The 115,343-nt window shown below is 57.4% G+C and carries 100 protein-coding genes and 1 riboswitch (2 of these 101 cut by a window edge); of the genes, 52 read left to right on the plus strand and 48 right to left on the minus strand.

All coding sequences use genetic code 11. The features are described 5' to 3' along the window. The 3 genes in view from modA to modC are tightly spaced (each overlapping or abutting the next) and all read left to right on the plus strand, a layout consistent with a single transcriptional unit that may run on beyond the window. On the plus strand, positions 1-650 hold the 3' portion of the coding sequence (gene modA, locus ACOTY5_RS02595; protein WP_045142384.1) for a molybdate ABC transporter substrate-binding protein. Its footprint begins 127 nt before the window's first position; 650 of the gene's 777 nt are visible here — the last part of the coding sequence; the start codon falls outside the window, past its left edge; its stop codon occupies positions 648-650. Then, complete coding sequence (modB, locus tag ACOTY5_RS02600) at positions 647-1,339, plus strand: molybdate ABC transporter permease subunit (protein ID WP_003858545.1); 693 nt, start codon at positions 647-649, stop codon at positions 1,337-1,339. Before modA ends, modB begins: the two co-directional genes overlap by 4 nt. Continuing rightward, positions 1,339-2,397 carry a molybdenum ABC transporter ATP-binding protein ModC gene (gene modC / locus ACOTY5_RS02605; protein WP_017384950.1) on the plus strand — a complete coding sequence of 353 codons (1,059 nt, stop codon included), beginning with the start codon at positions 1,339-1,341 and terminating at the stop codon, positions 2,395-2,397. Before modB ends, modC begins: the two co-directional genes overlap by 1 nt. On the opposite strand, the gene ACOTY5_RS02610 is transcribed toward modC, so the two are convergent. Beyond that, positions 2,398-3,216, minus strand: coding sequence for a pyridoxal phosphatase (locus ACOTY5_RS02610; RefSeq protein ID WP_017384949.1), 819 nt, complete (start codon positions 3,214-3,216; stop codon positions 2,398-2,400). A gap of 119 nt (positions 3,217-3,335) precedes the next feature. Between ACOTY5_RS02610 and pgl the strand changes: the two genes are divergently transcribed. Then, a complete protein-coding gene (gene pgl, locus ACOTY5_RS02615; RefSeq protein ID WP_015571095.1) occupies positions 3,336-4,331 on the plus strand; it encodes a 6-phosphogluconolactonase in 996 nt (331 codons plus the stop codon). A 103-nt stretch (positions 4,332-4,434) separates the two neighbouring features. Here pgl and ACOTY5_RS02620 read toward each other — a convergent pair whose 3' ends face one another. After that, the gene (locus tag ACOTY5_RS02620) at positions 4,435-5,718 is read right to left on the minus strand and encodes a putative acyl-CoA thioester hydrolase (protein WP_023296146.1); all 1,284 of its coding nucleotides are present in this window, start codon (positions 5,716-5,718) and stop codon (positions 4,435-4,437) included. 223 nt (positions 5,719-5,941) lie between these two features. On the opposite strand from ACOTY5_RS02620, the gene hutI reads away from it, so the two are divergent. From hutI to hutH, 5 genes are all read left to right on the plus strand, one after another. Continuing rightward, positions 5,942-7,165: an imidazolonepropionase gene (hutI, locus tag ACOTY5_RS02625; protein WP_045142383.1), complete on the plus strand. Its 1,224-nt coding sequence runs from the start codon at positions 5,942-5,944 to the stop codon at positions 7,163-7,165. After that, positions 7,162-8,100: a formimidoylglutamase gene (hutG, locus tag ACOTY5_RS02630; protein WP_045142382.1), complete on the plus strand. Its 939-nt coding sequence runs from the start codon at positions 7,162-7,164 to the stop codon at positions 8,098-8,100. Before hutI ends, hutG begins: the two co-directional genes overlap by 4 nt. Positions 8,101-8,119: 19 nt before the next feature. Next, positions 8,120-8,854 carry a histidine utilization repressor gene (locus ACOTY5_RS02635; RefSeq protein ID WP_017694120.1) on the plus strand — a complete coding sequence of 245 codons (735 nt, stop codon included), beginning with the start codon at positions 8,120-8,122 and terminating at the stop codon, positions 8,852-8,854. Between the two features lie 127 nt (positions 8,855-8,981). Continuing rightward, positions 8,982-10,670, plus strand: a complete 1,689-nt coding sequence (gene hutU, locus ACOTY5_RS02640; RefSeq protein WP_003858533.1) for a urocanate hydratase — start codon at positions 8,982-8,984, stop codon at positions 10,668-10,670. After that, positions 10,667-12,187, plus strand: coding sequence for a histidine ammonia-lyase (gene hutH, locus ACOTY5_RS02645; protein WP_015571090.1), 1,521 nt, complete (start codon positions 10,667-10,669; stop codon positions 12,185-12,187). The genes hutU and hutH overlap by 4 nt, the downstream gene beginning before the upstream one ends. 103 nt (positions 12,188-12,290) lie before the next feature. Here the strand turns inward: hutH and ACOTY5_RS02650 are convergent, their stop codons facing one another. Then, positions 12,291-12,767, minus strand: coding sequence for a kinase inhibitor (locus ACOTY5_RS02650; RefSeq protein ID WP_003858531.1), 477 nt, complete (start codon positions 12,765-12,767; stop codon positions 12,291-12,293). A gap of 47 nt (positions 12,768-12,814) precedes the next feature. Then, a complete protein-coding gene (gene bioA / locus ACOTY5_RS02655; RefSeq protein WP_017384943.1) occupies positions 12,815-14,104 on the minus strand; it encodes an adenosylmethionine--8-amino-7-oxononanoate transaminase in 1,290 nt (429 codons plus the stop codon). An 86-nt stretch (positions 14,105-14,190) separates the two neighbouring features. On the opposite strand from bioA, the gene bioB reads away from it, so the two are divergent. Genes bioB through bioD form a run of 4 tightly spaced genes read left to right on the plus strand, consistent with a single transcriptional unit; the run spans position 14,191 to position 17,818 of the window. Next, complete coding sequence (bioB, locus tag ACOTY5_RS02660) at positions 14,191-15,231, plus strand: biotin synthase BioB (RefSeq protein WP_017694116.1); 1,041 nt, start codon at positions 14,191-14,193, stop codon at positions 15,229-15,231. Then, positions 15,228-16,385: an 8-amino-7-oxononanoate synthase gene (bioF, locus tag ACOTY5_RS02665; RefSeq protein WP_045142381.1), complete on the plus strand. Its 1,158-nt coding sequence runs from the start codon at positions 15,228-15,230 to the stop codon at positions 16,383-16,385. Before bioB ends, bioF begins: the two co-directional genes overlap by 4 nt. Further along, positions 16,369-17,124: a malonyl-ACP O-methyltransferase BioC gene (bioC, locus tag ACOTY5_RS02670; RefSeq protein WP_040117398.1), complete on the plus strand. Its 756-nt coding sequence runs from the start codon at positions 16,369-16,371 to the stop codon at positions 17,122-17,124. The genes bioF and bioC overlap by 17 nt, the downstream gene beginning before the upstream one ends. After that, the gene (bioD, locus tag ACOTY5_RS02675; protein WP_026094362.1) at positions 17,117-17,818 is read left to right on the plus strand and encodes a dethiobiotin synthase; all 702 of its coding nucleotides are present in this window, start codon (positions 17,117-17,119) and stop codon (positions 17,816-17,818) included. The genes bioC and bioD overlap by 8 nt, the downstream gene beginning before the upstream one ends. On the opposite strand, the gene ACOTY5_RS02680 is transcribed toward bioD, so the two are convergent. Continuing rightward, positions 17,781-18,503 (minus strand): ABC transporter ATP-binding protein, encoded by a 723-nt coding sequence (locus ACOTY5_RS02680; protein ID WP_045142380.1) that lies wholly within the window; start codon positions 18,501-18,503, stop codon positions 17,781-17,783. The two genes, bioD and ACOTY5_RS02680, sit on opposite strands and share 38 nt — an antisense overlap. A gap of 747 nt (positions 18,504-19,250) precedes the next feature. Between ACOTY5_RS02680 and uvrB the strand changes: the two genes are divergently transcribed. Beyond that, positions 19,251-21,266 (plus strand): excinuclease ABC subunit UvrB, encoded by a 2,016-nt coding sequence (gene uvrB, locus ACOTY5_RS02685; protein WP_045142379.1) that lies wholly within the window; start codon positions 19,251-19,253, stop codon positions 21,264-21,266. Positions 21,267-21,344: 78 nt separating this feature from the next. Here the strand turns inward: uvrB and yvcK are convergent, their stop codons facing one another. Continuing rightward, a complete protein-coding gene (gene yvcK / locus ACOTY5_RS02690; RefSeq protein ID WP_045142378.1) occupies positions 21,345-22,253 on the minus strand; it encodes a uridine diphosphate-N-acetylglucosamine-binding protein YvcK in 909 nt (302 codons plus the stop codon). Between the two features lie 226 nt (positions 22,254-22,479). Then, a riboswitch (molybdenum cofactor riboswitch) is annotated at positions 22,480-22,613 on the plus strand. Here yvcK and moaA point away from each other — a divergent pair. From moaA to ACOTY5_RS02720, 6 genes are all read left to right on the plus strand, one after another. Then, complete coding sequence (moaA, locus tag ACOTY5_RS02695; protein WP_017384935.1) at positions 22,601-23,590, plus strand: GTP 3',8-cyclase MoaA; 990 nt, start codon at positions 22,601-22,603, stop codon at positions 23,588-23,590. Its footprint overlaps the riboswitch before it by 13 nt. 24 nt (positions 23,591-23,614) lie before the next feature. Further along, positions 23,615-24,127 carry a molybdenum cofactor biosynthesis protein B gene (moaB, locus tag ACOTY5_RS02700; protein ID WP_022647501.1) on the plus strand — a complete coding sequence of 171 codons (513 nt, stop codon included), beginning with the start codon at positions 23,615-23,617 and terminating at the stop codon, positions 24,125-24,127. 3 nt (positions 24,128-24,130) lie between these two features. Then, positions 24,131-24,616 (plus strand): cyclic pyranopterin monophosphate synthase MoaC, encoded by a 486-nt coding sequence (gene moaC / locus ACOTY5_RS02705; protein WP_017384934.1) that lies wholly within the window; start codon positions 24,131-24,133, stop codon positions 24,614-24,616. Beyond that, positions 24,609-24,854, plus strand: coding sequence for a molybdopterin synthase sulfur carrier subunit (moaD, locus tag ACOTY5_RS02710; RefSeq protein WP_040117401.1), 246 nt, complete (start codon positions 24,609-24,611; stop codon positions 24,852-24,854). The genes moaC and moaD overlap by 8 nt, the downstream gene beginning before the upstream one ends. A 1-nt stretch (position 24,855) precedes the next feature. After that, positions 24,856-25,308 carry a molybdopterin synthase catalytic subunit MoaE gene (gene moaE, locus ACOTY5_RS02715; RefSeq protein ID WP_045142377.1) on the plus strand — a complete coding sequence of 151 codons (453 nt, stop codon included), beginning with the start codon at positions 24,856-24,858 and terminating at the stop codon, positions 25,306-25,308. A gap of 58 nt (positions 25,309-25,366) precedes the next feature. Then, complete coding sequence (locus tag ACOTY5_RS02720; protein WP_015571081.1) at positions 25,367-26,074, plus strand: Bax inhibitor-1/YccA family protein; 708 nt, start codon at positions 25,367-25,369, stop codon at positions 26,072-26,074. A gap of 126 nt (positions 26,075-26,200) precedes the next feature. On the opposite strand, the gene ACOTY5_RS02725 is transcribed toward ACOTY5_RS02720, so the two are convergent. Genes ACOTY5_RS02725 through ACOTY5_RS02735 form a run of 3 tightly spaced genes read right to left on the minus strand, consistent with a single transcriptional unit; the run spans position 26,201 to position 29,159 of the window. Beyond that, positions 26,201-27,163, minus strand: coding sequence for a lysylphosphatidylglycerol synthase domain-containing protein (locus tag ACOTY5_RS02725; RefSeq protein WP_015571080.1), 963 nt, complete (start codon positions 27,161-27,163; stop codon positions 26,201-26,203). Then, entirely contained in the window at positions 27,163-28,401 is a 1,239-nt protein-coding gene (clsB, locus tag ACOTY5_RS02730) for a cardiolipin synthase ClsB (protein ID WP_015571079.1), read from the minus strand. The genes ACOTY5_RS02725 and clsB overlap by 1 nt, the downstream gene beginning before the upstream one ends. Continuing rightward, positions 28,398-29,159: an endonuclease/exonuclease/phosphatase family protein gene (locus ACOTY5_RS02735; RefSeq protein WP_017384933.1), complete on the minus strand. Its 762-nt coding sequence runs from the start codon at positions 29,157-29,159 to the stop codon at positions 28,398-28,400. Before ACOTY5_RS02735 ends, clsB begins: the two co-directional genes overlap by 4 nt. Before the next feature lie 133 nt (positions 29,160-29,292). Between ACOTY5_RS02735 and ACOTY5_RS02740 the strand changes: the two genes are divergently transcribed. Further along, complete coding sequence (locus ACOTY5_RS02740) at positions 29,293-29,703, plus strand: YbhQ family protein (RefSeq protein ID WP_003858499.1); 411 nt, start codon at positions 29,293-29,295, stop codon at positions 29,701-29,703. Here ACOTY5_RS02740 and ACOTY5_RS02745 read toward each other — a convergent pair. From ACOTY5_RS02745 to cecR, 5 genes are read right to left on the minus strand one after another with little or no spacing between them, the layout of a single operon-like run. Next, positions 29,665-30,771 (minus strand): ABC transporter permease, encoded by a 1,107-nt coding sequence (locus ACOTY5_RS02745; RefSeq protein ID WP_017384932.1) that lies wholly within the window; start codon positions 30,769-30,771, stop codon positions 29,665-29,667. The two genes, ACOTY5_RS02740 and ACOTY5_RS02745, sit on opposite strands and share 39 nt — an antisense overlap. A 57-nt stretch (positions 30,772-30,828) precedes the next feature. Beyond that, the gene (locus ACOTY5_RS02750) at positions 30,829-31,962 is read right to left on the minus strand and encodes an ABC transporter permease (protein ID WP_045142376.1); all 1,134 of its coding nucleotides are present in this window, start codon (positions 31,960-31,962) and stop codon (positions 30,829-30,831) included. Next, positions 31,952-33,691, minus strand: coding sequence for an ATP-binding cassette domain-containing protein (locus tag ACOTY5_RS02755; protein ID WP_045142375.1), 1,740 nt, complete (start codon positions 33,689-33,691; stop codon positions 31,952-31,954). Before ACOTY5_RS02755 ends, ACOTY5_RS02750 begins: the two co-directional genes overlap by 11 nt. Continuing rightward, entirely contained in the window at positions 33,684-34,679 is a 996-nt protein-coding gene (gene hlyD / locus ACOTY5_RS02760) for a secretion protein HlyD (RefSeq protein WP_045142374.1), read from the minus strand. The genes ACOTY5_RS02755 and hlyD overlap by 8 nt, the downstream gene beginning before the upstream one ends. Further along, the gene (gene cecR / locus ACOTY5_RS02765; protein ID WP_003858489.1) at positions 34,676-35,353 is read right to left on the minus strand and encodes a transcriptional regulator CecR; all 678 of its coding nucleotides are present in this window, start codon (positions 35,351-35,353) and stop codon (positions 34,676-34,678) included. The genes hlyD and cecR overlap by 4 nt, the downstream gene beginning before the upstream one ends. Before the next feature lie 204 nt (positions 35,354-35,557). Between cecR and rhlE the strand changes: the two genes are divergently transcribed. Next, a complete protein-coding gene (gene rhlE / locus ACOTY5_RS02770) occupies positions 35,558-36,940 on the plus strand; it encodes an ATP-dependent RNA helicase RhlE (protein WP_045142373.1) in 1,383 nt (460 codons plus the stop codon). Between the two features lie 97 nt (positions 36,941-37,037). Further along, complete coding sequence (dinG, locus tag ACOTY5_RS02775; protein ID WP_015571073.1) at positions 37,038-39,215, plus strand: ATP-dependent DNA helicase DinG; 2,178 nt, start codon at positions 37,038-37,040, stop codon at positions 39,213-39,215. Here the strand turns inward: dinG and ACOTY5_RS02780 are convergent. From ACOTY5_RS02780 to ACOTY5_RS02800, 5 genes are all read right to left on the minus strand, one after another. Then, entirely contained in the window at positions 39,202-39,705 is a 504-nt protein-coding gene (locus ACOTY5_RS02780; protein WP_045142372.1) for a fimbrial protein, read from the minus strand. The genes dinG and ACOTY5_RS02780 overlap by 14 nt on opposite strands. Before the next feature lie 5 nt (positions 39,706-39,710). Then, entirely contained in the window at positions 39,711-40,700 is a 990-nt protein-coding gene (locus ACOTY5_RS02785; RefSeq protein WP_017384925.1) for a fimbrial protein, read from the minus strand. 21 nt (positions 40,701-40,721) lie between these two features. Then, the gene (locus ACOTY5_RS02790; RefSeq protein WP_148103487.1) at positions 40,722-43,265 is read right to left on the minus strand and encodes a fimbria/pilus outer membrane usher protein; all 2,544 of its coding nucleotides are present in this window, start codon (positions 43,263-43,265) and stop codon (positions 40,722-40,724) included. 26 nt (positions 43,266-43,291) lie between these two features. Further along, positions 43,292-43,966, minus strand: coding sequence for a fimbrial biogenesis chaperone (locus ACOTY5_RS02795; protein ID WP_045142371.1), 675 nt, complete (start codon positions 43,964-43,966; stop codon positions 43,292-43,294). A gap of 69 nt (positions 43,967-44,035) precedes the next feature. Beyond that, positions 44,036-44,572 (minus strand): fimbrial protein, encoded by a 537-nt coding sequence (locus ACOTY5_RS02800; protein ID WP_015571068.1) that lies wholly within the window; start codon positions 44,570-44,572, stop codon positions 44,036-44,038. A gap of 255 nt (positions 44,573-44,827) precedes the next feature. Between ACOTY5_RS02800 and ybiB the strand changes: the two genes are divergently transcribed. After that, positions 44,828-45,790 (plus strand): DNA-binding protein YbiB, encoded by a 963-nt coding sequence (gene ybiB, locus ACOTY5_RS02805; protein WP_045142370.1) that lies wholly within the window; start codon positions 44,828-44,830, stop codon positions 45,788-45,790. 116 nt (positions 45,791-45,906) lie between these two features. Here ybiB and ybiJ read toward each other — a convergent pair whose 3' ends face one another. The 3 genes from ybiJ to mcbA form a co-directional block, all read right to left on the minus strand. Continuing rightward, positions 45,907-46,167 (minus strand): DUF1471 family protein YbiJ, encoded by a 261-nt coding sequence (ybiJ, locus tag ACOTY5_RS02810; RefSeq protein ID WP_003858474.1) that lies wholly within the window; start codon positions 46,165-46,167, stop codon positions 45,907-45,909. Positions 46,168-46,452: 285 nt separating this feature from the next. Continuing rightward, positions 46,453-46,719 carry a DksA/TraR family C4-type zinc finger protein gene (locus ACOTY5_RS02815; RefSeq protein ID WP_017693765.1) on the minus strand — a complete coding sequence of 89 codons (267 nt, stop codon included), beginning with the start codon at positions 46,717-46,719 and terminating at the stop codon, positions 46,453-46,455. Between the two features lie 123 nt (positions 46,720-46,842). Next, complete coding sequence (gene mcbA / locus ACOTY5_RS02820) at positions 46,843-47,106, minus strand: DUF1471 family periplasmic protein McbA (RefSeq protein WP_003858470.1); 264 nt, start codon at positions 47,104-47,106, stop codon at positions 46,843-46,845. 242 nt (positions 47,107-47,348) lie between these two features. Between mcbA and rlmF the strand changes: the two genes are divergently transcribed. Then, a complete protein-coding gene (gene rlmF / locus ACOTY5_RS02825) occupies positions 47,349-48,260 on the plus strand; it encodes a 23S rRNA (adenine(1618)-N(6))-methyltransferase RlmF (RefSeq protein ID WP_017384919.1) in 912 nt (303 codons plus the stop codon). Between the two features lie 45 nt (positions 48,261-48,305). Here the strand turns inward: rlmF and ybiO are convergent, their stop codons facing one another. From ybiO to rhtA, 6 genes are all read right to left on the minus strand, one after another. After that, the gene (ybiO, locus tag ACOTY5_RS02830) at positions 48,306-50,516 is read right to left on the minus strand and encodes a mechanosensitive channel protein (RefSeq protein WP_421631902.1); all 2,211 of its coding nucleotides are present in this window, start codon (positions 50,514-50,516) and stop codon (positions 48,306-48,308) included. 120 nt (positions 50,517-50,636) lie between these two features. Beyond that, positions 50,637-51,359 carry a glutamine ABC transporter ATP-binding protein GlnQ gene (gene glnQ / locus ACOTY5_RS02835; protein ID WP_006809503.1) on the minus strand — a complete coding sequence of 241 codons (723 nt, stop codon included), beginning with the start codon at positions 51,357-51,359 and terminating at the stop codon, positions 50,637-50,639. Then, complete coding sequence (gene glnP / locus ACOTY5_RS02840) at positions 51,356-52,015, minus strand: glutamine ABC transporter permease GlnP (protein WP_003858462.1); 660 nt, start codon at positions 52,013-52,015, stop codon at positions 51,356-51,358. Before glnP ends, glnQ begins: the two co-directional genes overlap by 4 nt. Before the next feature lie 93 nt (positions 52,016-52,108). Continuing rightward, the gene (gene glnH, locus ACOTY5_RS02845) at positions 52,109-52,852 is read right to left on the minus strand and encodes a glutamine ABC transporter substrate-binding protein GlnH (RefSeq protein ID WP_003858455.1); all 744 of its coding nucleotides are present in this window, start codon (positions 52,850-52,852) and stop codon (positions 52,109-52,111) included. A gap of 361 nt (positions 52,853-53,213) precedes the next feature. Further along, on the minus strand, positions 53,214-53,717 hold the full coding sequence (dps, locus tag ACOTY5_RS02850; protein WP_000100801.1) for a DNA starvation/stationary phase protection protein Dps: 504 nt from the start codon (positions 53,715-53,717) through the stop codon (positions 53,214-53,216). Positions 53,718-54,015: 298 nt separating this feature from the next. Further along, positions 54,016-54,903, minus strand: coding sequence for a threonine/homoserine exporter RhtA (gene rhtA, locus ACOTY5_RS02855; protein WP_017384917.1), 888 nt, complete (start codon positions 54,901-54,903; stop codon positions 54,016-54,018). Between the two features lie 354 nt (positions 54,904-55,257). Here rhtA and ompX point away from each other — a divergent pair, with 354 nt between their 5' ends. Beyond that, positions 55,258-55,776, plus strand: coding sequence for an outer membrane protein OmpX (gene ompX, locus ACOTY5_RS02860; RefSeq protein WP_003858450.1), 519 nt, complete (start codon positions 55,258-55,260; stop codon positions 55,774-55,776). 114 nt (positions 55,777-55,890) lie between these two features. Here ompX and ACOTY5_RS02865 read toward each other — a convergent pair whose 3' ends face one another. Then, positions 55,891-57,474, minus strand: coding sequence for a phosphoethanolamine transferase (locus ACOTY5_RS02865; protein WP_045142369.1), 1,584 nt, complete (start codon positions 57,472-57,474; stop codon positions 55,891-55,893). Between the two features lie 269 nt (positions 57,475-57,743). After that, a complete protein-coding gene (gene mntS, locus ACOTY5_RS02870; protein ID WP_017384915.1) occupies positions 57,744-57,872 on the minus strand; it encodes a manganase accumulation protein MntS in 129 nt (42 codons plus the stop codon). A gap of 183 nt (positions 57,873-58,055) precedes the next feature. Between mntS and mntR the strand changes: the two genes are divergently transcribed. The 7 genes from mntR to iroN all read left to right on the plus strand — a co-directional run bounded on the left by mntR (position 58,056) and on the right by iroN (position 67,586). Beyond that, positions 58,056-58,529: a manganese-binding transcriptional regulator MntR gene (gene mntR / locus ACOTY5_RS02875; RefSeq protein ID WP_015571059.1), complete on the plus strand. Its 474-nt coding sequence runs from the start codon at positions 58,056-58,058 to the stop codon at positions 58,527-58,529. Further along, a complete protein-coding gene (locus ACOTY5_RS02880; protein ID WP_045142368.1) occupies positions 58,526-59,635 on the plus strand; it encodes an anion transporter in 1,110 nt (369 codons plus the stop codon). The genes mntR and ACOTY5_RS02880 overlap by 4 nt, the downstream gene beginning before the upstream one ends. Positions 59,636-59,736: 101 nt before the next feature. Then, positions 59,737-60,831, plus strand: a complete 1,095-nt coding sequence (locus ACOTY5_RS02885) for an HlyD family secretion protein (protein ID WP_032653048.1) — start codon at positions 59,737-59,739, stop codon at positions 60,829-60,831. Further along, a complete protein-coding gene (locus tag ACOTY5_RS02890; RefSeq protein ID WP_062933907.1) occupies positions 60,828-62,399 on the plus strand; it encodes a DHA2 family efflux MFS transporter permease subunit in 1,572 nt (523 codons plus the stop codon). Before ACOTY5_RS02885 ends, ACOTY5_RS02890 begins: the two co-directional genes overlap by 4 nt. Next, complete coding sequence (locus ACOTY5_RS02895; RefSeq protein ID WP_017384913.1) at positions 62,399-63,922, plus strand: efflux transporter outer membrane subunit; 1,524 nt, start codon at positions 62,399-62,401, stop codon at positions 63,920-63,922. Before ACOTY5_RS02890 ends, ACOTY5_RS02895 begins: the two co-directional genes overlap by 1 nt. 102 nt (positions 63,923-64,024) lie before the next feature. Next, positions 64,025-65,065: an aldo/keto reductase gene (locus tag ACOTY5_RS02900; protein ID WP_017384912.1), complete on the plus strand. Its 1,041-nt coding sequence runs from the start codon at positions 64,025-64,027 to the stop codon at positions 65,063-65,065. Between the two features lie 346 nt (positions 65,066-65,411). Continuing rightward, on the plus strand, positions 65,412-67,586 hold the full coding sequence (gene iroN, locus ACOTY5_RS02905) for a siderophore salmochelin receptor IroN (protein WP_086523929.1): 2,175 nt from the start codon (positions 65,412-65,414) through the stop codon (positions 67,584-67,586). Positions 67,587-67,630: 44 nt separating this feature from the next. Here iroN and ACOTY5_RS02910 read toward each other — a convergent pair whose 3' ends face one another. From ACOTY5_RS02910 to iroB, 4 genes are all read right to left on the minus strand, one after another. Next, entirely contained in the window at positions 67,631-68,587 is a 957-nt protein-coding gene (locus ACOTY5_RS02910; RefSeq protein WP_045142366.1) for an alpha/beta hydrolase, read from the minus strand. A gap of 83 nt (positions 68,588-68,670) precedes the next feature. Beyond that, positions 68,671-69,900, minus strand: a complete 1,230-nt coding sequence (locus ACOTY5_RS02915; RefSeq protein WP_017384910.1) for an esterase family protein — start codon at positions 69,898-69,900, stop codon at positions 68,671-68,673. A gap of 101 nt (positions 69,901-70,001) precedes the next feature. Next, on the minus strand, positions 70,002-73,661 hold the full coding sequence (gene iroC, locus ACOTY5_RS02920; RefSeq protein WP_045142364.1) for a salmochelin/enterobactin export ABC transporter IroC: 3,660 nt from the start codon (positions 73,659-73,661) through the stop codon (positions 70,002-70,004). A gap of 141 nt (positions 73,662-73,802) precedes the next feature. Further along, positions 73,803-74,918, minus strand: a complete 1,116-nt coding sequence (gene iroB, locus ACOTY5_RS02925) for a salmochelin biosynthesis C-glycosyltransferase IroB (RefSeq protein ID WP_045142363.1) — start codon at positions 74,916-74,918, stop codon at positions 73,803-73,805. A 670-nt stretch (positions 74,919-75,588) separates the two neighbouring features. On the opposite strand from iroB, the gene ACOTY5_RS02930 reads away from it, so the two are divergent. The 6 genes from ACOTY5_RS02930 (at position 75,589) to ACOTY5_RS02955 (ending at position 83,753) form a co-directional block, all read left to right on the plus strand. Continuing rightward, complete coding sequence (locus ACOTY5_RS02930; protein ID WP_062933905.1) at positions 75,589-76,776, plus strand: efflux RND transporter periplasmic adaptor subunit; 1,188 nt, start codon at positions 75,589-75,591, stop codon at positions 76,774-76,776. After that, the gene (locus tag ACOTY5_RS02935; protein ID WP_045142362.1) at positions 76,773-78,713 is read left to right on the plus strand and encodes a MacB family efflux pump subunit; all 1,941 of its coding nucleotides are present in this window, start codon (positions 76,773-76,775) and stop codon (positions 78,711-78,713) included. The genes ACOTY5_RS02930 and ACOTY5_RS02935 overlap by 4 nt, the downstream gene beginning before the upstream one ends. A gap of 3 nt (positions 78,714-78,716) precedes the next feature. Further along, positions 78,717-80,087 carry an efflux transporter outer membrane subunit gene (locus ACOTY5_RS02940; protein WP_045142361.1) on the plus strand — a complete coding sequence of 457 codons (1,371 nt, stop codon included), beginning with the start codon at positions 78,717-78,719 and terminating at the stop codon, positions 80,085-80,087. 184 nt (positions 80,088-80,271) lie between these two features. Continuing rightward, on the plus strand, positions 80,272-81,648 hold the full coding sequence (locus ACOTY5_RS02945) for a glycoside hydrolase family 1 protein (protein WP_045142360.1): 1,377 nt from the start codon (positions 80,272-80,274) through the stop codon (positions 81,646-81,648). A gap of 51 nt (positions 81,649-81,699) precedes the next feature. Next, positions 81,700-83,022 (plus strand): PTS sugar transporter subunit IIC, encoded by a 1,323-nt coding sequence (locus tag ACOTY5_RS02950; protein ID WP_045142359.1) that lies wholly within the window; start codon positions 81,700-81,702, stop codon positions 83,020-83,022. A gap of 14 nt (positions 83,023-83,036) precedes the next feature. Then, the gene (locus tag ACOTY5_RS02955) at positions 83,037-83,753 is read left to right on the plus strand and encodes a GntR family transcriptional regulator (protein ID WP_015571043.1); all 717 of its coding nucleotides are present in this window, start codon (positions 83,037-83,039) and stop codon (positions 83,751-83,753) included. 41 nt (positions 83,754-83,794) lie between these two features. Here the strand turns inward: ACOTY5_RS02955 and ldtB are convergent, their stop codons facing one another. Next, positions 83,795-84,715: a L,D-transpeptidase gene (ldtB, locus tag ACOTY5_RS02960; protein WP_015571042.1), complete on the minus strand. Its 921-nt coding sequence runs from the start codon at positions 84,713-84,715 to the stop codon at positions 83,795-83,797. Positions 84,716-84,937: 222 nt separating this feature from the next. Between ldtB and ACOTY5_RS02965 the strand changes: the two genes are divergently transcribed. Then, positions 84,938-86,533, plus strand: a complete 1,596-nt coding sequence (locus ACOTY5_RS02965; protein WP_003858434.1) for an ABC-F family ATPase — start codon at positions 84,938-84,940, stop codon at positions 86,531-86,533. Positions 86,534-86,625: 92 nt separating this feature from the next. Here the strand turns inward: ACOTY5_RS02965 and ACOTY5_RS02970 are convergent, their stop codons facing one another. Further along, complete coding sequence (locus ACOTY5_RS02970) at positions 86,626-88,989, minus strand: TIM-barrel domain-containing protein (protein WP_045142358.1); 2,364 nt, start codon at positions 88,987-88,989, stop codon at positions 86,626-86,628. 17 nt (positions 88,990-89,006) lie between these two features. Next, a complete protein-coding gene (locus ACOTY5_RS02975; RefSeq protein WP_017384901.1) occupies positions 89,007-90,308 on the minus strand; it encodes an MFS transporter in 1,302 nt (433 codons plus the stop codon). A 286-nt stretch (positions 90,309-90,594) separates the two neighbouring features. Here ACOTY5_RS02975 and ACOTY5_RS02980 point away from each other — a divergent pair, with 286 nt between their 5' ends. Then, positions 90,595-91,668 carry a LacI family DNA-binding transcriptional regulator gene (locus tag ACOTY5_RS02980; RefSeq protein WP_045142357.1) on the plus strand — a complete coding sequence of 358 codons (1,074 nt, stop codon included), beginning with the start codon at positions 90,595-90,597 and terminating at the stop codon, positions 91,666-91,668. Here ACOTY5_RS02980 and ACOTY5_RS02985 read toward each other — a convergent pair. From ACOTY5_RS02985 to ACOTY5_RS03000, 4 genes are all read right to left on the minus strand, one after another. After that, positions 91,665-92,921: a DUF1479 domain-containing protein gene (locus ACOTY5_RS02985; RefSeq protein WP_017384899.1), complete on the minus strand. Its 1,257-nt coding sequence runs from the start codon at positions 92,919-92,921 to the stop codon at positions 91,665-91,667. The genes ACOTY5_RS02980 and ACOTY5_RS02985 overlap by 4 nt on opposite strands. A gap of 150 nt (positions 92,922-93,071) precedes the next feature. Continuing rightward, positions 93,072-93,887, minus strand: coding sequence for a Cof-type HAD-IIB family hydrolase (locus ACOTY5_RS02990; RefSeq protein ID WP_032620018.1), 816 nt, complete (start codon positions 93,885-93,887; stop codon positions 93,072-93,074). 218 nt (positions 93,888-94,105) lie between these two features. Next, positions 94,106-96,538 carry a formate C-acetyltransferase/glycerol dehydratase family glycyl radical enzyme gene (locus ACOTY5_RS02995; protein ID WP_421631830.1) on the minus strand — a complete coding sequence of 811 codons (2,433 nt, stop codon included), beginning with the start codon at positions 96,536-96,538 and terminating at the stop codon, positions 94,106-94,108. Between the two features lie 4 nt (positions 96,539-96,542). Next, entirely contained in the window at positions 96,543-97,442 is a 900-nt protein-coding gene (locus ACOTY5_RS03000) for a glycyl-radical enzyme activating protein (protein WP_023296177.1), read from the minus strand. A 127-nt stretch (positions 97,443-97,569) separates the two neighbouring features. On the opposite strand from ACOTY5_RS03000, the gene fsa reads away from it, so the two are divergent. Together fsa and ACOTY5_RS03010 are read left to right on the plus strand one after the other, a co-directional pair. Beyond that, complete coding sequence (gene fsa / locus ACOTY5_RS03005; RefSeq protein WP_017693747.1) at positions 97,570-98,232, plus strand: fructose-6-phosphate aldolase; 663 nt, start codon at positions 97,570-97,572, stop codon at positions 98,230-98,232. A gap of 12 nt (positions 98,233-98,244) precedes the next feature. Further along, a complete protein-coding gene (locus ACOTY5_RS03010; protein WP_154816688.1) occupies positions 98,245-98,391 on the plus strand; it encodes a hypothetical protein in 147 nt (48 codons plus the stop codon). Positions 98,392-98,575: 184 nt separating this feature from the next. Here the strand turns inward: ACOTY5_RS03010 and moeB are convergent, their stop codons facing one another. Both moeB and moeA read right to left on the minus strand, forming a co-directional pair. Continuing rightward, complete coding sequence (gene moeB / locus ACOTY5_RS03015; protein ID WP_032670251.1) at positions 98,576-99,328, minus strand: molybdopterin-synthase adenylyltransferase MoeB; 753 nt, start codon at positions 99,326-99,328, stop codon at positions 98,576-98,578. Position 99,329: 1 nt separating this feature from the next. Beyond that, entirely contained in the window at positions 99,330-100,562 is a 1,233-nt protein-coding gene (gene moeA / locus ACOTY5_RS03020; RefSeq protein WP_045142271.1) for a molybdopterin molybdotransferase MoeA, read from the minus strand. Positions 100,563-100,751: 189 nt separating this feature from the next. Between moeA and iaaA the strand changes: the two genes are divergently transcribed. From iaaA to gsiD, 5 genes are read left to right on the plus strand one after another with little or no spacing between them, the layout of a single operon-like run. Further along, a complete protein-coding gene (iaaA, locus tag ACOTY5_RS03025; protein ID WP_062933902.1) occupies positions 100,752-101,690 on the plus strand; it encodes a beta-aspartyl-peptidase in 939 nt (312 codons plus the stop codon). Positions 101,691-101,701: 11 nt separating this feature from the next. Further along, positions 101,702-103,573: a glutathione ABC transporter ATP-binding protein GsiA gene (gene gsiA, locus ACOTY5_RS03030; protein WP_023296179.1), complete on the plus strand. Its 1,872-nt coding sequence runs from the start codon at positions 101,702-101,704 to the stop codon at positions 103,571-103,573. Between the two features lie 23 nt (positions 103,574-103,596). Further along, positions 103,597-105,135 carry a glutathione ABC transporter substrate-binding protein GsiB gene (gene gsiB, locus ACOTY5_RS03035; RefSeq protein ID WP_015571028.1) on the plus strand — a complete coding sequence of 513 codons (1,539 nt, stop codon included), beginning with the start codon at positions 103,597-103,599 and terminating at the stop codon, positions 105,133-105,135. A 5-nt stretch (positions 105,136-105,140) separates the two neighbouring features. Continuing rightward, on the plus strand, positions 105,141-106,061 hold the full coding sequence (gsiC, locus tag ACOTY5_RS03040) for a glutathione ABC transporter permease GsiC (protein ID WP_006809475.1): 921 nt from the start codon (positions 105,141-105,143) through the stop codon (positions 106,059-106,061). Between the two features lies 1 nt (position 106,062). Continuing rightward, positions 106,063-106,974, plus strand: a complete 912-nt coding sequence (gene gsiD, locus ACOTY5_RS03045; protein ID WP_015571027.1) for a glutathione ABC transporter permease GsiD — start codon at positions 106,063-106,065, stop codon at positions 106,972-106,974. A gap of 63 nt (positions 106,975-107,037) precedes the next feature. On the opposite strand, the gene rimO is transcribed toward gsiD, so the two are convergent. After that, complete coding sequence (rimO, locus tag ACOTY5_RS03050; protein WP_017693743.1) at positions 107,038-108,363, minus strand: 30S ribosomal protein S12 methylthiotransferase RimO; 1,326 nt, start codon at positions 108,361-108,363, stop codon at positions 107,038-107,040. A 217-nt stretch (positions 108,364-108,580) separates the two neighbouring features. Between rimO and bssR the strand changes: the two genes are divergently transcribed. Together bssR and ACOTY5_RS03060 are read left to right on the plus strand one after the other, a co-directional pair. Then, a complete protein-coding gene (gene bssR, locus ACOTY5_RS03055; RefSeq protein ID WP_032620009.1) occupies positions 108,581-108,964 on the plus strand; it encodes a biofilm formation regulator BssR in 384 nt (127 codons plus the stop codon). A 106-nt stretch (positions 108,965-109,070) separates the two neighbouring features. Beyond that, complete coding sequence (locus tag ACOTY5_RS03060) at positions 109,071-110,189, plus strand: PQQ-dependent sugar dehydrogenase (protein WP_045142269.1); 1,119 nt, start codon at positions 109,071-109,073, stop codon at positions 110,187-110,189. Here the strand turns inward: ACOTY5_RS03060 and ACOTY5_RS03065 are convergent, their stop codons facing one another. Beyond that, entirely contained in the window at positions 110,190-110,816 is a 627-nt protein-coding gene (locus ACOTY5_RS03065) for a glutathione S-transferase family protein (RefSeq protein WP_045142268.1), read from the minus strand. A 243-nt stretch (positions 110,817-111,059) separates the two neighbouring features. Here ACOTY5_RS03065 and dacC point away from each other — a divergent pair, with 243 nt between their 5' ends. Continuing rightward, positions 111,060-112,265 (plus strand): serine-type D-Ala-D-Ala carboxypeptidase, encoded by a 1,206-nt coding sequence (gene dacC, locus ACOTY5_RS03070; protein WP_023296184.1) that lies wholly within the window; start codon positions 111,060-111,062, stop codon positions 112,263-112,265. Between the two features lie 86 nt (positions 112,266-112,351). Here the strand turns inward: dacC and deoR are convergent, their stop codons facing one another. The 3 genes from deoR to ACOTY5_RS03085 form a co-directional block, all read right to left on the minus strand. After that, positions 112,352-113,110, minus strand: coding sequence for a DNA-binding transcriptional repressor DeoR (gene deoR, locus ACOTY5_RS03075; protein ID WP_045142267.1), 759 nt, complete (start codon positions 113,108-113,110; stop codon positions 112,352-112,354). A gap of 67 nt (positions 113,111-113,177) precedes the next feature. Continuing rightward, positions 113,178-113,786: an undecaprenyl-diphosphate phosphatase gene (gene ybjG, locus ACOTY5_RS03080; protein ID WP_023296185.1), complete on the minus strand. Its 609-nt coding sequence runs from the start codon at positions 113,784-113,786 to the stop codon at positions 113,178-113,180. 7 nt (positions 113,787-113,793) lie between these two features. Further along, entirely contained in the window at positions 113,794-114,522 is a 729-nt protein-coding gene (locus ACOTY5_RS03085) for a phosphatase PAP2 family protein (protein ID WP_023303358.1), read from the minus strand. A gap of 167 nt (positions 114,523-114,689) precedes the next feature. Here ACOTY5_RS03085 and ACOTY5_RS03090 point away from each other — a divergent pair, with 167 nt between their 5' ends. Further along, positions 114,690-115,343, plus strand: the 5' portion of a protein-coding gene (locus ACOTY5_RS03090; RefSeq protein ID WP_045142266.1) for an MFS transporter. Its footprint extends 579 nt past the window's final position; the window shows 654 of its 1,233 coding nt (coding positions 1-654); it begins with the start codon at positions 114,690-114,692; its stop codon lies beyond the right edge, outside the window.

Raw genomic sequence — 115,343 nt, forward strand, 5'->3', positions numbered from 1 at the left:
ATATTGCTGCGGTATACAAAAAAGAGAAAAACGTCGAGGTGGTCTCGTCGTTTGCCTCCTCGTCCACGCTGGCCCGCCAGATTGAAGCGGGGGCACCCGCGGATCTGTTCATCTCTGCCGATCAGAAATGGATGGATTACGCGGTGGAGAAAAAATCTGTTGATACGGCTACCCGCGAAACGCTGCTGAGAAATAGCCTGGTGGTGGTCGCGCCCACAAACAACAAGCAGGACGACATCGCCATCAACAAACAGACGGACTGGACCCGTCTGCTCAACGGTGGCCGTCTGGCGGTAGGCGATCCGGAGCATGTTCCTGCCGGGATTTATGCGAAAGAAGCGCTACAAAAACTGGGTGCATGGGAGACCTTATCGCCGAAGCTGGCTCCCGCAGAAGATGTGCGTGGCGCGCTGGCGCTGGTGGAGCGTAACGAAGCGCCACTCGGGATCGTTTACGGCTCCGATGCCGTCGCCAGTAAAGGTGTGAAGGTGGTGGGCACCTTCCCGGAAGACTCGCATAAGAAAGTAGAATATCCTGTTGCGATAGTTGATGGACATAAAAATGCGACCGTGACGGCCTTTGTTGACTACCTGAAGGGGCCGGAAGCGTCCGCGATCTTTAAACGTTACGGATTTACGACTCACGAATGATATTGACCGAACCTGAATGGCAGGCCGTGCTGCTGAGCCTGAAAGTCTCTTCCCTGGCGGTTGCGCTGAGTTTGCCCTTTGGGGTGTTCTTTGCCTGGTTACTGGTTCGCGTGAAGTTTCCAGGCAAAGCCCTGCTCGACAGTGTTCTCCATCTTCCGCTTGTCTTACCGCCTGTGGTGGTCGGATATCTGCTGCTGATCTCCATGGGGCGACGCGGTTTTATCGGCGAATGGCTGTACGACTGGTTCGGACTGACCTTTGCTTTCAGCTGGCGCGGCGCGGTTCTGGCCGCGGCAGTAATGTCCTTCCCGCTGATGGTGCGCGCTATCCGCCTGGCGCTGGAAGGGGTGGATATCCGGTTAGAACAGGCCGCCCGCACGCTGGGCGCAGGCCGCTGGCGGGTATTCCTGACCATTACGCTTCCGCTCACGTTACCGGGCATTATCGTCGGTACGGTGTTAGCCTTCGCCCGCTCGTTGGGTGAGTTTGGCGCGACCATCACCTTTGTGTCGAACATTCCCGGCGAGACGCGGACCATCCCGTCGGCCATGTATACCCTGATTCAGACCCCGGGCGGCGAAGGTGCGGCGGCCCGGCTGTGTATTATTTCGATTGTGCTCGCTCTGGTCTCGCTGCTGGTATCTGAGTGGCTGGCGCGCCTCAGCCGTGAACGGATGGGGAAATCGTGATGCTGGAACTCAACTTTACGCAAACCCTGGGCAGCCACACCCTGACGCTGAACGAAACGCTGCCTGCCAGCGGTATCACCGCCATTTTTGGCGTGTCCGGGGCGGGGAAAACGTCGCTGATTAATGCGATTAGCGGCCTGACGCGTCCCCAGTCTGGCCGTATTGTGCTAAATAACCGCGTCTTAAATGACGCGGAGAAGAAGGTCTGCCTGTCACCGGACAAACGCCGTATCGGCTATGTGTTTCAGGATGCGCGCCTGTTTCCGCACTACAGCGTTCGCGGGAACCTGCGTTACGGCATGGCAAAAAGCATGGCCGGACAGTTCGATAAGCTGGTGGCGCTGCTGGGAATCGAACCGCTGCTGGATCGTCTGCCGTCGTCGCTGTCGGGTGGTGAAAAACAGCGCGTGGCGATTGGCCGCGCCCTGTTAACCGCGCCGGAACTGTTGCTGCTGGATGAGCCGCTGGCCTCGCTGGATATTCCGCGCAAGCGCGAGCTGCTGCCGTATCTGCAACGTCTGGCGCGGGAAATCAATGTGCCAATGCTCTACGTCAGCCATTCGCTGGATGAGATCTTACATCTGGCCGACAAAGTGCTGGTGCTGGAAGCGGGCAGGGTGAAGGCATTCGGCAATCTGGAGGAGGTGTGGGGCAGCAGCGTTATGCATCCATGGCTGCCAAAGGAGCAGCAGAGCAGCATTCTGAAGGTGAGCGTGCTGGAGCACCATCCGCACTACGCGATGACCGCACTGGCGCTGGGCGATCAGCATTTGTGGGTGAATAAAATCGATACGCCGATTCAGTCCACGTTACGGATCCGCATTCAGGCGTCGGATGTCTCCCTGGTCCTGCAACCGCCGCTGCAAACCAGTATCCGCAATATTTTGCGCGCAAAAGTGGCGCAGTGTTTTGATGATAACGGCCAGGTGGAAGTGCAGCTGGAAGTAGGCAACAGAACGCTGTGGGCGCGCATCAGCCCGTGGGCCAGGGATGAGCTGGGCATCAAGCCTGGCCTGTGGCTTTACGCGCAAATCAAGAGCGTTTCCATAACCGCCTGATTACAGCAGGTGGGTATAAATATACTGCGCGATGCTGTCGGTGGTGTTATCGCCAATCACCACGTCAGCGCGCGCTTTCACCGCGTCATCGGCATTACCCATCGCCACGCCCGTTCCGGACGCTTCCAGCATGCTGATGTCGTTATAGTTATCGCCGAAGGCAATTACGTCCTGCATTGATCCGCCCTGCGATTCGACGAACTGGGTCAGACGCTTTCCTTTGCTGTTTCCTTTGCGGGCGATATCCACCTGATCGTGCCAGGACCATTCACATTCCAGACCCAGCGTATGCTCGACATGTTTTGCGAAAGTATTCAGTTTGGCGGTGTCTTCATCGGTCAGGGCAAATTTCCAGATTGCGTCGACGTCTTCCGCCGCCTGGCGCAGGGAGGAAACCTGAGTGAACACCGGACGCTGCGCTTCCGGCAGAGACAGAGCCCAGTTGCTGGTGCGGATCACATGGCCGGTAGGGCGTTCATACACCATGGCGTTATCCACATACATCAGGCCGTGAATGGCGTGCTCATCCAGTAAATCAATTAATTGCAGCGCCTGCGTAACGGGAAGCGGATCGGAGGCTAAAACCTTTTTTGCCTGATAATCATACAAATAGGTGCCATTACAACAAATTGCAGGTGTATCTAAGCCCAGTGCCTGATAAAAAGGATGAATGGCTACGTGATGTCGACCCGTTACGATGAGAAGTTGATACCCCGCTTCCTGGGCTCGTTTGAGGGCCTCAAGAGAAGAGGGGAGCAGGGTTTTCTGAGGGGTAAGCAGTGTTCCGTCTAAATCCAGGGCAATCACTCGCGAGGTCATTTTTTCTTCCGGGTTAATGTTGAATTTAAGGTCTGTCGGGATGGTACACCGAGAGCGGAACCCTGCAAAATCCCGGACTACAATTCAGCATTCACCGTTAAAAATAATCAGGAGTATTCATGAAACAAACCGTTTATACCGCCAGTCCTGAAAGTCAGCAGATCCATGTCTGGCGTTTGAATACAGAAGGTTCGCTTACGCTGGTTCAGGTTGTTGATGTGCCAGGCCAGGTGCAGCCGATGGTCGTCAGCCCGGATAAACGTTTTCTTTATGTCGGCGTACGCCCGGAATTCCGCGTACTGGCATACCGCATCTCCCCGGATGACGGCGCGCTGACCTATACCGCAGAAGCCCCGCTGCCGGGCAGCCCGACCCATATTTCCACTGACCATAAAGGCAACTTTATCTTCAGCGGCTCCTACAATGCAGGCTGCGTGAGCGTCACCCGCCTGGAAGACGGTATTCCCGTTGAAACCGTCGACGTGGTAGAAGGGCTAGAAGGTTGCCACTCCGCCAACATTTCGCCGGATAACCGCACGCTGTGGGTGCCAGCGCTTAAGCAGGACCGCATCTGCCTGTTCACCCTGAGCGATGACGGCCATCTGGTCGCGCAGAGCCCGGCGGAAGTCACCACCGTGGAAGGCGCAGGCCCGCGCCACATGGTCTTCCACCCGAATCAGCAGTATGCCTATGTCGTTAACGAGCTGAACAGCTCGGTAGACGTGTGGGAACTGAACGATCCTAATGGACAGATCGAGTGCGTACAGACGCTGGACATGATGCCATCTGATTTCTCCGACACACGCTGGGCGGCAGACATTCACATTACGCCGGATGGCCGTCACCTGTATGCCTGTGACCGTACCTCCAGTCTGATCACCATCTTCAGCGTCTCTGAAGACGGCAGCGTTCTGGCAGTTGAAGGCTTCCAGCCGACAGAAACCCAGCCGCGCGGCTTTAATGTCGATCACAGCGGCAAATACCTGATTGCGGCGGGGCAGAAATCCCACCACATTGCGCTCTATGAAATCCAGGGCGTGCAGGGTCTACTGGAAGAGAAAGGACGCTATGCGGTCGGACAAGGGCCGATGTGGGTTGTGATTAACGCTCATTGATCCGTAGACGAAAAAAAACCTCGCAAATGCGAGGTTTTTTTATGCGCGGTTAATGCATGAGGTAGGCCGGGTAAGGCGCAGCCGCCACCCGGCAGCAGGCATTTTACTGCTTCGGCTCAGCAACCACTTTGCTACCCAGACCGCGGTTGTTATATTCCCACATGCGGTTAAAGTTAGCGTCATTCAGGTTACGCTGCACGTTGTCTTTCTCATCCACCGTGCCGGTGTTGCCGGAGAAAGGACGTTTCGAGATCGCCGCATCCGCCCACGGTTTTGCCATGTTAAAGCCTTCGTTAATCACGCTGTCGCGGATCACGACCTGGCCGTTAGTGGCGGAGTCCACGTCCAGAGAGCGACCAAGCTGCGCCACGCCATCGCCAGCAGCAGTAAAGCGGCTATTCACGGCCAGGAAGCCATAGAACAGGTTAGACTGCGTGGCCGGGGCAAAGACGTAACCTTCCTGCTGCGTACGTGAATTCACCACGCGAAAGTCGGTGTTATCAAATACCACCGCGCCGCGGCCAGAGACCATATCCACGTCGCCTTCAATGTAGCTGTTGGTGACCAGAGTACGCGTCAGACGGTTGTTCTGAAGGGTATTCTGCACGCCGCTGTTGGTCACGAAGAAGGTGTTCTGGCGGCCCAGGATATTGACGTTGTTAATCTGTACCTTGTCGCCATCGCTACGCAGCGCCACGGCCTGATGATTACCTGCGTCAACGCTGTCGCCCAGGGTGTTCTGAATGGTCAGGTTCTGCAATTGCAGGCCATTGTTCTGTGACCAGAATACCGCCGAACACATCACGCCAATGGTGGCGGCACGCTTGCGCTGGCAGTTATCAAACATATACCACGCCGGTTTACCTGGCATGTATTTACCGGCCGGGTTCACCAGATGGCGCCAGGTGGTGCTGTCGATCTCTGAATCAATCGCCAGGCCAATTTTTACGTCGACCGCTTTTTCGCCCAGGCCGTAAAGCGTAATGCTTCCCGGTGCCGCCGGAACATAAACGGTTCCTTCGTATTCACCCGGCAGGATGGCAATGTACTGACGAGATGCGCTGTGTTTGGTGATTGCGGCATCAACGGCTGCCTGAATAGAGGTGTGTGTAACGCCCTCTGCCCCGGCCGGGCCGACAACGAAGTCTGGCTGTTTCGGCAGGTTAATAGAAGAAGGCGTCCACGGGGCTGCATTGGGATCCATCGCCGAGAAATAGTGCGCACGGGTGAAGTTCTTCGCTTCAGCCGCTGACAGGATCGGACGGGAAGCGGTGCCCGGAGCAACCTGCTCAGAAGGTTGCTGATCCGGTGGTGTTGAACTGCAAGCGGATAAAGTCACGCCAAAGGCGAGTGCCAACGCCAGACGGGAAATCCTGGAAATATTCAAGGTAATGCTCCTGGGTATGCAAGTCTTATCTGGATAGACGAAATAGCCTGCTTTTTTATACTAAGTTGAGCGAAACGGGAAGATAAAAACCGGAAAAGTTGCATTTTTGCCCGCAGGCGACGGGAAAGTCATCACAAATAAATAACATTTTCCCCCAATGCGGTTGACAGCAGGCGGCAGATGAAAATAAATGTCTATACAACCCATGACAAGTGGAAGGCACATGCAGCAGCTTCATCCCGATGATGTGATATGGCGAAATGCGCGACTGGCAACCCTGGCGACAGGTGAGGCGGAGCCCTACGGCCTGAGAGAACAACATGCCCTCGTTGTGCGCGGCCAGACGATTCTGGCCATTATTCCTGAATCCGGGATCCCCTCCGGGCATCGTCAGTGTGTCGATCTCGACGGGCGTCTGGTTACCCCCGGCCTGATCGATTGCCACACCCATCTGGTGTTCGGCGGCGATCGCGCAGCGGAATGGGAGCAACGGCTTAACGGCGTGTCATATCAGACCATTAGCGCGCAGGGCGGCGGAATTAACGCCACGGTCACGGCCACCCGCAACAGTTCGCCGGAAACGCTCCTGACGGTGGCGCAGCAGCGACTCCAGCGGCTGATGAATGAAGGCGTAACGACCGTTGAAATCAAATCGGGATACGGACTGAATGCCGAAGCCGAAGAGAAAATGCTGCTGGTTGCCCGCCAGCTCAGCCTGAATAATCTGGTCGATATCAGCCCGACGCTGCTGGCCGCGCACGCCGTTCCTGCCGAGTACCGACACGATCCGGATGCCTATCTGGCGCTGGTCTGTGAGCAGATTATGCCCACGCTGTGGCAAAAAGAGTTATTTGAAGCGGTGGACGTGTTTTGTGAAAACGTCGGCTTTACCCCGGCGCAAACCGAGCGCCTGTTCCGGGCCGCCGCCGCGCTCGGGATCCCGGTAAAAGGGCATGTAGAACAACTGTCGAATCTCGGCGGCGCGGCGCTGGTCAGCCAGTATAAAGGGCTGTCGGCCGATCATATTGAGTATCTTGATGATGAAGGTATTCAGGCGATGGCGCAAAGCGGCACGGTGGCGGTATTGCTCCCCGGCGCGTTCTATTTTCTTCAGGAGCGCCAGCGTCCACCAGTGGCGAAGCTGAGAGAGCAGGGCGTGCCGATGGCGGTGGCTACCGACTACAACCCGGGCACCAGCCCGTTTGCCAGCCTGCATCTGGCAATGAACATGGCCTGCGTCCAGTTTGGCCTCACGCCGGAAGAGGCCTGGGCTGGCGTGACGCGGCATGCGGCGCAGGCGCTAGGACGTGGTGCGACGCACGGGCAGTTAAAGCCCGGTTATGTGGCTGATTTCGTCGTCTGGGAGGCGAATCATCCGGTTGAGATGGTTTACGAGCCGGGGCGGAATCCTTTGTATCAACGCGTGTTTCGGGGGCAGGTAGCATGAAACTGTGGCATCCCGTTTCTCCGCAGGTCTGGCAGGGTCGTGACGACAGCGCCGAGTCCAGCACCGCGAAACGTCTCTTCCAGACCATACAGCAGCGCGAACACTTTTCTCCCGCGCCGTCAGGCATCGCCCTGCTGGGCTTTGAATGTGATGAAGGGGTTAAGCGTAACCAGGGCAGGCCCGGTGCTGCACAGGCGCCCGATGTGTTGCGTGGCGCGCTGGCGAATATGGCGAGCCATCAGGGGCATGCGCGCCTCGTGGATATGGGCGCTATTTATGTTGAAGGCCACGCGCTGGAGGCGGCACAGCAGGCGCTGAGCGAGGCCATAACCGCGTGCCAGCAATCCGGGATGCGTACTCTGGTTTTCGGCGGTGGACATGAAACCGCCTGGGCGCACGGGCGCGGCGTGCTGGACGCCTTTCCGAACGATTGCCTTGCGGTGATCAACCTGGATGCGCACCTCGATTTACGCAAGGCCGAACGGGCAACGTCCGGCACGCCGTTCCGCCAGCTGGCGCACTACTGCGCGTCTCAGTCGCGGGTGTTTCACTACGCCTGCCTGGGGGTAAGCCGTGCGGCGAATACTCAGGCGCTGTGGGAGGAAGCTGAGCGGTTGAACGTGACGCTGGTTGAAGATCTCGATTTTCGCCGGGATGCGCTATCCGCGCTGGATAGCGTGCTTGCGCAGGCAGACCGGGTTTATCTCACCGTTGACCTTGATGTGTTGCCTGCCGCAGAAATGCCCGCCGTGTCCGCCCCTGCGGCGTTGGGGATCCCGGCGCTGGATCTGTTCCCGGTGATTGAGCGTATCTGCCGAAGCGGTAAACTACAGGCGGCGGATCTGGTGGAATTCAATCCGCACTACGATCGGGACGGACAGGGCGCTAAGCTCGCCGCCCGACTGGCCTGGCAAATTGCTCACTGGTGGGCATAACAACATTCAAGGAGTCATGATGTTTTCACGCTCGCCCCTGCCGCAGCCGAGCCCTCCCGCGCCTTTTTACGAAAAGGTGAAGCAGGCGATCAGCGAAAAAATCGCCGCCGGCGTCTGGCGCCCGCACGACCGCATTCCGTCCGAGGCCGAGCTGGTGGCGCAGTTTGGCTTTAGCCGAATGACCATCAACCGCGCACTGCGTGAACTGACCGATGAAGGGTTGCTGGTGCGTTTGCAGGGTGTCGGAACCTTTGTCGCCGAGCCAAAAGGACAGTCGGCGCTGTTTGAAATCCGCAGCATTGCCGATGAAATTGCCGCCCGCAACCATCAGCACCACTGCGAGGTGCTGGTGCTTGAAGAGACGCAGGCCAGCGCCGAACAGGCCATCGAGCTGAACGTTACCGAGGGCACCCGGATTTTCCATTCGGTGATGGTGCATTATGAGAACGACATTCCGGTCCAGATTGAAGATCGCTGCGTCAACGCGGAGCGGATACCGGATTACCTGAGCCAGGATTACACCCAAACCACACCGCATGCGTATCTCTCGCTCGTCGCCCCGCTGACGGAAGGGGAGCATATCGTGGAAGCCGTGCGCGCCACGCCGCAGGAGTGCGTGCTGTTGCGTATTAAAGAGCACGATCCCTGTCTGCTGATCCGCCGTCGTACCTGGTCGTCCTCGCAAATTGTGTCGCATGCGAAGCTGCTATTCCCGGGGAATCGCTACCGGTTGCAGGGCCACTTTATGTCATAAGTTTTATAAGCGTGATCGCTAACGCAATATAGCAAAATTGTATCTTTTTTGTTAAATCCGACCTTGTGTGTGCTTGTCTATACAAGTATATCTAAATGCATCACCTGTCCCTTATGAGGAACACACAATGTCGTCAGATAAATACCGCAAGCAGGATGTCCGCGCCGCGCGCGGCACCACGCTCACCGCAAAAAGCTGGCTCACCGAAGCACCGCTGCGCATGTTGATGAACAACCTTGATCCTGAGGTAGCAGAAAATCCCCACGAGCTGGTGGTCTACGGCGGCATTGGCCGCGCCGCGCGCAACTGGGCGTGCTATGACGCGATTGTCGAGTCTTTGACGAATCTCGAAAACGACGAAACGCTGCTGGTGCAATCCGGCAAACCGGTGGGCGTATTCAAAACCCATAAAAATGCGCCCCGCGTGCTGATTGCCAACTCCAACCTGGTGCCGCACTGGGCGACGTGGGAACACTTCAACGAGCTGGACGCAAAAGGGCTGGCCATGTACGGCCAGATGACCGCGGGTAGCTGGATCTACATCGGCAGCCAGGGGATTGTGCAGGGCACGTATGAAACCTTCGTGGAAGCGGGCCGTCAGCACTATAACGGATCACTGAAAGGCCGCTGGGTGCTCACCGCTGGACTGGGCGGCATGGGCGGCGCGCAGCCGCTGGCCGCGACGCTGGCGGGCGCGTGCTCCCTGAACATTGAGTGCCAGCAGAGCCGCATCGATTTCCGTCTGCGTACCCGCTATGTTGATGAACAGGCCGACAACCTCGATGACGCGCTGGCGCGCATCAAAAAGTACACCGCTGAAGGCAAAGCCGTGTCGGTTGCCCTGTGCGGCAACGCGGCGGATATTCTGCCGGAACTGGTGGCGCGCGGCGTGCGTCCGGATCTGGTCACCGACCAGACCAGCGCTCACGATCCGCTCCACGGCTATCTGCCAAAAGGCTGGACGTGGGAAGACTACCAGCAAAAAGCGGAAACCGATCCTGAGGGCACGGTACTGGCGGCTAAACGCGCCATGGCGGAACACGTCTCCGCGATGCTGGCCTTCAGTAAGATGGGTATTCCGACCTTTGATTACGGGAATAACATCCGCCAGATGGCGAAAGAGATGGGGGTGAATAACGCCTTTGACTTCCCCGGCTTCGTGCCCGCCTATATTCGTCCTCTGTTCTGCCGCGGCATTGGGCCGTTCCGCTGGGTTGCACTGTCCGGCGACCCGGAGGATATCTACAAAACCGACGCCAGAGTGAAAGAGATTGTCGCCGACGACGAACACCTGCATCGCTGGCTGGATATGGCGCGCGAGCGCATTAACTTCCAGGGCCTGCCGGCGCGTATCTGCTGGGTCGGGCTGGAGTGGCGGCAAAAACTCGGCCTCGCCTTTAACGAAATGGTGCGCAGCGGCGAAGTCTCCGCGCCGATCGTCATTGGCCGCGACCACCTGGACTCCGGCTCTGTCGCCAGTCCGAACCGTGAAACCGAAGCCATGCGCGACGGCTCGGATGCGGTCTCCGACTGGCCGCTGCTGAATGCCCTGCTGAACACCGCCAGCGGCGCGACCTGGGTATCGCTGCACCACGGCGGCGGCGTCGGGATGGGCTTCTCCCAGCACTCCGGGATGGTCATCGTCTGTGACGGAACTGATGAAGCGGCCGCGCGTATCGCTCGCGTGCTGCACAACGACCCGGCAACCGGCGTGATGCGTCACGCGGATGCGGGTTACGAGATTGCCATTGATTGTGCCAAAGAGCAGGGCCTGAACCTGCCGATGATCCCCGCCACACAAGGAAAGCCTGCATGAACGCGTTAACACTTACTCCCGGCTCGCTGACGCTCAAACAGCTGCGTCACGTCTGGCGTCAGCCGGTGACACTCTCCCTTGATGAAAGCGCCCACCGTGCCATTAACGACAGCGTGGCCTGCGTGGAGGCGATTGTGGCGGAGGGGCGCACCGCCTACGGCATCAATACCGGGTTTGGCCTGCTGGCGCAGACCCGCATCGCCACGCACGATCTGGAGAATTTACAGCGTTCGCTGGTGCTGTCGCACGCGGCGGGGGTTGGCCAGCCGCTGGACGATGAGATCGTCCGCCTGATGATGGTGTTGAAAATCAACAGCCTGGCGCGTGGGTTTTCCGGCATTCGTCTGAGCGTGATCCAGGCGCTGATGGCGCTGGTCAATGCGGAAGTTTATCCGTGGATCCCGGCGAAGGGCTCCGTCGGCGCCTCCGGCGATCTGGCGCCGCTGGCGCATATGTCGCTGCTCCTGCTGGGTGAAGGCCAGGCGCGCTGGCAAGGGGAGTGGCTGCCTGCGAAAGAGGCGCTGAAAAAAGCTGGCTTAACGCCGATCACCCTCGCGGCAAAAGAGGGGCTGGCGCTGCTCAACGGCACGCAGGCGTCGACCGCTTTCGCGCTGCGCGGTCTGTTTGAAGCGGAAGATCTGTTCGCCTCGGCGGTGGTGTGCGGTGCACTGACCACTGAGGCGGTGCTCGGCTCGCGTCGTCCGTTCGATGCCCGCATCCACGAGGTGCGCGGCCAGCGCGGGCAGATTGATGCCGCTGCCATGTACCGCCACGTACTTACCGATACCAGCGACATTGCCGATTCGCATCACAACTGTGAGAAGGTGCAGGATCCGTATTCCCTGCGCTGCCAGCCGCAGGTGATGGGCGCATGCCTGACGCAGCTGCGCCAGGCGGCAGAAGTGCTGCTGGTGGAGGCCAATGCGGTGTCCGATAACCCACTGGTATTTGCTCAGGAAAACGAGGTGGTTTCTGGCGGTAACTTCCACGCCGAGCCGGTGGCGATGGCCGCAGATAATATCGCCCTGGCGATTGCCGAAATCGGGGCGTTGTCTGAGCGTCGAATCGCGCTGATGATGGATAAGCACATGTCCCAGTTGCCACCGTTCCTGGTGCGTAACGGCGGCGTAAACTCGGGCTTTATGATCGCCCAGGTCACCGCCGCGGCACTGGCAAGCGAGAACAAAGCCCTGTCGCATCCGCACAGCGTGGACAGCCTGCCAACCTCAGCCAACCAGGAAGATCACGTTTCGATGGCCCCGGCTGCCGGGCGTCGCCTCTGGGAGATGGCCTCTAACACCCGCGGCGTGCTGGCGGTGGAGTGGCTGGCGGCGTGTCAGGGTATTGATTTGCGCGAAGGGCTAAAATCCAGCCCGCTGCTGGAGCAGGCGCGCCAGGAACTGCGCGAGCACGTTACGCACTACGATGACGACCGCTTCTTTGCGCCGGATATTGATAAGGCGATGCAGCTTCTGGAGGAAGGACGGCTGGTGGGGCTGTTACCTTCGGTGCTGTGATTTTTACCCTCACCCTAACCCTCTCCCACAGGGAGAGGGAATTGTTAGGTTTTCTCCCTCTCCCTGTGGGAGAGGGCCGGGGTGAGGGCATCAGCCCGCACGATTACGAATACATCGCCGTAATCGACGCGCTACCCAGCGAATGGAAATGCACGTTAAAGCCTACCATCGCGCCGCTCGCCCCTTCGTCGACCTCAATCTTGTCCACATCCAGCGCGTGCACGGTGAAGATATAGCGGTGCGTTTCCCCTTTTGGCGGCGCCGCGCCGCCGTAGCCCGCTTTGCCAAAGTCAGTGCGCGTCTGAATCGCACCGTCAGGCAGAGCGACCAGATCGGAACCGGAGCCCTGCGGCAGCACGCGCGTGTCGGCGGGCAGGTTTGCCACGATCCAGTGCCACCAGCCCGACCCGGTTGGCGCATCCGGATCGTAGCAGGTCACGACAAAACTTTTGGTTCCCGCTGGCACATCGTCCCACGCCAGATGGGGAGAGATATTATCCCCCTGATAACCCATCCCGTTAAACACGTGACGTTCCGGCAGCTTTTCGCCGTCGCGCAAATCTTTACTGATGATTTTCATCCGATTTCCCTCGTTACTCACTCATTCAGAAAGTGTAACGCATGGGGTTAAATCGCGAAATGCGCTGAAGTGTTAACGGCTTCAACCACTGCCCCGGTCAGCTTGCGGAGCTGATCCGCAGAAATGCTGTACGGCGGCATGAGGTAAATCAGCTTACCGAAAGGTCGCACCCACACGCCCTGGTCAACGAAGAAGCGCTGCAACGCGGCCATGTTCACCGGATGCGTTGTCTCGATTACCCCGATGGCGCCCAGTACGCGGACGTCCGCGACGTATTCCGCCTCCGCCGCCGCGCTTAACTGCTGCTTCAGCTGCGCCTCAATCGCCGCCACCTGCGTCTGCCATGCGCCGCTTTCCAGAATGGCGAGGCTTTCGCTTGCCACGGCGCAGGCCAGCGGGTTGCCCATAAACGTCGGGCCGTGCATAAAGCAGCCCGCGTCGCCGTCGCTGATGGTATCGGCAACCTGGCGGGTGGTAAGCGTGGCGGAGAGCGTCATGGTGCCGCCGGTGAGCGCTTTCCCCAGGCACAGAATATCCGGCGCGATCCCCGCATGCTCGCAGGCGAACAATTTCCCGGTGCGGCCAAAGCCGGTGGCGATCTCATCGGCAATCAACAGGATCCCTTCGCGGTCGCACATCTTCCGAATCCGCTTCAGCCACTCGGGATGGTACATCCGCATTCCGCCCGCGCCCTGCACAATCGGTTCGAGAATAACGGCGGCAATCTCGTGGCGATGGGCCGCCATCAGCCGCGCGAAGCCCACCATGTCCATCTCGTCCCATTCGCCGTCGAAGCGGCTCTGCGGGGCTGGCGCAAACAGGTTTTCCGGCAGATAGCCTTTCCACAGGCTGTGCATGGAGTTGTCCGGATCACATACCGACATCGCGCCGAAAGTGTCGCCGTGATAGCCGTTGCGGAAGGTAAGGAACCGCTGGCGCGTTTCGCCCTTCGCATGCCAGTACTGCAACGCCATTTTCATCGCCACTTCCACGGCCACCGAGCCGGAGTCGGCCAGGAAAACGCACTCCAGCGATTCAGGCGTCATCGCTACCAGGCGACGGCATAAATCCACCGCGGGCTGATGCGTGATCCCGCCAAACATCACGTGTGACATCTGGTCAATCTGCGCTTTCATCGCCGCGTTCAGTCGCGGGTGGTTGTAGCCATGGATCGCCGCCCACCAGGAGGACATCCCGTCAACAAGCCGCTCGCCGCTGGCAAGATGCAGCTCGCAGCCGTGGGCCGAGGCTACCGGATAGACGGGAAGGGGGCGGGTCGTGGAGGTGTAAGGGTGCCAGATATGCTGCTTGTCGAAGGCGAGATCGTCCTGGGTCATAATCGACTTGTAAACCATTTTGAAAAGTTTTAGGTTTACAAGTATAAACCGAACCGACAATTAACAAAACCCTTTGGAGAAGCCCGATGGCTCACCACGCACGCTGGACGATGTCGCAAGTCACTGAATTATTCAATAAACCTTTCCTGGAGCTGATGTTTGAAGCGCAACAGGTGCACCGCCAGCACTTCGATCCGCGTCATGTTCAGGTCAGCACGCTGCTGTCGATCAAAACCGGGGCTTGCCCGGAAGACTGCAAATATTGCCCGCAAAGCGCGCGCTATAAAACCGGTCTCGAATCCGAACGCCTGATGGAAGTCGAGCAGGTGCTCGACTCCGCGCGCAAGGCCAAAAACGCTGGCTCGACCCGCTTCTGCATGGGCGCGGCGTGGAAAAATCCACATGACCGCGACATGCCCTATCTGGAGCAGATGGTGAAGGGGGTGAAGGCGATGGGGCTTGAAGCCTGCATGACCTTGGGCACGCTGAACGAGGAGCAGGCGCAGCGTCTCTCGGCGGCGGGGCTGGATTACTACAACCACAACCTCGATACTTCGCCGGAGTTCTACGGCAACATCATCACCACGCGCACCTATCAGGAGCGTCTGGACACGCTGGATAAAGTGCGTGATGCGGGGATCAAGGTCTGTTCCGGCGGGATCGTGGGACTGGGCGAGACGGTAAAAGATCGTGCCGGCCTGCTGTTACAGCTGGCAAACCTGCCGACCCCGCCGGAAAGCGTGCCCATCAACATGCTGGTGAAGGTAAAAGGGACGCCGCTGGCGGATAACGAGGACGTGGATGCCTTCGATTTCATCCGCACCATCGCGGTGGCGCGCATCATGATGCCGACCTCTTACGTTCGCCTCTCTGCCGGTCGCGAGCAGATGAGCGAGCAGACCCAGGCGATGTGCTTCATGGCCGGGGCCAACTCCATCTTCTACGGCTGCAAACTGCTGACCACGCCAAACCCGGAAGAGGACAAAGATGTCCAGCTGTTCCGCAAGCTGGGGCTGAACCCACACCAGACCGAGGTACAGGCGGGGGATAACGAGCAACAGCAGCAGCTGGAGCAGCAGATTTTTAACGCCGACACCGACCAGTTCTACAACGCGGCAGCCGTATGACCTGGCAGGCACGTATCAGGACCGCGCTCGACGAGCGGCGGGCGGCGGATGCGTTTCGGGTGCGCAGGGTAGTGGAAAACGGTGCAGGCCGTTTTCTCTCCCGGGAAGGAGAGCGGTTCTGTAATTTCTCCAGCAACGATTATCTGGGCCTGAGCCAGCACCCGCAGATCGTTCGCGCCTGGCAGCAGGGCGCGGATCGTTACGGCGTGGGCAGCGGTGGCTCCGGGCACGTCAGCGGCTACACCACGGCGCATCAGGCGCTGGAGGAAGAGCTGGCCGACTGGCTGGGCTACCCGCGGGCGCTGCTGTTTATCTCCGGTTTTGCCGCGAATCAGGCGGTGATTGCCGCCCTGATGGGCAAAGACGACCGCATCATCGCGGACCGCCTGAGCCACGCGTCCCTGCTTGAAGCGGCCAGTCTCAGCCCGGCGCAGCTGCGGCGTTTTGCCCATAACGATGCCTCTCAGCTGAACGTCCTGCTGGGTAAACCCTGTTCAGGGCTTCAGCTGGCGGTGACGGAAGGGGTATTCAGCATGGACGGCGACAGCGCGCCCCTTGCCACCTTGCATGACGTCGCAAAACAGCAGAACGCCTGGCTGCTGGTCGACGATGCCCACGGCATTGGCGTCACCGGCGAGGAGGGGCGCGGAAGCGCGCACCAGCAACGCGTCAGGCCGGAACTGCTGGTGGTCACTTTCGGCAAAGGCTTTGGCGTCAGCGGCGCCGCGGTGTTGTGCAGCGAGCCGGTGGCCGATTACCTGGTGCAGTTCGCCCGGCACCTGATCTACAGCACCAGCATGCCCCCGGCGCAGGCCGTGGCGCTCTCTGCGTCGCTTGCGGTGATCCGCGGCGAAGACGGCGCTGAACGCCGGGCGCGCCTGGCCGACCATATTCAGCGTTTTCGCCGGGGGGTAAGCGCACTGCCTTACCGGCTTACCGACTCGCACAGCGCCATTCAGCCCGTGATTGTGGGTGAAAACCATCGGGCGCTGATGCTGGCACAGGCGCTACGAGAGCGCGGGCAGTGGGTCACGGCGATCCGCCCACCCACCGTGCCGCCAGGCACCGCGCGCTTGCGTCTGACGCTCACGGCAGCGCACGAGCCGCAGGATATCGATACGCTTCTGGAGGCACTGTATGTCTCCCGTCAATAAACAGGCCGTTGCCGCCGCGTTTGGCCGGGCAGCGCAAAGCTATTCACAGCACGATGAGCTGCAACGCCTGAGCGCCCGCGGGCTGCTGGCCGCGCTCGGTGAGGGGCGTTTTGCGCAGGTGCTCGACGCTGGCTGCGGGCCTGGCGGCAATAGCCGCTACTGGCGCGCAACGGGTAGCCACGTCACGGCGCTGGATTTATCCGCGCAGATGCTGGATGAGGCCCGCCAGCAGCAGTCAGCAGACCGTTATCTGGTGGCCGATATCGAGGCCATCCCGCTGGAGGATGCGCTGTTTGACCTCGTCTGGAGCCATCTGGCGGTGCAGTGGTGCGCCAGCCTGCCGCAGGCCCTACGCGAGCTATACCGCGTGGCGCGGCCCGGCGGAGCGGTGGCCTTTACCACCCTGCTGGAAAGTTCATTGCCAGAGCTGAATCAGGCGTGGAGGGCAGTGGATGCGCAGCCGCACGCCAACCGGTTTCTCTCGCACCAACAGGTCACTCAGGCGCTGGCAGGCTGGCGCTATCGCAGCATGGTCCAGACCGTCACCCTCGAATTTAGCGATGCGTTAAGCGCCATGCGATCGCTTAAGGGCATAGGCGCGACGCACCTGCACGCCGGACGGGAGAAGAAACCCCTTACCCGTGGCCAACTCCAGCGTCTCGAGCTGGCCTGGCCGCAGGAGCGGGGCCGATTCCCGCTCTCTTATCATCTTTTTCATGGGATTATTGAACGTGACTGAACGTTATTTTGTTACCGGCACGGACACTGAAGTCGGTAAAACGGTTGCCAGCGCCGCGCTGTTGCAGGCGGCGCGTCTGCTGGGGAAAACTACGGCCGGGTATAAGCCCGTAGCCTCCGGCAGCGAGATGACGCCGGAAGGCTTACGTAATACCGATGCGCTGGCGCTACAGCGTAACAGCAGCCTTACGCTGGCCTATTCTGCGGTGAACCCCTATACCTTTGCTGAACCCACCTCGCCGCACATCGTCAGCGTCGATGAAGATCGTCCGATTGATTTTTCGGTGCTCTCTTCCGGGTTACGCGTCTTGGAAACGCAGGCCAACTGGGTGCTGGTGGAGGGGGCTGGCGGCTGGTTTACCCCGCTGTCCGACGAGCAGACATTTGCTGACTGGGTGCAGGCCGAGCAGCTTCCGGTCATTCTGGTGGTTGGCGTGAAGCTTGGCTGTATCAATCACGCCATGCTGACCGCCCAGGCCGTGCAGCAGGCCGGGTTGCGTCTGGCAGGGTGGATTGCCAATGACGTGGTAGCGCCGGGTAAACGTCATGCTGAGTATCTGGCGACGCTGAAGCGGGTGCTGCCTGCGCCGTTTCTCGGCGAGATCCCGTGGCTTGCCGACGGCGCAGAGCAGGCGGAAACCGGACGCTATCTCGACCTCAGCGCCTTATGTCCCGCGCCATCCAGTGCGCAATAAGGTCGTCATCCAGCTCGTTAACGTGGCCCTGTGCCACGTTACGCCCGCGATAGAGCATGCAGAAACGATCCGCTACCCGGCGGATAAACGACAGCTGTTGCTCCGCTAACAGCACCGTCATTCCCAGCTCCCGATTCAGCCGCACCAGCAGCTGCCCCAGCCTGCGCGCGAAACCGTGCCCTGCGCCATGCATGGGCTCATCCAGAATCAGCACGCGCGGACGATTAACCAGCGCACTGGCGAGGGCCAGCTGATACTGGTCGTCAGGGGACAGCGCAGAGGCACGGCTCTGTCGCAGCGGAAAAAGCTCCGGAAACAGGGCATACACGTCACTTTTTGATGCCGGGTCGGGTTTCCCCGTCGCCCGCATAGCGATATGCAGATTTTCATCGACGGTCAGCTGCGAAAATATCCGCCGATCCTGCGGGACGTAGCCTATCGTCGGCGGCGCCGGGAATGCGGACGCAGGGTTGAGCAAGTTATGCGGCGGCGCGCCAGCCTCATGCCAGATGATGGTGCCGCTCTCGACGGGCACCTTTCCGGTAATGCAGTTCATAAGCGTGGATTTGCCCATGCCAGGCAGGCCAACAATGCCCGTACAGATGCCTTGCGGGAAATCGATATTCACGTTCCATAGCGTATGTTGGCTTCCGTAAAACTGATTTACAGCACGCAGACTCAACATCTTTCTCTCCTTAAAAATGTGTGGGGTGATGCACAGAGTGATGTCTGCAAAACGCCTGCCAGGAACTTCATAATGATTAAAAAAAGGCCATTTTTAGGAATAACTCACTATCAAAAGCTGAACGTTTATACGAATTGCACACTCCCGGTGCTGCGTATGTCGAATTGTGGTGCAGGAGAAATGACAGAATTGTGATTAAGATCTCGCCAGTCGCTTATGAAAAAATGAACGTTTTCCGGGCAAAAAAGAGTGATAAAAATTTTTACTGCCGCTTCGTGGGAAAAACCGGGAATTTGCTGGAGTGCATGCTGTACGGGCTGGAGGCAGTTATCCACTATTCCTGTGGATAACCTTGTGCATTAGAGTTAGAAAACCCGCGATAAGCGAGAGAATACGCGGGTTACAACCAAATTGATGCGAAACGCGGCTTAATAAATTAGTCTTTATTTTTTAACGAATTAGATAAAAGCAATTCCCTCAACGCCAGCGAGACCTGTTGCCATAAAACTTTCATAACCGCCCTTGACAAATGTTAAAAAAGTAATAGTTCTGGGGATAACCCCCTGAGGCTGGTGTTTTATTTTGTCACAGTCGAAATTTGGCTCGCGAACGCACTAATCCTCTCTGCGCTACGCTAAATATCCTGACACGCTACTGTTTTTTCATCCAGTGTTTTTTACTGGCAATCCTGGCCACAACGAGTAAAATTACTCACCTGCCGCTTATTCTGTCATCAGGTCGTCGCCCATGAGTAAACCGTTTAAACTGAATTCTGCTTTCCGTCCTTCCGGGGATCAGCCCGAGGCTATTCGTCGCCTGGAAGAGGGGCTGGAGGACGGGCTGGCGCACCAGACCCTGCTGGGGGTTACCGGTTCGGGCAAAACCTTCACCATTGCCAACGTCATTGCCGATCTCCAGCGTCCGACGATGGTTCTCGCGCCGAACAAAACGCTGGCGGCGCAGCTGTATGGTGAGATGAAAGAGTTCTTCCCGGAAAACGCGGTGGAGTATTTCGTCTCCTACTACGACTACTACCAGCCGGAAGCCTACGTTCCCAGCTCCGACACGTTTATCGAGAAAGATGCCTCGGTGAACGAACATATCGAGCAGATGCGTTTGTCGGCGACCAAGGCGCTGCTGGAGCGTCGTGATGTGGTGGTGGTGGCCTCGGTGTCGGCGATCTACGGCCTGGGCGATCCGGATCTCTATCTCAAGATGATGCTGCACCTGACGCAGGGGATGATCATCGATCAGCGTGCGATTTTGCGCCGTCTGGCGGAGTTGCAGTACACCCGTAACGATCAGGCGTTCCAGCGCGGGACCTTCCGCGTGCGCGGCGAGGTGATTGATATCTTCCCGGCGGAGTCGGACGATATGGCGCTGCGCGTGGAGCTGTTCGACGAAGAGGTTGAACGCCTGTCGCTGTTCGATCCGTTGACCGGTCACGTCGAGTCGGTGATCCAGCGCTTCACCATCTACCCGAAAACGCACTATGTAACGCCGCGCGAGCGTATTGTGCAGGCGATGGAAGAGATCAAAACCGAGCTGGCGGACCGCCGCAAGGTGCTGCTGGCGAACAATAAGCTGCTGGAAGAGCAGCGCCTGAGCCAGCGTACCCAGTTCGATCTGGAGATGATGAACGAGTTGGGCTACTGCTCCGGCATCGAAAACTACTCGCGCTACCTCTCCGGGCGCGGGCCGGGCGAAGCGCCGCCGACGCTGTTTGACTACCTTCCGGCGGACGGCCTGCTGGTGATCGACGAATCCCACGTTACGATCCCCCAGATCGGCGGGATGTACCGCGGTGACCGCGCGCGTAAAGAGACGCTGGTGGAGTACGGGTTCCGACTGCCGTCAGCGCTGGACAACCGTCCGATGAAGTTTGAAGAATTTGAGGCGCTTGCTCCGCAGACCATCTACGTATCGGCCACGCCGGGCAACTACGAGCTGGAAAAATCCGGTGATGACGTGGTGGACCAGGTGGTGCGTCCGACCGGGCTGCTGGATCCGATTATCGAGGTGCGTCCGGTGGCGACGCAGGTGGACGATCTGCTCTCGGAAATACGTGCCCGCTCCGTCATCAACGAGCGCGTGCTGGTTACCACGCTCACCAAACGTATGGCGGAAGATTTGACGGAGTATCTGGAAGAACACGGCGAGAAGGTGCGGTATCTGCACTCGGATATCGATACCGTGGAGCGTATGGAGATCATCCGCGATCTGCGTCTGGGCGAGTTCGACGTGCTGGTCGGTATTAACCTTCTGCGAGAAGGGCTGGATATGCCTGAGGTGTCGCTGGTGGCGATTCTGGACGCGGACAAAGAGGGCTTCCTGCGTTCCGAGCGCTCGCTGATCCAGACCATTGGCCGCGCCGCGCGTAACGTCAACGGGAAGGCGATCCTGTACGGGGATAAAATCACCCCGTCGATGGCCAAAGCGATTGGCGAAACGGAACGTCGTCGCGAGAAGCAGCAGCGCTACAACGAAGAGCACGGCATCACGCCGCAGGGGCTGAACAAGAAGGTGGTGGATATCCTGGCGCTGGGTCAGAACATTGCGAAGACCAAAGCGAAAGGCCGCGGCAAGGCCCGTTCAGTGGTGGAAGAGGATACCGTCGCGCTGACGCCGAAAGCGTTGCAGCAGAAGATCCACGAGCTGGAAGGGCAGATGATGCAGCACGCGCAGAATCTGGAGTTCGAAGAGGCCGCGCAAATCCGCGATCAGCTGCATCAGCTGCGGGATCTGTTTATTGCGGCATCGTAGTTTTTTGCCCGGTGGCGTTTTCGCCCTCTCCCTGTGGGAGAGGGCCGGGGTGAGGGCATCAGGCCGCACAAAACGAACCTAACCTAATGCCTGAATCGCCTTCTCCAGCGCCTCGCGCAGCAAATGGCGGTCGTGGCGATATTTAATATCGCTGGCTTCCAGCGGCTCCTGCACCACCACGCGATCGCCAATCCCCGATACATCCACTTTCGGCCCGACCACGACACCATCGATAATTTTCTTACCAACGTACTGTTCCATCAGGTCCAGCTTATCCGCCAGCGACAGGCTTGCCGCCGCCGGGCTGAGTTCGCGGCCTAAATTACCGATATAGACCATGGGCGCAGGCGTTCTGCGCAGCGCCTGCGCCAGCTCTTTCACCAGCAGGATCGGCATCAGGCTGGTATAAAAACTTCCCGGCCCAATCAGGATCAGATCGGTCTCGGCAATCGCTTCTACCGCTTCACGCGTTGCGGGTACGCTGGGGTAGGTCATTAGCTCTTTTGGCGGAAGAAGAAGCTGGTCGATATTCACTTCACCATACACTTCGTGATCGTCGGCATCGATCGCCATTAAATCCACCGGCTGTTCGGACATCGGGATCAGGAATGCATCCACCTTTAACAGGTTACGAATTAAATTGATCGCTTCCAGAGGGCGCACGCTCAGGTGATCCAACGCCTTTAACATCAGATTTCCAAGGTTATGGCCTGAAAGTTCACCATTTCCGCCAAAACGGTACTCAAACATCGCCGAGGCCACGCTAGGCTCCGTGATAAGCTGGTTGAGGCAATTGCGCATGTCACCCCAGGCAATCCCGCCTTCAGCGCGTCGGATCCGCCCGGTTGAGCCGCCGTTGTCCGTTGTTGTCACGATGCCCGTCAGGCGCGAGCCCAGTGACGATAACGACGACATCACGCGTCCCAGACCGTGACCTCCGCCAAGAGCGACCACGCGGTCCAGATCCGCAAAAGTGCGATTGCGCATACCTATTCCTTATCCTGTTAAGCTTGCGTCACAGTAACGCAACTACTCCTAAAAGACGATGCCTCTCACAAACCATAATGACGTATATCAATGCGAAAGCGCTGTTTTTGCGTATTCTGTAGTGAAAATGCACGATAACATCGTTATATATAAATTTATATAGCGAAAAGCGACAATGGCGAAGTGGCGATTTCCACGCTACTATCGCCATAACCACGTTTTCAAAACTGAAAACATACACTCTAGCCCTGGCGCCTGTGTCGAGAGATATGGCGCCCTGGCCGTGGCGGATTTGCCACCAGGGTACAGAAAGAAATGACTGTGCCTCCCGATCTGGAAAGGTGTACATGGCTTCACAACTTACTGATGCTTTCGCGCGTAAGTTTTTCTACTTACGTTTGTCGATTACCGACGTGTGTAACTTCCGTTGCACCTACTGCCTGCCCGATGGCTACAAGCCGGGCAGCGTCACCAATAATGGCTTTCTCTCCGTGGATGAAGTACGCCGCGTCACGCGCGCGTTCTCTGAACTTGGCACGGAAAAAGTGCGTCTTACCGGGGGAGAGCCCTCCCTGCGCCGTGATTTCCCTGACATCATTGCCGCCGTGCGTGAAAACGAACGTATCCGCCAGATCGCGGTGACCACCAACGGTTACCGCATGGCGCGTGACGTGGCGAACTGGCGCGATGCGGGGCTGACGGCGATCAACGTCAGCGTCGATAGCCTGGACGCCCGTCAGTTCCACGCCATTACCGGCCAGGATAAGTTCCAGCAGGTGATGGACGGCATCGATGCCGCGTTCACCGCCGGTTTCGACAAGGTCAAAGTCAATACCGTGTTGATGCGTGATGTGAACCACCATCAGCTGGACACTTTCCTGGCGTGGATCAAACCGCGCCGCATTCAACTGCGTTTTATTGAGCTGATGGAGACCGGGGAGGGTAGCGAGCTGTTCCGTCGCCATCATATCTCCGGCATGGTTCTGCGCGACGAACTGCTGAAACGCGGCTGGATCCACCAGATCCGCCAGCGCAGCGATGGCCCGGCGCAGGTCTTTTGTCATCCGGATTATGAAGGCGAAATCGGCCTGATCATGCCCTATGAAAAAGACTTCTGTGCCAGCTGCAACCGCCTGCGCGTCTCCTCCGTCGGCAAGCTCCATCTTTGCCTGTTCGGGGATGGCGGCGTCGATCTACGCGATTTGCTGGAAGATGACGCCCAGCAGGACGCGCTTGAAGCACGTATTTCCGAGGCGCTGACGCACAAAAAGCAGACCCATTTCCTGCATCAGGGCAACACCGGCATTACTCAGAACCTGTCCTATATCGGCGGGTAATCAGGCTTTAGAAGGAACCAGAAGATGAGTCAGGTAAGCGCGGAATTTATCCCGACACGCATTGCTATTCTTACCGTTTCCGAACGTCGTGGTGAAGAGGATGATACCTCTGGCCACTGGCTGCGCGAGGCGGCACACGAAGCCGGACACCAGATTGTTGATAAAGCGATCGTCAAAGAAAACCGTTACGCCATTCGCGCTCAGGTCTCACAGTGGATTGCGAGCGATGACGTCCAGGTGGTGCTGATCACTGGCGGCACCGGCTTTACCGCAGGCGACCAGGCACCGGAAGCGCTGCTCCCGCTGTTCGATCGCGAAGTGGAAGGCTTCGGCGAAGTGTTCCGCATGCTCTCCTTTGAAGAGATTGGCACCTCTACGCTTCAGTCCCGTGCCGTCGCGGGGGTTGCGAATAAGACGCTGATCTTCGCCATGCCGGGGTCGACCAAAGCCTGCCGCACCGCGTGGGAAAACATTATTGCCCCGCAGCTGGATGCCCGTACCCGTCCGTGTAATTTTCATCCCCATTTAAAGAAATAAGCTATGTCACAACTGACCCACATAAACGCCGCTGGCGAAGCGCATATGGTGGATGTCTCCGCCAAAGCCGAAACGGTGCGCGAGGCGCGTGCTGAAGCGTTCGTCACCATGCTGCCGGAGACGCTGGCGATGATTATCGACGGCAGCCATCACAAGGGGGACGTGTTTGCCACCGCCCGCATCGCCGGTATTCAGGCCGCTAAACGTACCTGGGACCTCATCCCGCTCTGCCATCCGCTGATGCTCAGCAAAGTGGAGGTAAATTTGCAGGCGCAGCCGGCGCATAACCGCGTGCGTATCGAGTCCCTGTGCCGCTTAACCGGGAAAACCGGCGTGGAGATGGAGGCGTTGACGGCGGCCTCCGTGGCGGCGCTGACCATCTACGACATGTGTAAAGCGGTACAGAAAGATATGGTGATTGGCCCGGTGCGTCTGCTGGCAAAAAGCGGCGGCAAATCCGGCGATTTTAAGGTGGAAAGCCATGATTAAGGTGCTCTTTTTTGCCCAGGTGCGTGAGCTGGTGAATACCGACAGCCTGACGCTGGACGGCGCTTTCGAAAACGTCGCCGCCCTGCGTGCGCATCTGGCGGCGCAAGGCGACCGCTGGGCGCTGGCGCTGGACGAAGGCAAACTGCTGGCCGCCGTGAATCAGACGCTGGTGGAGTTGACCCACCCGCTGGCCGATGGGGACGAAGTGGCCTTCTTCCCGCCGGTCACAGGGGGTTAAGATGACGGAAACCCGAATTCTGGTCGGCCATGAGCGTTTTAACGTGGGCACGGAATATGACTGGCTGGCCGGGCGCGACGAAGACGGCGCGGTCGTGACGTTTACCGGGAAAGTGCGTAATCATAATCTCGGCGACAGCGTAAAAGCGCTGACGCTGGAGCACTATCCGGGAATGACCGAAAAATCGCTGGCGGCCATTGTGGAAGAGGCGCGAGGCCGCTGGGCGCTGGGGCGCGTTACGGTTATCCATCGCATCGGCGAAATGTGGCCCGGCGAAGAGATTGTGTTTGTCGGCGTCACCAGCGCCCATCGCGGGAGCGCGTTTGCGGCGGGGGAGTTCATCATGGATTACCTCAAAACCAAAGCGCCGTTCTGGAAGCGTGAAGCGACGCCGGAAGGTGAGCGCTGGGTGGAATCACGCGACAGCGATAAACAGGCTGCCAGCCGCTGGTAACAGGTTTACGTGGATGTGTTAGTCTTAACGTGTGTGTTTACTTAATCAGGAGTGAATCATGGACCGATTTCCGCGTTCCGATTCGATAGTTCAGCAGACCCGTAGCGGGCTGCAAACCTACATGGCTCAGGTGTATGGCTGGATGACGGTTGGCCTGCTGCTTACCGCGTTTATCGCGTGGTATGCGGCAAACACGCCTGAACTGATGATGTTTATCTTCTCCAGCAAAATCACCTTCTTTGGGCTGATTATTGCGCAACTGGCGCTGGTGTTCGTGCTCTCCGGACTGGTGCACAAGCTCAGCGCAGGTATGGCGACCACGCTGTTTATGCTCTATTCGGCGCTGACCGGGCTGACGCTTTCCAGTATTTTCATCGTTTACACCTACTCTTCCATCGCCAGCACCTTTGTGGTGACCGGCGGGATGTTCGGTGTGATGAGCCTGTACGGGTACACCACCAAACGTGACCTGAGCGGCTTCGGCAACATGCTGTTTATGGGGCTGATAGGGATCGTGCTGGCGTCGCTGGTGAACCTGTGGCTGAAGAGTGACGCGCTGATGTGGGCGGTGACCTATATCGGGGTGGTGATCTTCGTGGGCTTAACCGCTTACGACACCCAGAAGCTGAAAAACATCGGTGAACAAATTGATGTTCGCGACAGTTCAAACCTGCGCAAATACTCGATTCTGGGCGCGCTGACGCTTTATCTGGACTTCATCAACCTGTTCCTGATGCTGCTGCGTATCTTCGGCAACCGTCGCTAGTTATTTCCCCCTCACCCTAACCCTCTCCCTCAGGGAGAGGGGATTGCACGGTGCGGGCTTTTCTCCCTCTCCCCGTGGGAGAGGGCCGGGGTGAGGGCATCAGACCGCAGCGCTACCCGACACAACTCACTTCGCCAACATCCTCTCGTTCTTCGCGCGCAGCTTCTTCGCCCGACTCTCCAGCACCAGATAACAGACCGTTGCCAGCGCCAGCGGCAGGAAGTAGTAGATCATGCGGTACGCGAGCAGGGCGGCGATAATCGTCCCGTGAGACACATGCTCCCCCGCAAGCAGCGCGATAAACACCGCTTCCAGTACGCCAATACCCGCCGGAATATGCACAATCACCCCGGCAATACTGCTGACCAGCAGCACGCCCAGCACGAAGAAGTAGTTCACATCTTCGCCAATCAACAGCCAGATAATGGCCCCCATCGCCATCCAGTTAGCGCTGGAAACCACCATTTGCAGGACGGCAAATTTCCATGACGGCAGCACCAGCTTCTGGCCTTTAATGGTCATGTGGCGACGTTTGGCAAAGGCGCAGGCCCACAGGTAGGCGGCGATGATCAGCAGCAGAACGATGCCCAGAATGCGCAGCGTGGCCTCATCGATATACCAGTGCGCAGGTAGCTGCACCACGCCGATGGTGAAAATCACCCCGCCGAGGAGAATATAGCCCAGCCAGTTGGTGGTGATACTCAGCGAGAAAATGCGCGTGATGGTGCCGCCCGGTAAGCCAAGGCGGGAGTACAGGCGATAGCGCATACCAATCCCGCCCACCCAGGTGCTGAGCGTCAGGTTAAAGGCGTAGCAGATGAATGACACCAGCATAACCTGCCGTTTGGCAAGCTTATGCCCGCAGTAGGCGCGTCCCAGCAGGTCATAGCAGCCGTACATCAGGTAGCTCACAATCACCAGCCCAACGGCCCCCAGCAGGACTGTCCGGTTGTAGTTGCGAATAACCTTCCATACCTCTTCCCAGTCTACCTTCTGGGCATACACCACCAGCAGGACCGCGACGGCAATGAAGAACAGCCAGGTCAGGATTTTTTTCGCCAGCCGCCAGCGAGGATGAGATTTCGACATCAGGTTTTCCCTCCATCTTCCGCCTCTACGCGGTCCTGGGTTTCCATTTCGGGTTGCACAGGCGGATCCACCAGCGCCAGTTTCGGCGTATGCGCGGGCAGCCAGCCCACCATGGCCGGGAAGTGGCGCAGGAAGTGGAACACCACCACGCCGATGCCCACGTTCCACCAGCTGCGTTTCGGCACCATGGACTCATCCACACGCACGCAGTCTTTGTTGATCAGACCCTGAAGGTTATCGCGCAGGGTCTGATTAAACTGGCGATCGTGGATGATCAGGTTCGCTTCCAGATTGAGCGATAAGCTCAGCGGATCAAGATTGCTGGAGCCGACGGTCGCCCAGTGGTCATCCATCACGGCGACTTTGCCGTGCAGCGGGCGGCGACGATATTCATAGATCTGCACACCGCTTTTGACCAGATAGCGATAGAGCAGACGCGCGCCCACCTTCACAATCGGCATATCGGGCTCACCCTGCACGATGAGCTTCACGCTCACGCCGCGTCGGGCCGCGTTGCGCATGGCGTGCAATATCCGGTAACCGGGGAAGAAATAGGCGTTGGCAATAATCACCTCGCGCTTCGCGTTCGCCAGCATCTTCAGGTAATGACGCTCGATATCGTCCCGGTGCTCCTCGTTATCCCGCCAGACAAACAGCGCCTGCGCCTCGCCGGGCTTGCGGTTCTCTTCCGGACGATGACGGCGTCGCCACCAGCGGCGAGCGGCCTCTTTGCCGGGTAAGTTTTCCAGCACGAACAGCTGAATGTCCTGAACTACCGGTCCCTCAATGCGGATTGCATAATCCTGTTTGGCCTCAGGACCGTAATCCGACATATGCTCGGCGGAGTAGTTAATGCCGCCAACGAAGGCCACCGTTTCATCCACCACCACAATTTTGCGGTGCATTCGACGGAACAGGTTGGTGCGCATGCCGAACAGACGCGGGCCGGGATCGTAATAGCGGAACACCACCCCTGCGGCGGTGAGCTCGTTAACAAATTCGTCGCTGAGATCCGGCGAACCATACCCGTCGAGCAGAACCTCGATTTTTACACCGCGACGGGCGGCATGCAGCAGGGCGCTGTGCAACTGCCTGCCCACGTCGTCTTCAAACCAGATAAACGTTTCGAGAAAGACTTTCTGCTGTGCGTGGCTAATCGCCTCAAAAACCGCCGGATAAAAGTTATCGCCATTTTCCAGCAGCGTAATACGGTTACCTTCCTGCCATGTGCATTTCATAAGTGGATCTCCGCGCTGAGTGGGGCATGGTCGGAGAGATGTCGCCAGTTGAGTAAAGCCAGCGCAGTCGGGCTGCTGGCGTGGGCATTTTTTACGTAAATGCGGTCAAGGCGCAGCAGGGGGAAGCGCACCGGAAACGTCCGCGCGGGACGACCGCGTGAGCGGGTAAAGATCTCCTCCAGCCCCGCCTTCACCTTCAGCGGATGGTTGGCCCGCTGTCGCCAGTCGTTGAAATCACCGGCCACCACTACGGGCTCGCCCTCCGGCAGCGCATTGGTCCAGTCTGCCAGCATCTGTAGCTGGGCCTGACGGTGGGCTTCACGCAGGCCAAGATGAACACAGCCCACATGAATGGGAAAATCGAGCGCCGGGGGGGTGATACGACAGTATAACAGCCCGCGTTTTTCGCTCTCGCCAACGGAGACGTCGCGGTTCTCATAATGCTCGATAGGAAAACGCGACAGCACCGCGTTACCGTGATGCCCCTCCGGGTAGACCGCATTGCGCCCGTAGGCGTAATCGCTCCACATGGTATCCGCCAGAAACTCGTAGTGGGGCGTGTCGGGCCAGTTTTCGAAATGCATAGGGTGCACTTCGTGCGCGCCCATGACCTCCTGGAGGCAGACAATATCGGCGCTGACGGTGCGTACCGCGTCGCGCAGCTCCGGTAAAATGAAGCGGCGGTTAAATGCTGTGAAGCCCTTATGAATGTTTATCGTCAGCACCTTAAGCGAGAAATGCTGCGTTTTTTTGCTCATAAACACCTTCCTGGGTGACTATCCCGATGAAAATAAAGTGTAGTAGGCGTCACAAAAAGATGCGGCGTTACGGAATTTTCCGTAAAGTGCGGTAGTCTGAATTAGCAGAGAAAAATCCTTCAGGAGAGAAGCCATGAAGTGGCAACAACGCGTTCGTGTCGCAACCGGTTTGAGTTGCTGGCAGATAATGTTGCATTTACTGGTCGTGGCCGTACTGGTGATGGGCTGGATGAGCGGCACGCTGGTGCGTGTCGGCTTAGGGTTATGCGTGGTTTACGGCGTGACCGTGCTGTCGATGCTGTTTTTACAGCGTCACCACGACGCGCGCTGGCGTGAAGTGGGTGATGTGCTCGAAGAGCTCACCACCACCTGGTATTTTGGTGCGGCAATGATCGTCCTGTGGCTGTTGTCACGCGTGCTGCAAAACAACCTGCTGCTGGCCCTGGCGGGTCTGGCTATCCTCGCAGGGCCTGCGGTGGTGTCATTGCTCACCAAAGAGAAAAAACTACGCGATGTTTCGTCTAAACATCGCATAGGCCACTGAGCCCGTTGTGGCCGCGATGACCAGTAGCGGCCACAAACTTCCCCATACAATATCCAGACTCGCATCCTTCAGATAGATTTGCTTGGTGATATCCGTGAAGTGACGAATCGGGTTTATCCACGTCAAATCCTGTAACCATACCGGCATGTTCTCCACTGGCGAAACGTACCCTGAAAGCAAGATCGCCGGCATCATAAAGACAAACACCCCGATAAACGCCTGCTGCTGCGTTGAGCAGAGCGCGGAAATCAGCAGCCCAAACCCCACCAGCGACAGGCCGTAAATTACCATCGTGAAGTAAAACAGCGCCAGCGATCCGGCAAACGGGATCTGGTACGCCCATATTCCCACCCCCAGCACGATGGTGGCCTGGAACGTCGCGACAATCAGTGCCGGCACCGCCTTGCCGACAAATATCTGCCAGGTGGCGAGCGGTGAGACCAGCAGCTGATCCAGCGTACCTTGCTCACGTTCGCGCGCCACGGACAGCGAGGTGACAATCATCACGCCAATGGTGGTGATCATGGCGATCAGCGACGGCACCACAAACCATTTGTAGTCCAGGTTCGGGTTGTACCAGTTGCGCACCACCAGCTCGCTGTTGTTGGGTTTGGGTTTGCCTGCCATCAGCTCCTGCTGGTAATCCTTTACCACCTGTTGCAAATAGTTCGCCGCAATCTGGGCGCTGTTGGAGTTACGTCCGTCGAGGATCAGCTGCATCGGCGCGGTCTGGAATGTGTCCAGGTTGCGGGAGAAGTCCGCCGGGAAGCGCACCAGCAATAATGCTTTCTGCGTGTCGATGGTGGGCTGGATCGCCTGCGGGCTTTCCAGAAGCAGGACATGGGTAAAGGCTTTGGCGCGGGCGAAACGCTGCGTCAGCTCGACGGAATGCTTGCCGTTGTCTTCGTTGTAAATGGCGATGGTGGCGTTGGTGACCTCCAGTGTGGCGGCAAACGGAAACAGTACAACCTGAAGCAGCACCGGCAGCACCAGAATGGCGCGGGTCTGCGGCTCGCGCAGCAAGGATTGCAGCTCTTTGCGGATCAATGTCCATAAACGGTGAAACATCGCGTCGTCCTCCTGTCGGGTGGCGCTTGCGCTTACCCGACCTACAAAATCCGATGGCTAATCTAATCTTCTTTTCGTTTTCATCCACGTCAGCCCGATAAACATCACCGCCGACGCCAGCAAAAACAGGGTGTTGATAATCAGCACCACCGGAATATTTCCCGCCAGGAACAGGCTTTGCAGGGTGCTCACAAAGTAGCGCGCCGGAATGATGTACGTCACGGCGCGGATCACCGCCGGCATACTGTCTATCTGGAAGATAAAGCCGGAGAGCATAATCGACGGCAGGAAGGCGGCATTAAGCGCCACCTGCGCGGCGTTAAACTGGTTGCGGGTGATGGTGGAAATTAACAGTCCCATCCCCAGCGTGCTGAGCAAAAACAGGCTGGTAATAAAGAACAGCAGCACCAGCGAGCCGCGGTACGGCACGCCAAGAATAAATACCGAGACCAGCATACAGAGCAGCATCGCCAGCATGCCGAGGAAGTAGTAGGGGATCAGCTTGCAGAGCAGCAGCTCGACGCGCGTCACTTCGGTCGAGAGCAGCGCCTCCATGGTGCCGCGCTCCCATTCGCGGGCGATCACCAGCGAGGTGAGGATCGCGCCAATCACCGTCATGATGATGGTGACCGCCCCCGGAATAATAAAATGCTGGCTGATGGCGGCGGGGTTAAACCAGTAGCGCGTCTGCACGTCAATCAGCGGTTCAGACTTTTCCCCCCGGTCTTCGGCGCGCTGCATCTGCCAGAGCTGCCAGATCCCCTCCGCATAGCCCTGCACGAAGTTGGCGGTGTTCGGCTCGCTGCCGTCGGTGATCACCTGAATTGGCGCATCGGCGCCCGGGCGTGCCATATTGGCGGCAAAATCGACCGGAATGACGATCAGACCGCGAATTTTTCCGGCCTGCATTTTCTGGATCAGTTCCTGCCGGTTGTCGCTGATGGTGGCATCGATGTAGGGCGAGCCGGTCATGGCGTGGGTGAAGTCCAGCGCCTCTTCGCTCTGCTGCTCCAGCAAAATCCCGACCCGCAGCTTGCTGGAGTCGAGGTTAATCCCGTAGCCGAAAATAAACAGCAGCAGCAGGGGGATCACCACCGCAATCAGCCAACTGCTGGGGTCACGCACAATCTGCCGCGTCTCTTTGACGCACAGGGCGCGCACCCGGCGCCAGGAAAGGGTGTTACTGCGCATGAGTATTCTCCTTATCCCAGTCGTGGATGAGGGTGATAAACGCCTGCTCCATGGTCGGGTCTGGCTGCGCGTCGTCGGCGGCCTGCGCTTTCAGGTCATCCGGCGTGCCGTGGGCAATCAGCTTGCCGCGATAGACCAGCCCGATGCGGTCGCAATACTCTGCCTCGTCCATAAAGTGGGTGGTGACCATCACGGTCACGCCTTTTTCCACCATGCTATTGATATGCAACCAGAATTCTCGGCGGGTGAGGGGGTCCACGCCTGAAGTCGGTTCATCAAGAAACAGGATATCCGGCTCGTGCATCAGTGAGCAGGCCAGCGCCAGCCGCTGTTTGAAGCCAAGCGGCAGCGCTTCGGTAGCGTGTGAGGCGATATCGGTCAGGCCGAAGGCGTCGCACATGCGGCCGATCTTCTCATTCTGTGCCCGTCCCCGCAGGCCGTAGACGCCGGAGAAAAATCGCAGATTTTGCTCCACCGTCAGGTTGCCGTAGAGCGAAAACTTCTGCGCCATATAGCCCAGGTGCTGGCGCGCCTTGCCGGAGCTGACTTTGAGATCCATGTTCAGCACCAGCGCTTTGCCGGAGGTTGGTACCAGCAGGCCGCACATCATTTTAAAGGTGGTGGATTTCCCCGCGCCGTTCGGCCCGAGCAGGCCAAATATCTCGCCGCGCTTCACGGCAAAATTGACGTTATCGGTGGCGGCGAAATCGCCGAATTTTTTGGTGAGCGATTTTGCTTCAATGACCGTTTCGCCCGCCGTGCCTTCCACCGTGTGCAGGATGGCGCCAAGCGGTGATTCTGAGGTTCCCGCCCCGCCCAGCAGATCGATAAACGCATCTTCAAAGCGCGGCGCGGTCTCTGTCATGTCGATCTCAGGCATACCCTGCGCACGGCGGATATCGTCGGCGGAAGTCTCTTTTTTGAGGATCACGCGCACCGAACGGCCCTGAATCATCCCGTCGCTCACCTGCGGCAGCTTCAGTACCCGTTGCAGCAGCTTGCGGTTGGACTCCTGCGCGCTGTGCAGCAGAAAACTGCGCCCGGCCATGGTTTGCGTCAGCTCGGTGGGTTCGCCCTGATAGAGCAGTTCGCCTTCATTCATCAGCAGCACGTCGCGGCACTGCTCTGCTTCATCAAGGTAAGAGGTACTCCAGAGGATCAGCATGCCGTCACCCGCCAGCTCGTGCACCATCTGCCACAGCTCGCGGCGGGAAATCGGGTCCACGCCCACGCCGGGTTCATCCAGCAATAGCACCTTCGGTTCGCCCACCAGCGTGCAGGCCAGCCCCAGCTTCTGCTTCATCCCGCCGGAAAGTTTGCCCGCCAGCCGGTCGGTGAACGGGCCGAGGGAGGTAAACGCCAGCAGACGCTGGAAGGTTTTCTGCCGGGTTTCGCCGGTAACGCTGCGCAGATCGGCATACAGATTGAGGTTTTCCATTACCGTCAGATCTTCGTACAGACCAAACTTCTGCGGCATATAGCCGAGCATGCCGTGGAGCGCCGCGTCGTCTTTGATCGGATCGAGGCCAAGCACGCTGGCACTGCCTTCATCCGGCTTCAGCAATCCCGCCAGCATCCGCATCAGCGTGGTTTTACCCGCGCCGTCCGGCCCCACCAGCCCGGTCACATAGCCTTTCTGAATCGTACAATTCAGCGGTGCGACCGCCGGTTTGGCCATTCCCGGGAAGCGTTTGACCAGATTGTTGAGCTGGATAACCGCATCATTCATGTCGTTCCCCGTCGTTTAAGGTCACGGTAACAGGCATGCCCTGACGCAGCGCGTCGTCCGCATCGGTGACGATGATGCGCAGGCGGTACACCAGGTCGGTACGCAGGTCCGGGGTTTCAACGGTTTTTGGCGTGAACTCGGCGGTAGGGGAGACGAAGCCCACTTTGCCGTGATACGGCTTGTCCGGGCGACCGTCGGTATAGAGCAGCAGTTCGCGGCCCGGCTGCATCTGGCCAAGATTTGGCTCATCAATGTAAGCGCGCACCCACACCGGACGGGTTAAGGAGAGCGTTAACACGGTGCTGCCCGCGCTGAGAATGCTGCCCGGCTCCACGGCGCGGGTCATCAGCGTGCCGTCAGACGGGGCGACTAACGTGGTGTCGTGCAGATCCAGCTCCGCCTGGGCTAACTGCGCCTGCGCCTGCTCAAGGCTGGCCTTCGCCTGGGCAATGTCCTGCGCACGGTTACCGGTGCGGTACTGGCTTAGCTTATCCTGGGCAGATTTCAGCGTCGCCTGTGCCTGGTCGCGGGATGAGCGCGCGTTTTCCAGGTCGTTGGCGGAAATAGTACGGCTTTTCCATAAGCCTTGCTGACGGTTATAGAAATTCTGCGCATAGTCATAGGCGGCTTTTGCCTGCTTAACGGCAGCGGCCGCCTGGGAGATCTCTTCGTCACGGTAGCCCGCCAGCATCAGGTCGTATTGCGCCTGTGCGACGGAGACGCCTGCTTTTGCCTGCATCAGCGCGTTCTCAAACGGGGCTTTGTCCAGCATTCCCAGCGTCTGCCCGGCTTTGATGGCATCGCCTTCGTCAACGTTCAGCGAGGCCAGCCGCCCGCCGACGCGGAAGCTCATGTTCACGGTGCGGATATCCACGTTGCCGTACAGCGTCAGGCCACGATCCTGCTGGCTCTGATACCACAGCCAGCCACCGATTCCCGCAGCAAGTAACACAACAACCACCAGAATGATGGCGACAGGTTTTTTCATGACTTCTGGCTCCTTTGCGTTAAGCCTTGCAGGATCAGATCAACGTGACAGGTAATGACCTGGCTAATTTGCGCGGCTTTATCCTCATCGAATTGTGTCCAGCCCGTACGTAACAGGATGGTCTCACGCCCCAGACGGAAGGCGAGCACTTCGCCCAGCAGGGCGTGGGTATGCAAAATGGTGTCGGTATCGCTGGCGTCCCGTCCGGTATAGGCGGCGATCAGCCGGGTCAGATGGCTGTGCATCGGGGCGATCACCTGATCGTGCACCAGCTGGTACGCGGCAGTGGGGGAGAGCTGCTCGCGGGAGATAAATTTGCTCAGGTTCAGCGTATCGTCGTGCGTCAGCAAGCGGATCATGTTGTGACAGGCGTTAAGGATCAGCTGGCGGATGGCAGCCCGGTCAGGCTCTGGCTGGCTGAACAGCGCGGTGGCTTCTTCCACGTGCGGGCGAAAGCTGGTGCCGATAAAATCCGCGATCCACTGGGCGCAGGCAAGGTATAAATCCTCTTTTGAGCCAAAATAGTAGGTGATGGCCGCAATATTCTGCCCGGCCTGAGCGGCGATATCCCGCGTGGTGGCATGCAGACCATACTCGCCAAACTGCGCCAGCGCGGCGGCGATAAGCTGACTTTTCGCCTGTTCGCCTTTGGTTGTCGTTGGGGTTGTATTCATAGCAGCATTAAAAATTAATCAATCGATTGATTAAGATTATGCCTGATTTGCGCAAACGTCGAGTCATCGCCGGGGATATTTTATGCGCCACGTCACAAAAGCTGCTACACTCCGCTCCTTCGCGACATTGTGGTTTTTGTCCTTCTATTCGTTATATCTCCCTGAAAACTACACCTGTGATGGTCGGGGCGGTTCGGAGTTTTTATGTCTTTTGATTCCCTTGGTCTGAACCCGGAAATTCTGCGCGCCATCGCAGAGCAGGGCTACGTTGAGCCAACCCCTATCCAGCAGCAGGCCATTCCGGCCGTTTTGCAGGGCCGTGACCTGATGGCAAGCGCGCAGACCGGTACCGGTAAGACCGCGGGCTTTACCCTGCCGCTGCTGGAGCTGTTGGTAAAAAACCAGCCGCACGCCAAAGGCCGTCGTCCGGTGCGTGCGCTGATCCTCACCCCAACCCGCGAACTGGCGGCCCAGATTGGCGAGAACGTGCGTGAATACAGCCGCTACCTCAACATTCGTTCGCTGGTGGTTTTCGGCGGGGTAAGCATTAACCCACAGATGATGAAGCTGCGCGGCGGCGTGGACGTGCTGGTGGCAACGCCGGGGCGTCTGCTGGATCTGGAACACCAGAACGCGGTGAAGCTCGATAACATCGAAATTCTGGTTCTGGACGAAGCCGACCGTATGCTGGATATGGGCTTCATCCACGACATTCGCCGCGTGCTGGCGAAGCTGCCGACGCGTCGTCAGAACCTGCTCTTCTCCGCGACTTTCTCCGACGAGATCAAGGCACTGGCGGAAAAGTTGCTGCATAACCCGCTGGAAGTGGAAGTCGCGCGCCGCAATACCGCCTCCGAGCAGGTGACGCAGCACGTGCACTTTGTGGATAAGAAGCGCAAGCGGGAACTGCTCTCCCAGATGATCGGCCAGGGCAACTGGCAGCAGGTGCTGGTCTTTACCCGCACCAAGCACGGCGCTAACCACCTGGCGGAACAGCTCAATAAAGACGGTATTCGCAGCGCGGCGATCCACGGCAACAAGAGTCAGGGTGCGCGTACCCGCGCGCTGGCTGATTTTAAATCCGGCGACATACGTGTGCTGGTGGCAACCGACATCGCCGCCCGTGGCCTGGACATTGAAGAGCTGCCGCACGTGGTGAACTACGAGCTGCCAAACGTGCCGGAAGACTACGTGCACCGTATCGGCCGTACCGGCCGTGCGGCGGCAACCGGGGAAGCGCTCTCTCTGGTCTGCGTGGATGAACACAAGCTGCTGCGCGACATCGAACGTCTGCTGAAGAAAGAGATCCCGCGCATTGAAACCCCGGGTTATGAAGTGGACCCGTCGATCAAAGCTGAGCCAATTCAGAACGGTCGTCAGGGCGGCGGTCGCGGTCAGGGTGGCGGTGGTCGCGGTCAGCAGCCGCGTCGTGCCGAAGGTGGCGCGCCGAAATCTTCGGGCAAACCGCCGCGTCGTAATAACGACAGCAAACCAGCCGGTGAAAACCCGTGGCGTAGCGGCGAAGGGAAACCGACAGGCGAGGGGCAGCGCCGACGCCGCCCGCGTAAACCTGCTAACCCGCAGTAATCTGGAAGCCCGGTCGTAAAGCCGGGCTTTTCTTTTTGCGGCAGCGGAGAGAAAGTGCCACAATAGTGGCTGTTTATACAGTATTTCAGGTTTTCCGATGGCTTTAACCGCTGCGCTCAAGGCGCAAATTGGCGCATGGTATAAGGCGCTACAACAGCAGATCCCCGATTTTATCCCCCGAGCCCCGCAGCGGCAGATGATTGCCGACGTGGCGAAAACGCTCGCCGGGGACGACGGGCGACATCTGGCGATTGAAGCCCCGACCGGCGTCGGGAAAACCCTGTCGTATCTCATTCCCGGCATTGCCATCGCGCGGGAAGAAGACAAAACGCTGGTGGTCAGTACCGCTAACGTGGCCTTGCAGGATCAGATCTTCAGCAAAGATTTGCCGCTGCTGCGCAAAATTATCCCCGATTTACGCTTCACCGCCGCCTTTGGTCGCGGGCGCTACGTCTGCCCGCGCAATCTGGCGGCGCTGGCCAGCAGTGAACCCTCCCAGCAGGATCTGCTCGCGTTTCTTGATGACGAGCTGACGCCAAACAACAAGGCGGAGCAGGAGCAGTGCGCAAAGCTAAAGGCCGATCTCGACGGCTACAGGTGGGACGGCCTGCGGGATCACACCAGCCAGGCGATCGGCGACGACCTGTGGCGCAGGCTCAGCACCGATAAAGCGAGCTGCCTGAACCGCAACTGTCACTACTATCGCGAGTGCCCGTTCTTTGTCGCCCGGCGTGAGATTCAGGAAGCGGAGGTGGTTGTCGCCAACCATGCGCTGGTGATGGCTGCCCTGGAGAGTGAAGCGGTCCTGCCGGAGCCCAAAAACCTGCTGCTGGTGCTGGATGAAGGTCATCATCTGCCCGACGTGGCGCGGGATGCGCTGGAGATGAGTGCGGAAATTACCGCCCCGTGGTTTCGCCTGCAACTCGATCTGTTCTGCAAGCTGGTGGCAACCTGCATGGAGCAGTTCCGCCCGAAAACCACGCCGCCGCTGGCGGTCCCGGAGCGGTTGAGCGAGCACTGTGAAGAGGTGTACGGCCTCATCGCCTCGCTGAATAACATTCTCAACCTGTATCTCCCCGCCACCCAGGAAGCGGAACACCGCTTTGCGATGGGTGAGTTGCCACAGGAAGTGATGGAGATTTGCCAGCAGCTGGCGAAGCACCTTGAAAAGCTGCGCGGGCTGGCGGAGATGTTCTTAAACGATCTCAGCGAGAAAACCGGTACCCATGACGTGGTGCGCTTGCACCGCATTCTGCTGCAAATGAACCGCGCGCTGGGCATGTTTGAGGCGCAGAGCAAACTCTGGCGGCTGGCCTCGATGGCGCAGGCGTCCGGGGCGCCAGTGACAAAGTGGGCCACCCGCGAAGTGCGAGACGGACAGGTACATCTGTTCTTCCACTGCGTGGGCATCCGCGTGGCCGATCAGCTGGAAAAGCTGATCTGGCGCAGCGTGCCGCACGTGGTAGTGACGTCGGCAACCCTGCGTTCACTGAACAGCTTCTCAAGGTTACAGGAAATGAGCGGCCTGAAAGAGAAAGCGGGGGACCGTTTTGTGGCCCTGGACTCGCCGTTCAACCACTGTGAGCAGGGCAAGCTGGTGATCCCGCGCATGAACTATGAGCCGCTTATCGATAACGAAGAGCAGCATATTGCGGAAATGGCGGCCTACTTCCGCGAGCAGGTTGAGAGTAAAAAATACCCCGGTATGCTGGTGCTGTTTGCCAGCGGCCGCGCGATGCAACGCTTCCTGGAGCACGTCACCGATCTGCGCTTACTCCTGCTGGTGCAGGGCGATCAGCCGCGCTATCGGCTGGTGGAAACGCACCGTAAACGCATTGATAACGGCGAGCGTAGCGTGCTGGTGGGGCTACAGTCCTTTGCGGAAGGGCTGGATTTAAAAGGCGACTACCTGACGCAGGTGCATATCCATAAAATTGCCTTCCCGCCCATCGACAGCCCGGTGGTGATCACCGAAGGCGAATGGCTGAAAAGCCTTAACCGTTATCCGTTTGAAGTGCAAAGCCTGCCTGCGGCGTCGTTTAACCTGATCCAGCAGGTCGGGCGCCTGATCCGTAGCCACGGATGCTGGGGTGAGGTGGTGATTTATGACAAACGTCTGCTCACCAAAAACTATGGCCAGCGGCTGCTGAATGCGCTGCCGATCTTCCCGATTGAGCAGCCAGAAGTGCCGGAGGTAAAAAAACGCCCGGCAAAACCCTCTGCCGGGCGTACAAAAAGCATCCGTGCAAAGAGGCGCGGTCCTACTGGTAAGTGAATGTCACCTGAATCACGCTGCTGAACGTCCCGGCAGTGACGGGCATTGAGGTGGCGTAGTAGCGTGCGGACAGAGGAAAGGTTGCCGTGTGGTCGCTCGGATTGATGGCGGCGTTAAAGGCGGCCTGCGGGGCAATCAGTATTTTGTCCTGTCGGTCTGCCAGCTCCAGCGCCAGTCCCTTTGCGCTACCGATATTGGCAAATTTGGTCGGATGCACGCTGTCTGCCTGGCCATAGAAAAAGGCCGTGGCAAGCGCCAGCGTGGCTGGGCAGTGCGATACTGACAGGGAAAAGTCTTTCCACTCGCCGGTATCGCCCACGTCTTTAAAACTGCCCGACACCGCCTGGCCTAAGTCCACCGTCAGGTTGCGGCTGGCGCTGTCAATGACGCAGGTATTGGCGTAAATATTTCCCGTCATCTGGATCTGAATGTCGTCTGCGTGAGCCTGGGCCAGTAAGCCCACCGCCAGAAACGCGATTGTCTTTTTCATGTTTGTCACTTATAGGCGAGAGTGATGGTTGCTACGGTGTTGGCGGGGCCGGGCGTCACCACATCGCTGGTCTGCTCGTAGCGAACCTGAAAGGGGATATCCAGCGTTTCATTGGCAACGGCCTGGCTTTGGGTGTTGACGTAGGAGTCAAAGGTCGCGATATGGTCATCAAACAGCATTCTTACCCCGACGCCCCTTGCCATGCCCGTCTGCTTCGTCAGTTTGATCACTCCCTCAAATGCCGTTTCGTACCCGTTAGCACTGGTGATTTTTAGCTCAGGCTGAACGGTTGTGTCACAGTTAACGGTGATATTAAACGTCTGAGCGGGGCTGGATAAAAACCCCACGCTCATAAAATCACTGACGGGAAAATCGCCCAAATTAACGGTGAGATTTTTTGGCGAAACAGAGCAGGTGACCTGATGCAAAATGACGTTACCTGCATACGCAATATGATTAGGGCTGCCGATCCCTTCATGGCCAAAAACGCCAATGCCGAATTCGGTCTGAGACTGCACCAGCGTGCCGGATGTCACGGCGTCGCTTGTTTTCACCAGTTCAAGCGTGACGTCAAAGTTAAACGACTGTGTGCCATCGGTAGAAACATAGGCAACAGGCGTTCCGCGTGAATCGCACTGTACTCCGCCGGCTCCGCTGATTCGCTGACCCTGATCGTTCATTAGTGCGACCCCAATCCCCGGTACGCCGGAATCATAAACGCCCCTGAGCCCAGGAATTTCCGCGCCGGTGCCGTAGTAGCAGGAAACAATTTCCAGACCGCTGTCAATACTCTGATCGCAGTGCCCGGCAACATGAACGCTTTGCTCTGTACCCGGGATAGTTGCGCCAACGGCCAGCGTCGTCGGGACAGAGATGGAGGCCACGTTAATCATTTTGGGCAGATCCGGCGTGGTGCAGGTCGCCTTCGCATGCGGCATAAATAACGCGGCGGTTCCCAGAACCAGTAAGAAAAAGCACTGTTTAATCATTTGCATAATCGTTAGCCTGAACGGTAATCAATGACACTGCGCGGCAGCGTTAATGATGCTGGTTTTCTCTTTCTCATCCGTTAGCGCATAGTCAGCGACGCAGTGCTCGCTCGCCTCCTGTCCCCAGGAAACGTTGAGATGCCCTTGCTGTGGCAGACCCGAGAGGTAAGTCTGGCCGTCATTTCCGACAATAAATTCGCTGTCCTTATCCCCGGTGGTGACCGTTGCGCCGAAGGGCAGCGGTTTACCATTTTGTGTAAGCGTCATCAGGACGCGATTACCCACGCGGGTAGTAAAGCTGGCGCGCACCACGGCCCCTCGGGTCGGCGTCACAATTTGCGCCGCGTGGGTGACGTCGGCATCCTCCGGCAGCGTTTCGGTATCCAGTGCGATGGTGTTATGGCGATACGCGGTCACGAACGGCACGACGGTATAGCCACGGAAGTCAGTCTCCACGCCTGTCTGGTTGGTGATATGGGTGCCGTGCGTACCTGGCGCTTTCACCAGCGCGATGGTTTCACCGAGCGGCTGGCTCAGGGTTATCCCGTTAGCGTGGGCCACCACGCCGCCCTGCAAACCGACGTTCAGGGTCTGCTGATACTTATCCTGACTGACGCCTGCGCTCACTTCGCCGTAGGTCGCTTTGTAATCGGTGTTGATGCTGGTGGAGTTACCGCTGCCGGTGCTGCTGAGCCCTTCCTGGATATTCCAGTTCAGGTTGTCTTCTTTCAGGGCCGTACCGTTAAGACCGATGTTCTGCGTGGTGCCATCTTTGGTGTTGTTCAGGTTGTACGTGGCCCAGGTATTATGCATCCAGCGATCCAGCGGAACCGAAACGCTCAGCGAGAACTGGTTGTCGTTTGTTACCTCATTACCGTCTTCATCGCTGTCGTGGGTGTTTTTGTTCATGCTGTAGCTGAGGCTGTAGCTCACGCCGTGCCAGCTGTTGTTGTAGCTGACGCTCAGGGAGGTCATGTTCTGGCTCTGGCTCCAGTAAGTTTCCTTCACCATGCTCAGCGTCACCGACCCCCAACCTTCTGGCAGCGTCTGGTCAATGGTGGCTTCTGTACGGGCGCGGCGCTGCTGGGGAGCAGACCAGTCGTCGGCGCGGGTATACGACTCCATAGTGTCGTCCAGGGTGTAAAACCCCTTGCTGTTATAGCGATAGCCCGCAAGCGAAAAGTTGGTGCCTGAACCGGCGAAATCTTTGCTGTAGCGTACGCGCCACGACTGGCCCTTGCTGGACTGCTGTTTTTTCAGCAGGGCTCTGGCGCGGGTCACGTCAATGGAGAACGCCCCGAGATCGCCCATGTTTTTCCCGGCGCCGAGCGCCTGGGACTGATAATGGCTGCTCTGCTGCACGCCGCCGTAGGCCGTGAAGCCGTGAGGTAAACCGTAGATGGCGCTTCCCTGGGCAAACGGGGTCTTTTCAACGTCTTTGTCATAAGAGCGATAACGCCCGGCGGTTACGCTGTAGCGCAGGTTTTTTTCACGCTGCAATACCGGCACGGAGGCAAACGGCACCACGAAATGACTTTCGCTGCCGTCAGTTTCTTTCACCGTGACCTGGAGGTCGCCGCTGCTGCCGGTGGGGTAGAGGTCGTTAATTTCGAATGCGCCCGGCGCGACCGTGTTCTGATAAATCACGTACCCGTTCTGGCGGACCATCACCAGCGCGTTGCTGTGGGCGGTGCCGCGAATAATAGGGGCATAGCCTTTTTCGCTGTCCGGCAGCATGTCGTTGTCGGATTTCAGCTCCACGCCGGTGTAGGGGACGCTGTCAAAAACGTCGGAAGGTGAGGTGCTTTGGCCCACCGTCACGTCACTTTTCATCGCCACCATATCGCGTTGCGCATAGGTATAAACGGAGGTGAATTTCTGTTTCTCCTCGTGGCCCGTGGTGCTGCGATTCCAGGTGGAGTAGTTACGAACGCGCCATGCCCCGAGGTTGAAGCCGGGACGCAGGTTAACGTACTGGCTGCTGCTATCCTCTTCACCCTGCTGGCGCGCATGGCTCTGGCTGGCGTTGACGCTGTAATTAAGCAGGCCCGCGTTGATCCCTTCGTCAAACTCTTTCGGGTCGATGTAACCGCGTGGCACCTGTCCGAGCGCCTTTTGCGGAATGCTCAGCAGCAGCTGCTGGTTGCGCACGCGAAAGGTCGCGGATGCCGAAGGGATGGCGTGTAGATCGGCGCATTGACCTTCTGCCCTCAGCTGCGGATATTTTTGCGTTTTGATCCCGAGGCTCTTTAATTCGTCCAGTGTAAAACAAGGCTGAAGAGTGCTGGTGCCCTGCGGATCTTTAACTACGTTAAAGGTCACGTCACGGGTATCAATTTTATTGTTATTGATAAATACCGCGACCTGATATTTACCTGGCGCCTGACCGGGACCTTTTTCATAGACAGACAGATCGGTCTTTTCCTGCTGCGGGTTATCAATGTCCAGCAGGGCAGGGTTAAAATAATCATCAGCCAAAACCTGCTGCGCAAAGATCGCCATTGCCAGGCAACAAAAAGTCATCAGCAATGACGAAAATCGGCAGGTGAACGGCTTTTTATGGCGGTACATGATGATTTTATTACCGGGCAATATTATTAATGAACGGGTTTAGACCATGTCTGGCTGATGCTGCCGTAATCCGTAATAATGGAATACACGACGGTCGAGCCTCCGACATTGCCAGGTAAAGCAAAATGCGTTTCAGTTTTCGGCACAGCCCAAGTGGCTTTCGTGATTTTCTGACCATTCAGGGTGACGGCCTGAAAATTCATATAGAAAGGCGTGGGATTGTTCACCACTAAATCATTCCCTTCGCGATGCCATTCAAGTTTATCGGCCATATCTTCTGGTTTGCCTTTTACCTCTGACGGGCGATAGAGCAATTTAATTCGGGTGTTAATGGCAATTTGCAGCGTATTTACGCCTTCAACCTGCTTTGAGGAAGGGATCGATTTAATATTCAGCCAGTACAGAGATTCCCTGTCTTCCGGTAAATTTCCTCCCGTACGCACCACGCGTAGTACGTTATCTTCTTTCGCATCCAGTCGGAAAAGCGGCGGGGTGATCAGGAACGGTGCTTTGGCCAGGTTTTTACCACCGGAATCGACCCAGGACTGCACCAGATAATCCGTGGTATCTGGGTTTGAAAGACCAAGAGATGATTCCTTTTTATCTCCCTGATAGACCAGACGGGTGCCATTGATCACGACACCCGCCTGTGCCGAGGCTGCTACCAGTAAAAGAGTGCTCAGTAAATAACCGTGGCGCATAAAGATTTCTCAATAAAAAGATGAGATATTAATGCCCGCAAGAGCATTAATATCTCAGGATTGATAAGATCAGTTATAAATAACGGTGAAGGTCGATACAGAGTTAGCAGGGCCCGCAGTAACTGCCGCCTGAGTTTGAATATAACGCGCACCGAACTCCAGGTCGTTAACCTCCGTTCCGGAGGCTAAAGGATATTGCTTCGAAGGGGTATACAGAGTGACAGGCTGCCCGGAAGCGTCCATTAGCTGAATAGCTACACCAGTAGCCGCATCGGTATCGGGCGTTAATGCCAGCGTGGCATTATTATCCGCATCCGGGGTACCACCGAAGTTAATCGCAGCCGAGGTTACGGTTTCCGGACAATTGGTTAACTTAATATCAAACTTCGTGAGTGTGCTGGTAGAGCCTGCGCCGGTAAATACCGTTTTAGATACTTTTCCTAACTGAACATCTAATGGATTACTTAATCCATTCACGACCTGGCAAGCAGAATCGATAATTTCTCCGGTGAAATTAATCTGCCCTTCACCGTTGGTTTCCGCAAATGCGGATGCAGAACACCCCACCGTTGTGGCGATAAACAACCCTAATGCAACCTTGTTCATAGTAAATCCCAATGTGTTTCTGGCAAAAACGTTGCCTGGACGTTTTTACCGTTGACCCTTAATAACTTTCCGATGTTTATTTAATCAAAAAAAGGGCAGGTACGAATCTTTAGTTCCAATCACAAATAATGCAAATAGTGCTTGAGTTTATTTTTTTACCTGAAAACAGCAGGTTGATAATGATCACAAAACACTATCGGGTGCGTGTTCATCGGGCTATATTGTTAACAAGATGATGCTGTCAGGAGAAATGTCGTGGATTACCGCAAAATTATCAAAGAGGTAGGGCGTGGGAAAAACCATGCTCGCGATCTGGACCAGGAAACGGCCCGTGCGTTGTACACGCATATGCTGAATGGCGACGTGCCGGATCTGGAAATGGGCGGCATTCTGATTGCGCTGCGCATCAAAGGGGAAGGTGAGGCGGAGATGCGCGGTTTTTATGAGGCCATGCAGTCGCAGACGATGCGTTTAACCCCGCCCGTCACGAAGCCGATGCCGATTGTGATCCCGACCTACAATGGCGCGCGTAAGCAGGCAAACCTCACGCCGCTGCTGGCTATTCTGTTGCAGAAACTCGGTTTCCCGGTGGTGGTGCATGGCGTGAGCGAAGATCCGACGCGCGTGCTGACAGAAACCATACTGGAATTATTAGGCATCGAACCCACTCTCCATGCTGGCCAGGCGCAGGCAAAGCTGGAGGGGAACCAGCCGGTCTATATTCCCGTGCGCGCGCTCTGCCCGCCGCTGGAAAAGCAGCTGGACATGCGCTGGCGCATGGGGGTGCGTAACAGCGCCCACACCCTGGCGAAGCTGGCGACGCCGTTTGCCGAAGACGCCGCGCTGCGTCTTTCCAGCGTCTCCCATCCGGAGTACGTGACGCGGGTCGGTCAATTCTTTGCCGAAATCGGCGGGCGAGCGCTGCTGATGCACGGGACTGAAGGGGAGGTTTACGCCAACCCGCAGCGTTGTCCACAGCTGATGCTGATTGAGCCTGCCGGGACGCGGGTCGTGCTGGAACGTGGGGAAGAGAACAGCGATGTGATCCTGCCTGAGTCGAAAGATCCGCAAGTCACCGCGCACTGGATCGTACAGTGTCTGGCCGGAAAGGTGCCGGTTCCGCAGTCTATCAAGCTGCAAATGGCCTGCTGTCTGCTGGCGGCAGGGGAAGTGGCGTCCGTGGAAGCCGGGTTGCAGCGCGTGGCGCAGTCGTTTTAAGCAAAAAAAAGCCCGTCCAGTGGCGGACGGGCAAACAAGGGTAACAACAACAGGGTCAATGAGGGTTGGAGCATCTCACCAGAGGGTAGGGTGAGGGTGGAGCATAATTCGTTCGATTACTTGTAGATAACCGCAGTACCGCTCAGTTTGTTATTACCGTTAGTGGAGGTGATGGTGTATCCACTTGCGCCGGCAGCGGCAGCTTTTTCCGCCAGTTTGGCTTCCAGACCGTCCAGCGTGGTCGCGCCTTCAGCACTCACCACCCCGATTTTATTCAGATCCTGTGCCTGAGTAGAGGAGACTGGCTCTACGGCGAAAGCGCCGAAAGACAGAGCGGACAGGGCAACAGCGGCAACAGCATATTTGATGGTTTTCATAGGTCAATTCTCGCAGGTTATTCTGTTAAGGGGACGATGTTCCGTCGATGTGATAATTATCACGGTTTTTAGTGGAAGATAAAATCGAAGAGAATTGACGTGGTTACTCAAAAAAATTGAATGACAAATAACTTATTGATTATTAATAAATTCAGAAGCGCAATTGACATTTCTTGGGGATGCGCTTTACAGAAGCCATCGGAAGGGCACGTTTTGCTACGCGTTTCGCTAAAAGTCGTGAGCGTAAAGTAAACGGCTGGCGCGGTTAACTTCGGTAAAGGAAAGTCAACGTAACTGGCTGTCTTTCGATCCTCTACGATTATATCCTGAATGTGCCGCATTTTTTGAATCTTTCTCCTGCTGACAGGCAATGCATAGCCGTACGCCAGGAATGGCTTTACGCCGTGCTTCAGGAATCGGATCCCCGCACTCTTCGCATTCCGTCAAACTTTCGCCGCGCGGAATTTCACCGCGAGCACGCGCGACCGCATCTTCAATGGTACTGTTGATCTGTTCGTTAACGGCGTCGTCATTCGCCCAGCCGGAAGCCATCATGTTCTCCTGATCTGTTTAAGCCATTCATCTTAATATGGGGTTAAAAAACGCACAGTCAAGGCGAAGGAAGGAAATGAGAACTGCATCTGCCTTGCAGATGCAGTGTGGGAAAAGAGGGCGTTATTTATAGATAGTCGCGGTGCCGTACATATGGTTATCACCACCGGCGGCGTTCACCACGAAGCCTTTAGCCCCTTCCTGACGCGCTTTTTCGGCCAGCTTGTCCTGAAGGTCATCAAGGTTGCTTGCCCGGCTGACAGAGACCGTCCCGGCCGCACGTAGCTGGCTGGTGTCGTTGCTGTCGGTCAGAGGTTGAACGGACCAGGCTGAGAACGATGCGCCTGCCAGCGCACCCGCAATAATAAAGGTCAGATACTTTTTCATAATCACATCCTCAGGGGAAACAACAGGTGATTCCTCTTAAGTTTAGAAGCCTGACGCACGTGATTTAGCGCAAAAATTTGATGATGATCTGCTTATTTTTTGAACGATAAATTCTGACAATTTGCTGACAGATCATAGACATACAGGTTGCTGATTTTCGTCGGTTTTTTGTGCAGCGCAGACAGATATTTACCCCCGCGCCGTCACAGGGTATCTTACGCGGCTGTCTAAAGGAGAATGCCATGACTTCCCAAAAGCCGGGATTGCACCCGCGTAACCGCCACCGTAGCCGCTACGACATGAAAGCCCTGTGCCTGAGCTGCCCGGAATTGCAGGATTTTATTGTTCAGACACCAGCCGGTGAACCGTCGGTAAACTTTGCCGATCCGCTGGCGGTTAAGACGCTGAACAAAGCGCTGCTGGCCCATTTTTATGGCGTTACGCACTGGGACATCCCGGATGGCTTTCTCTGCCCACCGGTGCCAGGCCGTGCGGATTATGTCCATCATCTTGCCGATCTGCTGGCAGATGATAATGGCGGCGTGGTGCCGAAACAGGCCACCGTGCTTGATATCGGTACGGGCGCGAACCTGATCTACCCCCTGATAGGCGCACATGAGTACCAGTGGCGGTTTACCGGCAGCGAGATCGGCGCCGAGGCCTTTGCCAGCGCACAGGCCATTATCAACGCTAACCCAGGGTTAAGCCGGGCCGTTCGTTTGCGTCGTCAAAAGGATCCCGCTGCTATTTTCAACGGCATTATTCACAAGAACGAACAATATGATGCCACCCTGTGCAACCCGCCATTCCACGACTCCGCCGCCTCCGCACGTGCGGGCAGTGAACGCAAGCGGCGTAACCTGGGCCAGGCTGAAGATGGCGCGCTGAACTTTGGCGGCCAGCAGCAGGAGTTGTGGTGCGAGGGCGGGGAAGTGGCATTTATTTTGCGCATGATTGCCGAGAGTAAGGGCTTCGGTCGTCAGGTGAAATGGTTTACCACGCTGGTCTCCCGCGGCGATAACCTGCCGCCGCTTTACCGCGCCCTGACCGACGTCGGCGCGGTGAAGGTAGTCAAAAAAGAGATGGCGCAGGGCCAGAAGCAGAGCCGCTTTATCGCCTGGACCTTTATGGACGATAACAAACGCCGCAAATAGCCCCCCATCGCAGGCCGGGTAAGGCGAAGCCGCCACCCGGCTCGGTTACAGCGTCGGCTCCTGCGGAGGCAGCGGCGAAGCGGGCGGCGACAATACCTGATACGTCTGCACCGGCGCTCTCACGTTCGCCAGATCGAAGTGTTTTTTCACCATGCTGTCGAGGGCGAAGCGCACCGTCCACTGCTTAAGGGGCTGGGTGGTGAACGACACGCGCAGGGTAAAGGCAGTGTTCGTCAGCCCGACGATACCCGCGAACGACGGTTCACCAATCACCAGCCCGCGAATATCCTCCATCTCCATCAGTTCGCTCACCGCATCCCGCAGCGCCTGCTTCGCCTTATCTGCATCCTCATGACGATCGACATCATAATTCGCCACCACCGAACCAATGCCGCGCACAAAGTTGGCAAAGGTGGTGATCGATGACCACGGAATAATGTGGTACGCGCCGGTATCCTGACGTACGCCGACGGAGCGAATGGACATGCGTTCCACCGTGCCGGTGAGCGGTCCTATGGTCACCAGATCCCCGGTGTTCATCCCGTTCTCAAACTGGATAAAAATGCCGGTGATAATATCCTTCACCAGCGTCTGCGAACCAAAGGAGATCGCCAGCCCAAGCGCACCGGCACCCGCCAGCAGCGGGGCGATATTCACGCCGATTTCCGACAGTACAATCATGATGGTGATGGTGCTGATGATCACCGCCAGCGCGTTGCGGCACAGGGTCAGCAGCGTGCGGGCGCGGGCGCTCGGCAGCGGCCTGCCGTGGACATCCGACACCAGACGGTTTTCGATAAGGCTTGCCAGCAGCGTCCAGCCGACGGCGGAGAAGAACAGGATCAGCGCGATACGAATAAGAATATCAACGGTCTTTTCCCCCGCGCCGTTATGCAGCCAGTTCCAGAAATCAAACAGCCCCCACGCGTTCAGCAGTAGCATAATTGCCACGCAGACCGTCAGAATACGCGCCACCTTCAGGGATACCGTCATCCAGCCATTTACCCGCTTTTGCAGTTCCGGGTAGTTACGCTGAACCTGCGGCGACAGGGTGATCGTTTTCGACAGCCAGCGGGAGAGCAGGCCAGAGACAAAGGCCGCAATGCCGATAATCGCCAGGCTTTTGAACGTCGCCCCCATCATAAATTTCAGGCTATTGCCCGGATCGAACAGGGAGAAGAAACAGAGCACAATAAAATAGGCGCTGGCCAGCCAGTGCCACACCAGCGCAAAGGCGCGAATAAAGAGGCTGAAAAAGGAGAGGGAGCGATCGGCCAGGTGCAGCAGGCTGTCGGTGATCGCTTTTTTATTGTGGAAGATGAGGTACAGCGCCCAGACGGTAATGCACAGCATGATCAGCACGTTCGCCAGCGCCCCGAACTGCACGTTAACCTGGTTGGAAATAATCGGCACGGCAACCAGCAGGCCATAACCGATCAACCCGCTCAGCACGCTGAGCCGCACCGCCCAGTATTTGGCGCTCTGATCCGAAATGGCGAAGGGGCGAAGGTCCGGCACGCGCGGGCAGAAGATCAACCGCAGGAGGGCTTTAAAGAACTCAATCAGGGCAAACGCATTGAGGAACAGTCCCTGCTGAAACGCGATGGTTTTGTTTCCGGTATTAAGGCGGTCGGCCAGCATCTGGCCGACAAACAGCGTCAGGGCCAGCAGCAGCAAATCGATGACAAACGCCCCGGTAATCATTGCCGGAAGATGCAGCCAGCTGCTTTTATGCTGGTTCTTTTTGCGCCCCCACTGGCCCATTTTCCGGTAAAGCGGCCAGACAGACAGGCGCAACAGCCAGTAAAAAATGAAGACGGCGCCGGCCAGAATGGCAAACTGGGTGGCGGCTGCGGAAAAGGTGTGAGGATTAAAAGGCTTATGTGAGGTGCCAACCAGGTTGCGATAGAGCTGGGCAAAACGCGACGACAGGGCTTCCCCGTAGCGGCGACTGATGTCGGTGACGTTTTCCAGCACCGTTTTTTCTTCTTCGGCTTCCGGCGGCGCAATAGCAGGAACCGGATCCTGAGGCGGCGTGGCGGCCACCTTCCTCAGCTGATCGATCAGCTCCTGTCGGGACGTGTCGTTCTCAAGCACGTCGGCCAGCGCGCCGTAGGCGGCTTTTTTCTTTTCAGCGTCTGGCTCTGGCGGCGCATTTTGCTGGGTGGCGGTGGCTCCGGTGGTAACGCCGGGCAGGGTTACAGCAAGTGATGGCGCGCTAAACATGCTAAACAGTAGCAACAGGATCCACGGCACGGCGTCCTCCGACAAAAATATCGTGCAAAATGATAAGTATAGAGCGCGGGGAGCGGAGGGGAGTTTTTGGGAACAATCCGGCGTAAAAAAGCCGGGCATGCCCGGCTCTGGGTGTGTCTATCAGGAGACGTGTTGCAGGAACTCCTGGAGGCGCTGGCTTGGTGGGTTCGCAATCAGCGCCTGCGGATTCCCGTCCTCCGCGATACGGCCCTTATCAATGAAGATCAGACGGGACGCCACCTTTTCGGCAAAGCCGATTTCGTGGGTAACGATCACCATCGTCATGCCTTCTTCCGCCAGATCCTGCATAACTTTCAGCACTTCGTGACGCAGCTCCGGGTCGAGTGCCGACGTTGGCTCATCGAACAGCATCATCTTTGGCTTCACCGCCAGCGCACGGGCAATGGCCACGCGCTGCTGCTGGCCGCCGGACAGCTCGGAAGGATAGTGGTGGGCACGCTCCGCCAGACCAACCTTCGCCAGCAGATCTTTTGCCAGCGCTTCCGCTGCCGCTTTGCTGGCCCCGCGCACGCGCAGAGGACCGAACATCACGTTTTCCAGCGCCGTGAGGTGCGGGAACAGGTAGAACTGCTGGAACACCATGCCCGCTTCCTGGCGGATCAGGCGCTCGTCCACTTTCGGATCGTTAACCTTCAGACCATCGACGATCAAATCGCCGCTGGTGATCTCCTCAAGCTTGTTAATGCAGCGCAGCAGGGTGGATTTACCGGAACCGGACGGCCCGATGATCACCACCACTTCGCCCTGCCTGATGTTCAAATCGATATTGTGCAGCACCTGGGTTGGGCCAAAGTGCTTGGAAACGTTTTTAAATTCAATCACAGGATTTTCATCCTTCTTTCAAGACGACGCAGAACAAAGCTCAGGACAAGCGTGATAATCAGATAGACAACGGCGACCGCACTCCAGATTTCCAGAGCGCGGAAGTTACCCGCGATGATCTCCTGGCCCTGACGGGTCAGTTCGGCCACGCCGATAACAATAAACAGCGAGGTGTCTTTAATGCTGATGATCCACTGGTTACCCAGCGGCGGCAGCATGCGGCGCAGCGCCAACGGCAGGATCACGTGACGAATGGTTTCGCGACGGGAAAGACCTAACGCCAGGCCGGCTTCGCTGAAGCCTTTATGAATCGACAGCACCGCACCGCGGGTAATTTCCGCAATGTAGGCGCCGGAGTTGATCATGATGGTAACAACGGCGGCGCTGAACGGGTCGATGCGCAGGTCGGTGAAGGCCATCGGCAGGGCGAAGTAGATGAACATGACCTGCACCACAATGGGGGTGCCGCGGATCACTTCGATGAAAACCAGTGCGATGTGGTTTGCAATCCAGCCGCCGTAGGTGCGGGCGAAACCGGCCACCAGACCGATAATCAACCCGCCAACCAGACCGAGGACCGAAATCCACAGGGTCATTTTAGCGCCTTCAAGCAAGAGAGGAATGGCAGGCCAGATGGCGCTCCAGTCAAACTGCATGATGTATTCCTGTATACCGTGGTGAAAAACAAAAAACGTAGGCCCGGTAAGCGGAAGCGCCACCGGGCGTTACAAACCTGAAGTCAGGTGAAATTATTTAGGCTCGGTACCGAACCATTTTTTGTAGATTTCGTTATAGGTGCCGTTCTCTTTCAGGGTTTTCAGCGCGCCGTTAACTTTGTTACGCAGGTCGTCGCTGCCTTTCGGGAACGCAATACCGTACTGCTGAGCTTCCAGGGAATCACCTACCGCTTTGAACTTGCCATTACCGGCGGTTTTGATGAAGTAAAGGATGTTAGGCGTGTCGTGCAGCACCGCGTCAGCGCGGTTGGTGCCCAGTTCCATGTAAGCGTTGTCGATGTTCGGGAACTGACGCAGGTCTTTGGTTTTGATGTTGGCTTTCGCGTAATCAACGGAGCCGGTGCCGCTCTTCACGGCGACCACTTTACCGTCGAGATCTTTCACGCTTTTCACGTCGTTGTTATCCGCTTTCACCATCACCAGCAGGCCGCTTTTGTAGTAGCCGTCAGAGAAGTCGATGGCTTTTTTACGCTCTTCGGTAATGGTGATGCCTGCCAGCGCCAGGTCAACGTTTTTGGTTTGCAGTGCCGGGATAATGCCGCTGAAATCCATTGGCTTCAGGGTGTAATCCAGTTTGAGTTCTTTTGCGACAGCGGCCCACAGATCCACGTCAAAACCAACGTATTTATCACCCTGTTTGAATTCAAACGGTACGAACGCCGTGTCAGTCGCCACAACCAGTTTGTCGGCAGCCTGCGAGGACACCGCAAACGCCAGGGTAAGTGCAGCCAGTGAAACTTTTAATACAGACTTCATAGCATTTCCTTTTATATCCACGGGGCGATCCCCTGCGAGAACCTCAGGCACAATGAAAAAATCGTGCCAATTTTACAAGCTGTTGTTTTGCAAAGGGGATGATGTCACGCATTGCACAAAAAGCGTGGCAATTTTGCCAGGTTGCACCAGAATGGAGCACCGTTTTGGTGCGCTTCGTTAAGGTCTTCTGACAGGGGGATATTTAGCGCAGAATCTGACGAAAAAACAATCTTCCGTTAACGGTTGTGTGAGGTGATTATTACATTTTATTCACTTTTGCGGCCGTTGCGGGCAAAAGTGCGCACCATAAATGTGCAAAACCCCCGCCAGGGGCGAGGGTTATTCGGACAATCCGCAGGGATTATTCGATGTTGGACTCAATGAACCACAGGAACTGATCCAGGTCGCGTGATGCGGCAGTGAAGATATCAGCGGTATCTTCATCTTTGGCTTCGCCAATCGCTTTACGAACATCATTCGCCACAATCGCATAACGATCCGCCAGCTCTTTCAGGTGATCCTGAACGGTATGGATATCCAGCGGATAGCTTTTCAATGGCGTTTTGCTGTTGATCACCTGTGTGGTACCCAGTGCCACGCCACCCAGCTGTACGGCACGTTCGGCCATGGTGTCCAGGTGAGTCACCAGTGCTGTGCGGAAGCCATCCAGCATTTCATGAACGGCAATAAAGTTTGCACCGCGCATATTCCAGTGGGCCTGTTTGGTGATCAGCGAAAGATCGATGAACTGGACCACCTGGCGATTCAGCAACTCGATGGTCGCTTTTTTATCGCTATCCGATACATCGTTACGGGTATAAAGCAGATTAGACGCTTTCGTTTTCACCAGTTTAGCGGTACTCATAATCTCATATCCTCTTGATGTTTGTGTCCCAGGTAATTACGGGACTAAGTATAGCACCGGATTTTTTCTCTGCGGTTTGGCTCTGCCTATCGGTTTAATAGCGAAAGGAAGGTTGTATTATCAACCATTTGAAAAGTAAGTGGTTTATTTAAATTGATACAGATCAATCTTAATTCACTCTCCAGGAAAGCGAGCAGGTGAAATATTTTGGCAATAGGAGAGAGTTTGTAAGAAATTATTTGAGCGACTGACGTGGCGTATATTCTGCATGGCGGGTTAGCCATGCAGAATTTAAGGTTTAGTTGAGGTCTATTTTTTCCACTTTAGGTTCCGGACGCATGGTCAGGGTGGAGCCCATTGACGCCGCGATAATGGAACAGAGCGCCAGCGTTTGTACCAGGGTCAGGGTTTCACCGAGGAAAATCATTCCTGAGATGGCGGCCAGCGCGGGCTCCATGCTCATGAGCGTACCAAAAATGCGTGTGGGCAGGCGCGTCAGGGCGATCATCTCCAGAGAGTAGGGCAGCGCCGTGGAGAGAATGGCAACCGCCAGCCCAACCGGCAGGATTGACCATTGCCATATTGAGTCTGTCGCTTGTGCCATTCCAATCGGGACAAAGATAACGGCGGCAATCAGCGAGCCTAAGGCGACCGTCGCGGGGCCGTGCTCTTCCCCCGCACGCTGGCCAGTGAGAATATACACCGCCCAGCATGCCCCCGCGCCCAGCGCCAGAGCTGCCCCTGTCAGATCGATTTGTGAAACGCTTTGCCCGAGCGGCAGCAGGAACCATAGCCCCAGCACGGCCAGTACGACCCAGATAAAGTCTACCGGACGACGAGAAGAGAAGAGGGCAACCGCCAGCGGGCCGGTAAATTCAAGCGCGACCGCGATCCCCAGCGGGATCGTCTGAATAGAGAGATAGAACATGTAGTTCATCCCTCCCAGCGCCAGCCCATAAAAAAGCAGTGGCAGTCGCTGCTCCTTTTTAAACCGTAGCCGCCAGGGTTTAAAAACAACCACGAGGATCAGGGTGCCTAATGCGATACGCAGCGCCGTGACGCCGGGCGCACCAACCAGCGGAAACAGCGATTTTGCCAGCGACGCACCGCTTTGTATGGACATCATCGCGATAAGTATGACTGCCACCGGCATCCAGACCGACGATTTACGAGGTAAACCTGGCATCCTTTCTCCTGTCAATTTATGTCAAATGAGGTAAAAGTCGCAGTGTAATGGAAATAAGCTGCAACGGTTGAGCTACTGTTGAAAAAAATCCAGGGAAAATCCGTAAAATGAGAAAACGTTGATGATTTTATCGCCTGAAAGATTAGGAATAATCTGGATGAACTAAATGGCGATGACGCGCACTATTAGCATTTACAGGTGAAAATCTGGAGTTATTTGAACGAGATAGCTGGTGCTGGAAATGTTCTGTTACAGGAAAGGTCGCATTAGACATCGTGAATGACAAAGAGTTTCACAGAATTTTTTGATATATTTAAAACTTACGGACTTACTTGAAGCACATTTGAGGTGGTTATGAAAAAAATTGCATGTCTTTCAGCACTGGCAGCTGTTCTGGCTGTTTCCGCAGGTACCGCTGTAGCGGCAACTTCTACTGTAACCGGTGGTTACGCTCAGAGCGATATGCAGGGCGTGATGAACAAAACCAACGGTTTCAACCTGAAGTACCGTTACGAGCAAGACAACAACCCGCTGGGTGTGATCGGTTCTTTCACTTACACCGAGAAAGATCGTACTGAAAATGGCTCTTACAATAAAGGTCAGTACTACGGCATCACCGCGGGTCCTGCTTACCGCCTGAATGACTGGGCAAGCATCTACGGTGTTGTAGGTGTTGGCTACGGTAAATTCCAGCAGACCGAAAACCAGGGTCTGAACCGTACTGCAAGCAACAGCGACTATGGTTTCTCCTATGGCGCAGGTATGCAGTTCAACCCAATCGAAAACGTTGCTCTGGACTTCTCCTATGAGCAGAGCCGTATCCGCAACGTTGACGTTGGCACCTGGATCGCGGGCGTAGGTTACCGCTTCTAATCACTTCGGTGAGCCAGTAAAAAATCCGCCCAATGTGGCGGATTTTTTTTGTTTGTACCCTCTCCCCGTGGGAGAGGGCCGGTGAGGGCATCAGCCCGCACGAAACGGCAGAAATTACTTACTCTTAATATCGAAAATATCCGTCCCAAGATGGTTATAGTCGACTTTCTGTAACTTAAAGTTGGTAATGTAAACTGGCGGGCCCTTCTTCCCGGAGATAAACGGGTAATCATTTTTTATCTCTTTCGCCTTAATCCCCGTCCATTGTGAGAAGAATTTCAGGAAATCGTTCGCGGAACGGCGCGCTTTGATGATGCGATGCGTTTTGTCATCACTCGACAGCACCATAAACGGTACCTGGAAGTTTTGCTGGAACTTGTCATCGTGTGCCAGATACTGCACCTGTTTACCGCGCTCCTTAAATGCCAGACCGTGGTCAGAGAAATGGACCATCGAGAAGCTGTCGCCGCTGTTGCGCAGCTGTGCGTACAGCTTGCTGAGCAGATCGTCGGTTTGCGTCATGGTGTAGAGATAACACGAGGTCTCTTTGGATTGCACAAACTCCGCATATTTTCCCCCGGTACGATCGCATGCCTGCGGGTGTGACCCCATCAGGTGCAGGACAATCAGCTGCGGCTGGGTGCGCTGAGTAGCAAAGACCTGCGCCGTCATTTTTAGCAACGCTTCATCTTTTGTGTTTTTATCGGCTTCGAAATCACCGCTTTTCAGGAACTGTACCTCGTCGGCACGCTTCGCGATGCTGGCGATGGCGGTATCATACTCGCCGATCTGTCCCTGGTTAGAGAACCACCATGTCTGAAAACCTGCCCGGTTGGCCAGGGTGACAAAATTATCCTGAAACTGCGGTTTTCCATCCACCACGCGGTTGAGCGTCAGACCGAGTGATTTCTGCGTCGAGCCGCTGGCCGCCACGTAGTCGGTAAACAGCGTACCGTTAACGGCGCTGGCAAACGGCGTGTTATCCCAGTGACCGCCAAACGCGCCGAGCGCATCGCGACGCGCGCTTTCACCGATCACCACCACGTAGGTGTGATACTTCGGTTTCACCGCCAGCACATTCCAGGTGTCTTTCATGGTGGAAAGCTCGGCCATACGCGCCTGCTCGTCGAGCACTTCCTCGTTATTCACCACCACGTCTTTGACGAAGCGAAACACCGGATACCCGGTATCTTTAAGCTTAAACACGCCGCCCCAGGCCAGATTTTGTACCGGTGCAACAAAAAACGTCACCACGCTAAAGGCCAGGCACAGGCTTTCAATTTTACCCCATGCCTTTTTCCCGACGGGCTTACGACGAACCGCAATCACGCCGAGGGCAAAAATGAAAAGGCCAACCACGTAGTTGTACCACGGAAAGATCGTCAGGATCTCTGTGGACTCTTCCATATTGGTGGAGTGGAGCGCCAGCAGAGTATTAAAGTTCGGCGCGCCATAGGCCTGGCCAAACGGGAAATAGGCGGCAGCAATCAGAGAACAGATCCCGATAAGCACTTTCTGCACGCGCGGTGCGCTTCGCCAGAGCAGGTGAAGAATACAGGTGAATCCGACGGCATAAAGCAGGCTAAAGGGGTAGCCAAGAGCAAAGTTAATCAACAGCGATTGCAAAAAATAGAATCCCGTCCACGGGCTTAAGGCCCGGCTGCGGGTAACAAGTGTATCAATCAGGGTTACGTTCATAGATCACTATCACGAAAACGCCATGTGCTCACCCTGGCGTCAAGGGTCAAAGCCTGCCGGACAGTGCGTGGAAAGGGAATGAGAGGTCCGCTTCAGCGAGCCGCAAATTGTGCAGGGCTGCAAGAAGATAGTGCGAGCGTGAATTAAGGTCAACAGTTGCTAAACAGATGTTTTGCGAAGGGGGCTGCAAATCCGCAAAAATAATCGGGAACAGGCCAGTTTACAACGTAAGTGTGACGGGAAAATGAAGCGGCGTACCGCGACGCCGCCTAGTGGGAAGAATTGTCGTCCTGCTGCGGTTTGGCGTTAAACATATCGCACAGCATGTTCAACAGCATCAGGCGCACTTTAAAAGGAGAGTGGGTAAACACGTTCATACACCTCTTGAATTCATTCATAAGACCTCCTGATTCATGATCCCTTCGATCCGTGAAGGGTGACTGCATTACATACAGATATAGCACAGGCTATATTGTATAGCTATGGCTAATTCGTTAATTTTTTGTGCTTGTAGAGCTATGGTTTACAATGTGCGCTCCGTTACAGGGCGCTGGAAGCGTCAACCCCATTGAGGAAGCACAATGAACCGTCGCGCAGGTAAGCCAACAACAAAAAAAACGACGCAACTGGTGAACGTTGAAGAGCATGTGGAAGGCTTCCGCCAGGTGCGCGAGGCGCACCGCCGGGAGCTGATTGATGATTATGTCGAACTGATCTCTGATCTGATTCGTGAGGTGGGAGAAGCGCGCCAGGTGGATATGGCCGCACGCCTTGGGGTGTCGCAGCCAACCGTTGCAAAAATGTTAAAACGTCTGGCGTCGGTCGGGCTGATCGAGATGATCCCCTGGCGCGGGGTGTTTCTCACCGCTGAGGGCGAAAAGCTGGCGCAGGAGAGCCGCGAGCGCCACCAGATCGTCGAGAATTTTTTACTGGTGCTGGGCGTCAGCCCGGAAATTGCCCGTCGGGATGCCGAAGGTATGGAACACCACGTCAGTGAAGAGACGCTGTTGAAGTTCCGCGAGTTTACGCTCAAATACGGTCCCTCCGCTGAATGAACATCCCCGGCTTGCAGGCCCTGAAACGCGATCGCTTTTTCCATCTTTTACTGATCACTGGCGTTGGGCTCAGCGTCTTTGTGCCCTTCACGCCGCACACCTGGCCGGCGGCCATAGACTGGCGCACCATTATTACTCTGAGCGGTTTGATGATGCTCACCAAAGGCGTGGAGCTGAGCGGCTATTTTGACGTGCTGGGGCGCAAAATGGTGCGCCGCTTCGCCACCGAGCGCAAACTGGCCCTGTTCATGGTCTTTTCGGCGGCGCTGTTGTCGACGTTTCTCACTAATGACGTGGCGCTTTTTATCGTGGTGCCGCTTACGCTCACGCTGCGTAAGCTGTGCGAAATACCGGTTACCCGTCTGATTATCTTTGAAGCGCTGGCCGTCAATGCGGGCTCGCTGCTCACGCCGATCGGTAACCCGCAGAACATTCTGCTGTGGGGACGCTCCGGCCTGTCGTTTACCGCGTTTACCGGGCAGATGGCGCCGCTGGCGCTGGCGATCGTGGCGTCGCTGCTGGCGGTGGGCTGGTTTGCTTTCCCGAATAAATCGTTGCAGTACCACAGCGGTACAACCGGCCCCCATTGGCAGCCGCGTCTCGTCTGGAGCTGCCTGGGGCTGTATATCGTTTTCCTTATCGCGCTGGAGTTAAACCAGGCGCTGGCGGGCGCGCTGCTGGTGGCGTGCGGCTTCCTGTTCCTCGCCCGGCGGGTGCTGGTGAGCGTTGACTGGACGCTGCTGCTGGTGTTTATGGCGATGTTTATTGACGTCCATCTCCTGATCCAGCTTCCGGTATTGCAGAACGTTCTCCATAGCGTCAGCGGTCTGTCGCAGCCGGGATTATGGCTGACGGCGATTGGTCTCTCGCAGGTGATCAGTAACGTGCCGTCCACCATTTTGCTGCTTAACTATGTTCCCCCAACGGTACTGCTGGCGTGGGCGGTCAACGTCGGCGGCTTTGGGCTGCTGCCTGGCTCGCTGGCTAACCTCATCGCCCTGCGGATGGCCAACGATCGCCGCATCTGGTGGCGCTTCCATTTATGGTCAATCCCGATGCTGCTCTGGTCAGCGGCGGTCGGTTTCGGACTATTCCTTCTCATATAGTGCGCAATTTGTCAGTTTTTCCTGGCAAATGTATAGCAACGTCCTAGCTTTAGTGAACGGCATAGTGTGATGCCGCTCACTGACAGGACCGTTGCTGAACTATGGCAGAAGATCAAAACCCACCTGCTGACGAGCAGGATCAAAACAATAACGAGCGCAAGCGCCCGGGGAAAAAACCGTTAATTATCCTTGGCATCGTGGTCATCGTGATGGTGATTGTGGCGCTGGTCTGGTGGTTTTTAACCCGTAACGAAGAGACCACCGACGACGCCTTCACCGACGGCGACGTAGTGACCATTGCCCCAAAAACGGCAGGCTACGTCACCGAACTTCGCGTGCGGGATAACCAGCGCGTGAAGAAAGGGGATGTGCTGGTGGTGATCGATCCGCGTGATACCACCGCCCAGCGCGATCAGGCCCAGGCCCAGCTTGGGCTGGCGATTGCGCAGTTGCATCAGGCGCAGGCGCAGCTGGCGCTCTCGAAGGTGCAATATCCCGCTCAGCGCGATGAAGCCAAAGCCCAGGTACTGAAAGCCCAGGCGGATATGGCCAACGCGCAGGCGGAGTACCGCCGTCAGCGCGGCGTTGACCCGCGCGCGACCACGCAACAAAGTATCGATGCCGCGAACGCTCAACTGCGGAGTGCCCAGGCGGGTCTGGCCAGCGCGCAGGCGCAGCTGGAAGTGGCGGAGCAGGTTCAGCTGCAAATCCGCCAGCAGGAGACCAACGTCGAAGCCCGCGAACGGCAGGTCGATCAGGCCAGAGCGCAGCTGGAAACCGCCAACCTGAACCTCTCTTATACCGAAGTCCGCGCCCCGTTCGACGGTTTTGTCACCAAACGCAACGTCCAGCCCGGTACGCTGGTGCAGGCAGGTACGGCGCTGTTCTCGCTGGTTTCCCCGAACGTGTGGGTGGTGGCGAACTTCAAGGAGTCGCAGCTTGAGCGCATGAAGCCGGGCGACAAAGTGACCGTGTCCGTCGATGCCTGGCCGGATATGGAGCTGGAAGGCCATATCGACAGCATCCAGCAGGGCAGCGGCTCGCGCTTCTCCGCCTTCCCGTCGGAAAACGCCACCGGTAACTTTGTGAAGATCGTTCAGCGCGTGCCGGTGAAAATCGTCATTGATAAAGGGCTGGATCCGAATAAGCCGCTGCCGCTGGGGCTGTCGGTTGAACCGAAGGTCACCGTGGAATGACGGATCACAGCCACGATAACTGGAAGCCCGCCAGTAACCCGTGGGCGGTGGCGATTGTGGTCACCCTGGCGGTGTTTATGGAAATTCTGGACACCACCATCGTCAACGTGGCGCTGCCCCACGTCGCGGGGTCGCTCTCGGCCAGCTATGACGAATCCACCTGGGTGCTCACCAGCTACCTGGTGGCGAACGGCATCGTGCTGCCTATCTCGGCCTTTCTGAGCCGTCTGTTTGGCCGCAAGCAGTTCTTTCTGATCTGCATTGTGATGTTCACCATCTGCTCGTTCCTGTGCGGCATCGCCACCGAGCTATGGCAAATCATCCTGTTCCGCGTGATGCAGGGGTTCTTTGGCGGCGGATTGCAGCCTACCCAGCAGTCGGTGCTACTCGACTACTTCAAGCCGGAGGACAGGGGCAAAGCCTTTGGCCTTTCATCCATTGCCATTATCGTCGCGCCGGTACTCGGTCCCACGCTGGGGGGCTGGATCACCGATAACTACTCCTGGCGCTGGGTGTTCTTTATCAATATCCCGGTAGGGATTGTGACGGTGCTGGCCATCTATCAGCTGCTGGAAGATCCGCCGTGGGAGAAAAAGTCGGAAGAGAAGCTCACCGTCGACTGGACGGGGATCGGCCTGATCGCCCTCGGTCTTGGCTGTTTGCAGGTGATGCTCGACCGGGGCGAAGATGATGACTGGTTCTATTCGAACTTTATCCGCACCTTCGCAGTACTGACGCTGGTCGGCATTATCGGCGCGATCTACTGGCTGATGTATGCCAGAAAGCCGGTGGTGGATCTGCACTGTATGAAGGACCGCAACTTTGCGATCTCCAGCCTGCTGATGGCGGGGATGGCGATGATCCTGTACGGCAGTTCGGTGGTTATTCCGCAGCTGGCGCAGCAGGATTTGGGCTATACCGCCACCTGGTCCGGGCTGGTGCTCTCGCCCGGCGCGGTGCTGATTGTGCTGACCATCCCGCTGGTGCTGAAGCTGATGCCGGTGGTGCAGACGCGCTGGATCATCACCTTCGGCTTTACCTGCCTGGCGGTGTCGTTCTTCTGGTCCCGCACGCTGACGCCGGATATCGACTTCGAAACGCTGGTGCTGTTCCGCAGCGCGCAGTCGATAGGGCTGGGGTTCCTGTTTGTGCCGCTGACCACCATCGCCTTTATCTCGATCCCGAGGCGGCTTAACGCCGACGCGGCGGCGCTGTTTACCATGTTCCGCAACGTGGCCGGCTCGATTGGGATTTCGCTCTCGACGGCGGCGATCACCGAGCGCTCGCAGGCGCACAGCGCGCATCTGGCTTACCACGCTTCGCCGTTTAACGAGCAGTTCCAGCTGGCGATTCGCGAAAGCGCCCAGGCGATCCAGAACTTCACCACTCAGGTGGGCGATCCGACCGGCATTGCCACCGGGCGGATGTACCAGACGATGATCGAGCAGTCGCGCTTTCTGGCCTACATCGACGTCTTCACCATTCTGAGCGCGGTGGCCCTATTACTGATTCCGTTTTGTTTGTTGCTCTCGCCGGTTAAGAGCGAGGGGAGTGCAGGAGCACACTGATGATACACAGACGTTTACACCCCCTGATGATAATGATGCTGCTGGTGGGCTGCGCCGTCGGGCCGGACTACCAACAGCCAGCACCGCCCGCCACCACGCACTGGAACGATAAGGGCGACAGCGCGGTGAAATCGCAAACTTCCTCCGCGGCCACCAACCCGCGCTGGTGGAAAACCTTCGGCTCGCCGCAGCTCGACAGCCTGATTGAACGCGCCATCGCCGGGAATCTGACGCTACAGCAAACGGTATTACGCATTGCCGGCGCGCGCGAACAGATTAACCAGGCCGGCGGGGCGTTTTTCCCGTCGGTGAATGGCAATGTGCAGGCGACGCGCCAGCAGCTTGGGCTGGAAGGTGAGCTGAAATCCCACGGCGTGTATGACCAGTTGAATAATGTCGATCCTGAACTGCGGGGCGCGTTAGGCCCGCTGACGCAGCCGATAAACCTCTATCAGGGCAGCTTCGACGCCCAGTGGGAAATCGACCTGTGGGGCAAGGTGCGCCGTCAGGTAGAAGCGGCTGAGGCGCAGCAGCGGGCGGCGATCGAGCAGCGTAACGATGCGCTGGTCTCGCTGGAAGCCGAAGTGGCGCGGGCGTGGCTACAGCTGCGTGGGGCGCAGAGCATCATTGCCACGCTTAATACGCAAATTGAAAGCGCACAGCAGACGCTGGATCTGACCGAAAGCCGCCAGCGGGGCGGGCTGTCGCCGCAGATGGACGTGGAGAACGCCCGGGCGCAGCTGGGCAATCTTGAAGCGCAGCTGCCGCAGTATCAGGCGCAGGAACGCCAGGCGATGAACGGGCTGGCGATCCTGCTCGGCAAACCGCCGGGCGCGCTGGATGCCGAACTGCAATCCGTGCAGCCGATGCCTGCCCTGCCAGATATTGTGCAGACCGGTATTCCGTCCACCCTGGCGCGCCGTCGCCCGGACGTGCGCGAAGCCGAGGCGAATCTCCATGCCGCCACGGCGCAGATTGGCGTCTCGGTGGCAGAACTGTTCCCGAGCTTTACCCTCTCCGGACAGTTTGGCCTGCGCAACAGTGAATCTAACTGGCTGACCGACTGGAGCAGCCACTTCTACAGCTTTGGCCCGCAGGTTTCCATACCGATTTTCCAGGGCGGTCGGCTGGTCTCCAGCGTCAAGGTGGCGCGCGCGCAGCAGGGGGCGGCAGTGCTGGACTATCGCCAGACGGTACTGACGGCGCTCGGCGACGTTGAAAACGCGCTGGTGAGCTATCGCACCGACCAGCAGCGTGAAGCGGGCCTGGCGAAAACCATCGACGCGCTGCAAAACGCCTTTGATCTCGCCAGCGACAGCTACCGGCAGGGGATCGCCAGCTTTATTGACGTGCTGGACGCCCAGCGTCAGCTCGCTCAGGCCGAACAGCAGCGGGCGCAGGCGCAGGTGCAGAGCGCGCTTGACCTGGTGGCGCTCTACAAAGCCCTCGGCGGCGGCTGGGAGCCGTATCAGCAGGTGCGGCTGCCAGACTACAGCGTCTTTGGCGACGCCCCGCGCGGATAGATTCAGAGGATTGGGCAAGAAACGGACAGGAACGCCACATTCGCGATGGCTGGGGGGCGGGTATAACTAACAGACACCCAATCGACATGCGAGGAAAGCGTTATGCGTTATCAAAAACTGGGCAATACCGGACTGTTTGTTTCTGAACTCTGCCTCGGCACCATGACCTTCGGCGGTGAAGGCGGCATGTGGGGCAAAATTGGTCAGCTTCAGCAAAGCGACGCCGAGCAGCTGGTGGGCCGCGCGCTGGACGCCGGGATCAATTTTATCGACACGGCAGATGTCTACTCGGAAGGGCGTTCAGAGGAGATCACCGGGCAGGCGCTGAAGAACCTGAAAATTCCGCGCGAAAACGTGGTCGTTGCCACCAAGGTGTTCGGTGAAACCGGCACAGCGGGGGTGAACTCGCGCGGTAGCTCGCGCTATCACATCATCAGCGGCGTGAAGGAGAGCCTGCGTCGCTTGCAGCTGGATCATATCGATCTCTATCAGCTGCACGGTTTCGACCCCGCGACCCCCATCGAGGAGACGCTTTACGCGCTGGATAATCTTGTGCAGCACGGTCACGTACGCTATATCGGCGTCTCGAACTGGGCGGCATGGCAGATTGCCAAAGCGCTCGGCATCTCTGAGCGTCTGGGGCTGGCGCGTTTTGCCTCATTGCAGGCGTACTACACCATCGCCGGGCGCGACCTTGAGCGCGAACTGGTGCCGATGATGCAGAGCGAAGGCGTCGGGTTGATGGTATGGAGCCCGCTGGCGGGGGGTCTGCTGAGCGGAAAATACGATCGCGACGGGCAGAGCGCGGCCGGTAGTCGTCGCCTGGCGTTCGACTTCCCGCCAGTGAATAAAGATCGCGCCTTCGACTGCGTGGACGTGATGCGTACCATCGCCGAAAGTAAAGGCGTTTCCGTGGCGCAAATCGCGCTGGCGTGGCTGCTGCACCAGAAAGCGGTGACCAGCGTCATTATTGGTGCGAAACGCGTCGATCAGTTGGATGACAACATTGCCGCAACCGGCGTTCAGCTAAGCGATGATGAGCTGAAACAGCTGGATGCGGTCAGCGCGCTGCCGCGCGAGTATCCTGGCTGGATGCTGGAGCGCCAGGGCGAGTACCGTCGCAATCAGTTAGCGCAACAATAACCTTTCTTTCCCCGGTGGCGCTTGCGCTTACCGGGGCTGCGTTCCCTTGTAGTGACATATTAACGTTATGTCACTACACGAAATACCAATGGGCTGTTCTCTTCTTCCGCAGTTTCAGTATGCCAGCTTTACGAAAGCACAGGGCGGTACCCGGGAAGAATCACTCCGGGCCAATGCGTGCGTTTCATTAATGCGCGCATCCATGTATTAAGGATTGCCTTAATCCTCCTCAAATGATATTAATTATCATTCTTATTATAAAAATAATGGCAGTTTAAAATATCTGGCAAGGATGTGAGCTTAACGATCGATCACTTTTGCGTTAGGCATGTATTAGGGAATGGGTATGAGAATTATCAAGATCTTCTGGCCGCTCACTGCGCTCCTGGCAGGGTTGAACAGTCAGGTATCACTGGCAAAATCCTCCGATGATAACGACGAGACCCTGGTGGTGGAAGCCACCGCTGAGCAGGTACTCAAACAGCAGCCGGGCGTGTCGATTATTACCAGCGAAGATATTAAAAAGAACCCTCCGGTCAACGATCTCTCCGATATTATTCGCAAAATGCCCGGTGTCAATCTGACCGGCAACAGCGCCTCGGGTACACGTGGTAATAACCGCCAGATCGACATTCGCGGCATGGGGCCGGAGAACACCTTAATTTTAATTGATGGTGTACCGGTGACGTCGCGCAACGCCGTGCGTTATAGCTGGCGTGGAGAGCGTGATACCCGCGGCGACACCAACTGGGTGCCACCGGAACAGGTTGAGCGTATTGAAGTGATCCGCGGCCCTGCGGCGGCACGCTACGGTTCGGGCGCAGCGGGCGGGGTGGTGAACATCATTACCAAACGCCCTACCAACGACTGGCACGGTTCGCTGTCGTTATACACCAACCAGCCGGAAAGCAGCGATGAAGGCGCTACGCGTCGCGCCAACTTCAGCCTTAGCGGGCCGCTGGCTGGCGATGCGCTGACCATGCGCCTGTACGGAAACCTGAATAAAACCGATGCCGACAGCTGGGATATTAACTCCTCGGCCGGTACGAAAAACGCGGCCGGGCATGAAGGGGTGCGCAACAAAGATATCAACGGCGTTGTCTCGTGGAAATTAAATCCGCAGCAAATTATCGATTTCGAAGCCGGATATAGCCGCCAGGGGAATATCTATGCGGGCGATACGCAAAACAGTTCTTCCAGTGCCGTCACTGAAAGCCTGGCGAAATCCGGCGAAGAGACGAACCGCCTGTACCGGCAAAATTATGGCGTTACACATAATGGTATCTGGGACTGGGGTCAAAGCCGTTTTGGTGTCTATTACGAGAAAACCAATAACACCCGCATGAATGAAGGATTATCCGGTGGCGGTGAAGGGCGTATTTCGGCGGATGAAAAGTTCACGACCAATCGCCTGAGCTCCTGGCGAACCAGCGGCGAGCTTAATATTCCGCTGAATGCGCTGGTCGATCAAACGCTGACCGTGGGTGCGGAGTGGAGCCGCGATGAGCTCGACGATCCTTCCTCTACCAGCCTGACCGTGGATGACAGTGATATCGGCGGCATTTCTGGCTCGGCTGCGGATCGCAGCAGTAAAAACCATTCCCAAATCAGTGCGCTGTATATTGAAGATAATATTGAGCCGGTTCCCGGCACGAATATCATTCCCGGCCTGCGCTTTGATTATCTCAACGATTCCGGCGGTAACTTCAGCCCCAGCCTGAACCTCTCGCAGGAATTGGGGGATTACTTCAAAGTCAAAGCGGGGATTGCCCGAACCTTTAAAGCACCAAACCTGTATCAATCCAGCGAAGGTTATCTGCTCTACTCGAAAGGCAACGGTTGTCCAAAAGATATTACATCGGGCGGCTGCTACCTGATCGGTAATAAAGATCTCGATCCGGAAATTAGCATCAATAAAGAAATTGGGCTGGAGTTCGCCTGGGAAGATTACCATGCCAGCGTGACCTACTTCCGCAATGACTACCAGAATAAGATCGTGGCCGGGGATAATGTTATCGGGCAAACCGCTTCCGGCGCATATATTCTCCAGTGGCAGAACGGCGGGAAAGCGCTGGTGGACGGTATCGAAGCCAGCATGGCGTTCCCGCTGGTGAAAGATCGTCTGAACTGGAATACCAATGCCACCTGGATGATCACCTCGGAGCAAAAAGACACCGGTAATCCGCTGTCGATCATCCCGAAATACACCATTAATAACTCGCTTGACTGGACCATTACCCAGGCGTTCTCTGCCAGCGTCAACTGGACGTTATACGGCAGACAAAAACCGCGTACTCATTCGGAAACTCGTAGTGAAGATACTGGCGGTCTGTCAGGTAAAGAGCTGGGCGCTTATTCGCTGGTGGGGACGAACTTCAATTACGATATTAATAAAAATCTGCGTCTTAACGTTGGTGTCAGCAATATCTTAGATAAACAGATCTACCGATCTTCCGAAGGGGCGAATACCTATAACGAGCCTGGCCGGGCTTATTATGCCGGTGTTACCGCGTCATTTTGATCGTAGTGTTACAGGTGTACTGCCCGCGTCAAGGCGGGCAGTGTTTAGCGGCTTAATGAATGACAGCCTGCTGTGTTACCTGCGTTTTCACCACTGATATCTAACAGCGCTCCGCGGAAGGAGGCGTTGAACATCGGCCCGTGTCCCAGGTTTGGGAAATCCCAAAAGGCGGCATTGACGCCTTTATCTTCCAGCGTGGCGAGGGTGGCATGAATTTTCGTCAGCACTCCGGCAGCATGTGTTTCCCGGTTATCGCCCGGTGTCGCCGAACCTTCCATTATCATCAGGCGCCTGGCGCAGTATTGCGACGGCTCAACCGCCGTGATGCGGCTCAGTAGCGCATCATGGCCTCTGCCCAACGACGGGCTGGCGCTGTAATACGTCCGGAAATAAGGGGAAGACAGCCATGCATCCAGCACGAACAGGCCGCCGTAGGAGTGCCCCCACAGGCCGCGACGCTGCCGATCGATATTCAATCCCTGTTCCACCTTTGGCGCTATACGCGTTTCCAGTAACTGGCGGAAGTCGTTGCTACCCTCACTCTTACGGCTAAAACGCCCGTTGCGGGTATCCGTTTTGCCGCTTTCTGCTGCTGGCGTATAGTCGTAGGCCCTGCCGTTGAGATCGAAGGGGAGGTTGGTCTGATACCCGACAGCCACAATCACCGGCGGTGATTTTTCTGCCAGCTGTTTGAGCAGGTCGTCGTTCAGGCGGTCCATAACTGCGTTGCCGTCGAGCATATATAAAATCGGGTAGCCCGACGCCGGTGCGGCCTTATTTGGCACGGCCGTCCATACCCGATAATGGCGGCTGCCATCGGCGGAGTCGAACGAGTTGACGCTGAAATGGTAAAACGCAGAGCCTTTATCGGCGATATTCGGCCCCAGTGGCTGCATATCCGGCTTTGCGAAAGCGTGCGCATTCCAGATAAGGGTGAGACCAGAAAGAAGAGTGACAAGCGCCTTGCGTGAGCGTGTTGGGCGATACTCGCGGGCATACATCTGATGTTTATTCCTTTTCCGCAGGTGACATTTTCTTTATTCAGGAAGCCTGTACAGTTGCCTGAAAGTGTTCGCGGGTCAAGTCAACCCTGGAGTAAACCAAGCCCGTCAATCAGTGCGCCGCGCCACCATGCGTAATCGTGACCCCCGGTATACATTGCGCAATGGCTGTCGACGCCAGCGGTAAGCAACTGCTGATGCAGCCGCTGAACGTGGGGTACCGTCGAACCTTCCAGCGATCCCACGCACAGGCGGATGCGCACGCCCTGCGGCGGGGCAGAAAGCAGATGTTCGCTCACCCATGACGTATCGGTTTCGCTGAACACGTTTGGCCGGCTGGCACCCTCTGGCGTCCACCACATCGAAGGGGAGTGGCTGAGCGCCAGCCCGAACGTTTCCGGTGCGTAACGAGCGGCCATGAGCGCGCTGACCCCGCCGAGGCTCTGTCCGGCCAGCACGGTGCGCGAACGGTCTGCCCACCGCCGCTGCGGGTGTTCGGCGCGGATCGTCGGCAACAACTGGTCGGCGATATCCTTTATCAGCTCGCTGCGCCCGCCGAGTATCGCAGTTCGCTCGTGTTCATCGATATTGTCGATGCCAAGTACAGCCACAGGCACGATGCGTCCGTTGTTTATGGCGGCGTCAATTGCCGCGCATACGCCAAGGTGATCGAACCAGGTTTCACCATCGGGCAGTACCACCAGGCCGAGGGGCTGCGAAACATCAACGTCCGGCAGATAGAGCCGAACCCGGCGCGATTCCCCGGCGAGAGTGCGCGCCGAGGTAAGCAATTGCCCGCTGGGTGACCCGCCGCGCCATTCGGACTGGGCGGGGGCTTTATCAAGCGCCAGCACCGACTCCTGTGTGCTTCCCCGAACGTTGATCCCCGGCGTTTTGTTTAGCGGATCGGCGTGCCCGACGAGGGTAGCAAAGCGGCCTCCGGACTGTGCAATCGTCTCGGCCGGGGTGCCGGGGGGGATTTCCACCAGCGAATAGGAGCCGCAGTAGCTTGCGGGTAAACGCAGTGTCAGAGTCCAGATATCCGTCGCGGGAAGGGCGGTCATCATCCCTTTCGCCACGTGCTCTTTATCCGTCACCCGATTCAGACGCAGATAAACGCCCTGTAGAGGGTGCCTGGCGCGCCACAGAAATGTCACATCACGCTCGTCTTTCGCTCCGTCGACTGGCGTCACCAGCGGTACATTTAGCGACTCAGCGTCTCGCCAGAAGTCAGAAAGGTTAGCAATGTGGCCTGCTGCCAGCTGGCTGCGCAGCCTGGCGATAGCAGAGGGATGTTGTTGCATGTTCAGCATTCACTCTCTTTGAATATGAAGGGTGTCAGTATAAATAGCTAAAGCGGCTATTCCGGGAACAGCCGCTTTAGCGCGTGTTTTGTAATGTCTTACGTGCGCAATTACTCTTCCACGATTTCCCCCGTGATGTCGTGCTGGCGATGGGGAACAGAGCTGCCGACGCTGTCATGCCACAAGCGGGTGTAGAGGCCGCCGGCCGCTAACAGCTGTTCGTGGGTGCCGTATTCCGCAAGCTGCCCCTTATCGATAACGGCAATCAGATCGCAGCGCTGCGCGGTGGTCAGACGGTGCGCCACAATCAGCGCCAGGTGCTTCCCGGTGTGCGCGACGTCTGTTAACGATGACATCAATCGCTCTTCGGATGTGCGATCCAGGCGTGAAGTGGCTTCATCGAGCAGCAGGATGTGAGCATTCGCCAGTTGTGCGCGGGCCAGCGCAATCAGCTGGCGCTGACCTGCGGACAGATCGGCACCGCCGTTATTCACCGGTGTCCGGAATCCCTGCGGCAGATTGCGCACCGTCTCATACAGCCCTGCCCGTTGAGAGGCAATCTCAATGTCGTCATTGGTACTGGATGGCCGTGAATAACGAATGTTTTCCGCGATATCACCACTAAACAACGCCACATCCTGATCGACCAGCCCAATCTGGCGACGGTAATCGGCAAGCGAGGCATCATCAATCATCCGATCGCCAATGCTGATCCTGCCGTGGGTGGGGGAATACAATCCGGCGATCAGCTTAATCAGCGTTGACTTACCCGCACCGCTGCGACCAACGACCGCGACGACCCTTCCCTCAGGGATTGTCAGGGTAAGTTTGTTCAGCGCGGGTTCAGGGCTGTCGGGATAACTGAACGTGACCTCATCAAGATGCAGCGCGCCGGTGGCGGGCGGTGCGGAAGAGGGCTCGATGTTCTCTGTGCCTTCGGTCGCCAGCAGTTCATTGATATGTTTGCCGCTGGCCGTCGCCTGCTGCCAGGCGTCGACAATTCCTGATAACTGCTGCACTGGCCCATAGAATTGCCCCAGCAGCAGGAAGAAAGCCGCCAGCACCCCGGCGGTCATTTCGCCTTCGGCGACCCGCGATGCACCCACCAGAAGAACGGCGGCATAGGAGGCCTCGGTGCAGAAGGTCAGGAACGGGAAATAGACGGCAAGGTATTTTTGCGCACGTACGCGGGTCGCACGGAACCGATCCGATAACGCGCGCAGCCGGGCGGCTTCCTGTTCCTGCTGGCCATGCGATTGCACAACGCGCAAGCCGGAGACTTTCTCCTGCAGGGTGCTGTTGACTTTGCCTATTTCCAGCCGCGCCTGCGCATAAGCAGGGGAGCTGAGGCGGCGATAAATCCAGGTTGCCAGTGCGACCACTGGCACCGCGCTTAATGCCGTCAGCGCCAGGAGCGGGTCGAGCCAGAACATGGCGGCGGCGATGGCGAACATTGTCACCAGGCTGGTGGCTGCACCGGCAAGGCCGTTTTGCAGAAAGCGGGCGAGAGAGTCCACATCTACGGTCATGCGGGTCAGACGTGAATCGACATGCTTTTCATGCCAGGGGAGACCAAGACGCAGCATATGGCCGAAGCTGCGCAAGCGCACCGTATGCTGGACTGACTCTGCCGCTCTGGCGGCGAAGACAGTCTGTAGTGAATAACAGCACCAGCTCACGGCCACCAGGCACAGGGCGAATAGGGCACAGAGGCCGATAGTCGACATATCGCCTGTGGCAACGCCGGAGTCAATGCCGCGCTGCAGCAGTATCAGTACCCCGACGCCTGCCGCCGAATCGAGGGCGATCAGCAGGGCGGCGATGACGAACATCCACGCCACGGGCTTCAGCAGCGACGTGACTTTGCGGCCTTTACCGGCCAGCGCCTGCTGTACTGCATTTTCCGGCACGCGCGTCATACGGGCGACAAAGCCTTTATCCCCCGTCTGCGCCGCATCGTCTTGTGCCGCTGGTACGGTCGGCCACAATCCATTAGGCCCACTGTGGGAAGGCGCGAGGAAATCGCCGTCGCCGGTCATCAGCGCGCGGAACGCCGGACAGCGCGCTTCAAGTTCTGCCTGGGTTCCGGTGTCCACCACCCGGCCCTTATCCAGCACCACAATCCGGCTGGCTAACTGAAGCGTCGAACGGCGTCGGGCAATCACCAGCAGCATATGCTTTTCGTCAGCATAGCGACTCAGCGCGGTGTTGATCTCCGCTTCAGTACCGGCATCGACCGCCGAGGTGGTGTCATCGAGGATCAACACTTCCGGCGCGGTAATGAGCGCCCGCGCCAGCGCGATTCGCTGCCTCTGTCCGCCGGAAAGATTCGTACCGCGTTCGGTTAATTGGGTATCGAAGCCTTTCGGCAGGGCGTTGATAAAATCGCTGGCTCCTGCTGCCCTCGCCGCGAGGCGAATGTCGTCCGCCGTTGCCTGAGGGTGCCCGTAGGCGATATTTTCCGCCACCGTACCGGCAAACAGAAAAGCATCCTCAAACACAACGCCTACCCGACGACGAAGCGCCTCCAGCCTGAGATCGCGGAGGTTCTGTCGGCCTGCGCTGGTGTTGAGCCATATCTCTCCGGCGCTGGGATCGTAAAAACGCGCCAGCAGCATCAGCAGCGTGGATTTCCCTGAACCCGATGCGCCCACTACCGCCACGGTTTCACCGGCGTGCAGGGAAAAGGAGACATCGCTGAGGATGCGTCTGCCGCCACGGTACTCGAAGCTCATATTCTCCAGTTGCAGCCCGATAACCTGACCGTTAATCGCCTCCGTCCCGTCTTCCATCTGCGAACGGGTGTCGATCAGAGCAAACACGCGCTCCACGGACGCCTGGGTGCGCTGGGCGATAACCAGAAACGATGCCAGTACACGGGTTGGCCCGGTCAGCATCGCGAGGAAGCTGGCAAACGCCACGAAGGTGCCGAGATCGATGCGCCCGTGCATAACCGACCAGCCGCCGTAGCACAGCAGGACGATTTGCCCGAGCACCGGTAGCGCCAGCATGGTGGCACCTGGCATCGCCTGCGAGATGGCCGCGCCGATGCGTACCCGCACCATCTGCCGCGACTGGCGATCCAGCCAGCGCGTTTCACGCAGCTCCGCCACGCAGGATTTTACCACTGAGATCTGCGCCAGCACCTCGCGCATATGTTCGGTGAGATTTGCCAGTCGGTCCGAGGCCAGCCCGGTTTGCGCAAAGACCCGGCGACGCGCGCGCAGCGCAGTGATAGCCAGGCATGCCAGTACGCACACGACGATGAGCGTCATGGCGGGTGACATCCACAGCATCACGGCAATGCCGGCAATGTAATAAGTGAACACCGCCAGCGGCACCGGGCACATCTGTAGCAGGGTATGCACCTGCTGCAGATCGCTGTTGGTCCGTGAAATCACCTGCCCGGTGCGCAGTGCGTCCTGGCCTGCGCCGTCAAGTTTTTGAATACTGTCGAATGCCCGTCCTCGCAGGGTGTGCTGCACCCAGAGCGAGAGCTCCCCGGCATAACCGCGGCGCACGTAGTTACCGATGAAATCAAAAAAGGCAATCAGCAATAGCCCGCAGGCCAGCCACGGCAGACGAGTCGGATTGCCCGCCAGCGCGTCGTTCACCGCTTGCCTTGTCAGCAACGGCGTCAGCGCGGCCAGCAGAATGGTCGAGACCGACGCTACCACTACGATGATGCTAAGTTTCTTACGTTCCCAGCACACGCGTGCCAGGCGAACTATCCAGGACCGCGCAGGAGTGGGAGAGTGAGTCGCAGGCATTAAGCCTCCTCCGTCTGTAAACAATAGGATCCAAGTCGGATCGCTGTGCAAAAAAAAGCGCCAGCCCGATCCGGTCCCGCATTGTTACGGGCGTATCTCCTGGATGCGTGCTGGCGTATGATCGTCATGACGGCGTAGTGGCTACCCTTTCTGTACCCTCGCGATCAGGCTTTTCGCCACCTCGCTCGGACAGGGTTGCGCTGCCATTTCCGCCGCTACCTCTTCAGAGGCGTCGCGAAGCGCGCGATTGTCGAGGAAAGCATTGATCATGCTGCTCGACAGGCCGTCGTCGCCGGGGATGATCCCGCAGCCGCGTTCGACAACAGCGCGGGCATTTACCGGGCGATCGGCACCCTGGCCGAAGACGATCTGTGGAATACCGGCGTGCAGCGCCGTCAGGGTATTGCCCGCGCCACCATGATGAATGAAGCCATCTGCGCCGTTCAGGAAGGCTCCCATGGGTATCCAGTCGACCAGGCGAACATTTGAGGGCAGTGAGCGCAGATCCGACCGCGCATTGGCCGAAAGATGCAGGATGATCTCGGCATCGACTTCACTGGCGGAATCCATCACCCAGGCGATCAGGTCAAGGCCGTCGACCATCGGTTTGACGGTACCGAGACTCACCAGCAGACGTTTACGGTCGGGCGTCCTCTCCCACCACGGTTCCCACACCGAGCCGCCGTTGTACGGGACGTACTGCATGGGAATAATGGGTTCTCCGTCGTTTTCAAGAATGCTCATGCTCGGTGGTGTTACGTCGATCCAGGCCATATCGCGCGGTGCGGCCCCAACGCCGTGGCGATGATAGGCGTCCGCGAGCGAACGCGTTACGCCTTTGATATGCCAGGGCGTATGGCCGAAGCCGACGGTTTGCATTACGACCGGTATATCGTATTTGGCGGCAATCAGAGGCCCGATGACCCCGAGCGGCGGGTAGATGATGAGATCGGGTCGCCAGTGTCCGGCAAACTCCACCAGGTGGTCGGCCATCTCTTCGCTGAAGAATGAGAAGTTGCCCATTTTTGTGCCGATGTTGCTTTCTTTTCGCTGTGCCTCGCGGCGGCGATAGTCAGCTTCAGAATCAAAACCGGGTGCGGCGTCAAATACCACCAGCCCAGCTTCTGCCGCTTTTTGGGCGAATTTTCCTCCGCTGGCGATCAGCACTTCATGGCCGTTAACGCGAAACGCCTGTGCCAGAGACAGCACAGGATACAGCAGCCCATAGAGAGGCGGGCCTACAAACAAAATACGCATGAGAAAATCCCTCTCCGCTTGACGAACTAAATCAGGAAGTCGACGCAGTCATATGCCAGCAGCAGGACGTTAATTTTCGTTAAGCCTGCTTTGACAGACGCTGCGTCCTTTTTGAGTTTCATCAGCCTTACGAACGGTCCTGTCGCTGACTATTCCGTGACGTAGGCTGGTGAATCGGGAATTCCTTATCCCGGCTTCCATTAACGCTTACGCGCCGTTGTCCTTTTGAACAGCCCAGGCGGCGTCGTGCTGCCACGCCGCGGTGTTCAGATGCATTTGTTGAGTGTGAGACCGTTCAACAAACCTGGAGAGGCTTGTTTCCTGAGACCTCTGTATACCTTGCCAGATAAACCATCAGTGCAAATGCTAATGATAATAATTACTATTATCATATGTGGGTTGCAACTATAATTAAGCACTTAATGCACAATGAATCGATTATGGGAAAAATCGCAGGTGGGGCTCAGCAAAAGGGGACTCTGTGGATTTAGGCACAAAATCCCACGCTTGCGGCGGTTTACAGGCGGACCTGGTGATTCTGTGTAATTGATGGCGGGGGTCTACGATGACGCTACTTCACCAAATAGCGCGGGTTTACCTCCCGTAAATACTGGCGATGTTACTATGATGCCTGATTCACTGCTGTTTATCGTTATGGAAAACCTGCGTAATGTTAACAAAATTCCCTCCCCGACGCGTAATGACCTGTGCTGCGGCTCTGCTAATTATTTTTAGCATCGCCTTGTTCTTCTTCCTGATAAGCCCCGAGGTTCCTGAGTATGTTACCGCTCCAGTACGCATCGGCGATATTGAAAACGCCGTACTTGCTACCGGTCGAATTGATGCGATTGAGCGGGTCAACGTTGGGGCACAGGTTTCTGGCCAGGTTAAGTCGCTGAAAGTGAAGTTAGGCGATCGTGTCACTAAAGGACAGCTCATCGCTGAAATTGATGACGTGCCGCAGCGGAATGATTTACGCAACGCAGAAGCTGCTCTCAACGTGGTAAAAGCGGACCTTCAGGCTAAGCAGGCGCAGTTGAAGCAAGCCTCATTGCGTTTTAAGCGCCAGCGCCAGATGTTAAATGAGGATGCCAGCTCGAGAGAAGATTTCGAAACGGCTGAAACCACGCTGGCCAGTACCCGCGCTGAGCTATCGGCCCTGAATGCCAAACTCGTCCAGGCGCAAATTGATGTCGACAAGAAAAAGGTCGATTTGGGTTATACAAAAGTTGTTGCTCCCATGGACGGCATTGTTATTGCCGTTGTCACCCAACAGGGCCAAACGGTTAACTCCAGCCAAAGTGCGCCGACCATTATCAAACTCGCACGTCTGGACGTGATGACAATTAAAGCCCAGATCTCTGAGGCGGATATCACGCGAATTTCACCGGGACAGAAAGCCAGATTCACCATTTTCTCTGAGCCGGATAAGCATTATGACGCCACGTTACGTACCGTTGAACTGGCACCTGAGTCGGTTATGAAAGATGATAGCCTTGCCAGCAGTAGCTCAGCCTCAGGGTCAGGCACGTCAAATGCTTCGGTGTACTACAACGCGCTGCTGGATGTCCCCAATCCAGAAAATCGGCTGCGAATTGCCATGACAGCACAGGTGACCTTGCTGGCTGGAGAAGCTAAAAATACGTTACTGGTGCCGATTCAGGCTGTGCACAAGGTGAGTGGCAACAAACAGCAGGTGCAGATATTGACCAGTGATAAGCGGCTGGAAACCCGTGAGGTCAAAACCGGCATTACTAACAGTGTGGATATCCAGATCCTGGACGGTGTAAAAGTCGGGGAACATGTTGTGTTATCGCAGCCGGGTGAAAAAGCGCCCGGGGAAGGGTTTGTATCTTGAGTAATATCATAGAACTCAAGGGCATCAGCCGCACCTACAGGAACGGTGGACAGGATCTCACCGTGCTTAAAGGGATTGATTTGACTATCGCTGCTGGGGAGATGGTCGCGATCATCGGCGCCTCCGGTTCCGGTAAGTCAACCCTGATGAATATTATGGGCTGTCTCGATGTCCCTGATTGTGGCGATTACTTTATCAGCGGTCAAAATGCCGCCCAGCTTTCACCTGACGATCTGGCAAGGATCCGCCGTGAGCACATCGGTTTTATCTTCCAGCGTTATCATTTAATGCCCGACCTGAGCGCGTTAAGTAACGTTGAAATTCCGGCGATTTATGCCAATAGTGAGCGCGAAAAGCGCCGTCTGCGCGCGGCGACATTGCTTGGAAGACTCGGGCTGGAAGATCGTGAACATCATAAGCCGGGAGAGCTTTCAGGCGGCCAGCAGCAGCGTGTGAGTATTGCCCGCTCGCTGATTAACGGCGGTGAAATCATTCTGGCGGATGAACCCACCGGCGCGCTGGATACGCAGTCCGGTCAGGAGGTACTGTCAATACTCAGTGAACTGAATCAGCGTGGCCATACCGTGGTTATGGTGACACATGATATGAAGGTAGCGCAGCATGCTAACCGTATTATTGAGCTGCGTGACGGTGAAATTATTTCTGATACCGGCAGTCGTGTTACCTCCGGGGTTGCCCTTAAACGACCTGACAGCGTTCAGCAAAGCTGGTGGCAAAGTATTGTTGACCGTACCCGTGAATCCCTGCACATGGCGTTAAAAGCGATGAATGCGCATCGCCTGCGCACGACGTTAACCATGACGGGCATTATTTTTGGTATCGCCGCGGTTGTTACGGTGGTGGCACTGGGTGAAGGCGCGAAACAGCGAACCCTTGATAATATCAAGGAGCTTGGAACCAACGTGGTGAGCATCTACCCGGGAAGGGATTTCTTTGACGACAGCACTGAAGCCATTCGTACACTGGTCCCGGCAGACGCCGAAGCATTAGCAAAGCAGGGGTTTGTTGACAGCGTCAGCCCCGAAGTTAACGCTTCCGACAACATTCGCTTTCTGGGTAAATCCGCTACCGCCACGATCAATGGCGTTGGGCGCGATCATTTTCGCGTAAACGGTATTGAACTGTTGCAGGGATCAACTTTCCAGGACGATCGAAATGCCTCGCAGGAAGTCATCATTGATGAAAACGCCCGCAAGGCGTTATTTGACGATGCGGGACTCAAGGCACTTGGGCAAATCGTTTTTCTGGGTTCCGTGCCTGCACGGGTTGTCGGCATCGCCAAAGGGAACAGCCGAAGCTATGCGCCTAATCGCATTAACGTCTGGATGCCTTACAGCACGGTGATGTATCGAATGACAGGAAAACCGGTGTTGACCAGCATCAGCGTAAGGCTTAAGGATGATGTTGCCAACGAGGCAGCGGTCAGCGCTATTTCTCAGCTTCTCACTCAACGCCACGGCGTGAAAGACTTCCAGCTTTATAATTTCGAGCAGATTCGACAATCAATCGAACGGACCTCAATGACCTTTAGCATCCTGATTCTGATGGTGGCCTGCATCTCGCTGATGATCGGCAGCATTGGGGTGATGAATATCATGCTGGTGTCGGTCACGGAACGGACCCATGAGATTGGCGTACGAATGGCGGTCGGTGCGCGTCAGGGCGATATCATGCAGCAGTTTATGATTGAGGCTGTGCTGGTATGTCTAATAGGCGGAGTGTTAGGTATTGCACTGTCGTATGCCGCCGGAGCGTTGTTCACCGCGCTGGCAGGGGGCATTTTCACCGCCATTTATTCGTGGCAGGCCGCTGCTGCCGCATTCTTCTGCTCAACTTTAATCGGCATGATCTTTGGTTATCTCCCTGCCCGCAAGGCAGCAAGGATGGATCCGGTCGTTTCACTGGCCAGCGAGTAACCCATGAAAATATTATCCCCTTTAACGGTATGCCTTGTTGTCCTGCTTAGTGCTGGCTGCGCCGACTCTCTGAAAAGCGACTATCAGCCTCCTGAGGTGAAATACCCTGCCAACTGGTATCAGGCGGATGCTGCGGAGGAGAGGATGCCGTTCGACTGGCAGGCCTTTAACGATCCAGACCTCGACGGCTGGCTGCGGCAGGTGATGGTGCGCAATAACGATGTCGCTGGAGCGGTATTGCGTGTTTATCGCGCCCGCCTGGAAGAAGAGCGGATTGGCATCACAAACGATCCGGGACTAAAAGGTTCGCTCGCGCTTGACGGTAAAAAACAACTGAACAGCTCAGCCCACTGGAGCAGGGGCAGCGTTGCCAGTATTAATACCAGCTATGAGCTGGATCTGTGGGGCAAAATAGCGCGGCAGCGCGATGCGAAGGCGTGGGCACGTTTTGCCTCGGAAGAGGATCTGCGTTCTGCACGCCTGACGCTGCTTTCAAATGCCAGTAATAATTACTGGCGCTTAGGCTTTATTAACCAGCAGCTGTCTGTCCTGCAACAAAGCATCAACTATGCAAAAGAGACGCTGCGCCTGGCTAACGCGCGTTATGCCGCGGGCGGTGCCTCCTCTCTGGATGTTGTGGATGCTCAGCAGGGCGTGCTTTCGCAGGAAAACAGGCTGGCGGCGTTGAAGAATGAACGTTTACAGGCGCTCAATCAGCAAGCCGTTTTGCTTGGAACCGCGCCGGGCAGCGCGATAGTCGAACCGAAAGCGTTACCAATGGGACCACTGCCGCAGGTCAGTGGAAAGATCCCGGTCAACGTGCTGCGGCATCGACCCGATATCAGCGCTAAAGAGTGGCGGGTACGGGAAGCATTGGCCACCGTTGATGTCCAGCGTACTGCATTTTATCCAGCGTTTAGTCTGACCGGCTCGCTTGGCACCAGCAGCAGCAGCCTTATGGCCTTCCTGGAAAATCCTGTAGGCTCTGTTGGAGCAAACCTGACCCTGCCGTTCCTGGAATGGAGAGAAAGGGGCATGGACGTGAAGATTGCCCGAAACGACTACGAGCAACGGGTTCTGGAGTTTAAACAGGAACTTTACAAGGCGATGAGTAGCATAGAAGATGCGCTTGCTTTGCGTCATCAACTCCTGGAACAGGAGACGCTTCTACGTGAAGGCCTGGAACTGGCGAAAAAATCAGAGAGGCTAAACGAAGTTCGCTATCGCCAGGGCGCGGTGCGAATTTCTTTCTGGCTTGATGCTCAGGAGAAACGCCGTCAGGCTGAACTGGCACTGTATGAAAATCGCTTTAACCAGTTAAATAATCTGGCAAAAATCTATATGGAGTTCGGCGGTTCGGTATCTTTTCCCTGAATTGCGCAGACTCATTTACGTCTGGCAGCAATAGGACTTGCTGCCAGGGCGCAGTTCGCAAGACATCCCTCGTCATTATTCAAACCCATCTCACAAAAATCGTTCCTCCCCTTTGATCGAAATTTCATCTCCGGCTATATGACTAGTCATATCATTTAAATGACTAGTCATATAGGAGGCAACCATGAATCAATCACTGCCAGCCAACTTCTTATGGGGCAACTCGGTGTCGAGCATGCAGACGGAAGGGGCCTGGAATGAGGGCGGAAAGGGGATGTCGGTGTATGACATTCGCGAAGCCGGTGAAAATATCTCTGACTGGAAAGTGGCCACCGACTCCTACCACCGCTACCGGGAAGATTTCGACCTGATGCAGGATCTGGGCATGAACTGCTACCGCTTCCAGATCTCCTGGAGCCGCGTCTGCCCGCAGGGTGACGGCGAGTTCAACGCCGAAGGCATCGCGTTTTATGACCGTTTTATCGACGATCTGATCGCCCGCGGTATCGAGCCGATGGTCTGCCTCTACCACTTCGATATGCCGCTGGCGCTGGCACAGGAGTACAACGGATTTAACGATCGTCGCGTGGTGGAGGCGTTTATCCGCTACGGCAAAAAGATGATCGACTGCTTTGGTGACCGGGTGAAGTACTGGCTGACCTTTAACGAGCAGAATATTTTCCACATGCCGATAGCCTTTCGCATCTCCGGCTATATGAAGGGGGAGGAAACCCTGCGCGAGCTGTACGAAGTGCAGCATCACACCATGGTGGCGCACATGGCGCTGACCGAGTACCTGCACCAGACTAAGCCGGGCAAGCTGATGGGCGGCATGCTGGCGCACCAGCTGATTTATCCGGCCACCTGCAAACCGCGTGACATCTTCTGCGCCCAGCAGTACGACGAATTCCTCAACCAGAACCTGCTGCGCGTCTTCGCGGGCCAGGGCTACAGCCCGGCGGTGATGGCGGTGGTGGAGCAGGAAGGCTTCGGCGATATCTACCGCGCAGACGATCTCGCGCTGTTTGCGCGCACGAAGAACGACTTTATGGCCTTCAGCTACTACGCCAGCAAAACGCTGGACAGCGATGCCATCCCGGAAGGCACGCCGGTGAACTATTACCTGCTGCACGGCGAGAAAAACAATCCGTACCTGAAGGCCACCGAGTGGAACTGGCAGATCGACCCGCTGGGCTTTCGCACCATCATCACCCGCTATGCCAACGACTGGCGGATGCCAGTATTCCCGATTGAGAACGGCATTGGGGTGATTGAGTCCTGGGATGGCGTAAACCCCATAGAGGATACCTACCGCATCGACTACCACCGGGCGCATATCGAGGCCATGAAAGAGGCGATGTTCGAGGACGGGGCAGAGGTGATGGGCTATCTCGGCTGGGGGTTGATTGACATTCTCAGCTCCCAGGGCGACATGCGTAAGCGCTACGGCGTGGTCTACGTCAACCGGGAAAACCACGACCTGAAAGACCTGAAGCGCGTGCCGAAGAAGAGCTACGCGTGGTTAAAACAGGTTATCCATACCAACGGACGCGAGATGTAAGCCGTACGCTGCCGGGCCGTTTTTGTGACTGATTGATGGGAACACTCCGCTATGTCTGAAACAAAAATAACACCGCACATGCAGTCTTTTGTCGATAAATTTGTTGAGTTCTCGGCGCGCCTGGCAAACCAGGTGCATCTTCGCTCCCTGCGCGATGCCTTCGCCACGGTAATGCCGATTTTCATTCTCGCCGGTCTGGCGGTGTTGGTGAACAACGTGGTGTTCCCCTGGATCTTAGAGGGCGACACGCTTACGCAGTTTAAGGTGTGGGGCGAGGCGATTATCAACGGCACGCTGAACATCGCCGCGCTGCTGCTGGCTCCGATGATTGCCTGGTCGCTGGCGCGCAACAAAGATTTCGACAATCCGGTCTCGGCAGTGGTTATCGCCGTCAGCAGTTTCATCATCATGATGCCGATGCGCTTACAGATTACCCCCATCGGCAGCGACGCCACGGTAAACGTTACCCAGGTGCTGACGTTCGCCAATATCGGCTCCACCGGGATTTTCGCCGGGGTGCTGATTGGGCTGCTCTCAACCGAGCTGTTTATCGCCATTTCACGGCTCAGGGCGCTGCACATTTCGCTGGGCGAGAACGTACCGCCAGCGGTGAGCAAATCCTTTACCGCGCTGATCCCGACGATCCTCACGCTCTCCCTGTTTGCGGTGCTGGCGGCCATACTGGCGAACGTGCTGCACACGGATCTGATCCATCTCATTACGACATTTATTCAGCAGCCGCTGCGGCTGATCAACACCAGCCTGCCCGGGACGATCTTCATCTACAGCTTCGGTAACTTCCTGTTCACGCTCGGTATTCATCAGTCGGTGGTCAACAGCGTGGTGCTGGAGCCATTCCTGCTGATCAATACCAATGAGAATATGCTGGCCTTTGCCAGCGGCCAGCCGATCCCGCACATCATCAACAACATCTTTGTGCCGACCTTTGGCATGGTGGGCGGGACGGGCAGCACAATCTCATTGCTGATTGCTATCTTCATCTTCTCAAGACAGAAATCAGCGAAGCAGGTGGCGCGTCTGTCGCTGGCGCCGGGTCTGTTTAACATCAACGAGCCGGTGATTTTCGGCCTGCCGATAGTCTTTAACCTGCCGCTGATGATCCCGTTTGTGCTGCTGCCCGCTATCGGGATTTACTTTGCATGGCTCTGTACCACGCTGGGGCTCATGTCGCGCTGCGTGGTGATGATCCCGTGGACGACCCCGCCGATCCTCAGCGCCTGGCTGGCGACGGCGGGGGACTGGCGGGCGGTGGTGGTGCAGTTGGCAATCATCGTATTTGGTGTATTCTTCTACCTGCCTTTCCTCAAAGTTGCCGAGCGAGTGGCGTTGAAAAACAGCGGGACAGAACACTAATTTAAGGAAGGACGATGGCGGCGAAGTACATCACCATAGCGCGGGAAATTAAGAAACGCATTATCACCCAGCAGTACGCCGCCAATGAACCTCTGCCGGACCAGTTCGCGCTGGCGGCGGAGTTCAGCACCAGCCGGATGACCATTCAGCAGGCGATGCGTCAGCTGATCGTAGAAGGGCTGGTCTATACCCGACAGGGGCAGGGCACGTTCATCCGCAAAAATTTCCTCCAGCTTTCCCAGTGGGATCTCTCCGGCAGCGACTACTTCGGGGCGACCAAAACCTGGGAACATTTAGGCACGGTGACGAGCCAGGTGGTGCACTTCGAACTGCGCTTCCCGAACGAGAAAGAGCAGGCATCGCTGATGATAAATCCGGATACGCCGATCTATGACTTTATCCGTCTGCGTTTACTGAACGGTGAGCCGATGTCTCTGGACGCTACGGTAATGCCGCTCAATCTGGTGCCCGGTCTGAACAAAACCCATCTTGAAAGTTCGGTATTCCGGTATGTACAGGAGACGCTGGGGCTGAAGATCATGGGATCGTATCGGGTGGTGCGGGCGCTGAAGCCCAGTGCGCTGGATATGCAACACCTTGTCTGCGAGCCAACCGACCCGGTGCTGGAGGTAGAGCAGGTGATCTATCTTGAAGATGGTACGCCGCTGGAGTACGCCCATTGTCACTATCGCTATGACCATGGCGGCATCGTTATCGTGAATAACGGATAAAAAAAAGCGGGCCCCGCGGCCCGCTTTTTTAATTCTCACGATTAGTTCAGACGCACCGGCATACCGGAACGGTTCTGAATCGCCTGGTCAACGATGGTCGTGTCAACATCCGCCTGAGAGGTGACGGACTGCACCGCGCTGGTCAGCTTAATCGGTACGATTTCGTTGTTGTTGATCTGATCTTCGCTGGTGGACAGCGGGTTATGCACTTCAATGTAACGGCTGCCGTCCGGCTCTGACGTCGCTTTCACCGGTTCGTTAATGAACTGCACGCGCGTACCGACCGGCACGTTATCGAACAGGAATTTGATGTCTTCATTACGCAGACGCACGCAGCCGTGGCTTACGCGCAGGCCGATACCGAAGTTGGCGTTAGTACCGTGAATGGCATACAGACGTCCAATGTACAGCGCGTACAGACCCATCGGGTTATCCGGGCCGGCAGGCACAACGGCTGGCAGCGGTTCGCCGGCAGCAATGTACTCAGCGTGCATTTTGGCGGTCGGCGTCCAGGTTGGGCCCGCTTTCTTACGCTCCACTTTGGTGGTCCAGTTCAGCGGAGTGTCTTTACCCAGCTGACCGATACCGATAGGCAGCACGATCACGGTGTTGGTGCCTTTCGGGTAGTAATACAGACGCATTTCGGCGCTGTTAATCACGATACCTTCGTGCACGGTATCCGGCAGGATCAGCTGCTGTGGAATGTTGAGTACGGTACCCGCTTTCGGCAGATACGGGTCAACGCCCGGGTTCGCCTCAAGCATGTTCGACAGACCGAGCTGATACTGCGCCGCGAAGTATTCCAGCGGCTGAGAGTTCCCTTCCGGCACCGTCACCACCTGGTTTTCACCCACCAGACGGCTTCCGTCTGTCGGCAGGGGATACGTCACCGCAGACGCGGTCTTACAAAAACCTACTACGGCTAACGCCGCCGCAAAAAGCGTTGTTAATTTCATGTTCATGTTATGCGAGGTATCTAAGCCATTCTGGCGATGAGTTGATAAGTCTGAATCGGTAATGGGAGCGCATTATATGTGCATTCCCGTTAACTGGGAATTCAGATGTGTACGAAATCACATTTTTTTCGATTTTGTTAAAGTTTAGTGGATTACCGCAACACGGGATCTCAATTCGGAATTGTGGCATAATGCCGCGTTTATCACACTTTTCGCAGGAATCTCTCCGTGTTAGTTACCAGCAACGTCACTATGCAGTTTGGCAGTAAGCCGCTGTTCGAAAACATTTCCGTCAAATTTGGCGGCGGCAACCGTTACGGCCTGATTGGTGCCAACGGTAGCGGAAAATCCACCTTTATGAAGATCCTTGGCGGTGACCTGGAGCCAACGCTCGGTAACGTGTCGCTCGACCCTAACGAGCGCATCGGTAAGCTGCGTCAGGATCAGTTCGCCTTCGAAGAGTTCACCGTGCTCGACACCGTGATCATGGGGCACGCGGAGCTGTGGGAAGTGAAGCAGGAGCGCGATCGTATCTACGGTCTCGCTGAGATGAGCGAAGAAGATGGTTACAAAGTGGCCGACCTGGAAACGCAATACGGCGAAATGGACGGCTACTCTGCGGAAGCGCGTGCGGGCGAACTGCTGCTGGGCGTCGGTATTCCGGTTGAACAGCATTACGGCCCGATGAGCGAAGTCGCGCCAGGCTGGAAGCTGCGTGTGCTGCTGGCGCAGGCGCTGTTCTCTAACCCGGACATCCTGCTGCTCGACGAACCGACGAACAACCTGGACATCGACACCATCCGCTGGCTGGAGCAGACGCTGAACGATCGCGACAGCACCATGATCATCATCTCGCACGACCGTCACTTCCTGAACATGGTGTGTACTCACATGGCGGATCTGGACTACGGCGAGCTGCGCGTTTATCCGGGCAACTACGATGAGTACATGACGGCGGCAACCCAGGCGCGCGAGCGTCTGCTGGCCGACAACGCCAAGAAGAAAGCGCAGATTGCTGACCTGCAATCCTTCGTCAGCCGCTTCAGCGCCAACGCCTCTAAATCGCGCCAGGCAACGTCGCGTGCCCGTCAGATCGACAAAATCAAGCTGGAAGAGGTTAAAGCCTCCAGCCGTCAGAACCCGTTCATCCGCTTCGAGCAGGACAAGAAGCTGTTCCGTAACGCGCTGGAAGTGGAAGCCCTCACCAAAGGCTTCGATGAAGGCCCGCTGTTCAAAAACTTCAACCTGCTGCTGGAAGTGGGCGAGAAGATTGCCATCCTCGGCGCCAACGGCGTGGGTAAATCCACTATGCTGAAAACCCTGGTGGGTGAACTGCAACCGGATAACGGTACCGTGAAATGGTCTGAAAACGCGCAGATTGGTTACTACGCGCAGGACCATGAATATGAGTTTGAAAACGATCTGACCGTCTTCGACTGGATGAGCCAGTGGAAGCAGGAAGGCGACGACGAGCAGGCGGTACGCAGCATTCTGGGGCGTCTGCTGTTCAGCCAGGACGATATCAAAAAGCCCGCCAAAGTGCTCTCCGGTGGTGAAAAGGGCCGTATGCTGTTCGGCAAGCTGATGATGGAAAAACCGAATATTCTGGTGATGGACGAACCGACCAACCACCTGGATATGGAATCTATTGAGTCGCTGAACATGGCGCTGGAGATGTATCAGGGCACCCTGATCTTCGTCTCTCACGACCGGGAGTTCGTCAGCTCGCTGGCGACCCGCGTGATCGAAATTACGCCAGAGCGCGTGGTGGACTTCACCGGTAACTACGAAGATTACCTGCGCAGTAAAGGTATCGAGAGTTAAAAAAATAGCCGGGTGGCGGCTTCGCCTTACCCGGCCTACGTTCTATCCCCTCTCCCTGTGGGAGAGGGTTAGGGTGAGGGCAACAGGCCGCACTACACCACCCACTCGCCCCCTTCAACTCCGTTCACCCGCAGCGTACGTTTTTCCCCCGCCGGTAATGACACCTTCAGCGCCTTCCATGCCGGACGATAGTCGCCGCGCGCATTCACCTTCAGGTTGATACTTGCGCCGTCGCACTCCATCTCCCATTCCACCCACAGCGCGTTGCCGTTCTGGTAGCCCCAGCTTTCGCCGTCATCCTCAAACAGCAGCCCGGAGGTGGTGCCGACGCCTTTCACCGGGAACAGTTTCAGCTCACGGGTATCGTCTTTATCGGCGCTCACGTGACGGATGCGTTCGCTGAGCGGCAAACCGGCACCGGCGCGCACCAGCAGCGGCAGCTTTTCCAGCGGCGCATCAAGGACGATCGCTTGGCCGCCCGCATACCATGCGTGGGTGTAAAAATCGTACCAGCCGGTTTCGTTATCCGGCAGCCAGACGCGGCGCTCGCGCTGCCCGGCTTCGACGACGCTGGCCACCAGCAGGTCACGGCCCAGCAGGAAATCGTCGCACTCTTCAAACGTCTGCGCATCGTGCTCATGATCGAGGAAGGTCGGGCGCAGCATCGGCTCATCGTCGGCGTGCGCCTGCCAGAGCAGGGTGTAGAGATACGGCAGCAGGCGGTAGCGCAGTTCAATGGCGCTGCGAATCGCAGGCGTGACGCCCGGGTACATCCACGGCTCGTTCACCGTGTGATCATCGTTCCACGAATGAATGGTAAAGCGCGGGTGCATCACGCCGTTCTGTACCCAGCGCACGAACAGCTCGGCATCCGGCTTGTCGCCGGAGAAACCGCCGACGTCGTGACCGACGTTGAACAGTCCGGACAGGCTCATGCCCAGCCCCATGCGGATGTTATAACGCAGGGTGTCCCAGTTGGTGCGGTTGTCGCCGCTCCAGGTCTGAACGTAGCGCTGCATCCCGGCGCAGCCGGAGCGGGAGATCAGATACGGACGTTTCTCCGGAGCAAAGCGCTGCTGCGCTTCCAGCGAGGCGCGCATCATCAGCAGCGGCATCACCGGGCGAATGTGCTTGATGGCGATTTCCTGACCGAAGCCATAGCAGCGCGCTTCCCCGTCCCACACTTCATACTCGTTGTTGTCGTTCCAGGTGGAGTCGATGCCCATCTCCAGCAGCTGCGTGGTCACGCCGTGCTGCCACCACTGCACCGTCTGCGGGTTGGTGAAGTCGAGATGCGATCCTTCGTCATCCCAGAAGCTGGAACGTTCAGGCGCATCGGTTTCTGAATCACGAATGAACAGGCCGCGTTCCGCCACTTCGCTGTAGCGGGGATGATCCTGCAACAGACACGGCTTGATGTTGGCCGCAAGCCGCAGCCCCGCGTCGTGGAACGCCTGGCTCATCACCTTCGGCTGCGGCACTTTGTCGTAGTTCCAGTTAAAGACGTAGCGCTTGCCGTTAATCGAGGTATAGCCGGAGGAGAGCTGGAACGAGTCGCACGGAATGGCATGCTCATCGCACAGGCGGATGAAGTTCATCAGCTGGTTTTGCGCGTCCGGCGCGTCGGTGTAGTGCATGGTCGAGCCGCTGTAGCCCAGGCTCCACTTCGGTCCGAACAGCGTTTTCCCCGTCAGGCGCACGAAGGCTTTCGTCACGTCCAGCACGCGCTTGCCGGTGAAGAGGTAGTAGTCAATATCGCCCGCTTCCGCCTGCCAGCGGCGGTAGGCGGTGTGATAGTTGTCGATCTCGTTACCCAGATCCAGCCAGCAGCTGCTCAGGTTATCGTAGAACAGACCGTAGCTCACGTCATCGCGACGGGTGAGGGTGAACGGGATGTGCTTGTAAAGCGGATCGGTGCTGGCCGCGTTATAGCCCATCGCGTCCAGGTTACGCATCTCATAGCGTTTGCCGTTGCGCTGTAAATCACCCGCTTTCTCACCCAGACCGTAAAAACGTTCATCCTTACGTCGGCTAAGATAGTGCGCCACGCCGTCACCGTGGGCGTTCAGCAGGTAGGCGCTGGTCGGGCGGTCATTGACCAGCGGCTGCCACTCGCCCGCCTCATTGCGGTAGTGCCACTCCAGCCACAGCGGCTGGTGGACGGTGACGCGCAGCTGTTCAGTCGCTACGGTTAACGTGTCGTCCCGCTGCGTCAGCGTCCAGGCAGGGCAGGTGAAGCCGCTGACATCGTCACGACGGCGGCCTTCCCACGGCACATCTTGTTCCGGCGCGATGCTCCAGGTGCGGTTCAGCGCCAGCTCGCCTTTACGTTTGATCAGCACACGGAACAGATTCTCTTCCAGCACATACAGACACAGGCGGTGCTGGTTATCGATTAGCAGTTCCAGATGATTCGCCGACTGCGTATCGACGGTCCAGTTTTTCAGGTTTTTCATATGCAATACATCCACTATCAGGCGCGCTTGGCGCGACGTTCAGCAATAAATGCCACCAGGAAGACAGCGCCAAGCAGGTCAAAGAAGCCCATGGCGATAAAGAGCGGGTTGAAGCCGATTTTGTCGGCGGTCACCCCAATCAAAAGGGAGAACAGGAAGCTGGCGATCCACGCCGCCGAGCCGCGCATGCCGTTGACCGTCGCCATCTGGCCTTTGTCGAACGACTCCACGACCAGCGCGCTAAGCATGCAGGAGATGATCTGGTGCCCGAAGCCGCCGATGGAGATCAGCACGATGGTGATATACGGGTCGCGGGTCACGGCCACGACGGCCAGAGAAATCATCAGAAACGCGCCGGTGACGGAGCTGGCTACCACCGAGTTGACGCGGGTGCAGCCAAACCAGCGGGTGTAGAGCCGGGTCAGGTAGCCGCTCGCCACGCTGCCGAGGTCGGCGGCCAGGAACGGCAGCCAGGCGAACATCGCGATCTGTTTCAAATCCATACCGTGCTCTTTGGCGAGGTACAGCGGCACCCAGAAGCTCAGCACGGCCCAGGCCGGTTCCGCCATAAAGGCCGGGATGGCGATACCGTAGAACCGTTTGTTCTTCGAGACGGTTTTCAGCGCGGTCAGGAAGGGCAGTTTGACCGGCGCAGGTTCGTTATCCTGCTTGATAAACGCCAGCTCATCGCGGCTCAGGTTCGGGTGCTGTTCCGGGTTGTGATAAAACGCCCACCACAGGATCACCCACAGCAGCGCCAGCACGCCGGTAAACATAAACGCACCCTGCCAGCCGAACGACGCGTGGGCAAAGTAGATGATAGGCGGGGCCAGCATGGCCCCAATGGAGAAGCCTACCCCCGCCCAGCCTGCGGCAACAGGGCGCTCTGATTTCGGGAACCATTCGCCGATGGTTTTGGCGTTCGCTGGCGTGGCGGCGGCTTCGGACGCACCCATAAAGAAGCGCAGAATCGCCAGGTGCAGCCAGCTTCCGGCGCCCGCGTGGAAGATACACATCAGCGCCCAGATCCCGGCGCAGACCATAAAGCCGATTTTCAGGCCGATAACGTCAATCAGCCAGCCGCACAGGGGCTGGAAAATGGTGTAGGCGATCTGGAACGCGCCGACGATCCAGGAGTACTGCTCGGTGGTGATCCCGAGGCTCTCTTTCAGCTCAGGGGCGAGAATACCTAACGAGTTACGGGTGATGTAGTTAACGGTCACGCCGAGAAGAAACAGCACCAGTACGTACCAGCGCAGGTTCCTGATGACGCGACGTGTTTTGCTTGTCGCAACGGTGTTATTGATGTCCTGACTCATTTTCTTCTCCACAAGACGGACGGTAAGGGGACAAAGGTTCAGGTGTCACACAGCGTCAGGCGTTTGAAAGTTATCTGTTTTAGAGCGCTAAGCTGCTATACAACTAGTATGGAAGTTGTGTGACAGGTTCACCTTAAGAAAGAAATTGGGCAGGGAATAGTGGATTTTGTGCAAACTTTCTCATAACCGAGGTTTAATTTTCGGCATTATGGCCTTCTCGCAAGTTATTACCTGATAAACATGTTGTGAAAATTTTTTCATTTCACATCCGGAGCCAGATCACAAAATGGACAAAAGGCTTAAAATCACCGAAATCGCCGCCCGTACCCAGCTCTCCATCAGCACCGTTTCTCGCGTGCTGGCGGGGAAGGCAAACACCAGCGAAAAAGCACGGGCAAAGGTGCTGGCGTGCGCGCGGGAGCTGGGGGTAATGGACGGCATGGCGGCGGGGCGTCTGCTGCTTAACAGCCTGGTGGTGTTTGCCCCGCAGCGGGCGTTTGACGAGCGGTCCGACATCTTTTACTACCGCGTCATCCAGAGCGTGAGCAAAGGGCTGGCCTCGCACGAGGTTCGCCTGCGTTACTGTGCGCTGGAGGAGAACGACAGCGATGCCCAGCTGTTTCTGGCCCGCATGAACGAAGCGGACACCCAGGCGGCGATCCTCCTCGGTATCGACGATCCGCATATCCACGATCTGGCGGTAGACGTGGGCAAACCCTGTATGCTGATTAACTGCCGGGACCGCAACATGCGCCTGCCCGCCGTCGCGCCGGATCATCGCGCGATTGGCAAGCGGGCGGCGGAGTACCTGTTCGAGATGGGGCACCGGGAGGTGATGAACGTGCTGTGCCTGCGACGCTACACCATGGAGCTGCGCCTGTCCGGGATCCGCGACGCGTGGCACGGTCATAACCTCAGGTTCAGCGACAGGCGCGACCTGCTGATGGTGTCCAGCTTCAGCGCCAGAGAGACGGAGCAGCTGGTAAGCGAGTGGCTTCACCAGCAGAAAGGGAAGGACCTGCCGACGGCGTTCCTGGTTGGTGGTGATTTTATGGCGGCGGGGACCATCAGCGCGCTGCAAAAACACGGTCTGCGCGTGCCGCAGGATGTCTCGGTGATGAGCATCGACGGCTTTAATCTCGCGGCGATTCAGGATGTGCCCTTAACCGCGGTACATGTTCCGCGTGATGAGCTGGGAACGGAAGCGGTGCATATGCTCCAGCAGCGGCTGATGCGCCCGGATGCGCCGGTGGGAACATTGCTGCTAAACGGCACGCTGACCGTGCGGGAGTCGGTACGGCGGATACGTCAGGGGAAACGACGTACCGCCGTAGAGCGGGAAGGGCTGTACGACGGTTAAGCCATGCCCAGCGCGCGCCTGCCGTGGATGTTGAGATCGGCCACGGTAAAGCGGCCCTGCCAGCTTTTCTCATAATCCTCGCGCGGGAAATCGCCCGGTGACGCGCCGGTTTCCAGCGCTTCCTTGACCTTTTTCGCATAGGCGAGATTCTTCTCGCACATTGGCGCGGCAGGAATATACATCACGTTGCCCCAGCCCTGCTGATTTTCCACCGGCGCGACGGAGTGGATCACATCGCAGTGCCACCACACGGAATCACCGGCTTCCAGCGCCGGAATGCTGGTTAACGCTTCGATCAGCAGCGGATGCCACTTCTCAGAAATCGGCAGCACGCGCCCCGGCGCCACGCCGCACAGCTCGTCTTCCGGCACGTCGTCCAGCAGCGGACGCAGCAGAATATAGGCCATTGCCTCCGGGATCGGCACCACGTGCAGCAAGCCCTGTCCGGGGATCATGTCCGACAGCGCCGTCCAGCCCTGGAAGGTGCGGAACACCGAGCATTTGGTGGTGTTATCGACGGTGTACTCTTCCACTTCGGTACGATGCGCGGCATTCCACGGATCGTATTTCTCAACGTTGCCGTCAAACACGCGGGCGAACACCTGCTGATAAGCGGGCAGCAGCCAGCGCTCCAGCGCGCCAGAATCGGTGTGTGCGCCAAGTCCTTTCGAGGTGGTTCCGGGCGGGCGGCGGCGGATGCGGTCAGGGTAAATCACGCTCACGTCCGGGTCGAACCACTGTTTACCGTTGCTCTCAAATGTCCATAAACGGTTCAGGAATGACTGTACCTGCGCCATCTCTTCACTCTGGCGCGCCTGCATTTGCGCCTGAGACCAGTAGATCGGATAAATCTCCGGACGAGAGGCCGTTAAGGTGCCGAAGAAGTTATCGCCGGGTCCTTTGTACACCTCGTCAAATTTGTTCAGATCGAGGTAGTCGAGCATCGACTGATCCCACGCCAGCGCCTGCTCGCGCGGGAAGTGGCCTTTGATCACCGCGCAGCCGCGACGTTTAACGGCTTCGCGCTGTTCGGCGGTGATCGTGCCGTTTTTCACGTCGGCAAAAGGGATCACTGGCCAGACGGTTTCGCCTTTGTTTTTGAGAGCGTTGATTTCCGCCACGCGGGTGGCGATTTTATCGCTGAGCCGGTCGAACACCGCCTGCACGTCGCCGATCTGCGCGCGTAATTCACGTTTCATCTGACGGATTGCCGCTTTATGGTCCGCTGGCAACGTTTCGCTGGTAAAGGTCATAACTGCCTCGCATCTTTCATTCGAAAGTAAAAGTGTCTACAAGTGATACTTTAAGTTAAAAAAAAGTTAATGCAAGTTTAAAACCTTGACGGGTGCCACAGGATGGGAAAAGAGTGAGAGGCCGGAGCGAGGCTCCGGCAGGTAGGGGGATCAGGCGTCGAACGGGGAGTGCGCGTCGAGCACGGACTGAATCACATTCAGCGCGCCCTGATGGTTGTTATCGTCGGTAGTGTAACGGCTGACCTCTTTAATGCTGTCCGCCGCGTTGCCCATCGCAAAGGAGTATTTTACCAGCTTCAGCATTTCCGCATCGTTGCCGCTGTCGCCAATGCCGACGCACGCCTGAGGTGAGACTTTCCAGCGTTTAAGCAGGCGGCTGATGCCGTTGGCCTTGTGCAGGCCGGGGATAATCAAATCGACAAAACCGAAGCCGCTGGTGACCGGCTTCATGATGCCGTCCAGGGAGACATGCAGTTTATCAACCAGATTCGGGATATCGCTGTCCGGCAGGTTCAGGGAGAATTTAAACAGCACGTCGTCAATTTCGCGGTAATCGCTGATGGGTTTTAAGCGATGGTAGTGTTTCGACATCAGCTTCACGAACGCTTCTGGTGCTTTATCGCTGACGTACGCGCTCTCCAGCCCGCAGGCCACAAAGTTCAGCCCTTTGTCTTTCAGCAACTCGCCAATGACGATCTGCGACTCATGACGCGTCAGTTCGCCGTGGAAAATCTGTTCGCCGTGATCGAAGACCAGCGCGCCGTTTTCCGCGACGAAGGAGATCTGATCTTTCAGCTCCGGGAAGAAGGAGATGAGCTGGTAATACTGGTTGCCGCTGGCGACAACAAATTCAATGTCGCGGGCTTTAAGCTGCTCAAACTGTGCCTGGAAGCGGTCACGATCGTACTGCTTGGCATCATCAAGGAAAGTTCCGTCCATATCGGTGACGATAACTTTTACGGTCATACTGTGCTCCTGGGTCACTGCGTTTGAAACATTCTAATAACAAGGTGACGGGGAGCACAAATTTAATTTCATTCGAAAGTCAAAGCAAAACGGCAACCGAAGTTGCCGTTTTTAGTGTTTTCTCCCTCTCCCCGTGGGAGAGGGCCGGGGTGAGGGCATCAGCGTGCGCATTTCCCCCTCACCCTAACCCTCTCCCTAAAGGGAGAGGGGATAAACCGTTACAGCGTATGCTCAGTACGGGCAATAATATCGTCCTGCGCATCCGGCGACAGGGCGGTGAAGAACGCCGAGTAACCCGCGACGCGCACCACCAGGTCACGATACTGATCCGGGTGTTTCTTCGCTTCCAGCAGCGTTTCGCGGGAGACGATGTTGTACTGAATGTGCCAGCCTTTATGCACCTCGAAGAAGGTGCGCAGCAGCACCATCAGCTTCTGGCGATCGCTGTCGTTTTCCAGCGTCGACGGGTTCAGCTTCTGGTTTAGCAGCACGCCGCCGAGAATCGCTTCCGTCGGCAGTTTACCCACGGAGCCAATCACCGCCGTCGGGCCGAGGTGGTCGGTACCGGAGGCCGGGCTTGCCCCTTCCGCCAGCGGGGTGTGGGCTTTACGGCCGTCCGGCGTCGCCATGGTTGCTGCGCCAAACGGCACGTTTGCGGAGATAGACGACGTGCCCGCGTAGTAGTTACCCCCAATCGGGCCGCGGCCGTAGCGTGGGTTGTGATACTGCTTCAGCTCTTCAATGTAGGTCTGATAAGCACGGGTCAGCAGCAGGTCCACGCTGTCGTCGTCGTTGCCGTACTTCGGCGCGCCGTTGATCAGGCGCTGGCGCAGCTGCTCGTGGGTCAGCCCCTCGAAGTCATCCGCCAGCGCCGCCGCCAGCTGTTGCTGACCGATAACGCCCTGGTCAAACACCAGCTTCTTCACCGCTGCCAGGCTGTTGCCAAGGTTGGCGATCCCCACCTGTAGGCCGGAAACCCAGTCATACTTCGCGCCGCCCTGCTTAATGCTTTTCGCGCGTTCGATACAGTCGTCCACCAGCGCCGAGCAGAGAATATCGTGGACGTTCTCTTCCAGCATGGTGTCCACCACGTACTCGATCTCAATGGATTTGCGGGTGTAGTAGCGGATCTGGTTATCCCACGCCGCCATGACCTCATCGAAATTCCCGAAATTACCGGCAGAAAGCGCTTTTTCCTGCGGCAGGAATACCTGGCCGCTGGTGGCGTCGCGACCGCCTTCCAGCGCCGCCAGCATCACGCGGGCGAAGTTGATAAAGCTCATGCCGGTGCAGCGATAGCCCCACTTGCCGCCGACGGCGGTTTCGATGCAGCCAATCGCCGCATAGTCATACGCGTCCTCTCGTTCCACGCCGAGCTTGATAAATTCCGGGATCACGATTTCATCGTTGTTAAACGCCGGCATCCCGAAGCCGCAGCGGATCACCTGCACGCAGGCGTCGAGGAAGTCGTTGCTCATGCCCGCGTGGTAGCGCACGCTCAGGTTCGGCTGGGTGGAGCGCAGACGGCCGCAGGATTCGAGAATGGCGTAAGAGAGCGGGTTGACCGCGTCCATCGGTTCACCGTTGACCAGCTTCTGGCCGCCGATGGTGACGTTCTGATACAGCGGGCTGCCCGCAGAGGCTTTGGAGTGCGAGCCGGAGCGGATTTTGTTCACTTCCAGCAGCTTCAGCCAGCAGCTGTGCAGCAGCTCAATGGCGTGCTCGCGATCCAGACTCTGGTCCAGCTCCACGTCGCGGCGGTAGTACGGGTAAAGGTACTGGTCCATACGGGCAAAGGAGACGGAGTGACCGTTGGACTCAATTTGCAGGATCAGCTGAATGAAGTAGCACAGCTGTAGCGCCTGCCAGAAGGTTTTTGGCGGTTGGTGGGCGATGATGTCGCAGTTTTCCGCCATGGCCAGCAGCTCGTCGCGGCGGCTGTCGCGGGTTTCTGTTGCGGCCATTTCACGCGCCAGGTCGGCAAAGCGTTTGATGTGCAGGCTTACGGCTTCCAGCACGATATCAATGGCTTTCAGGAACTGGTCGCCGTGCAGATCGTCCAGCACCGTCAGGTTGATGCGCGACCGGCGCTCGGCCATTTTCGCGCGCAGGCCGTCAAGCCCTTTCTCCAGCACCAGCGGGAAATTCACCGCCAGGTGTGCGTCACCGGAGGTCATGTTGCCTTCCGCTTTGATGATGCCGGTTTCCAGCAGGCCTTTCTGCTCGTCGGTGAACATGCCGTAGCAGCGGTCCTGCACCGTCTGGCCGCGCCACCACGGGCAGATCTCATGCAGCACGCGCTTGTTCTCTTCGCTCACCGCAAAGCCTGCGCCCGGGCGGTCCGCCAGATCGTCAATCTCTTTCTCAATCCAGGAGACGGTATATTCCGGGAAGATCGGCGCGGCGCGCACTTCGCTGGCCTGGTTACCGATAATCAGCTCGTCATGCTTGATCCAGATGGTACGCTCGGCCAGGTGATGCGCCAGCGCCAGGGCGCGACGTACCGGGATCGGCTTGTCCATGTGCTGCTGATACATTTCGGTGTAATGCTGCGCGCGCTCGGTACAGACCGGCGGCTTAACGATATGCACCAGCGCCGTTTTGTGCGCCTTGATGCGCTCGCTGAGGGTGTTGAGATTCAGGGTGGTCATAAGTTTATCCTCGTAAGGTCGCGGTTAACCCTTTCTGGCAGGCATACTGCTGCGCGAAGTCCAGCAGGGCAGGGTTATCCAGCGGTTTGTCAGGGGCAGAGTAGGGTTGGCCGAGCAGGGTGTATTTGTTCATGCCCAGCGTGTGATACGGCAGAAAATGAATATCGTGAACGCCGAGTTCGTCGGCGGCGAAATTGGTAATGGCGGTAACCGACGCTTCATCGGCGTTAAAGCCCTGGATCAGCGGCACGCGAATGGTGATTTTTTTCCCGGCGGCGGCCAGGCGCTTCAGGTTGTCCAGGATCCGTTTGGCTGAGCCATCGGTCCACTGTTTAAATACGTCACTGTCCACATGTTTCAGGTCCGCCAGGAATAGATCGACATACGGCAGTGACGGCTCGATATAATGCCATGGTACGTGAAGGCAGGTTTCAACGGCGGTATGAATGCCTTGTTCATGGCTGGCTTTAAACAGGGCATGTGCCAGCGCCGGGTTCATGAACGGCTCGCCGCCGGAGAGGGTGATCCCGCCGCCGCTGCGGTCGTAGAAGGGCTTGTCGCGCAGCACGGCGGCCATAATCTCCTCCACCTGCTTCTCTTCACCGCAGACGGTAAGCGCCTGGGTCGGGCAGCAGTCGGTGAGGGCAGTGAGCGTCTCGTCGTTAAGCTTCTCACGATGAATGACCAGCCCGTTCAGCGCGCGTTCAACACACCCCGGCGCGGCCTGCTGACACAGGTCACAGCCGTCCAGGCACAGACGGGCATCAAACAGGACGTCCCGCGTGCGGGAGCGGCTTTCCGGGTTCTGACACCAGCGACAGCCCAGCGAGCAGCCTTTCAGGAATACCACGGTTCGAATACCGGGACCGTCGTGGGTGGAGTAACGCTGTATATTGAAGATCATTTTCTTGCCCTCGAATTACATATGAAGATTAAATTACTTTCGAATGAAAGTTATCTTGATATGGGTCAATTCCTGAGCAGGTTTTGCTGTGATAGGGTAAGTGCAGGCTAATTTTGAGGGTGACATCATGGAACTTTATCTCGACACATCTGACGTTGCGGCAGTCAAAAAGCTGGCGCGTATCTTCCCGCTGGCGGGCGTGACCACTAACCCAAGCATTGTGGCGGCGGGTAAAACGCCTCTGGAAGAGCTGCTGCCCGCGCTGCACGACGCGCTGGGCGGCAAGGGCCGGCTGTTCGCTCAGGTGATGGCGAAGACCGCCGAGGGAATGGTGGAAGACGCACGTAAGCTGCGCGCGATAATCAATGACCTGGTGGTGAAAGTGCCCGTGACCGCTGAAGGACTGGCGGCGATCAAAATGCTGAAAGCAGAAGGGATCCCGACGCTGGGTACGGCGGTGTATGGCGCAGCACAGGGGATGCTCTCCGCACTGGCGGGGGCTGAGTATGTGGCTCCTTACGTGAACCGCGTGGACGCGCAGGGCGGGGACGGGATCCAGACGGTGGTCGAACTGCAACAGTTGCTGACCCTGCATGCCCCGCAGTCAAAAGTGCTGGCGGCGAGCTTTAAAACCCCGCGCCAGGCGCTGGACTGCCTGCTGGCAGGGTGCGAGTCCATCACGCTGCCGCTGGACGTGGCGCAGCAGTTTATTACCTCTCCGGCCGTGGATGCGGCAATTGTGAAGTTTGAGCAGGACTGGCAGGGGGCGTTTGGGCGGACGTCTGTCTGATGCGGTTGCCGGGTGGCGCTAACGCTTACCCGGCCTACGTTTGCATCGCTGTTGCCGGGTGGCGCTGACGCTTACCCGGCCTACGTTGCATCGCTGTTGCCGGGTGGCGCTGACGCTTACCCGGCCTACGTTTGCATCGCTGTTGCCGGGTGGCGCTAACGCTTACCCGGCCTACGTTTGCATCGCTGTTGCCGGGTGGCGCTGACGCTTACCCGGCCTACGTTTGCATCGCTGTTGCCGGGTGGCGCTGACGCTTACCCGGCCTACATTCGCATTGCTGTTGCCGGGTGGCGCCGTTCGAGCCGTTGTAGGTCGGGTAAGGCGAAGCCGCCACCCGACTTTTTTATTTGCTGCACACCTCACACCCGGGATTACGCATCAGCTTCATCTCGCGGAACTGGCAGGTCATTGCGTCATACATCACGATTTTACCCGCTGCGGGCGTGCCGTAGTGCGCCAGCACTTTGATCGCCTCCATCGCCTGCAAGGAACCGATAACGCCAACCAGTGGCGCCATCACGCCCGCCTCGACGCAGGTCAGCGCATTCTCGCCAAACAGACGGCTCAGGCAGCGGTAGCAGGGCTCTCCTTCAGCGTAGGTGAAGACGGTGATTTGCCCCTCCATGCGAATGGCCGCGCCGGAAATCAGCGGCGTTTTACGGGCAAAGCAGCCCGCATTGAGCTGGTTGCGAATGGCGACGTTATCGGTGCAGTCCAGCACCAGGTCATGCCGTGCAATCTGCGCAAACAGCGCGTCGTCATCCAGCATCGCGTCAATCAGGGTGAACTGAACGTTGGGGTTAATGCGCGCCAGCGCCGTGCGTGCTGATTCCACTTTAGGCTGACCGACCGTCGCGTCGCTGTGCAGCGTCTGGCGTTGCAGGTTGGACACCGACACGGTGTCGAAATCCAGCAGCGTCATGCTGCCGACACCCGCCGCAGCCAGGTATTGCGCCGCTGCGCAGCCCAGCCCGCCCAGGCCCACAACCAGCACGCTGGCCGCCTTGAGCGCTTCCTGGCCCTCGAAATCAAACCCGCGTAGCACGATCTGGCGGTTATAGCGCATCATCTCCGGGTCGCTCAGTTCCACCGTCATGTCAGCCTCCGAACAGGTGGTTAAAGCGTTCCACTTCAACCCATTCGCCCGCCGCAACGTGGCCGCGATCGCGCTCCAGCACGATAAAGCAGTTCCCCTGACTGAAGGAGCTAAAGATGTGCGAACCCTGATGCCCGGTAGTGCTCACCTCCAGCTCGCCGTCGGCGTTGCGCGCCAGAATGCCGCGCTGGAAATCGAGACGGCCCGGTGATTTTTTGAGGCGCGTTGCCGCCCGCACGCGCACACGCTCCGGCAGCGGGCTGGCATTGTTGCCTGAAAGCTTCGCCAGCAGCGGGATCACCAGCTGGTAGAAGGTAAGCGCGGCGGAGACCGGGTTACCCGGCAGGCCACAGAACCAGCTGTGCGGAAGTTTGCCAAACGCGAACGGTTTGCCCGGTTTAATCGCCAGCTTCCAGAAGGCGATTTCGCCCAGCTCTTCAAGCAGGGTTTTGGTGTAATCCGCTTCGCCAACCGATACGCCGCCGGAGCTGATCACCACGTCGGCAGAGGCGTCAGCGTCGATAAACGCCGCGCGCAGTTTTTGCGGATCGTCAGGAATGATACCGAGGTTAATCACCTCACAGCCCAGCTGCTCAAGCATCAGGTGCACCGCCAGACGGTTGGTGTCGTAAATCTGCCCCTCGTTCAGTGGCTGACCCGGAAGCTGTAGCTCGTCTCCCGTGGAGAACACCGCCACGCGCACTTTGCGGACCACGTCAATCTCCGCGATGCCAAGCGATGCCAGCACCGGCAGTTCGGCGACCGTCAGCTTTTGCCCGGCGGCAAAGACCGTTGCGCCCAGGGTAATGTCTTCCCCGATGTGGCGGATATTTTGTCCCGCTTTGACGCTGGCGGTAAAGCGCACGCCGTCGTCCGTTTGTTCGGTCTCTTCCTGCATCACCACGGCTTCACAGCCCTTTGGCACCGGTGCCCCGGTCATAATGCGCACGCAGGTGCCCGCTGGCCACTCACCGTTAAACGGCTGCCCGGCAAACGCTTTACCTGCCACCGGCAGCGGCTGACCCGTTTGCAGATCCGCCAGACGTACGGCATAGCCGTCCATCGCCGCGTTATCGAACCCCGGCACGTTCAGCGGCGAGACGATATCGCGCGCGGCAATACGGCCAAAACAGCGCACAAGCGGCAGTGTCTCAACGTCGTGCAGTGGAGTAATGCGGTCAAGCATCTGCGAGAGTGCCGTCTCAAGCGGCATCAGTCCGGCGGTAAAATCCATGGTGGGCTCCTGCGGAGTAACAACGAAAGCGCTCATTATGGCAGAAAAGTGCGGCTAACTGTATGACCCGATGGGTGTACGCTTTACATCACAGTTGCGTCTTTCTATATTCAAAAATCATCTGAAGATTCGTCGACGATAATGATATTTATAGAAAAAGCAGCCAGCCAGGCTGATGGGTGATGCGAAATGAGTAAAGCGGTTATCGCAATTCATGGCGGTGCCGGGGCAATCACCCGTGCACAGCTCAGTCCCGAGCAGGAGAAGCGTTATATTGATGCGCTGAACGCCATTGTGGAAACAGGCCAGCGGATGCTGGAAGCGGGCGACAGCGCGCTGGACGTGGTGACCGAAGCAGTACGTCTGCTGGAGGAGTGCCCGCTGTTTAATGCCGGTATTGGCTCGGTCTTTACGCGCGATGAAACGCACGAGCTGGATGCCTGCGTGATGGACGGCGTCACCCTGAAGGCGGGCGCGGTAGCGGGCGTCAGCCGTCTGCGTAATCCGGTGCTGGCCGCGCGTCTGGTGATGGAACAAAGCCCGCATGTGCTGCTGGCCGGGGCGGGGGCGGAAAAATTTGCCGTCGAGCACGGGATGGACACGATCTCGCCCGATCTTTTCTCCACCGAGGAGCGTTACCGGCAACTGCTGGACGCCCGTACAGCGGGGATGACGCAGCTGGACCATGCCGCGCCGCTCGATGAACGCAGCAAAATGGGCACGGTAGGCGCGGTGGCGCTGGATAAAGCCGGTAATCTCGCCGCCGCGACGTCGACAGGCGGTATGACCAACAAACTTCCCGGTCGCGTCGGCGACAGCCCGCTGCCGGGGGCCGGGTGTTACGCCAATAACGCCACCGCGGCGGTGTCATGCACCGGCACCGGCGAAGTGTTTATCCGCGCGCTGGCGGCCTACGACATTACCGCGCTAATGGATTACGGCGGATTAAGCCTGAGTGAGGCCTGCGAGCGGGTAGTGATGGAGAAACTGCCGGCGCTGGGCGGGATTGGCGGCTTAATTGCGGTGGATCGGGAGGGCAACGTGGCTCTGCCGTTCAACAGTGAAGGGATGTACCGGGCGTGGGGGTATGCCGGCGATGCGCCCAGCACAGGCATTTATCGTGAATAAGGGGGCATTGCGTGCCGCACCGTGAAGAGCTGGACAACTGCGAAGTGCTGGCTGTCCACCAACTGAATATTGCGTTTCAGGAAGAGCGGCAGTTCATCCCCGCAGTACAGAATTTATCGTTTTCGCTCAGGCGCGGCGAGACGCTGGCGATTGTTGGCGAATCAGGTTCCGGTAAATCCGTTACCGCGCTGGCGCTGATGCGTCTGCTTGAGCAGACGGGCGGGCAGGTCACCAGCGAGCGGATGCTGTTGCGCCGTCGCAACCGTCAGGTTATCGATCTCAACGAGCTGAGTGCGTCCCAGATGCAGGGGGTGCGCGGGGCAGATATTGCGATGATTTTTCAGGAGCCGATGACCTCCCTGAACCCGGTTTTTCCGGTGGGCGAGCAGATTGCCGAATCTATCCGCCTGCATCAGGGACTGAGCGGTGATGAGGCGCTCAACGAAGCAAAACGGATGCTGGAGCTGGTGCGTATCCCTGAGGCGCACGCGATTTTGTCCCGCTATCCGCATCAGCTTTCCGGCGGCATGCGCCAGCGGGTGATGATTGCGATGGCGCTGTCGTGCCGTCCGGCGGTGCTCATTGCCGACGAACCCACCACGGCGCTGGATGTCACCATTCAGGCCCAGATCCTGCAACTGATTAAGGTATTGCAGCAGGAGATGGAGATGGGGGTGATTTTCATCACCCATGATATGGGGGTGGTGGCGGATATTGCCGATCGGGTGCTGGTTATGCATCAGGGCAATGCCGTGGAAACCGGCACGGTGGAGCAGGTCTTTCATGCGCCGGTGCATCCTTATACCAAAGCGCTACTGGCGGCGGTCCCGCGTCTGGGGGCCATGAATGGCAGTGATTTTCCGCGCCGTTTTCCGCTGTTCTCACAGACCGAACAGGGCCAGCAGGAAGACGAAACCGAGCAGGATACGGTGGTTCCCGGCAGGCCAATCCTCGAAGTGCGTGACCTGGTGACCCGTTTCCCGCTGCGTAGCGGGATCCTCAATCGCGTGAAGCGCGAAGTGCATGCGGTTGAAAACGTCAGTTTTGATCTCTGGCCGGGCGAAACGCTGGCGCTGGTGGGGGAGTCCGGCTGCGGTAAATCCACCACCGGGCGGGCGCTGCTCAGGCTGGTGGCGTCGCAGGAGGGGAGCATCACCTTCAACGGTGAGCGCATCGACACGCTCCCTAACAGTAAATTGCAGGCGGTGCGCCGGGATATTCAGTTTATATTCCAGGATCCTTATGCGTCGCTCGATCCGCGCCATACGGTGGGGTACTCGATTATGGAGCCGCTGCGGGTGCATAACCTGCTCGACGGTGAAGCCGCGCAGCGCCGCGTCGCATGGCTGCTGGAGCGCGTGGGCCTGAAGCCGGAGCATGCCTGGCGTTATCCGCACGAATTTTCTGGCGGTCAGCGACAGCGTATCTGCATTGCGCGGGCATTGGCCCTCAATCCGAAAGTGGTGATTGCGGATGAGTCCGTGTCAGCGCTGGATGTCTCTATCCGCGCGCAAATCATCAATCTCCTGCTCGATTTACAGCGGGATTTGGGCATTGCGTTTCTGTTTATCTCCCACGATATGGCGGTGGTGGAGCGGATCAGCCATCGCGTGGCGGTGATGTACATGGGGCAAATTGTTGAAATCGGCCCACGTCGGGCGGTGTTTGAAAACCCGCAGCACCCTTACACCCGCAAGCTGATGGCTGCCGTACCGGTTGCCGATCCTGAGCATCGTCACGCCCAGCGCGTGCTGTTGCAGGACGAAATGCCGAGCAATATTCGTAAACGGGGCGAAACCCTGGAGCGCGTGGCGCTGCGTGAGGTGGGACCCGGTCATTTTGTCGCACCACCGCGTCAGGGCAATGCATTCTCGCGGTTATAACTTACAACAGGCAGGAGAACACAATGGTTCCTTTTGTTGCTCGTAAATGGCTGCTGGCCGCGAGCGTGACGGCTGCGCTGGCCGCCGCCCCCGCGTTCGCGGCGAAAGATGTGGTGGTGGCTGTGGGGTCTAACTTCACGACCCTGGATCCGTATGATGCCAACGACACTCTTTCTCAGGCGGTGGCAAAATCCTTCTACCAGGGGCTGTTCGGCCTGGACCGCGAAATGAAGCTGAAAAACGTGCTGGCGGAAGGCTATACCGTGTCGGACGACGGGCTGGTCTATACCGTTAAGCTCCGTACCGGCGTGAAGTTCCAGGATGGCACCGACTTCAACGCCGAGGCGGTTAAGGTCAACCTGGATCGTGCCAGCAATCCGGAAAACGGTCTTAAACGCTACAACCTGTATAAAAATATCGCCCAAACCGAGGTGGTTGATCCGGCGACGGTGAAGATCACCCTCAAAGAGCCGTTCTCGGCGTTCATCAATATCCTGGCGCATCCCGCGACGGCGATGATTTCCCCCGCCGCCCTGAAAAAATACGGCAAAGAGATTGGCTTCCACCCGGTGGGGACCGGACCGTACGAACTGCTCACCTGGAACCAGACCGATTTTGTGAAGGTGAAAAAATTCGCCGGATACTGGCAGCAGGGGCTGCCGAAGCTGGATACCATCACCTGGCGGCCGGTAGTGGACAACAACACCCGCGCCGCAATGCTGCAAACCGGCGAAGCGCAGTTTGCCTTCCCGATCCCGTACGAACAGGCGGCGCTGCTGGCGAAAAACAGCAAGCTGGAACTGGTGGCCAGCCCGTCGATTATGCAGCGCTACATCAGCATGAACGTCACGCAGAAACCGTTTGATAACCCGAAGGTGCGTGAAGCCATCAACTACGCCATTAACCGCCAGGCGCTGGTGAAGGTGGCCTTTGCCGGCTACGCCACCCCGGCGACGGGCGTGATGCCGCCAACCATTGAGTACGCGCAAAGCTATCAGCCGTGGCCTTACGATCCGGCGAAAGCGCGGGAACTGCTGAAAGAGGCGGGCTATCCGAACGGCTTTAGCACTACGCTGTGGTCGTCGCATAACCACAGTACCGCGCAGAAGGTGCTGCAATTTACCCAGCAGCAGCTGGCGCAGGTGGGTATTAAAGCCAGGGTCACGGCGATGGATGCCGGACAGCGAGCGGCGGAAGTGGAAGGCAAAGGACAGAAAGAGAGCGGCGTGCGGATGTTCTACACCGGCTGGACGGCTTCAACCGGAGAAGCGGACTGGTCCCTGTCGCCGCTTTTTGCTTCCCAGAACTGGCCGCCAACGCTGTTCAATACCGCGTTCTACAGTAATCCGCAGGTGGATAAAGATCTGGCCGATGCCCTGAAAACCACCAAACCGGAAGAGAAAGCACGCCTGTACAAAGAGGCGCAGGACATTATCTGGAAAGAGTCGCCGTGGGTGCCGCTGGTGGTGGAAAAACTGGTCTCAGCCCACAACAAAGCGCTGACCGGTTTTTACATCATGCCGGATACGGGCTTTAGCTTTGATGACGCGGATTTGAAATAAAACTCATGCTGAATTATGTGTGTAAACGCCTGCTGGGGCTTATCCCGACGCTGCTGATTGTGGCCGTGCTGGTGTTTTTGTTTGTCCATATGCTGCCCGGCGATCCGGCGCGTTTGATTGCCGGACCGGAAGCGGATGCGACGGTTATTGAACTGGTGCGTAAACAGCTCGGTCTTGACCAGCCGCTGTACAGGCAATTTCTGCGTTACATTGGCAATGTCCTTCAGGGCGATTTCGGCATCTCAATGGTGTCGCGTCGTCCGGTGTCGGAGGAGATCGCCAGCCGCTTTATGCCTACCTTCTGGTTAACGATTGCCAGTATGAGCTGGGCGGTTGTCTTTGGCCTAGGCGCGGGGATTGTCGCCGCCGTCTGGCGCAACCGCTGGCCGGATAAGCTCGGTATGGCGCTGGCGGTCACCGGCATCTCTTTCCCGGCGTTTGCGCTGGGCATGCTGCTGATGCAGATTTTCTCCGTCGAGCTGGGCTGGTTGCCGACCGTCGGGGCCGACACCTGGAAGCACTACATTCTGCCCTCTATGACGCTAGGCGCGGCCGTTGCGGCGGTTATGGCCCGGTTTACCCGCGCCTCGTTTGTCGACGTGCTGAGCGAAGATTACATTCGCACCGCGCGGGCAAAAGGGGTGAGTGAGAAATGGGTCATTCTGAAGCATGGTTTTCGTAATGCGATGATCCCGGTGGTCACGATGATGGGGCTACAGTTCGGCTTCCTGCTGGGGGGCTCTATCGTGGTTGAGAAGGTCTTTAACTGGCCGGGGCTGGGGCGCCTGCTGGTCGACTCGGTCGATATGCGTGACTATCCGGTTATTCAGGCTGAAGTCCTGCTTTTCTCGCTGGAGTTTATTCTTATCAACTTAGTGGTGGATGTGCTTTACGCCGCCATTAACCCGGCCATCAGGTATAAGTAAGATGCGATTACTGAACTGGCGTCGCCAGGCCATTTTAAACGCTATGCCGGGGATCAGGCCGGACCATATTCGCACCCCGTGGGTTGAGTTCTGGCGTCGATTCCGTCGTCAGCCCGTCGCTATGGTCGCCGGGTTGTTTGTGTTACTGCTGATCCTGGTGGCGATTATCGCCCCCTGGATAGCCCCGTTTGATGCGGAAAACTACTTCGACTACGACCGGCTGAACGATGGTCCGTCGATGATGCACTGGTTTGGCGTGGACTCGCTCGGGCGCGATATATTCAGCCGCGTGCTGGTAGGGGCGCAGATCTCACTGGCGGCCGGGGTCTTCGCGGTGCTGATGGGCGCAGCAATTGGCACCGTGCTGGGGCTGGTGGCTGGGTACTACGAAGGCTGGTGGGACCGCATCATCATGCGTATTTGCGACGTGCTGTTTGCCTTTCCCGGTATTCTGCTGGCGATTGCCGTGGTGGCGGTGATGGGCAGCGGCATGGCGAACGTCATTATCGCCGTGGCGGTATTCTCGATTCCCGCTTTCGCGCGTCTGGTACGTGGCAACACGCTGGTGCTGAAGCAGCAGACCTTTATCGAGTCGGCGCGCAGCATGGGAGCCAGCGATGCCACCATCCTGTTCAGCCATATTCTGCCGGGAACGGTCTCGTCTATCGTGGTCTATTTCACCATGCGCATAGGCGTGTCGATTATCTCGGCGGCCAGCCTGTCGTTTCTGGGGTTAGGGGCACAGCCGCCGACGCCGGAGTGGGGCGCGATGCTGAACGAGGCGCGGGCGGATATGGTGATTGCGCCACACGTGGCGATCTTCCCGAGCCTGGCGATTTTCCTGACCGTGCTGGCGTTTAACCTGCTGGGGGATGGGCTGCGCGACGCGCTGGATCCGCGGATAAAAGGGTAGTGCTGTGGAATGTGCCGGGTGGCGGCTACGCCTTACCCGGCCTACAAAAGGGAAGCAGGGTGTTTAAACCCGGCTACCCCACAGGTCATACTCATCCGCGTTTTCAACCTTCACGCGAATAATATCACCCGGCTTAACCTGTGTTTCGCCGTTCAGGTACACCGCGCCATCGATTTCCGGTGCATCCGCCATGCTGCGGCCAATCGCGCCTTCTTCGTCCACTTCGTCGATAATCACCAGAATTTCGCGGCCCACTTTCTCCTGCAAGCGTTCAGCAGAGATCTGCTGTTGCAGCTGCATAAAGCGGTTCCAGCGCTCCTCTTTTACCTCTTCCGGTACCTGGTCCGCCAGCTCGTTGGCCGTTGCGCCTTCAACCGGGCTGTACTTGAAGCAGCCGACGCGATCCAGACGCGCCTCTTTCAGGAAGTCGAGCAGCATCTGGAAATCTTCTTCGGTTTCACCCGGGAAGCCGACAATAAAGGTGGAGCGCAGGGTCAGATCCGGGCAGATCTCACGCCACTGCTTGATGCGCGCCAGTTGGCGATCCACGGAGCCAGGACGTTTCATCAGCTTCAGAATGCGCGGGCTGGCGTGCTGTAGCGGGATATCCAGATACGGCAGGATTTTGCCTTCCGCCATCAGCGGGATCACATCGTCAACGTGCGGGTAAGGATAGACGTAGTGCAGGCGCGTCCAGATCCCGAGCTTAGCCAGCTGCTCGCACAGGCCGACCATGCTGGTTTTCACCGGCTCGCCGTTGTGGAAACCGGAGCGGTGTTTGACGTCCACACCGTAGGCGGAGGTGTCCTGGGAGATGACCAGCAGCTCCTTCACGCCCGCGTCGGCCAGGCGTTTGGCTTCTGCCAGCACCTCGCCAATCGGACGGCTCACAAGATCGCCACGCATCGACGGTATGATGCAGAAGGTACAGCGATGGTTGCAGCCTTCGGAAATTTTCAGGTAGGCGTAGTGGCGCGGCGTCAGCTTTACGCCCTGTTCCGGCACCAGGCTCAGGAACGGGTTGTGCTTTGGTTTGGGCACGTAGTGATGAACATGTTCCAGCACCTGCTCGTAGCTGTGCGGGCCGGTGATCTCCAGCACTTTCGGGTGCACTTCGCGGATCTGATCCACCTTCGCGCCCAGGCAGCCGGTGACAATCACTTTGCCGTTTTCCGTCAGGGCTTCACCAATGGCTTCCAGTGACTCCTGGACCGCGCTGTCGATGAACCCGCAGGTGTTGACGATCACCATGTCGGCGTTGTCGTAGCTTGGCACCACGTCATAGCCTTCAGTGCGAAGTTCAGTCAGGATGCGTTCGGAGTCCACCAGGTTCTTCGGGCAGCCCAGGGAGACAAAGCCGATTTTCGGCGGGTGCGTAACATTGCTCATAGGTTAAAAATTCATCAATTATGGAGTTATCAGGGCGGGATTTTACAGCGTATCGCGGGGGATTTATACACTCTTGATGGCGCAGTTGAGGCGGGCAATCGTTGTAACATTGTAAAGAATGTTAATCAGTTATCGTTTATTGATCTCAGGCATTACATTGTACAAAAAATGACCTTATCCTTAATAAGGTAACAAGGCTGACAGGGGAGGAAATAGCATGTCCGTTGACAGACTGAAACGCGATCTGCTTAACAAGCTGATCAACGCCCGAATCGACCTGGCCGCATATCTGCAACTCCGCAAGGCGAAAGGGTATATGTCAGTCAGCGAAAGCGAAAATCTGCGTGATAACTTCTTTGAACTTTGCAATTTCATGCGTGAAAAAGCACCCATCCTGAAAGCGCACTGCGCTGAAAGCGAATTAGTAGCGCTGCGCCGCGCCGCCGAGGTGCTCTCCATCGCCGGGGTCTGTTTGATGAACGGACGTCACGACTGCCCGAATTTTATTGCCGTTAACGCGGAGAAGCTTGAAAACTGCCTGACCACGCTCGCGCTTTGCATCATGTGTCTGAACAAGCCGGAAACGCTTGCCCGGCACTGAACCCGGGGGAGGCAACTCCCCCTTCTGATTAAGCTTTTGTAAAAGTGGTAACGCACCCGGGAACAGTGGCTAATCTTTAAGCCATATGTCGATAAAGGAGTGCGTTATGCCTCGATCCTCGCTGATTTTCCTTCCAGTCTTGATATTCCCGCTTTCACTGCTTGCAGCGCCTGAGACGGTTAAGGTTGACGTGTTACAGACAAAACTGGATCACCCCTGGTCGCTGGCGTTTTTGCCAGATAACAAGGGGCTGCTCATCACGCTCAAAGACGGGCAGCTTAAGCACTGGCAGGCAGGAAAAGGGCTCTCCGATCCGATTGTCGGCGTGCCGAAAGTATGGGCGAGCGGCCAGGGCGGACTGCTGGACGTCGCGCTGGCCCCGGATTTTGCACAGTCACGGAGGGTCTGGCTCAGCTTCGCCGAGGCAGGTAATGATGGCAAAGCGGGTACCGCGGTGGGCTACGGGCGGTTGAGCGATGACCTGTCGCGCATTGAGGGCTTCCAGGTGGTGTTCCGACAGATGCCGAAGCTCTCTACCGGCAACCACTTTGGCGGACGGCTGGTGTTCGACGGCAAAGGCCATCTCTTTATTGGCCTGGGTGAAAACAATCAGCGCCCGACGGCGCAGGAGCTGGACAAGCTTCAGGGCAAGGTGGTGCGCCTGACGGAGGACGGAAAAGTGCCGCCGGATAATCCGTTTGTGAACACCGCTGGCGCGCGCCCGGAAATCTGGTCCTATGGCATTCGCAACCCGCAGGGGATGGCGATGAATCCGTGGAGTGACACGCTGTGGCTCAACGAACACGGGCCACGCGGGGGGGATGAGATCAACATTCCTGAGAAGGGCAAAAACTACGGCTGGCCCCTGGCGACGCACGGGATCAATTACAGCGGCCTGAAAATCCCGGAAGCGAAAGGCGAGCACGTTGAGGGCACCGAAAAGCCGCTGTTTGTCTGGAAAGTGTCGCCCGCCGTCAGCGGCATGGCGTTCTACAACAGCGACGTCTTCCCGCAGTGGAAAAACAAGCTTTTTATCGGCGCGTTGAAGGAGAAAGACGTCATCGTGCTGAGCGTGAAGGGCAATAGCGTGACGGAGGACGGACGCATTCTGGGCGATAAAGATCAGCGTATTCGCGATGTGCGCGTCGGGCCGGATGGCTATCTGTATGTGCTGACTGACGAGACGGACGGGCAGCTGCTGAAAGTCAGCCCGTCCGGGTCGTAATCAGGTCACCGGGATCATCACCACGTTGCGATACGCCGGGCGCTCGCTAAGCTGCTGGATCCAGCGCTCCAGGTGAGGGCGCGGGCTCCAGCTAAGACCCATGTTAGTGAGGTTCCAGACGAAGGGGGCGACGGCGATATCGCCCACGCCGAAAGTGTCGCCGGAGAACCAGGTGTGCTTCGCCAGTTCGTCGTCCATCATCGCGAACAGAGATTCGCAGGCGTCCTGGGCGGCATGAATGGCGGGATAATCACGTTCGGCTTCCGGCGTGCGGATCAGCCCCATCAGGATCACCCGGTGCGTGGGGGAAAGCGTCTGGTTTGCCCAGTCCATCCATTTTTCGCCCTGCGCGCGGCGGGCTGGATTTTCAACCCACAGCCGACCCTGGCCGTACTGCGCGGCGAGATAACGCACGATGGTGTTGGACTCCCACAGCGTGGCGTCTGTCTCGTCATCGCGCAGCAACGGCACCAGTCCGTTTGGGTTCATCGCCAGATAGTCGGCGTCTTTATTCACCCCGAACGCCATGCCAGCCATGATTTGGTTGAACGGTAAATCCAGCTCCTCCAGCGTCCAGAGCACTTTCTTCACGTTAGTCGAATTGTTCCTGCCCCACAGCGTAATCATATTTACTCCCGATGAGATGTGAATCCGAGTCAGCTTTTCGCCATGGTGAGATAAACCTAACAATTACGCAACAGATGCTAAAAAAAACGCCGCAATCAAAGCGTATCTGAATGTTATTGCATAAACTTTAAAAACTTTACCTGGAACAGGTTTCTTTGAACGCTGTAGTGCGCTATTACTCATCGCTTCTTGCGACACGGTGATTGTGACGTGATTTTTAGAATGGACACTCGGGTGGCATTTATGACGCAAAAAACTTCTTCTCTGCGCAGCCTGGCGGCAGGCTCGGCGCTGCTTTTCCTTTTTGCCCCAACGCTCCATGCGGCGGAACAGACGGCGCCCGAAGCGCCGCCTGTCGATGCGCGCGCCTGGATCCTGATGGATTACGCCAGCGGGAAAGTGCTGGCGGAAGGTAACGCCGACGAAAAACTCGACCCGGCGAGCCTGACGAAAATTATGACCAGCTATGTGGTCGGTCAGGCGTTGAAAGCGGGCAAGATCAAGCTGGATGACATGGTCACCGTCGGCAAAGATGCCTGGGCGACGGGTAACCCGGCGCTGCGCGGCTCGTCCGTCATGTTCCTGAAGCCCGGCGATCAGGTCTCCGTTTCCGATCTGAATAAAGGGGTCATTATTCAGTCGGGAAATGATGCCTGTATTGCGCTGGCCGATTACGTCGCAGGCAGTCAGGACTCATTCATTGGGTTGATGAATGGCTACGCGCAAAAACTGGGTCTGACCAACACCACCTTTAAAACCGTTCACGGCCTGGATGCGCCCGGTCAGTTCAGTACCGCGCGCGATATGGCGCTGCTGGGCAAAGCGCTGATCCATGACGTGCCGGATGAGTACGCCATCCATAAAGAGAAAGAGTTTACCTTCAACAATATCCGCCAGCCTAACCGTAACCGTCTGCTCTGGAGCAGTAACGTTAACGTGGACGGCATGAAAACGGGGACGACCGCCGGGGCCGGATACAACCTGGTGGCTTCTGCGACGCAGGGCGACATGCGCCTGATCTCGGTGGTGCTGGGGACGAAAACCGACCGCATTCGTTTTAATGAATCCGAAAAACTGCTGACCTGGGGTTTCCGCTTCTTTGAAACCGTCACGCCGATTAAGCCGGACGCCACCTTCGTCAGCCAGCGCGTCTGGTTTGGGGATAAAAGCGAAGTGAACCTGGGGGCAGGTGAAGCGGGTTCTGTCACCATTCCACGCGGTCAGCTGAAAAACCTGAAAGCCAGCTATACCCTGACCGAGCCACAGCTGACCGCGCCGTTGAAAAAAGGCCAGGTGGTCGGGACGATAGATTTCCAGCTTAACGGCAAATCCATTGAGCAGCGTCCGCTGGTGGTGATGGAAGCGGTGGAAGAGGGCGGCTTCTTCAGCCGGATGTGGGACTTTGTATTAATGAAGTTCCACGGCTGGTTTGGCAGCTGGTTTAGCTAGGTTTTTGCCGGGTGGCGCTGCGCTTACCCGGCCTTCGTTTGAGCCGTTGTAGGCCGGGTAAGGCGAAGCCGCCACCCGGCACAACCTCAATAGATCAACTTCACCTGCTGCGCCTTTGCATACGACACCAGCTCGTCATCCGGGCGGCAATCACTGACGATGGCGTCAAAGCGCGACAGTTCCCCCATCCTTGCCGGACGAACCTTGCCAAATTTACTGTGATCAACCACCAGCACATGCTGCTGTGCGGCGTTGAGCGCCCACTGTTTCACCGGTAACTCTTCAAGATTAAAACAGGTTGCCCCCTGTTTCACATTCACACCCGCCGCAGAGTAAAAGGCGATATCCGGACATACATTGCTCAGCGTGTCCTGAATATTCAGCGGTTTGAAGATGGCGTTGCTGGCATGAAACTCGCCGCCGCACAAAATCACCCGGCACGCCGGTTTCTCCTGCAAGGCCAGGAAGGTGTTTAGCGAATAACAGACGGCGGTAAAGGGAACGGTGCTGTCGATGGCCTCGATGATCCACGGGGTTGTCGTACCGCAGTCAAAAAACAGCGTTTGATGCGGCTGCACCAGCGAGGCGGCGAGCCGCGCGGCTTTGCGCTTCTCTTCCACCAGGCGTGTTTTTTGATCGCTTAACAGATAATGGCTGGCGCTACGCGGCTCCAGAACAATATACCCGCCAAGCAGCACAACGGGGGCGCTGTCGCTGTTCAGATCGCGACGAATGGTCATTTCAGACACGCCAAGCAGGGTAGCGGCTTCCTTAAGATGCAGCTTATCGCTGCGCTTCAGCGCCTGAAGCAGCTGAGCAATGCGGTCATCGCGACGTGTTTCCATAGATCCTCGGGCTAAAAAAGTGAGCCCCCGCAGGGCGGGGGCTCAAGTGTAACCTGACGGACCGGGGTTAGTCACGTATCCAGCCTTTGCGGATCGGAAGGGCAAACAGAACGCGATAGGCCTGTGATAATCCACGATAAAGCGCCGGACCAAAGAGGCTCCACAGGATGGCTGCGCTGACGCAGCCCATCAGCCCCACCAGGAAACCGCCGACCATATCCAGCGGCCAGTGCACGCCCAGGTAGACGCGGGACCAGGCGATGGCGACCGCCACCCCCATCAGCACCATGCCGGACCACAGGCGATGCCAGAACAGGAAGGCCAGCGCAAAGGTGAAGATCACCGTGCCGTGATCGCTCGGGAACGAGTCATCCGGCGCATGGTGCAGGAAGTTGTAGCCGACGTGCTCGACAAACGGACGATCGTGCGGGAAGGCGTGGCCCAGCACGTAGCTTGCCAGCACGCTCACGCCGATCGCCATCGCCATTTTGATCACCAGATGGCGCTGGGCGGTGACCTGTGTACGAGGTCCCCATAACCAGAGGATCACCGCCAGCGCCGGTACAATGCTGATCACATCTTTCGCAATGAAGGTGGCGAGATCGATCATCCATTCCGGTGATGCTGGCGTGGCGTTGAGCAGGTAAAACAGTTCGTAGTTCAGATTTTCTAACATAATCTCGTTACTCTTTAGCAAACCAGGTGGAAACCAGCCCGTAAACCAGCACCTGGGAAAACCAGACCCACCACCCGGCCCACAGGTTGTGAGAGAAAAAATGCGCGCCGCGCATGACCTGCCCGAATCCCATCAGCAGCCCCATAACAACGCCTAACGCGACAAAGGACCAGGCCAGGCGCGGACGTTCACGCCAGAAGGCAAAAAACAACCCCATCACCATAAACCCGCTTGAGGCGTGGCCGCCGGGAAAGCAGCGTCCCGGTCCGCTGTCTGCCGGAACGGCGCTGAACAGGGGATACGAGACGGCTTTGCCGCCATACTCCACCAGATCCCACGGACAGCTGTGGTGGCTTATGCTTTTCAGCACCCCAACTACCAGCGCCCCCAGCCCCATCAGAAGCGCGGCCGTCACCAGCCGGGCATTGCGTTTGTAAGCGCCGTAAATCAGCGATGCGGCAGCCAGCGCAATGGTCACATATTTCGCCAGCCGATGGTTCAGCAGATCCAGCAGCGGGTTTTGCTGTAGCGGGAAATGGTGCGTCGCCGCGTCATACCAGAAGCCGGTTATCCATCGGTCAAGCGATTCATCGCGCGAAAGCCAGGTAAAAAGCAGCGCAAGGACGATCAGCCCGAAAAGCTGATAACCATAAAAGCGGGCAGGCAAACGGTAAAGGCTTTTTGTCTTATTTGTCGGTAACTTAGATAATTCTGAAGGGCTGACGGCGTGTGTCATAGTTTCGGTCAATAACGTGAAATAGCACTATCATAGGGAGGGCAACTTAAGGAAACCTTAAACAACAACGATAAGTGCCTTATTTCTGTGTTTTCACGTGATTATGCTATCTCAGACAGCGGCAATTCATTACACTCATCGCGATTTTTTCATACTAAAGAGATTGCATGATAAACCGTTCTTCTTCCGGTAATCGTCTGGGTCGTCAGGCGTTACTTTTTCCTCTGTGTCTGGTGCTTTACGAATTCTCTACCTACATCGGCAACGACATGATCCAGCCAGGCATGCTGGCTGTGGTTGAGCAGTACAACGCAGGTATTGAGTGGGTACCTACATCCATGACCGCCTATCTGGCGGGCGGCATGTTTTTACAGTGGCTTTTAGGGCCGCTGTCGGATCGTATTGGCCGCCGCCCGGTGATGCTGACGGGCGTGGTGTGGTTTATCGTCACCTGTCTCGCCACGCTGCTGGCGCAGAACATTGAGCAATTCACGCTGCTGCGTTTCCTTCAGGGCGTGAGCCTGTGCTTTATTGGCGCCGTGGGCTACGCCGCTATTCAGGAGTCGTTTGAGGAGGCGGTATGTATCAAAATAACCGCGCTGATGGCGAACGTGGCGCTGATTGCGCCGCTTCTGGGGCCGCTGGTGGGAGCCGCATGGGTCCACGTTGCGCCGTGGGAAGGGATGTTCGTCCTCTTTGCCGCGCTTGCGGCCATCTCTTTCTTTGGGCTGCACCGTGCGATGCCGGAGACCGCCACCCGCCTGGGCGAAAAGCTCTCGCTTAAAGAGCTGGGGCGTGACTATAAGGCGGTGCTGCAAAAC

The organism is Enterobacter cloacae complex sp. SHL018 (genome assembly GCF_049237905.1).
Taxonomy (GTDB): domain Bacteria; phylum Pseudomonadota; class Gammaproteobacteria; order Enterobacterales; family Enterobacteriaceae; genus Enterobacter; species Enterobacter hormaechei_C.

What these genes read in the sequence shown, in the direction of transcription:
- iroB (WP_045142363.1), bottom strand. Translation starts at nt 74,918, where the DNA reads ATGCGTATTTTGTTTGTAGGCCCGCCTCTCTATGGGCTGCTGTATCCT.
- ACOTY5_RS02940 (WP_045142361.1), top strand. Translation starts at nt 78,717, where the DNA reads ATGAAAATATTATCCCCTTTAACGGTATGCCTTGTTGTCCTGCTTAGT.
- iaaA (WP_062933902.1), top strand. Translation starts at nt 100,752, where the DNA reads ATGAGTAAAGCGGTTATCGCAATTCATGGCGGTGCCGGGGCAATCACC.
- rlmF (WP_017384919.1), top strand. Translation starts at nt 47,349, where the DNA reads ATGACTTCCCAAAAGCCGGGATTGCACCCGCGTAACCGCCACCGTAGC.
- ACOTY5_RS02880 (WP_045142368.1), top strand. Translation starts at nt 58,526, where the DNA reads ATGAACATCCCCGGCTTGCAGGCCCTGAAACGCGATCGCTTTTTCCAT.
- mntS (WP_017384915.1), bottom strand. Translation starts at nt 57,872, where the DNA reads ATGAATGAATTCAAGAGGTGTATGAACGTGTTTACCCACTCTCCTTTT.
- ACOTY5_RS02745 (WP_017384932.1), bottom strand. Translation starts at nt 30,771, where the DNA reads ATGTTTCACCGTTTATGGACATTGATCCGCAAAGAGCTGCAATCCTTG.
- ACOTY5_RS02915 (WP_017384910.1), bottom strand. Translation starts at nt 69,900, where the DNA reads ATGCTGAACATGCAACAACATCCCTCTGCTATCGCCAGGCTGCGCAGC.
- hutG (WP_045142382.1), top strand. Translation starts at nt 7,162, where the DNA reads ATGAAACTGTGGCATCCCGTTTCTCCGCAGGTCTGGCAGGGTCGTGAC.
- glnP (WP_003858462.1), bottom strand. Translation starts at nt 52,015, where the DNA reads ATGCAGTTTGACTGGAGCGCCATCTGGCCTGCCATTCCTCTCTTGCTT.
- bioB (WP_017694116.1), top strand. Translation starts at nt 14,191, where the DNA reads ATGGCTCACCACGCACGCTGGACGATGTCGCAAGTCACTGAATTATTC.
- moeA (WP_045142271.1), bottom strand. Translation starts at nt 100,562, where the DNA reads ATGGATTTTACCGCCGGACTGATGCCGCTTGAGACGGCACTCTCGCAG.
- ACOTY5_RS03060 (WP_045142269.1), top strand. Translation starts at nt 109,071, where the DNA reads ATGCCTCGATCCTCGCTGATTTTCCTTCCAGTCTTGATATTCCCGCTT.
- ACOTY5_RS02735 (WP_017384933.1), bottom strand. Translation starts at nt 29,159, where the DNA reads ATGAGCAAAAAAACGCAGCATTTCTCGCTTAAGGTGCTGACGATAAAC.
- hutU (WP_003858533.1), top strand. Translation starts at nt 8,982, where the DNA reads ATGTCGTCAGATAAATACCGCAAGCAGGATGTCCGCGCCGCGCGCGGC.
- ACOTY5_RS02800 (WP_015571068.1), bottom strand. Translation starts at nt 44,572, where the DNA reads ATGAACAAGGTTGCATTAGGGTTGTTTATCGCCACAACGGTGGGGTGT.
- dps (WP_000100801.1), bottom strand. Translation starts at nt 53,717, where the DNA reads ATGAGTACCGCTAAACTGGTGAAAACGAAAGCGTCTAATCTGCTTTAT.
- glnH (WP_003858455.1), bottom strand. Translation starts at nt 52,852, where the DNA reads ATGAAGTCTGTATTAAAAGTTTCACTGGCTGCACTTACCCTGGCGTTT.
- dinG (WP_015571073.1), top strand. Translation starts at nt 37,038, where the DNA reads ATGGCTTTAACCGCTGCGCTCAAGGCGCAAATTGGCGCATGGTATAAG.
- modC (WP_017384950.1), top strand. Translation starts at nt 1,339, where the DNA reads ATGCTGGAACTCAACTTTACGCAAACCCTGGGCAGCCACACCCTGACG.
- yvcK (WP_045142378.1), bottom strand. Translation starts at nt 22,253, where the DNA reads ATGCGCAATCGCACTTTTGCGGATCTGGACCGCGTGGTCGCTCTTGGC.
- ACOTY5_RS02725 (WP_015571080.1), bottom strand. Translation starts at nt 27,163, where the DNA reads ATGTCGAAATCTCATCCTCGCTGGCGGCTGGCGAAAAAAATCCTGACC.
- mntR (WP_015571059.1), top strand. Translation starts at nt 58,056, where the DNA reads ATGAACCGTCGCGCAGGTAAGCCAACAACAAAAAAAACGACGCAACTG.
- ACOTY5_RS02650 (WP_003858531.1), bottom strand. Translation starts at nt 12,767, where the DNA reads ATGAAAATCATCAGTAAAGATTTGCGCGACGGCGAAAAGCTGCCGGAA.
- dacC (WP_023296184.1), top strand. Translation starts at nt 111,060, where the DNA reads ATGACGCAAAAAACTTCTTCTCTGCGCAGCCTGGCGGCAGGCTCGGCG.
- moaA (WP_017384935.1), top strand. Translation starts at nt 22,601, where the DNA reads ATGGCTTCACAACTTACTGATGCTTTCGCGCGTAAGTTTTTCTACTTA.
- ACOTY5_RS02990 (WP_032620018.1), bottom strand. Translation starts at nt 93,887, where the DNA reads ATGACCGTAAAAGTTATCGTCACCGATATGGACGGAACTTTCCTTGAT.
- gsiD (WP_015571027.1), top strand. Translation starts at nt 106,063, where the DNA reads ATGCGATTACTGAACTGGCGTCGCCAGGCCATTTTAAACGCTATGCCG.
- ACOTY5_RS02720 (WP_015571081.1), top strand. Translation starts at nt 25,367, where the DNA reads ATGGACCGATTTCCGCGTTCCGATTCGATAGTTCAGCAGACCCGTAGC.
- fsa (WP_017693747.1), top strand. Translation starts at nt 97,570, where the DNA reads ATGGAACTTTATCTCGACACATCTGACGTTGCGGCAGTCAAAAAGCTG.
- hutH (WP_015571090.1), top strand. Translation starts at nt 10,667, where the DNA reads ATGAACGCGTTAACACTTACTCCCGGCTCGCTGACGCTCAAACAGCTG.
- ACOTY5_RS02930 (WP_062933905.1), top strand. Translation starts at nt 75,589, where the DNA reads ATGTTAACAAAATTCCCTCCCCGACGCGTAATGACCTGTGCTGCGGCT.
- ACOTY5_RS02635 (WP_017694120.1), top strand. Translation starts at nt 8,120, where the DNA reads ATGTTTTCACGCTCGCCCCTGCCGCAGCCGAGCCCTCCCGCGCCTTTT.
- ACOTY5_RS02895 (WP_017384913.1), top strand. Translation starts at nt 62,399, where the DNA reads ATGATACACAGACGTTTACACCCCCTGATGATAATGATGCTGCTGGTG.
- iroC (WP_045142364.1), bottom strand. Translation starts at nt 73,661, where the DNA reads ATGCCTGCGACTCACTCTCCCACTCCTGCGCGGTCCTGGATAGTTCGC.
- ACOTY5_RS02610 (WP_017384949.1), bottom strand. Translation starts at nt 3,216, where the DNA reads ATGACCTCGCGAGTGATTGCCCTGGATTTAGACGGAACACTGCTTACC.
- uvrB (WP_045142379.1), top strand. Translation starts at nt 19,251, where the DNA reads ATGAGTAAACCGTTTAAACTGAATTCTGCTTTCCGTCCTTCCGGGGAT.
- bioA (WP_017384943.1), bottom strand. Translation starts at nt 14,104, where the DNA reads ATGACCCAGGACGATCTCGCCTTCGACAAGCAGCATATCTGGCACCCT.
- ACOTY5_RS02890 (WP_062933907.1), top strand. Translation starts at nt 60,828, where the DNA reads ATGACGGATCACAGCCACGATAACTGGAAGCCCGCCAGTAACCCGTGG.
- ompX (WP_003858450.1), top strand. Translation starts at nt 55,258, where the DNA reads ATGAAAAAAATTGCATGTCTTTCAGCACTGGCAGCTGTTCTGGCTGTT.
- clsB (WP_015571079.1), bottom strand. Translation starts at nt 28,401, where the DNA reads ATGAAATGCACATGGCAGGAAGGTAACCGTATTACGCTGCTGGAAAAT.
- moaD (WP_040117401.1), top strand. Translation starts at nt 24,609, where the DNA reads ATGATTAAGGTGCTCTTTTTTGCCCAGGTGCGTGAGCTGGTGAATACC.
- moaE (WP_045142377.1), top strand. Translation starts at nt 24,856, where the DNA reads ATGACGGAAACCCGAATTCTGGTCGGCCATGAGCGTTTTAACGTGGGC.
- cecR (WP_003858489.1), bottom strand. Translation starts at nt 35,353, where the DNA reads ATGAATACAACCCCAACGACAACCAAAGGCGAACAGGCGAAAAGTCAG.
- ACOTY5_RS02950 (WP_045142359.1), top strand. Translation starts at nt 81,700, where the DNA reads ATGTCTGAAACAAAAATAACACCGCACATGCAGTCTTTTGTCGATAAA.
- ACOTY5_RS02975 (WP_017384901.1), bottom strand. Translation starts at nt 90,308, where the DNA reads ATGAGTCAGGACATCAATAACACCGTTGCGACAAGCAAAACACGTCGC.
- ACOTY5_RS02740 (WP_003858499.1), top strand. Translation starts at nt 29,293, where the DNA reads ATGAAGTGGCAACAACGCGTTCGTGTCGCAACCGGTTTGAGTTGCTGG.
- bioC (WP_040117398.1), top strand. Translation starts at nt 16,369, where the DNA reads ATGTCTCCCGTCAATAAACAGGCCGTTGCCGCCGCGTTTGGCCGGGCA.
- ACOTY5_RS02865 (WP_045142369.1), bottom strand. Translation starts at nt 57,474, where the DNA reads ATGAACGTAACCCTGATTGATACACTTGTTACCCGCAGCCGGGCCTTA.
- ACOTY5_RS02970 (WP_045142358.1), bottom strand. Translation starts at nt 88,989, where the DNA reads ATGAAAAACCTGAAAAACTGGACCGTCGATACGCAGTCGGCGAATCAT.
- ACOTY5_RS02790 (WP_148103487.1), bottom strand. Translation starts at nt 43,265, where the DNA reads ATGTACCGCCATAAAAAGCCGTTCACCTGCCGATTTTCGTCATTGCTG.
- ACOTY5_RS02985 (WP_017384899.1), bottom strand. Translation starts at nt 92,921, where the DNA reads ATGACCTTTACCAGCGAAACGTTGCCAGCGGACCATAAAGCGGCAATC.
- ACOTY5_RS02755 (WP_045142375.1), bottom strand. Translation starts at nt 33,691, where the DNA reads ATGAATGATGCGGTTATCCAGCTCAACAATCTGGTCAAACGCTTCCCG.
- ybiJ (WP_003858474.1), bottom strand. Translation starts at nt 46,167, where the DNA reads ATGAAAACCATCAAATATGCTGTTGCCGCTGTTGCCCTGTCCGCTCTG.
- ACOTY5_RS02910 (WP_045142366.1), bottom strand. Translation starts at nt 68,587, where the DNA reads ATGTATGCCCGCGAGTATCGCCCAACACGCTCACGCAAGGCGCTTGTC.
- mcbA (WP_003858470.1), bottom strand. Translation starts at nt 47,106, where the DNA reads ATGAAAAAGTATCTGACCTTTATTATTGCGGGTGCGCTGGCAGGCGCA.
- ACOTY5_RS02785 (WP_017384925.1), bottom strand. Translation starts at nt 40,700, where the DNA reads ATGCAAATGATTAAACAGTGCTTTTTCTTACTGGTTCTGGGAACCGCC.
- bioF (WP_045142381.1), top strand. Translation starts at nt 15,228, where the DNA reads ATGACCTGGCAGGCACGTATCAGGACCGCGCTCGACGAGCGGCGGGCG.
- ACOTY5_RS02795 (WP_045142371.1), bottom strand. Translation starts at nt 43,966, where the DNA reads ATGCGCCACGGTTATTTACTGAGCACTCTTTTACTGGTAGCAGCCTCG.
- ACOTY5_RS02995 (WP_421631830.1), bottom strand. Translation starts at nt 96,538, where the DNA reads ATGACCACCCTGAATCTCAACACCCTCAGCGAGCGCATCAAGGCGCAC.
- hlyD (WP_045142374.1), bottom strand. Translation starts at nt 34,679, where the DNA reads ATGAAAAAACCTGTCGCCATCATTCTGGTGGTTGTTGTGTTACTTGCT.
- deoR (WP_045142267.1), bottom strand. Translation starts at nt 113,110, where the DNA reads ATGGAAACACGTCGCGATGACCGCATTGCTCAGCTGCTTCAGGCGCTG.
- ACOTY5_RS02980 (WP_045142357.1), top strand. Translation starts at nt 90,595, where the DNA reads ATGGACAAAAGGCTTAAAATCACCGAAATCGCCGCCCGTACCCAGCTC.
- pgl (WP_015571095.1), top strand. Translation starts at nt 3,336, where the DNA reads ATGAAACAAACCGTTTATACCGCCAGTCCTGAAAGTCAGCAGATCCAT.
- ACOTY5_RS02780 (WP_045142372.1), bottom strand. Translation starts at nt 39,705, where the DNA reads ATGAAAAAGACAATCGCGTTTCTGGCGGTGGGCTTACTGGCCCAGGCT.
- ACOTY5_RS03085 (WP_023303358.1), bottom strand. Translation starts at nt 114,522, where the DNA reads ATGACACACGCCGTCAGCCCTTCAGAATTATCTAAGTTACCGACAAAT.
- rhtA (WP_017384917.1), bottom strand. Translation starts at nt 54,903, where the DNA reads ATGCCAGGTTTACCTCGTAAATCGTCGGTCTGGATGCCGGTGGCAGTC.
- moeB (WP_032670251.1), bottom strand. Translation starts at nt 99,328, where the DNA reads ATGACGGTGGAACTGAGCGACCCGGAGATGATGCGCTATAACCGCCAG.
- gsiC (WP_006809475.1), top strand. Translation starts at nt 105,141, where the DNA reads ATGCTGAATTATGTGTGTAAACGCCTGCTGGGGCTTATCCCGACGCTG.
- bssR (WP_032620009.1), top strand. Translation starts at nt 108,581, where the DNA reads ATGTCCGTTGACAGACTGAAACGCGATCTGCTTAACAAGCTGATCAAC.
- moaC (WP_017384934.1), top strand. Translation starts at nt 24,131, where the DNA reads ATGTCACAACTGACCCACATAAACGCCGCTGGCGAAGCGCATATGGTG.
- ACOTY5_RS02955 (WP_015571043.1), top strand. Translation starts at nt 83,037, where the DNA reads ATGGCGGCGAAGTACATCACCATAGCGCGGGAAATTAAGAAACGCATT.
- ACOTY5_RS02815 (WP_017693765.1), bottom strand. Translation starts at nt 46,719, where the DNA reads ATGGCTTCCGGCTGGGCGAATGACGACGCCGTTAACGAACAGATCAAC.
- ACOTY5_RS03000 (WP_023296177.1), bottom strand. Translation starts at nt 97,442, where the DNA reads ATGATCTTCAATATACAGCGTTACTCCACCCACGACGGTCCCGGTATT.
- hutI (WP_045142383.1), top strand. Translation starts at nt 5,942, where the DNA reads ATGCAGCAGCTTCATCCCGATGATGTGATATGGCGAAATGCGCGACTG.
- modB (WP_003858545.1), top strand. Translation starts at nt 647, where the DNA reads ATGATATTGACCGAACCTGAATGGCAGGCCGTGCTGCTGAGCCTGAAA.
- ACOTY5_RS02750 (WP_045142376.1), bottom strand. Translation starts at nt 31,962, where the DNA reads ATGCGCAGTAACACCCTTTCCTGGCGCCGGGTGCGCGCCCTGTGCGTC.
- ACOTY5_RS02885 (WP_032653048.1), top strand. Translation starts at nt 59,737, where the DNA reads ATGGCAGAAGATCAAAACCCACCTGCTGACGAGCAGGATCAAAACAAT.
- ACOTY5_RS02945 (WP_045142360.1), top strand. Translation starts at nt 80,272, where the DNA reads ATGAATCAATCACTGCCAGCCAACTTCTTATGGGGCAACTCGGTGTCG.
- ACOTY5_RS02680 (WP_045142380.1), bottom strand. Translation starts at nt 18,503, where the DNA reads ATGTTGAGTCTGCGTGCTGTAAATCAGTTTTACGGAAGCCAACATACG.
- moaB (WP_022647501.1), top strand. Translation starts at nt 23,615, where the DNA reads ATGAGTCAGGTAAGCGCGGAATTTATCCCGACACGCATTGCTATTCTT.
- ybjG (WP_023296185.1), bottom strand. Translation starts at nt 113,786, where the DNA reads ATGTTAGAAAATCTGAACTACGAACTGTTTTACCTGCTCAACGCCACG.
- gsiB (WP_015571028.1), top strand. Translation starts at nt 103,597, where the DNA reads ATGGTTCCTTTTGTTGCTCGTAAATGGCTGCTGGCCGCGAGCGTGACG.
- rhlE (WP_045142373.1), top strand. Translation starts at nt 35,558, where the DNA reads ATGTCTTTTGATTCCCTTGGTCTGAACCCGGAAATTCTGCGCGCCATC.
- iroN (WP_086523929.1), top strand. Translation starts at nt 65,412, where the DNA reads ATGAGAATTATCAAGATCTTCTGGCCGCTCACTGCGCTCCTGGCAGGG.
- ACOTY5_RS02900 (WP_017384912.1), top strand. Translation starts at nt 64,025, where the DNA reads ATGCGTTATCAAAAACTGGGCAATACCGGACTGTTTGTTTCTGAACTC.
- rimO (WP_017693743.1), bottom strand. Translation starts at nt 108,363, where the DNA reads ATGAGCAATGTTACGCACCCGCCGAAAATCGGCTTTGTCTCCCTGGGC.
- ACOTY5_RS03065 (WP_045142268.1), bottom strand. Translation starts at nt 110,816, where the DNA reads ATGATTACGCTGTGGGGCAGGAACAATTCGACTAACGTGAAGAAAGTG.
- ldtB (WP_015571042.1), bottom strand. Translation starts at nt 84,715, where the DNA reads ATGAACATGAAATTAACAACGCTTTTTGCGGCGGCGTTAGCCGTAGTA.